Source organism: Streptomyces sp. NBC_01296, from assembly GCF_035984415.1.
Taxonomy (GTDB): Bacteria; Actinomycetota; Actinomycetes; order Streptomycetales; family Streptomycetaceae; genus Streptomyces.
In genome coordinates this window covers 8,466,758-8,578,296 of record NZ_CP130720.1, presented here as the reverse complement: position 1 = coordinate 8,578,296, position 111,539 = coordinate 8,466,758, and the positions used below count along the sequence as shown (strand labels likewise).

Here is a 111,539-nt window from a genome sequence, read left to right as displayed (position 1 = left end):
CACGCTCTCCAACGTGCACGGCTTCATCGTCAACACCGCCAACTACAGCGCGCTGAAGGAGGACAACTTCAAGATCGACGACTCCGTCAACGGCACCTCCGTGCGCCAGTCGAAGTGGGTCGACTGGAACCGCTACACCGACGAACTGTCCTACGCCCAAGCCATGCGGACCAAGCTGGTCTCCCTGGGCTTCGACACCAACATCGGCATGCTCATCGACACCTCCCGCAACGGCTGGGGCGGCACCGCCCGCCCGACCGGACCCGGCGCGCTGACGAGCGTGGACACCTACGTCAACGGCGGCCGCTACGACCGGCGCATCCACCTCGGCAACTGGTGCAACCAGTCCGGCGCCGGACTCGGCGAACGACCGAAAGCAGCCCCGGCCGCCGGCATCGACGCCTACGTGTGGATCAAGCCCCCGGGCGAGTCCGACGGGGCCAGCAAGGAGATCCCGAACAACGAGGGCAAGGGATTCGACCGGATGTGCGACCCCACCTACACAGGCAACGTACGCAACGGCAACAGCATGTCGGGGGCCCTCCCGGACGCACCGCTCGCCGGCCAGTGGTTCTCCGCCCAGTTCCAGGAGCTCATGAAGAACGCCTACCCGGCGCTGTGACGCAGGGCAGGTGACGAGCCCGGAGCCTTACGGAAGCATTCCCTTCCGCGGGGCTCCGGGCCTCGGCACGCTCGGGGCGGGCGGCCGACAGGCTTCCGGGGCGGCTCAGGAGGAGTCCCGCACGACCAGTTCCGTCGGGAGCACCCGGCGCGGCTCCTCGCCCATGCCCTGCCTCGGGGCGGCGCCGACTCCGGACTCCTCGGCGATCTTCTGGAGCAGGAGCCGGGTCATCGTGCGGCCCATCTCCTCGATGGGCTGGCGCACGCTGGTCAGGGGCGGGTCCATCAGGCGGGCCACCGTGGAGTCGTCGACCCCTACGAGGGCGACGTCCTCGGGGACCCGTCGGCCGGCCTCGCGCAGCACGCCGCGCGCCCCGGCCGCCATCACGTCGGAGGCGGCGAAGACGGCGTCCAGGCCGGGTGCGCGTTCCAGGAGCTCGCGCATCGCCAGCCGGCCGCCCTCCTCGGTGAAGTCCGCGGTCGCCACGAGCGACTCGTCGGGCTGGATTCCGGCCTCGGCCAGGCCCGCGCGGTAGCCGCCCAGGCGTGCGCGGGCCACGTACATGTCCAGCGGCCCGCTGATGGTCGCGATCCTGGACCGGCCGCGCCCCGCGAGGTGGGCGACGGCCGCCCGTCCCGCACCGATGTTGTCGGAGTCCACATAGGCCACCGGCTCGGCCTCCGAACGCCGCCCGTTCATGACGACCGGCAGGCCCAGCCGCGTGATCCGGTCAGGCAGCGGGTCGTTCCCGTGGACCGATGCCAGCAGCACGCCGTCGACCCGCTGGGCCGCCAGGTAGTGCTCGAACCGCTGCCGCTCGGCTTCGGTCCGGACGAGGGTGAGCAGCAGCTGCTTGTCCGCCTCGGCCAGCTCGGCGCTGACCCCGCGGATCAGGTCGAGGAAGTACGGCTCCGAGAACAGCCGGGCCTCGGTCTCCGGAATGACCAGGGCCACCGCGTCGGTCCGACTGCCGGCCAGCGCCCTGGCCGCCTGATTGGGTACGTACCCCAGCTCTGCGACAGCCCGGGCCACGGCGTCCTTGGCCCGCTCGCTCACCCGCGGCGAACCGTTGATGACCCGGGAGACCGTGCCCCGGCCGACACCGGCCAGGGCCGCGACCTCTTCCAGAGTGGGCCTGCCGCCGCTTTGCCGTCCGCTCACGCTCTTGAACTCCCCTCGTATGCCACCGAACTCGCGTGCCATCGCACTCCGCACCGGGCGCGGGCCCGGCCTGCTGATCAGGTAAGCAGGCCGGTGCAACCGCCCCGCAGCCGTGGACACGTTACGCCGACTCGGAGTGGGAGCGCTCCCACAATACTCTCGATCCCCTCCTGCCACCACGGTCGCGTTCACAACCTGACACGGGGCAGCCCGCCGGAGAAGCAAGAGCCCGCACCTGAGGCTCCTCTGTAATGAATTCGCGTTCATCTCTTGACACCCGCACCCGCCAGGCAGCAACCTTCCGGCAACGACGTGGGAGCGCTCCCATCCAGGGGTGCGACAGCGGCTTTCACATCAGGTCCGGGCGGGCCCCTGGCCGAGCCGCGAACAACCCGCCGGACCCCATGGCGCACAACGGGCAGCACCTTGGACGAGGAGAGTGGAATGCGTACTTCCAGCAGCAGACACGGACGCGGACGCCGCACCGTGATCAACGCGGTCGCCGCGGTCGCCGTCGTAGCGACCGGTACGGCCCTGCTCACCGGCTGCGGCGGTGACAGCGACAAGGGCAAGAGCGACGGCGCGGCCGGCGGCGAGCAGATCACGCTGCGGATCGGTACCTTCGGTTCCTTCGGCTACGACGACGCGACCGGGGCCAAGCTCTACTCCGAGTACACGAAGGCGCACCCGAACATCAAGATAGAAGAGTCGAACGTCGCGGACGGCCAGAAGTACTGGGACACCCTCAAGCTGCGCCTCTCCCGCGACAGCGGCCTCGCGGACATCCAGGCCCTGGAGGTCGGCTACATCGCGGAGGCGACCGGACCCGCCATGGCCGACAAGTGGACCGACCTCGGCAAGACGGGCGGCGCGGACGTCGGCGCCTTCCTCGACTGGAAGGTCAAGCAGGCCACGACGGGCGACGGCAAGGTGATCGGCCTCGGCACGGACATCGGCCCGATGGCCATCTGCTACAACAAGGACCTCTTCGCCAAGGCCGGCCTGCCGACCGATCGCGCCGAAGTCGCGGGGCTCTGGGCGGGCGACTGGGCGAAGTTCATCCAGACCGGCGAGGCGTACAAGAAGAGCGCCCCCGAGGGGACCTCCTTCCACGACTCCGCGAGCGGCCTGTTCAACGCCGTGATCTCCAGCGAGCCCGTGCAGTACGCCAACGCCAAGGGCGAGCTGGACTACGAGAACAGTCCGGGTGTGAAGAAGGCCTGGGACACCGCCGTGGCGGCGGCGAAGGGCGAACTGACCGCGAAGCTGCGCCAGTTCGACGAGAAGGGCACGTGGAACGCGGCCTTCAAGAACTCGAAGTTCGCCACCGTGGCCTGCCCGAGCTGGATGACGGGCATCATCAAGGACCAGGCGGGCCCGGAGAACCAGGGCAAGTGGGACATCGCCGCACCTCCCGTGGCCGGGAACTGGGGCGGCTCCTTCCTCGCCGTCCCGAAGTCGGGCAAGCACACCAAGGAGGCGGCCGAACTCGCCGCCTGGCTCACCGCTCCGGCCCAGCACGCCAAGGTCTTCGGCGTGAACGGCAACATCCCCTCCTCCAAGGACACCCTCAGCTCTCCGGCGGTGCAGGGCGCGAAGCTGCCGTACTTCGGTGACACTCCGGTCGGCAAGATCTACTCGGAAGCCGCGGCCGGCATCACGCCCGCCCCGATCAGCCGCTGGGACGGACAGGTGAAGACCTTCCTCACCGACAACGGCATCCTCGACATCGAGCAGCGCGGCACCGATCCGGCGAAGGCGTGGGAGAACGTCAAGAAGCTGGTCGCTGACAAGATCGACAAGTAGCGGGGCACGCGGCGGCCCGCCCCCACCGCCTCCCACCGCCTCCCCGCGGGTGACGGGTGGCGGCGGGCCGCCGCCGTCCGCAGAACCGCAGAACCGCAGCACAGCAGCACAGCAGCACCGCACGCATCGACCTGGAAGGACGCCCCCGTGGCCACCTCCGTACGGGCGACCAGCGGCGGCTCCCCGCCGCCCGCCGCACATCCCCCGGCCCCCAGCACCGGCTCCCGCAAGCAGTGGCCCTCCGGCCGGGGCGGACTGCGCAGCACGCTCTACCGCCTGGACCTGAAGGCGGTCCCCTACGTCTTCCTCGCCCCCTTCTTCCTCACCTTCGCGGCCTTCGGACTCTTCCCCCTGATCTACACGGGCTGGCTCTCGCTCCACCGGGTGGAACTCGGCGGCAGCGCGCAGTGGAAGGGGCTGGAGAACTACACCTCCCTGGCGGGCAGCGAGTTCTTCTGGAACGCCCTCGCCAACACCTTCACCATCGGTGTGATCTCCACCGTTCCCCAGCTGCTGATGGCCCTCGGCTTGGCCCACCTGCTCAACTACAAACTCCGTGGCCGCGGTTTCTTCCGCGTGGCGGTGCTCGCCCCGTACGCCACCTCGATCGCGGCGGCCACCCTCGTCTTCGCGCAGCTGTTCAACACCGACTACGGGCTGATCAACACGGCGCTGGGCTGGGCCGGCTTCGAGCCGGTCGCCTGGGAATCCTCCAAGTGGCCTGCTCAGATCGCAATTTCGGTGATCGTGACGTGGCGCTGGACCGGCTACAACGCCCTCATCTACCTGGCCGCGATGCAGGCCGTACCCCAGGACCTCTACGAGGCGGCCGCGTTGGACGGGGCTTCGCGCTGGCGCCAGTTCCTCAGCGTGACCATCCCCTCGATCCGGCCGACGATCCTGTTCACCGTCATCGTCTCGACCATCGGGGCCACCCAGCTCTTCGGCGAGCCGATGCTCTACGGCGGCAGCGTCGGCATCAGCGGCGGCAGCGGCAACCAGTTCCAGACGCTGAGCCTGCTCATGTACGAGAAGGGCTGGGTGACCGGCGCGCTGGGCCAGGCCTCCGCCATCGCCTGGGTCATGCTCCTGCTCCTGCTGCTCATCGGCGGCCTCGAGGCGCTGGTCTCCCGCTCGAACCGCAGCCGCAGCCGCAGCCGCGACCGCAACCGCGCCGGCCGCATCAGCACGAAGGCGGGGAGCTGAACCCATGAGCCGCACACTCGACACGACCGCAGCCGCCAGGGCGCCGCGCGCCAGGCGCCTTCGCCCGTCGGCCGGCCGCCAGCACCACGCCGGACCGCTGACCTACGTCCTGCTCGGCCTCGCCGCCCTGGTCTCCCTCTTCCCCCTGTACTGGAACCTGGTCGCCGCCTCCCACACGGGCGAGCGCGTGGTCAAGGCTCCGGCCCCGCTGCTGCCCGGCCCCCGGCTGTTCGACAACCTCTCCTTCGCCTGGAACCAGGTCGACATGGGCGAGGCACTGGTCAACACGACGATCGTGGCCGGGCTCGTGGCCCTGTCCACCGTCCTGTTCTCCACCCTCGCCGGCTTCGCCTTCGCCAAACTGGCCTTCAGGGGCAAGGGGGCGCTGCTGGCGCTCGTCGTGGCCACTATGACGATCCCGCCGCAGCTCAGCGTGATCCCGCTCTACCAGATCATCACCGACCTCGGCTGGGTCGACCAGCTCCAGTCGGTCGTCCTGCCCTCGCTGGTCGCCGCCTTCGGCGTGTTCTTCATGCGCCAGTACCTCATCGAGGCCCTGCCCGTGGAGCTGGTGGAGGCGGCGCGGATGGACGGTGCGCACAGCCTGCGCATCATCTGGCACGTGGTGTTCCCGGTCGCCAGGCCAGCGATGGCGGTCCTTGGAATGCTCGTCTTCGTGCAGGCATGGAACGACTTCTTCTGGCCGTTCATCGCACTGACCCCCGACGGGAACCCCACCCTGCAGGTGGCCCTCGCCGGCCTCGGCGCGGGGAACCACACCGTCGACCAGGCCGTCGTCCTGACGGGGGCGCTCATATCCACCCTGCCGCTGCTGCTGGTCTTCGCGGTCCTCGGCAAGCACATCGTGGGCGGCATCACCGCAGGCGCCGTCAAGAACTGAAGGCGTCCGTCGAGACGGCCGACCCGTCGGTCCGTTCGCACACCCTGCCTTCCGCCACCGCTTCATCCGGCATGGCTTCATCCGGCACCACTTCACCCGGCACCGCTTCATCCAAACCCGCGTTGGGAGCGCTCTCCTATGACCGCGTCCGAGACCCGGCCGCTCACGGCCACCCGCACCTTCCCGCCCGACTTCCTGTGGGGCACGGCCACCGCCGCGTACCAGATCGAGGGCGCCGCCCGAGAGGACGGCCGGACCCCGTCCATCTGGGACACCTTCTCCCACACCCCCGGAAAGGTCTTCGAAGGCCACACCGGTGACGTGGCCGTGGACCACTACCACCGGTACCCCGAGGACGTCCGTCTCATGTCGGAACTCGGCCTGGGCGCCTACCGGTTCTCCGTCTCCTGGTCACGCGTTCAGCCGACCGGCCGGGGCCCCGCCGTCCAGAAGGGGCTGGACTTCTACCGCCGGCTCGTCGACGAACTGCTGGCCGTCGGCGTCACACCCGCCCTCACCCTCTACCACTGGGACCTCCCCCAGGATCTGGAGGACGCGGGCGGCTGGCCCGAGCGCGCGACCGCGGAGCTGTTCGCCGAGTACACCGGCCTGGTGGCCGACGCCCTCGGAGACCGGGTGAAGCACTGGATCACCCTCAACGAGCCCTGGTGCAGCGCCTTCCTCGGCTACGGCTCCGGCGTCCACGCCCCCGGCCGTACGGACCCGGTCGCCGCCCTGCGCGCCGCCCATCACCTCAACCTCGGTCACGGCCTCGCCGTCCAGGCCCTGCGGGCGGCGCTGCCCGGGGACGGCCAGGTCGCGGTCTCCCTCAACCTCCACGAGGTTCGCCCGCTGACCTCCTCGGCCGACGACCGGGAGGCGGCCCGGCGCATCGACGCCGTCGGCAACCGGATCTGGCTCGGACCGATGCTGGAGGGCGCCTACCCCGAGGACCTCCTCGCGGACACCGCGCACCTGACCGACTGGTCCTTCATCCGGGACGGCGACACCGCCACCGTGCACCAGCCCCTGGACCTGCTCGCCGTGAACTACTACACCCCGACGGTCGTCTCGCACGCGGCGCAGGGCACGGCGGTGCCGCAGGACGACGGGCACGGCAACAGCGAGCACTCGCCGTGGCCCGGAGCGGAGGGCGTGGCCTTCCACCGGGCGCCGGGTGAGCGTACAGCGATGGACTGGCCGATCGACGCGGGCGCCCTGTACGACCTGCTGACCCGGACCGCCGCCCGGTACCCCGGGCTTCCGCTCGCGGTCAGCGAGAACGGCGCGGCGTACGAGGACGAGGTCGGCCCCGACGGCACGGTCCACGACCCGGAGCGCGCCGCCTACGTCCACGCCCACCTCGACGCGGTGCACCGGGCGATCTCGGACGGGGCGGACGTGCGCGGCTACTTCCTCTGGTCGCTGCTGGACAACTTCGAGTGGGCCTACGGGTACGCCAAGCGGTTCGGCGCCATCCACGTCGACTACGACACCCTGGAGCGCACACCCAAGTCGAGCGCGCACTGGTACTCCCGCGTGGCCCGGACGGGAGAGCTGCGCGCTCCCGGCGAGGCGTAGGGCCTGTCGTCAAAGTCCCGTCTGCCCCGCGGGCGACGACGCGACTTTGACGGCAGGCCCTAGTAGTGCTTGGTCAGGTCGGTGTTGGTGCGGGTATGCCGCGGTGGCAGGTGGGCCAGACGCCGGTCCATGTCGCGAGGAGGGTCTGTAGCTCGCGGACGATCCGGTAGAGGCTCAGGCCGGCGCCGTGTCTTTTGGGGCTCTGGCCAGCCGGAGCAGGGTGCAGAAGGCGTGTGCGACCGAGACGAGGGTCACGTGGTGGTGCCACCCGTTCCAGGTGCGGCCCTCGAAGTGGGCAAGGCCCAGGGCCTGCTTCATCTCCCGGTAGTCGTGTTCGATGCGCCAGCGGAGCTTGGCCAGGCGGACCAGGGTGGTCAGCGGGGTGTCGGCGGGCAGGTCGGACAGCCAGAACTGGACCGGCTCGGCCTGGCCGGCCGGCCACTCGGCCAGCAGCCAGCACTCGGGCAGTTCCGGGCTGTCGGCCGCTTGGCGGACCTCGCGGCCGGCGGGCCGGATCCGCAGGGCCACGAACCGCGAGTACATCCGCTTCACGCCGCTGCGGTCGGTGCCGGGCCGGGATCCCTCACGCCATTGCACCGGCTTTGCCGCCTTCCGGCCGGCCGCGATGACCAGCTGTTTCACCGACTGCGGCTTGTCGGGGTACTTCGCCACCGGCGGGCGTCCGGTCCCGGAGTACGGCTCGGCGACCGGTAGCGCGAGGCCGGGCTGGGCCGAGAGGGTGGTGGAGATTCCCACGACGTAATTGAGGCTGCGGGCCTGCAGGCCGTGCCGGAAGGCCGCCGCGTGGCCGTATCCGGCATCCGCGACGGCCACCGGCACCTCGACGCCCCACGAGCGGGTCTCATCGAGCATGTCGAGTGCGAGCTGCCATTTCTCCACATGCCCGATGTCGTCGGGAATCTGGCAGGCGGCTGATGCCGGAATTGGCCCAGATACGCGGGTTGCGCGCTGCAACTGCTCCAGGTGCGCCGGCTGCTGGAACCGCGGGCGACCGGGGCTTGCCGCTGCCCTGCTGACGCCGCAGGACCTCCAGGAACTGCGCGACATCCTCGACAGGTCCCAGGCCGCCACCACCGTGGAGGAGTTCGTCGCCCACGACATCGCCTTCCACCTCAGGATCGTCGAAGCCGTCGACAACCCGATGCTCTCGATGCTCCTGCGGGTCCTCTCCACACGTACCCCGCGCGTCCGCATCGTCCGCGGCAGCCGGACCCGTGACGCCTTGGACAGCGCCCACCGGGACCACGAGCAGATCCTCGGCGCGCTGCAGTCCCGCGACGCCCTGCCGGCCGCCGCCGCGGCGACGGTCCACATCACGGCCATGGAGCAGTGGCTGGCCGCCAGTCTGAGCGACGACGCGCTGCGGGCGATCGACGGCTGACCGCGCCCGCCCATCCGACCCTGCTCCACCAGACGCCCCCTATCGGGCCGGCAGGCGGCCCGGGTCGGCGATGATCTGTCGGACGGTCGACCATGCCGCGCCCAGCACCGGTCCGCGCCGGCCCAGGGCGGAGGGGCGTACCGCCTCCGGGGTCCAGGGCCGGACGGTGATCCGGGCGGCGAGTTCGGCGCGGACGGCCGGGAGGAGCCAGTCGGCGAGTTCGGCGTAGGCGCCGCCCAGAACGAGGCCGTCCGGGTCGATCAGGTTCACCGCGGAGGTGAGGGCGAGGCCCAGGGCGCGTCCCGCACGGTCCAGGGCGCGCAGGGTCGCCGCGTCCTCGGCGCCCGCCCGCTCGGCCAGCAGGGCCACCGGGTCGCCGACGTGCGCGAGCCCGGCCTCGCGCAGGACGGCCGCTTCGCCCGCGTACTGCTCCAGGCAGCCGCGTGCCCCGCAGGCGCAGCGGGCGCCCTCCGGGTGGACGGGCAGGTGGCCGAGTTCCCCCGCGAATCCGCGGGCGCCGCGGAACAGCTGCCCGCCGACGACGAGTGCGGCACCGATTCCGGCCTCGGCGGAGACGTGCACGAAGGTCCCGGTGGGGTCTCCCCGGTGCCACTGCTCGGCCAGCGCCCCGAGGTTGGCCTCGTTCTCCGGCTCGGGCACGGTGTCGGGGTCCGGCCAGTGGTCGGCGGGGCGGACTTCTTGCCAGCCGAGGTTGGGGGCGTGTCCGACCAGCCCGCCCGGCTCGTTCGGCACCACCCCCGGCACGGCCAGGACGCGGCCCGCGACGCGCAGCCCGAGGGCGGCGGCCTCGGCCTCCGCCTCGGCGCCCAGCGCGGCGGCCTCCATCAGTACCTGCCCGGCCGGCCGGCCCGCGTTGGCCCGCTCCACCCGGCGCCACACCCGGGGTTCACCTCGTAGGTCCACGACGCACGCGGCGAGGTGGGTGACGCCGATCTCCAGGCCGAGGCCCGCGGGACCCCGGTCGTTCAGGGCCAGCGCCCGCCCGGGGCGGCCGACGCGTCCGCTGGGCGCGGTCTCCGTCTCGGTCAGCGCGCCGCGGCCGATGAGTTCGTCGACCAGGGAGGAGACGGCCGGCCTGGTCAAGCCCGTGTGCCCGGCGACGTCCGCCCGGGAGAGCGGACCGTGCGCGGCGACCGCGCCGATCACCACCGCGAGGTTCTGCCGCCGCATGCCCTGCTGCGAGGCGGGCACGGCCTCCGCGCCCCCGCTCGCCCTGCCGCTCCCCGCCATCGGGCCGACCTTCCTATCGTTGTGCCGGCGGGAGCTCCTGCAAGGCCCGCGCCCGCCGCAGCGTACTGGTGATCCGCTCGAGCGTGTCCTCGTCGCGGGGTACGGGGTCCAGGACCCGGCCCCCGGCGGTCCGCCAGCGCCGGGCGACGGCGTCGGCGGGCTCACCGGTGAGGAGTGCGGCGGCCTGGGCGGCGGCCCCGAGCGCGACCAGTTCCCGGGCCTCGGGCACCTGTACCGCTCGGCCGGACAATCGCAGCGCGGTGCGCTGCCAGGCGCTGCCGTGGGCTCCGCCGCCGATCAGCAGCAGTGGTTCGTCGGGGGCGGGGCTTTCGCCTCCGGCACGCAGTACGTCGTCCAGGGCCACGAGGAGGGCGTGGGCGGCGCCGTCGTAGGCAGCCTGGAGCAGCTGGCCCGGCGTGGTGTCGTGGCGCAGGCCGTGGACCAGGCCGGAAGCGCCGGGGAGGTCCGGAGTGCGCTCGCCGTCCAGGTAGGGAAGGACCACCACCGTGCCGCCCGCCTCGACGTCCTCGCGGCCGCGTCCGACGAGGGTTGCGAAGCGGTCGACGGCGAGGGTGCAGTTGAGCGTGCAGGCGAGCGGCAGCCAGCCGCCGAGGGCATCGGCGAAGCCGGCGACGGTTCCGCTCGGATCGGCGGGGCGGGTCCGGCCGACGGCGTAGACGGTGCCGGAGGTACCGAGGCTCAGCACGGGACGTCCGGGGGTCAGGCCCAGCCCGAGGGCGGCGGCCATGTTGTCACCGGTCCCGGTGGCCACCAGCGCGCCTTCGCGCAGTGGCATCCCGGTCCGTACGGTGCCCGCGAGGGCGCCCGGCGGGAGGACTTGCGGCAGCAGCCCGGGGTCGAGGCCGATCCGGCCGAGGACGTCCCGGTCGTAGCCGTCCGGGCCCCACCAGCCGGTTCCCGAGGCGTCACCGCGGTCCGTCACCGCCTCGCCGGTCAGCCGCTCCGTCAGGTAGTCGTGGGGAAGCCGGACGGCCGCGACGCGGTCTGCCGCGGCACGCTCGTTCGCCTGCAGCCAGGCCCACTTGGCGGCTGTGAAGGCGGCCGTCGGGACGCTTCCGGTGCGGCGCGCGAGCTCGGCCGGGCCGAAGGCGGCTCCGAGTTCTGCGGCCTGCGGGGCGGAGCGGACGTCGTTCCACAGCAGCGCCGGGCGCACCGGCCGGCCCGCCGCGTCGAGGGTGACCAGGCCGTGCTGCTGGCCGGCGATCGAGCAGGCGGCCGCGCGATCCGCCCAGCCGGTGCCCGCCGCGGCCTCGCCGAGCGCCCGCCACCACTGTTCGGGGTCGCTCTCGCGTCCGGCGCCGGCGCTTACGGCGTGCGAGGCGCGGCCCTCGCCCAGGACGGCGCCGGTTTCCAGGTCGACGGCGAGGGCCTTGGTGGACTGGGTCGAGCTGTCGACACCGATCACGACACGCTGAGCAGACATGCGTTCCTCCGGTGGGGTTCCTTCTGGCGTCCCGGCATACTAATTTGTTTTTCGCCATTACAAATAGCCCTCGGCCTGATCCGGAGCGCCTCATGACCCGCGACCCGCTCGTTCCCACCCCCGCGCACAGGTTCACCTTCGGCCTGTGGACCGTCGGCTGGCAGGGGCGGGACCCCTTCGGCGACGCCACCCGGCCCGCCCTCGATCCCGTCGAGAGCGTCGAGCGGCTGGCCGAGCTCGGCGCCTACGGCGTCACGTTCCACGACGACGACCTGATCCCCTTCGGCGCCGGCGACGCCGCCCGCGAGCAGGCGGTCAAGCGGTTCCGCACCGCACTCGACACAGCCGGGCTGAAGGTGCCGATGGCCACGACGAACCTCTTCACCCACCCGGTGTTCAAGGACGGCGCCTTCACCGCCAACGACCGGGACGTGCGCCGGTACGCGCTGCGCAAGACGATCCGCAACATCGACCTGGCCGTCGAGCTCGGCGCCTCGGTCTACGTCGCCTGGGGCGGCCGCGAGGGCGCGGAGTCCGGCGCGGCCAAGGACGTGCGTGCCGCCCTCGACCGGCTGAAGGAAGCCTTCAACCTGCTGGGCGAGTACGTCGAGAACCAGGGCTACGACCTGCGCCTCGCGATCGAACCCAAGCCCAACGAGCCGCGCGGCGACATCCTGCTGCCCACCATCGGCCACGCCCTGGCGTTCATCAACGAGCTGGACCGGCCCGACCGGGTCGGCCTCAACCCGGAGGTCGGCCACGAGCAGATGGCCGGACTGAACTTCCCGCACGGCATCGCCCAGGCCCTGTGGCACGACAAGCTGTTCCACATCGACCTCAACGGCCAGACCGGCATCAAGTACGACCAGGACCTGCGCTTCGGCGCGGGCGACCTGCGCCAGGCCTTCTGGCTGGTCGACCTGCTGGAGTCGGCGGGCTACGACGGCCCCCGCCACTTCGACTTCAAGCCCCCGCGCACCGAGGACTCCGACGGCGTCTGGGCCTCGGCGGCCGCCTGCATGCGCAACTACCTGCTCCTGGCGGAGCGTTCCCGCGCCTTCCGGTCCAATCCGGAGGTCCGGGCCGCGCTCGCCGCCTCCCGACTGCCCGAGCTCGCCCTGCCCACCGCCGAGGACGGCCTGGCCGGGCTGCTGGCCGACCGGTCCGCCTTCGACGAGTTCGACGTCGACGCCGCCGCCCGCCGCGGCATGGCCTTCGAGCAACTGGACCAGCTCGCCCTCGAACACCTCCTCGGCGCCCGCTGAGCCGGTGCGCGCAAGAGCCGGGCCGTGACGATCCACGGCCCGGCTCCGCCACTCCCCCCCCAGGCGGGGTGGGCGAAGTCGGCCTCCAGGGTGTCGGCCGGCCGGGCGTGGACGGCTGCGTCCGGCCCGCCGAACCGGAGCTGCCAGGGACGCGGGCTGTCGGTGGTCACGTGGAGCCGGTCGCCGCGGCGGCGCAGCTGGAAGCGGGCCACCTCGCCGGGGCCGTCGGAGCGCGGGATCACCAGGGCGCGCTCGGCGCCGTCGGCGAAGGCGTGCACCCGCAGTTCGACACCGTCCCCCCAGGCCGAGACCGGGTGCTGGTCGTCGGCGCCGAGCGGGATGACGGAGTCGGGGCGGGCCAGCAGCGGCAGGGTGTGGAAGCCGTGCTGTTCGCGGACCAAGCGGGGACCGTCGATCCGGGCACCGGTCAGAACGTTGGTCCACGTTCCGGCACGTAGCACTCGACCGTGCCGTCGTCGGTGAAGACCGGGGCGAGGAGCAGGTCGTTCTCCGAGCATGTGCTGGGTGGTCAGCCACAGGCCCAGCGCCCAGGCCGGGGGCAGGGCGGGGCGGCCGGTGAGCGCGGTGCAGCGCTCCAGGATCAGCTTCGGGGTCGGGCCGTGGACCACGAAGTACTCCAGCGACTGGTCCTCCACGCTGAACTGCACGTGGCCGACCGACTCGGAGCCGACCTCGTAGCTGACCTTGCCGGGGTGGTTGACGAAGACTCCGTAGCCCCGATTGGCCAGGTGGAAGGGGACGTTCTTGTACGCCTGCTCGCTGCTGGGTGCCATCGTCGGCCTGCCGGATGTCCACGACCTGCCGCCCGTTCTTGACGAACGGGGTGAACCGCTCCCCCAAGCCGTAGACCAGCTCCCCTACGCCCAGGGAGAGTTGGCCGAGCATGCGGAGGTCAGCACCTGCCCGCCGGAGGTGAACTCCAGGCGCCACGGCTGTGAGGTGTCCGCCCGCAGCGACAGCTCACCCACGCTGAGTTCGACCACCGGGCCGTCCCGGTGCACCTTCCCGCTGCCCTCCTGCGCGCCGGGCAGTGCGAACTCCGGCCCGGGCCGCACGGAACCGGCGTGGTGGGTGACGCGCACCCCGATGACGCCCTCGGCCGGTGACCAGCAATCGACCGTCAGGAGCGTACTGTTGAGCATGCCACCGCGGCTGCGTACGGGTTTCACCGGCGCGTGGATGGTCATCCGGTGCTCGTCGGCCCGGACGTCCGCGACCTCGGCGGCGTAACGCGCGGTGACGCCCGGTGGCATCAGCCAGTAGCCATCGGTGAACTTCATCGGGTGGTTTCTCCGTCCGCGCTCGGTGCGCGGTGATCAGGGCCCGGAACCAGTGGTAACTGTCCTTGGGCGTTCGGGTCAGCGTGTCGTAGTCGACGTGGACCAGGACGAAGCGCTGGCCGTAGCCGCGGGCCCACTCGAAGTTGTCCAGCAGCGACCAGACGTAGTAGCCGCGCACGTCCACGCCAGCGGAGACCGCCTCCGCGACGGCGGCGAGGTGGTCCGCCAGGTACTCGATCCGCGCGGTGTCATGGACCCGGCCGTCGGGACCGACGGTGTCGGCCTCCGCGGAGCCGTTCTCGGTGATCCACACCGGCGGAAGCCGCGGGTAACGAACGTGGAGTGCGCGCAGCAGTGCGGTGAGCGCCTCCGGGACGACGGGCCGGCCGGTGGTGTGCCCCCGGGCAGCAGGCGGAGCCATGCGATCGAGAAGCGGTAACCGTCCACGCCGCGCCCGCGCAGCAGGGCGACGTCCTGCGGGTGGCGGTGGTAGTGGTCGCAGGCCGTGTCGCCGGTGGCTCCGTCGAGCGTACGGCCGGGCATGTGGCTGACGGTGTCCCGGATGGACGGGCCACGGCCGTCCCGGTCGTGGGCGCCCTCGATCTGGTAGGCGGCGGTCACGGCGCCGAAACGGAACCCGGCGGGCAGTTCCGGGAAGTCCGGGGTGGTCATGGGCGGTATCTCACGGCTCGGTCGGGCTCCTCGGTCTCCGGTGCGAGGCTCGGGGTCGCGGGGCGGCCTGGGGGGTGTCTTGTCGATCAGGCCGGATCAGGGAGCGGTGCCTGGTGCGTGCGGTCGCAAGGCCGAGGAGGGAGTCGACGCGGAGCGTCGGCGACCGACGAGAACGCGGCGAGCGTGCGTGCCCGGCACCGCGAGCCCGGCCCGATCGGCAAGACACCCCCTGGCGCTCTGCCCGGTCCGGTGGTGCGGGGGCGGGTCAGAGCTCCGGGGCCAGACCGCGCTCGCGCAGCCAGTCCAGTTGGACGGGCGGGTTGGAGCCGAGGCCGCCGCCGTGGTCGCCGAACGGCCACACGGTCATGGTGCGGTCCGCGCCCGCGTAGCGGTTGAAGGCGGCGTAGACCGTGGAGGGCGGGCAGACCGGGTCCATCAGGGCCACGCTGAACAGCGTCGGCGCGGTGGCCCGCCGGGCGAAGTGGACGCCGTCGAAGTAGTCGAGGGTGTCGAAGGCCGGCTCCACGCGGTGTGTGCCAGCGCAGGTACTTGGCGATCTCCTGGTACGGGCCTTCGCCGCATATCGCGGTGGCGTGGCGGAAGTGGCACAGGAACGGGACGTCCGGCATCGCGGCCGCCACGCGGTCCGCGGCGAGACCGGCGACGGCGAGCGCCAGACCGCCCCCCTGGCTGCCTCCGGCCACCACGATCCGACGGCTGTCGAGTCCGGGCAGCTGCGCGACCGCGTCCACGGCTCGCACGCAGTCGGTGATCAGTCGCCGGTAGTAGTAGTCGTCGGGAGAGTCGATGCCGCGGGTCATGAACCCCTCGACCCACTGCGTGCCGTCGCCCAGGCCCCGGTCCGGGGTGTCGTGGCCCTGCCCCCGGCTGTCGACGACGAGTTGGGCATAGCCGGCCGCGGACCAGAGCAGGTGGTCGGTGGGCAGTCCGCGACCGCCGCCGTAGCCGATGTAGGTGATGACGACCGGCAGCGGTCCGGCCGCGTCGCGCGGGCGCAGCAGCCAGGCGGCCACCGGTTCGCCGTTCCAGCCGGGGAAGCGTACGTCCTCGACCTCGACGGTGCGCAGCATGTGCTGGGCGGTGACCCGCTCCACCTTGATCGCCCCGTCGCGTGAGCGGGCTTCGGCGAGGGTCCGCCGCCAGAAGTCGTCGAATCCTGTCGGATCGGGCAACTCAGGGCGGTAGTAGACAAGTTCGTCCGCGCCGAGGTCTGTGAGCGGCATGGGGGCTTCCTCCGGTCGGAGAGGTGACGGGGGTGACTGGGTGACTGGGCGACGGAGCTCGGCGGCCTCGAGGGCCTTGCCTCGCAGCTCCGGGCGGTGGTGCGGGACGGGGGTGGCGGCCCGCCCCCCTGTGGCGGGCCGCCGGTCTCGCGGGTGCGGGCCTCAGCCGGTCCCGGCGGCCTCAGCCGGTCCTGGCGGCCTCAGCCGGTCCCGCTGGACGCGGTGAAGCCGAAGGCGGCCAGGCGGAAGCCGCCGTGCAGCGTTTCGGCCGACGACCACGCGGGGCTCGGGGGCCGGTCCGGTCACCGTGAGCCGTGCGGTGCGGACCGGGTTCTCGGCGGAGCGGCCGGCGGTGATCTCGTACCTGCCGGGGTCGACGGTGAAGGCGCCGGTCGCGGTGGACCAGTGGGCGAGCCGGTCGGCCGGGAGCGAGAACTCAACTCCCTGCACTCGCCCGGCTCCAGGCGGACCTTGCGGAAGTCGGCGAGGCGCCTGCGGGGGGCCTCGTAGCGGGCGTCAAGCGCGCGGATGTAGAGCTGGACCACCTCGCTGCCCTCCCGTGGGCCGGTGTTGGCCAGGGTCACCGTGACGTCGACCGAACCGTCCTGGCCAATCGACGGCCGCGACATGCCCAGGCCGCTGTAGGCGAAGTCGGTGAAGGACAGCCCGTGGCCGAAGGGATAGAGGGGCGCGGCCTCGTGGTACTGGTAGGTCCAGCAGGCCTTTATGACGTCGTAGTCGAGCGGGTCCGGCAATGGGTCCCCGCCCCGGTACCAGGTCTGCGGCAGGCGGCAGGCGGGCTCGGCCTCCCCGAGCAGCGGCGAGCGGCGCGCCCCTCGGCAACCACCGGCAGGACCATTCGGATGGCGAGGCCTGTGGCGATGCCGATGAGGTGCGGGCGGGCTCAACGCCGGCGGCGGCGAGTACGGCGGGAAGGAAGGTGCCGCAGTACCTCGCCCCGCCCTCGGGATGCCGCAGGGCCCGGCCAGGCGGCTTTGGGCGCCCGGCACCGGCCGACTGGCGCTCGATGACGGCGCGCGGATACGCGCGCAGAATGGTCGCGAGCTCCCGTCCGCCATGCACGGCGACCGGCACAGCGTGTGCGGTGAGGCTGCCGGAGGGGATGCCGAAGACGACGTACCCGTCCGAGCCCCCGACAGCAGGGAGCACGGTCACTTCCTTCCTCACCCCTCGCACGGGAAACAGCAATGGCTCCTGCGGAGTTGAAGCGTCACCTCTCTCGACAAGACAAATTGTTAGCGCTCACAATCTTCCTGTCAAGGAACCGGAACCAGGCCTCGACAAGTGTGACCGGCGCGGCGGAGAGCCTCGGCGACGGGACGGTCGACCCCGAGTCCGATGGCCCCAGGGCCCTAAAGGGTGTTGCAGAAGGTCCTTGTCGGGCAGGCCTGGGTGATCTCTGACCTGCTGCTTCACCCTGCCATGGCGAGGTTGTGCATGGTGGCGACGGCCTGGACGGCGTGGTGGAGGCCGTCTCCTTTCTGGCGGCAGTCGCGGAGGATCTTCCAGGTCTTCATGCGGGCGAAGGTGTGCTCGACGCGGGCACGGACCCTTCGGTGTTCGGCGTTGTCCTCCTCCTGGCCGCGCAGGAGGTGGCGTCCGGCCCTTCTGCGGTGCGGAACGATCAGCCCGGCGCCCGGGTAGGCGCCGTCCGCGATCACCGCTGTCCCGGCCGCTACGGCGGGCAGGTCTGACTCCCGCCAGACATGGGCGTCGGCCTTGTTCCCTGGTGCCGGCCGGGCCGAGGCGACGACCAGGCGGGTGTCGGCGTCGATGATGACCTGCACGTTCGCCGAGAACCGGTAGTTCCTCGAGGAGGCGGCAACCTTTCAGTCGCGGATCGGGATCAGGGTTCCGTCCACGATCCACAGGCGTTCGACGTCGGCGACGGGCCGCGGGGCCGGCTCCAACGCCAGCAGGGGCCGCAGCCGCTGGATGACCCGGCAGACCGTCGCCGAAGAGACCCCGAAGAGCGGGGCGAGCTGCCGCATCGTGAGGTTGGTCCGGTAGTACACCGCCACCAGCAGCACCCGGTCCGCCAGCGGCAGACACCACGGGCAGCCACCGCCCGACCCGTTCCCGCACCACCTTCACCAGCTTCGCAAACCGGTCCATCCGCAGACCCATGAACGTCTCCACCCACACCGGCTCAGCCCGCAACACCCCACCCATACAAGGAAAATGCCCCGACCTGAGCCTTCTGCAACACCCTTTAGCAGGGCATCTGGCGGGTCAGGGTCGGCTCGGCCGGGTTGGCTGGGCGTGGACCGCAAGGCGACGACAACCCGGCAAGACGCAGCAAGGCGCGGCACCAGCCAACCCGGCCCCGGCCCTGATCCACCAGGCACCTTAAGGCCGGGCCCGCGGCGCCCGCGCGACGCGGCCCCAACCCGGACGGGCTCGGCAGGCGGCACCGCAGGTCCGCGCCCCACCCCCAGCTACCCGACGAGCAGTTTCCGGGGCCGACCGACCAGGCTCGCCGAAGCCCTGCCGCACAGCAGCCAAGGGCGGAGTGAAGCAGCTGAACTCAGGAATGCCGCCAAGGCCACCGAGCCGATGCATCCCGGAATCGAGCGGCCGGAGCCGTGCGGGACGCGCGCGCAGCACACCGAGCACCACGTCCGCGTCGACACAGGAGGCGCCGCAACGTCGCCCAGTCCGTCCGGCGATCCGCAATCCCACCAAGTAGCCAGCCCCCGCACCCCCTACTCCCGCTCGGCAAAGCCGCAGAAACCCCGGAAGCCGCCCGCGACCGGCACGCCCGGACGCCCCGCTGCGGAGCCGCCCCGGCGAACCGGCTGCCCGCCTGGGGCGATGTTGCCCAATGGTGATCTGAGTAGACCCTTGACGACACACTTGTGAGCGTTAACACTCAGGTATCGCCAGGCCGGAGCCGCTGCAAACCTGACTTCGCAACAGCGCGGGGAACGACTCCCGGCCGGCCCCGCTCGACCGCTTCCGGTTCTCCCAGCCGGGTCGCACTGTGCCGGTCGCGGAAAGTCACTGGAGGAACTGTGCGGAAGCTTTCAGCGGGACTTGTCACCCTGGGCCTGACGCTGTCGCTGGCAGCCTGCGGCCAGAGCGCCAACGGAACCGGCGACGCCCCGGCCGGCGGGGACGCCAAGGGCGGCCTCGTCGGCATCGCGATGCCGACCAAGTCGTCGGAGCGCTGGATCAACGACGGCAACAACATGGTCAAGGAGTTCCAGGCCAAGGGTTACAAGACCGACCTCCAGTACGGCGACAACGTCGTGGAGAACCAGGTCTCCCAGGTGGAGAACATGATCACCAAGGGAGCCAAGCTGCTGGTGATCGCCGCCATCGACGGTTCCTCGCTCACGAACGTGCTGCAGAAGGCCGCCGACGCCCACGTCCGCGTCATCTCGTACGACCGGCTGATCCGCGGCACCGGGAACGTCGACTACTACGCGACCTTCGACAACTACAAGGTCGGCGTCCTCCAGGGCAGCTACATCGTCGACAAGCTCGGCGTCAAGGACGGCAAGGGCCCCTTCAACGTCGAGCTGTTCGCCGGCTCGCCGGACGACAACAACGCCGCGTTCTTCTACAACGGCGCGATGAGCGTCCTCAAGCCGTACATCGACGACAAGAAGCTGGTCGTGCAGAGCGGCCAGACCTCCCTCAACCAGATCGCCACGCTGCGCTGGGACGGCGGTCTCGCCCAGTCCCGGATGGACAACCTGCTGAGCAAGTCGTATACCGCCGCCCGCGTCGACGCCGTGCTCTCCCCGTACGACGGCATCTCGATCGGCATCATCTCCTCGCTCAAGGGCGTCGGCTACGGCGCCGGCCAGCCGCTGCCCGTCGTCACGGGCCAGGACGGCGAGCTGGCCTCGGTGAAGTCGATCATCGCGGGCGAGCAGACCCAGACCGTCTACAAGGACACCCGCCAACTGGCCAAGTCCGCAGTCCAGATGGGCGACGCGCTGCTGACCGGCGGCAAGCCCGAGGTCAACGACACCAGCCAGTACAACAACGGCGTCAAGATCGTGCCGGCGCAGCTGCTCCAGCCCGTCAGCGTCGACAAGGAGAACTACCAGAAGGTCCTGGTGGACAGCGGCCAGTACACCGCGGACCAGCTGAAGTAGCCCGCGGAGCCCGACCGACGGGTCCGACGACGACGAAACGGCGGTGCGACGCCCGGGAGACCGCCCGGCAGCGCACCGCCCCGACGATACGGATGCACAACCATGGCCCGACCCGTTCTCGAGATGCGGTCGATCAGCAAGACGTTTCCCGGCGTCAAGGCCCTCTCCGAGGTCAACCTGACCGTCGCCGCCGGTGAGGTGCACGCCATCTGCGGCGAGAACGGCGCCGGCAAGTCCACGCTGATGAAGGTGCTCAGCGGGGTCTACCCCCACGGCGGCTACGAGGGCGAGATCTTCTTCGAGGGCGAGCCCTGCCGGTTCCGGGACATCCGGGCCAGCGAGCAGCGCGGCATCGCGATCATCCACCAGGAACTCGCGCTGGTGCCCTACCTGTCCATCGCCGAGAACATCTTCCTCGGCAACGAGCACGCCACCCGGGGCGTCATCAGCTGGCACAAGACGCTGACCCACGCCGCCGCACTGATCCGGCAGGTCGGGCTCGACGAGAGCCCGCACACCCGGATCGCCGATCTCGGCGTGGGCAAGCAGCAGTTGGTCGAGATCGCCAAGGCGCTCGCCAAGAAGGTCAAGCTGCTCATCCTGGACGAGCCGACGGCCGCCCTGAACGACGAGGACAGCCGCAAGCTGCTCGACCTGATCCTCGAACTCAAGGCCCAGGGCATCTCCTGCATCCTCATCTCGCACAAGCTGAACGAGATCGCCCGGGTCGCCGACTCCGTCACCATCCTGCGTGACGGGCGGACCATCGAAACCATCGCGATCGGGCCCGAGGGCATCTCCGAGGAGCGGATCATCCGCGGCATGGTCGGCCGCGACCTGGAGCACCGCTACCCCGAGCGCGCCCCCGAGATCGGCGAGGTCGCCTTCGAGATCGAGGACTGGAGCGTCCAGCACCCGATCGACCACCGGCGCAAGGTGGTCGACGGCGTCTCGCTCAACGTCCGTCGAGGCGAGATCGTCGGCATCGCCGGCCTCATGGGCGCCGGTCGCACCGAACTGGCCATGAGCGTCTTCGGCCGTTCGTACGGACGGTGGACCGGCGGCCGGGTACGGCTGGACGGCCGGGAGATCCGTACCCGGACGGTGCCGGAGGCGATCGGCCACGGCATCGCCTACGTGACCGAGGACCGCAAGCAGCTCGGCCTCAACCTGGGCGACGACATCAGCCGGAACATCTCGCTGAGCGCCCTCGACAAGGTCGCCCGGCGGGGCTGGGTCGACCGGCACGAGGAGGCCCGGATCGCCGAATCGTTCCGGCGGACCATGAACATCAAGGCCCCCTCGGTGTTCGCGCAGACCGGCAAGCTCAGCGGCGGCAACCAGCAGAAGGTCGTCCTCAGCAAGTGGATCTTCGCCGAGCCGAAGGTGCTGATCCTCGACGAACCCACCCGGGGCATCGACATCGGCGCCAAGGCGGAGATCTACACCGTCATCGCCGATCTCGCCGCCCAAGGCAAGACGGTACTGGTCATCTCTTCCGAACTCCCCGAACTCCTGGGCCTGTGCGACCGGATCTACACCATGGCCGAAGGCCGGATCACCGGTGAGGTGAGCCGCGCCGACGCCACCCAGGAATCCCTCATGCGGCTCATGACCATGAGCCCCGCATACCCCGACAAGCAGGTGTGAGGCATGGCCCAGACCAAGACCAACCCACAGACCACGCCCAGCACACCGCAGACCGACCGGCGTGTGTCGGCCGGTGCCGTACTGGCCCGAGCGCTGCGCGGCAACCTGCGCCAGTACGGGATGCTGCTCGCGTTGGCGCTGATCGTGCTGCTGTTCCAGTTCTGGACTGACGGCATTCTGCTCCAGCCGCTCAACATCACCAATCTGATCCAGCAGAACAGCTACATCCTCATCCTGGCCATCGGCATGATGATCGTCATCATCGCGGGGCACATCGACCTGTCGGTCGGGTCGCTCGCCGCCTTCGTCGGGGCCGCCGCCGCGGTGATGATGGTCAAACACCACGCGCCGTGGCCCGTGGCGCTGGTGGCCGCGCTGCTGATCGGGGCCCTCGCCGGCGCCTGGCAGGGTTTCTGGATCGCCTATCTCGGGATCCCCTCGTTCATCGTCACGCTGGCCGGCATGCTGCTGTTCCGCGGTGGGACCCAGATCCTCCTGCAGGGCCAGTCGGTGGCGCCGTTCCCCAAGGGCTTCCAGAACATCAGCAGCGGCTTCCTCCCCACCGTCGGCCCCCGCACCAACTACCACAACCTCACCCTCCTGTTGGGCCTCGTGGTGCTGGCCGTCGCGATCCTGCAGGAGGTGCGCGGCCGGCGGCGGGCCGCCTCGTACGGGCTGGAACCGCTCCCGACCGGGCTGTTCCTGGTGAAGCTCGGCGCGATCACCGCGGCCGTGGTGGCCTTCACGCTGCTGCTGGCCAGCTACCACGGCGTGCCGATCGTCCTGCTGATCCTCGGCGTCCTGCTGGTCGGCTTCGGATACGTGATGCGCAATTCGATCCTCGGCCGGCACACCTACGCCATCGGCGGCAACGAGGCCGCGGCGCGGCTGTCCGGGGTGAAGAGCAAGCGGGTCGTCTTCCTGGCCTTCGTGAACATGGGCGTTCTCGCGGCCCTGGCCGGGATGGTCTTCGCCGCGCGGCTCAACGCCGGTACGCCGCAGGCCGGCATCAACTTCGAGTTGGAGGCGATCGCCGCCGCCTTCATCGGCGGCGCCTCCGCGAGCGGCGGTGTGGGAACCGTCATCGGTGCACTCACCGGCGGTCTGGTGCTCGGCGTGCTGAACAACGGCATGTCGCTGGTCGGCGTGGGTACCGACTACCAGCAGGTGATCAAGGGCCTGGTCCTGCTGGCGGCCGTCGGCTTCGACGTCTACAACAAGCGCAAGGCCGGAGCCTGACCTCGCCCCCTCCTCGGCTGGGCGACGCGGCCCGCACGAGGAGGGTGCCTCGCGTACCGGTGGCCCGCCTCGCGCGGCTCCGCTCGCGCGTCCACGATCCGCTCGAAGAGGAACTCGTGCTTGAGGAAGAGACGTCGTGCGGCGGCTCGTCGCTGTCGCCCGTGGTGGGCGAGGTGCGGCCCGTGCCGTCGTACAGCGACCAGCCGACGACATGGGAGTCCAACGCCGAGCTGGCCATGTACAGGACCAGCACCTGCTGCCGCAGCACGGTCACGGCGTCTTGCGCCCGCTCGGAAAGGATCGCTCCGGTCGTCATGCCTGTGCCTCCGCAGGGCGGTTGGAGACCCTGGTCACCCAGTGGTCGAGGTCGAAGTTCTCGTCGCCGGTCAGCGCACAGCAGGATGCGGTTGTACCGCTCCAGCCGGCCGGCCGCCCCCTCGTACCACGGGAACATCGTGTGAAGCGGATCTTGAACATGTAGCGCATCGTGTCGCTGTCGTTGCGCCGGCCCCCGTGCCAGAGACCGTGGTGCAGGAACACCACCGTCCCGGCCGGGCAGACCAGTCGGTCCTGCCCGCGCAGGTTCTGGTAGCGGCCGGTGTCGGACTCGTTGATCCGCCGGAGATGGCTGCCCGGCAATTTACGCTAGGTCCGCCGGCCTCGCGCCGCGTGGGCCACGTTCACCCTCCAGTGGTCGATTCTCACCACGGTGCCCGGCACGCGGGGCCGGGGGTCGCGTGACGGTGAACGGCACTGAGTACGCCATCCGCCCAGGCCGGGTCAGCCTCGTACTGCCCGGCGCCGAGGTCCGATATCGCTACCGGGGCCCCTCCCCGCACCTCTACGTCCCCCTGCGCCTCGGCTCAGATGGAGCCCCCCGCACCGTTCCGGTGGTCCAGCACGCCGGGCCCGATCTCACCTTGCTCACCACCGCGTTGCAGCGGGCGCTGGCCGCCTGGCCGAACACCCCGGCACGGGCCGCCGCCGAGGTGTGGGCCGCCCGCCCTGTGGCGGGTCTCCCCGCTCGCCCCTCCGAGGGAGCGGAACACGCAGGCCGCTCATCCGGCGGTCGCAGCCGCCGTGGCCCTCATCGAGGTGCGGCTGGGTCAGCCACTGACCGTACCGGAGATCGCGGCGGCAGCCGGAGCCTCCCGCAACCACCTGACGTGGCTCCTCCGCGCCGCGAAGGGGGAGACGGCCGTCGGCTGTATCCGGGCCCGGCGAATGGAACGGGCCCGCCACTTCCTGCAGGCCACCACGCTCTCCGTCCCCGCCGTCGCCTCATCGGTCGGCATTCCGGACCTACAGGCGTTCAACAAGGCCTGTCGCCGCGTACTCGGAACGTCTCCGCGCAGCATCCGTGCCGCCCGGCCCATGTCGCCCCACTCCCCCGCCCAGTGAGCGGGCCGCCACGGCACCGGCGCGGCTGCCCGCAGGACCCGCCGGGCGCGCTTCCTCTCCGTCGGCAACCTTTTCGCATCCCGCGGCGACCAAGGAGTGCACCTCGACTCGAACTTTCGAACGGACCGACATGCAGACTGCACGGCAGGCCGCGCGGCAGCGCAGGCGTAGACACAGGCTGATCACGGGAACGGCGGTGATGCTGGCTGCCGCGGGCGTCCTCATCTGCCTCGTGACGGCCATGCTCCCCGGCCCCGAGGCCGAGGCCGGGGCCGGCCTGGCCGCGCCAGCCCTCACCCGGGCGGGAGCCACGCCCACGGCCCCGACGAGCCCCACGCCCCCGACGGACGGCTCGCCTGCCGCGGCGACCCCGACCGCGGCCGTCGGTACGACCACCGCGCCGCCACAGCCTTCGACGGAGACAAGCCCGCAGGCGGCATCCAGCACGGCACCGTCGCCAGGACGCATCCAGCCCGGGACCACCTACAAGGGCGTCGCCACCGCTTACGCTGCGGGCGACGGCAACGGCGCCTGCCTGTTCGGCCCGAGCGACGACGACCTCATGATCGCGGCGATGAACACCACCGACTACGAGTCGTCCAGGGCGTGCGGCGCTTACGTGCGCGTCCGCGCCGCGAGCGGCGCCTCGATCACGGTCCGGATCACCAACGAATGCCCACTGCCCTGCGCACCTGGACAACTGGACCTCAGCGAGCAGGCCTTCGCGAAACTGGCCGATCCCAAGCTCGGCCGCATCCCGGTCACCTGGAGCCTGCTGAGCCCCCACACGTCCGGCGCGCTCTCCATCCGGTACAAAACCGGGTCCAGCCCCCACTGGTGCGGCATCCAGGTGATCGACCACCGGAATCCCGTCGCGCGGCTGGAGGTACGCAGCGCCAAGGGCTGGCGGAGACTGCCCCGTACCGACTACAACTACTTCCTCTCCGCCGACGGCAGCGGGTGCGGCGGCGCGATGAGGATTACCGACATCTACGGAGAGCAGCTGACGGTCGACGGGATCGCGCTGCTGCCGAACGTCGCACAACCGACCCGGGTCCAGTTCGCCCCGCACTGATACCGCACCGCGGCCGGGTGGCGGGTACGGGGCCGGTGCATCGGAGCGCCCGGGGCCCCTGGGGCGCCTGGGGCGCGCCGGGCGCTGGTACGCTGCCGCCCGGATGTTAGCGCACACATTTGCCAGAGGGGGCGATCGACGGACATGGTCTTCGATGACGCGTCCGCGGAGTTCCACGACTTCTTCGAACGCCACTACGCCGAACTCGCCCGGTTCGCCCACCTCCTGACGGGCGAGGCGGACGGCGCCGACGACCTGGCTGCGGACGCCCTGATCGCGCTGTGGCAGCGCTGGGACCGGCTGCGCCAGGCCGAGTACCCACTCGCCTACGCCCGCGGCGTGGTGGCCAACCTGGTACGGTCACGCATCCGCAGCGCGGTTCGCGAGCGCCGCCGAATCGCCCTGTTCTGGTCCCGCGGCCAGGAGCCGTCGGAAGGTCCGGACGTGGCCGCCGCGGTGGACGTGCGTACTGCTCTCGCCCGGTTGCCGTTCCGCAAGCGGACATGCGTGGTCCTGCGGCACGCTTTCGACCTGTCGGAGAAGGACACCGCTCTGGCACTGGGAATATCGGTCGGTACGGTGAAGAGCCAGACCTCGAAGGGGATGGCCGAACTGGAACGGATGCTGGGCAGCACGGGAGCAGCCGGAGAATTGTTGGCGGAAAGGAGGGGCCGGTGAACGAGGAGCTCACCAGGCGGCTGCGCGCAGCCGCCGAGGCCCACCAGCCCGACCGCGCCCGCATCCTGGCACGCGTGGAACGCGGCATGTCCGGCGCTCCCGACCGCTACCGCGAGTCGTCCGGCGCGAGGCCGTGGCCCAGGGTGGCGCTCGCCTCCCTCGCCGCGGTCGGCATTCTGGCGGTCGGTGGTTTCGCCGTCGCCGCCATCGTCCAGTCCCCGCCGGCCCGGCCGGACACCTCGGCCACCCCCGCCGCGCCGTCCGCGCCGTCCGCGTCCGGGACTCCCGACTCCACGCCGTCGGCGCCCGCCACTAGCGGCCCGACCGCGCCGGACCGCTCGTCCTCGACGAGGCCCAGCCCTGCGGCGTCAGGCGGCGAGGGCCCGGCCCGGCCCGACGGCACACGCGTCCAGGACGGACCTCTGTGGTCGGCCGGCTCCTTGAACCCGGGCAGCAACACCTACTGGGCGCAGAGCGACATCACCCTCAAGACCACCCAGCCGCTCACCGCCCTCACCGTGGAACTGCGCATCACGCAGACCGGCGGAGTGCAGAGCACCGGCAGCTGGCGGACCCTGCCCGCCGACGACTTCACTGTCACCGTGCAGCACGAGGGCGGGGCAGTGGTCTACCGTTGGATCCTCAAGCCGGGCCGCACCGTCCCGGCCGGACAGCACGTCTTCGCCGGCCAGTACAACCACGCCGCCGGCGAGCGCGAGGCCGGGCACGACGGCTACCGCGTCGACGCCAACGGTCCCCGCGGCGCCCTCTCGGTCTGGGGCGGCTTCACCCCGACACGATGAGGCCATGCCCGTAGCCTGGTCGACGCCGCCGAGGTCATCCTCGGCAGCGGCCCGCCCGTGGGTGGACGGCGCGGACCGCCGCCCGGGTAGACCCGCCCGTATACCTCGGGGTCGCCTCTGATGACGTTGACGGCGGTCCCACCGAACTGCTGCTGGTCCTCGTGGATCCGGACCCAGGTGGCGCCGCAGTCGGTGGAACGGAACAGCCCGGTGACGCCCTTCACCTTCCCGCTGAGGTAGAACGCCTGGTAGTCGGCGCCCGGGACCGCCTTGAGCTGCCGCCACCCAGGCCGGTGGCCCGGGCGGTGAAGTGCTTCCCGCCGTCGGTGCTGACGTACAGGGTGCCGCCGCTGTGGGCGCAGCCGCTCCCCGGCCATCGCGACCAGCCGGCCCCGGTGGCGGATGCCGAGGTACGTGCCCAGCTCGACGGTGCGGGGCAGGAAGGGTCCGGGCTTCGTGAGCTCGAGCAGGCCGAGGATCTCGGGTACGTCACGGGGTCCCAGCCGGACCGCCTCAGGGGCGGGTTCGGCGCGCAGCGAGGTGTCGACCAGCTGGACGCCGGGGACCGAGCCGACGGTCTCCCAGCCGTCGGGCGGGGTCAGCACGCCGGCGAGCGAGCCGATCCCGCCGTCGCCGACCAGCCCGCGCAGGTCGGCCCACGCTTGCGGGTCGGCCGGGTCCGCGAGGGCCGCGGCCCAGGCGGGGTTGTCCAGGACATGCGGGGATGTGGGGGCCCACAGGCTCGTACGCGTACTGGTACTCGTACGCGCGCTCGGACCCGTGCCCGTGCCCGGCCCTGTGCGGGTGCTCATGCTGTGGGGTCTCCGTCGGTGGTGCGGCCCGGGGGCCGGGGGGGTTCAGGAGTTGGTGAGCGGGAGGCCCGGCGGGTTGACTTCCGAGGTGGTCACGGCCTCGTCGGACAGGTTCCAGGCGGCGAGGACCTGCCCGTACTGGCCCTTCTTGATCAGGTGGTTGATCGCCTCGGCCACCGGCTTGGCCAGGCCACTGTCCTTCTTCGCGGTCGCGGCGATCAGGCCCTGGAGCGTCTCCCCCGCCCCGGAGAAGGAACCCGCGTTGCGGGTGGGAGCGTTGCCGCCGGCCGTCTGCGTGATGTGGTGGGCGATGGACGGGTTCGGGCCGAAGCTGAGGTCGACCTTCTTGCCGCTCAGGGCCAGGTAGGTGCTGTTGGCGTCGGGAAAGTACTTGACAGTGAGGTCCTTGCCGTCCGCCTGCAGCTGCTTCTGCCACTCCAGCAGGATCTTCTCCTGGTTGGTGCCGGAACTGACCGCCACCGTCTTGCCCGCCAGGTTGTGGTAGTCGCCGCCGAAGTTCCAGGGGTTGTCCTTCAGCGCCTCGAAGGCCAGGTTGTCCTGCCGGTAGGAGGCGAAGTCGTACTTCTTCCTGCGTTCCTCCGTGACCGTGACGTTCGTGAAGACCACGTCCGCCTTGCCGCTGTCGATGCCGACGAAAAGGTTCTCCCAGGTGGAGTTCCTGACCACCGGCTTGAGCCCGAGTACGGCGGCCACCAGCCGGCCGAGGTCCGGTTCCACCCCGGTCAGGGTCTTCTGGTCGGTGCCCGTGTACCCGAGCGGTGGGGAGCCGGACGGCAGCGTGCTCACGCCGAGGACCAGCTCACCGCGTTCGCGGACGGCCGCCGGCAGCTGCGCCCGCAGGGCCTCCACGGCGGGGACGGTCAGCTCGGCCTCCCGGGCGGCGCCGTTGGACACGGCGCCGACGGTGAAATGTTCCCACCCGCCCCGGTGTCCTTGGCATCGGCATCGCCGCCGCACGCGGTGAGGCCGGAGGCGAGGGCCGCGGTGGCGGTCGCGGCGCCGAGGCCGCGGAGGAGTCTGGAGCGCAGGGAACGTCGGCGTTGCATGGTGTTCCTTTCCGGTTCGGGAAGGGGCGGGGGACAGCATGGGACGGGGGTGGGGGCAGGGCAGGGGCGGTTCGGGGGCGCCGGAGTCAGAGCACCTTGCTCAGGAACTCCCGCGTACGGGCGTGGGCGGGCCGGTCCAGCACCTGTTCGGGCGGGCCCGGTTCGACGATGCGGCCGTCGTCGAGGAAGACGACCTCGTCGGGGTACCTCGCGGGCGAAGCCGACCTCGTGGGTGACGATGACCAGCGTGGTGCCCCCGGTGGCCAGATCCTTGATCACGGACAGCACCTCGCCGACGAATTCGGGGTCGAGTGCGGAGGTGGGTTCGTCGAAGAGGATCACTCCGGGACGCAGCGCGAGGGCGCGGGCGATGGCCACGCGCTGCTGCTGCACCGGACAGCCGCCGCGGAAAGGCGCCGGTCCGGTCGCCGAGCCCGACGCGCTCCAGGAGTTCTCGCGCCAAGGCCCTGGCCTGCGGGCGCGGCAGCCTGCCGGTGGCCACCGGGGCCGCCGCGACGTTGTCCAGCACCGTCAGGTGCGGGAAGAGGTTGAAGTTCTGGAAGACCAAGCCGATCCGGCCGCGCTGGGCGCGGATCGCCCGCTCGCTCAGCTCCCTCAGCCGCCCGCCCTGCCGTTGGACGCCGATCAGCTCGCCGCCCGCGCTGACGTACCCGGCCTCGGGTTTCTCCAGGTGGTTGATGACCCGCAGCAGGGTGGACTTGCCGGAGCCGGAGCGGCCCAGGACCGCGGTGACCGTCCCCGGGCGCAGCGTCAGGCTCACCCCGTTCAGACCTTCCGGCCTCCGTAGGACTTGTGCACGTCGTGGACCTCGATCGCGGCGGCCCGCGTGGCGGTGGTCATCGCGCGGTCTCCTTCCGGAAGCGGGCCGGGAGCACGCGCATGCTCGCCCGGGCCCGCTGCAGGGGGGTGGGCGGTACGGTGCGCAGGGCGCCACGGGCGTAGTACCGCTCGACGTAGAACTGGACGACCGAGAGGAGGCTGGTGAGGACCACGTACCAGAAGGTGGCCACCAGCAGCAGCGGCGCCACGTCGCCGGAGTAGGTGCTGCCGAGGCTCTGCACCGTGCCGAACAGGTCGAACAGCGAGACGTAGAAGACCAGCGAGGTGGCCTTGACGAGCCCGATCAGCAGGTTGAGTAGGCAGGGACGATGGAGCGCAGCGCCTGGGGGAAGACGATCCGGGCGAACTGGTAACGCTTGGGCAGTCCCAGCGCGGCCGCCGCCTCGTGCTGACCCTGGTCGACGGAGAGCACTCCGGCCCGGACCACTTCGGCAGCGTACGCCGCTTCGCTCAGGCTCAGTCCCACGACCGCCACCACCATGTCGGTGGCCAGCCGGGACTCGCCGGATGAGCGGCACCGAGCGCAGCAGCCAGATGTACGTCCAGCTCACCGACCGCAGTACGGGGTTCGCGGACAGCCGGCCGAGGCGAGCAGGATGCCGCCCGCCAGGCCCAGGACCGCGCTGTACGCGGCAACCTGGAGGGTGATGGACAGGCCCTCCAGGATGACCGGCCGGAAGAACCAGTACGCGAAGCGGTCCCACTGGTAGAAGGGATTGGTCAGCAGCCCGTGGGCGGCCTGGGAGACCAGCACCAGCACGATGACCGTGGTGATCCACCGCCCGGGCCGGCGGCTTCGGCCGTGCGATTCGGTCAAGGACACTCCAGCAGCATTCGATGAGCGAAGAATCGAAAAGCAGCCGTCATGCCGGACGGAAGAGGCCGCCGATGTCGTGATCTGCGGCCTAAGCCAGGCAGCCCGCAAAAGGGCTGTCAACGGACCTGATCTCGGTGGACGCGGAAGCGGACGGCATTTTCATCTGCCGTACACAGAACGCCCTCCGCTGAAATAGAACGCGGCTTCCGATTACAGCCAGGGCAGTTGGTCGGCGGAGTAGCGGTAGGCGCGGAATACGGCGTTCTGGGCGCCGGCCGAGGACTCCAGGCCCACACCGTCACCGAAGGACCGGAACTGCGGGACCACGAACTCCCAGACCACGTCCCCGCTCGGGGTCACCTCGAAGAGCCGCCCGAAGGAGCCCTCGGCGATGAAGGTGTTCCCGTTGGAAAGCCGCTGCGCGCTGGACATGTACGGGCTGTAGAAGTTCTGCGGCGGGTTGTCCTCGTACGACCACACCTCCTTGCCGGTGCGCGGGTCGAGCTCGAGCACCCGCGAGTACGGCACGGAAGTCGTCTCGCGGTAGGTGCCGTTGTCGAAGACCAGGATGTTCCCGCCCTCCAGCTCGTGCGGGTGGTGCTGCTGCGCCAGGACGTCGGGGCCGATGTGCCACAGCACGGACCCGTCGGCACGGTCGACGGCCACGGTGGAGGAGGCGCTGCGGAAACCGAGCACGATCGAGCCGTCGGCGCGCTCGTTGACGGTGTTGGCCATGGGCCAGTGCTCGCGGGCGAAGTGCGGGTTGAGGGGGAACTCCTCGGGGTCGAGGTGCTCTATGGCGGCCCAGCGCCACACCTCCTCGCCCTCCCAGGTCAGCTCGTACACCACGTCCCCGTAGATCACCCCGCCGGGCGCTTCGGAGCCGGGGATGCCGCCCCGGATGCGGGCGGCGTCGGCCGGGTCCAGGGGTTCGACGACGGTGACGATGAGGTTGCCGTTGCGCAGGATCGAGGCGTCGTGGTGGTGGAAGGGGTGGCGGACCTCGCGCAGGACCGTGGAGTCGGGGGCCAGTTCCTGGAAGATGCCGCCGTGGTAGACGTCCCAGATGGGGAAGAGGGTGGGGCTGTTCGTGTCCTTGGCCGCGTAGAAGAGGTTCCCCTTGGGCAGGAGCTGCGCTTGGCGGCCGGGCGGGTGCGGGGAGTTCCAGGTGTGGGCGGTGCGGCCCTCGATGTCGACGAGGTGGATCTCGCCGGCGCTGGTGATCGGGGTGTAGAGGGTGTAGCCGCCGTAGCTGCGGGCGGGGTCGTGGGCGATCAGGCCGACGCCGCGGCGGCGCAGGGTGTTCTGGTCGACGGTCATGCGTATCTCCTCGGGTGGGGTGTGGGTCAGCGGACGGTGACAGCGGCCGGGTCGACGGCCCTCAGGGGCCCGGGGTTCAGATGCCGCTGCAGTGCGGCGCGGTCGGCGGAGCCCGGCATGTTCTGGGCGGTCTTCGCCCAGGTGGCCTCGTGCTCCAACTGGTCCAGCAGCTCGGGCGAGAGGGTCGCGCCGTAGGCGTAGCGGGGTTGGAAGGCGTCCACGTAGCCGGCCTGGAGCGCGCCCTTGGACTGGGCCAGTACGGCGCTGCGCGCGGCGGCCGGGTCGGCGGTGATCTCGTGCTGGGCCTTCAGTAGCGCCCGGAGCACGGCCGTGGTGGTCTCCTCGGTCGCCTTCGGACCGGCGACGAGCAAGGTCCGGGCCGTGTAGCCGGTGAAGGGGAGCTCGGCGTAGCGGTCGCCGAGGGTGGTGCGGGCCGAGTCGTAGAAGCTGGGGAAGGTGACCCCGGCGTCGACGTCCCCACGGGCCAGCGCCGAAGTGACCTGGTTCGGGGCGAGGTTCACGACGGTCACGTCGGCGGCCGTCAGCTGTACGGAGGCGAGCATCCGCGACAGGGCGTACTCGACGTTCGTGCCCTGGGGAACCCCGACCTTGCGGCCCTTCAGCGCGGCGAAGCCGGTGATCTGCCGGTCGGTGCGGGACAGCAGGCGCCAGTCGGAGAACCGGGACAGGTCGGCGACGATCCGCAGCTCGCGCCCGCCCAGTGCGGCCGTCACGGCGGGCAGGTCACCCACGACGCCGAGCTGCGCCTGGCCGCCGAGCACGGCGTTCAGCGCGTCCCGCCCAGTGGGCTGGGTGGTGACGGTGGCTTCGATGCCCTCGGCGGACCACAGCCCGCGCTCCTGGGCCACGTAGACGGGCGCTCCGCCGAGGTGGTCGCTCCCGGCGAGGGATACGGCGGGGCGGTCGCCGCCCGAGGGACCGGAGCCGGAGTCGCAGGCCGAGGTGAGCGCGCAGAGCAGGGCTGCAGCCAACAGTGCGGCCACGGCGCGGGGTCTGAGCATGGGGAGGGTTGTCCTTCCGGGGACGGAGGTGCAAGCAGGGTCTGGTACGGGGTCGGGGGTCGGGGATACCGGGCTTGGGGGTCGGGACTACTGGGCTTGTGGCTCAGTCGGAGCCGAGGTGACGTGCGATCAGCGAGCGCAGGTCCGGGTCGGGCGGCCCGGCGGGGACGGCGTGGTCGGCCACCACCCGGCCGGGTGTCCCGCCGAGGACGACGACCCGCTCGGCGAGGGCCAGTGCCTCGTCGATGTCGTGCGTGACGAACAGGACGGTGGTGCCGCGGCGCTGCCACAGTTCCCGCAGCAGGGTCTGCATCCGGGTGCGGGTCAGCGCGTCCAGCGCTCCGAACGGCTCGTCCAGCAGCAGTACTTCGGGTTCCGCGGCCAGGGCCCTGGCCAGTGCCACGCGTTGCTGCATGCCTCCGGACAGCTGCCCCGGGTACTTCTCGGCACCGTCCGCGAGCCCCACCTCGGCCAGTGCCGCGAGGCCGCGCCGGCGGCGCTCCGGGCGCGGCAGGCCGAGCCGCTTGAGGGCGAACTCGACGTTGCCGCGGGCGGTGCGCCACGGGAAGAGCGCATAGTGCTGGAAGACGACGCCCCGCTCCGGGCCCGGCCCCCGTACCGGGTCGGAACCCACCGTCACCCGCCCTCCGGCGGGCCCCAGGAAACCGGCCACCTGGTTGAGTACCGTGGATTTGCCGCACCCGCTGGGCCCCAGCAGCGCCGTGAACGAGCCCGCCGGGAGCTCCAGATCGGTGGGCTCCAGGACCGGGACGGCCCCGTAGCGGACCGACAGTCCCTCCAGTCGTACGCCGAGGCTCATGACGCGCTCCAGTGCAGGAACCGGCGGCCGATCGCGGCCAGTACGAGGTCGACGGCCACGCCGAGCAACCCGAGGACGAGCAGTCCCGCGAACATGCGGTCCACGCGCAGGAACTGGCCGTCCACCTGGAGCCGGTACGCCAGCCCGCTGTCCGCGCCGCCCAGTTCAGCTGCCACCAGTGCGAGCAGCGCCACCGATGCGCCGTAGCGCAGTGCGGCGAGCAGCGCGGGGGCGGCGGCGGGCAGCAGCACCTCGGTGAACCGCCGGTGCAGCGGCGCCCCCAGGGACCGGGCGGCCCTCAGGTGGGTCGCCGGCACCCGCGAGACCCCGTCGTGAACGTACAGCCAGACGGCGAGCAGCACGGCGTACGCGATGAGCAGGCGCTTGGCGGTCTCCCCGATGCCGAACCAGGCGGTCGCGAGGGGCACCAGCGCGATGGCCGGGATCGGCCGCAGGAAGGAGATCACCGGGGAGACGGCGGCGGACAGCCTCGGCAGGTAGCCGGTGGCGAAGCCCAGTGCGCTGCCGACCAGTGCGCCCAGCGCGAATCCCTGCCCGGCGCGGGCGAGGCTGGCGCCGAGATCGGCGGCCAGCATGCCGCTGCGGGCACTGTCCGCGAGCGCGGCTGCGGTCTCACCGGGGGTGGGCAGCAGCCCGGGAGACACCGCTCCGGACCTGGCGAGCAGGTACCACAGCGCGAGCACGGCACCTGCGGAGCCCAGGGCCGGGCCGAGCCGGCTGACGGCCCTGCCGGGCGGTGAGGGGGTGGCGTGCACGGGGCGGCTCCTCGTTCGGTTCCTCGCTCGTTGATAAGTGAGGTCAATAATTGACCACGCTTATGAAGGGAGTGTTGCGGCAGTGCAAAACCTCGCCCGGGCGCCCGGCCGCCCTCCATCGGCGATGAGGTACGTTCACCTGCATGTCTCGACCCGAACCCACGCCAGAGGCGATCGAGGTCGGACGGGTGATCCGGAGCTGCCGCAAACAGCGCGGCGTCTCCATGGCCGTCCTCGCCACCCGCTCGGGCCTCTCCCAGCCCTTCCTCAGCCAGCTCGAACGCGGCCTCGCCACACCCAGCCTCACCTCGATCTACCGGATCGCGGAAGCGCTGGACGTCGCCCCGGGAGCCTTCCTGCGACCGCCCGCACGCCCGGGTGCGGTCAGCCACGAGAGCGACCCGCAGGTGATCCGCGTGAACGAGGCCGCGGGGCAGACCGCCCAGGTCCTCATCCCCGGCGGGCGCAGCGCGCTGATGGAGGCCTACGAGCACCACTTCGAGCCCGGCCAGGGCGAGCGCGGCTGGTTCGAACACCCCGGCGAGGACTTCCTCTACGTACTGGAGGGCGAGATCGTCCTGGAGGTCGAGGGGGAGGCACCGCTGACCCTGCGCGCCGGCCAGAGCGCCCACCACCGGGGCGAAGTCCCGCACCGGTGCCGCCTGACGGGCCCCGCCGCCGCGCGCACCCTGCTGGTCATCGCGAACGCTTAGGCGAACTCCCCGCGTTCACCCGCCCCCTGACGGGTGGTCCTGCCGCGCTCCCCTCTCCCGACTTCGAGCCGACGGGCCTGTGACCCGTGCCGTCTTTCATTCCAAGACCGAACTGTCCACCATGCGGCCACACTCTTGCCGGGAAGACCGCTTCGGACGAGTATCCCTATCAATCCGATGGGAGAGGTGGGGTTTGGTGAGTGCCGTCGGCCAGTCCTCCGACGCCGCCCGCACTCCGCCGAGCCGGACCCCTCCGGCCAACCGGCCGACGCCGCCCGACAACGTTTCCGGAGTAGGCGACATGAGCACCGCGATTCCCCCCGACGCCGCTGCCCGCCCGTCCCCCGCGCCCCGCAGCGGCACGCGGGCCTGTCGGTGACGCCGAGCACCGCCGGCGGCCGCTCCGCCGACGAGCGGCGGGGCGCAATCCTGCGTACCGCCCGTGCCGTGGCGGACGACCTCGCCGCGGACGCCATCCCCAGAGACCAGGTCGGCAGGCCGCCGACCGACGAGACGGCCAGGCTGCGCGAGGCGGGCCTGCCCGCGGCCCTCACTCCGCCCGGGCCGGGCCGCGGGGCGGACTGGCGCACCGGATGCGCCGTCATACGGGAGATAGCCGCGGCGGACAGCTCCGTCGGAGACGTCCTCGCCCGCCATTACGTGCACGCGCGGAGCGGGCGCTTCTACGCGGGTCACCACCTCGCCACCGCCCTCGAGGAGGAGTCGGTGCGCGGGCAGTGGCTGTGGACGGCGCAGTCCACGTCCCCTCCCCCGACGATGAGACCGCTGGGCCGGACCTGACGCTCAGGCCGCGCGGCGGCGGCTACGTGCTGAACGGGTCCCGGTCCGTGGACACGGCGGTGGCCGTCGCCGACCAGATCGTGCTGGACGCCGCCTGCACCACGACCGGTGACGTGCTGGTCGTACGGATCCCCTCCAAGGCGCCGGGCGTGACCATGGAGCCCGCCCACGACCGCCTCGGGCAGCGCGTCGCCGGCGCGGGCCGGGTGGCCCTCGAGCGGGTCGCCGTCGCGCCCGCGCAGGTACTGGGCCGCCGGCCGCAGGACGAGGAGTCGACCGCGCCCTTCACCGCGCTCGCCGAGCCGGCGCTCCGGCTCGCCCTGTGCCACGTCGGCCTCGGCATCGCCGAGGGCGCGCTCACCGAAGCACGCGACCTCAGCCGGGGCGGCCGCGCACACCGGTCGCCCGGCGCGGACGCGGACCCCATCGGCGAGCACTACCTCAACGGCTCGCAGCGCGCGGTGGCGGCCGCCTTCCTCTGACAGTGATCATGTGACTGGTGGTTCTGCTGATGAGCCTGACTCGCCCTCTCACTGACGTCGCAGGCTCGCGGCGGTGTACCGCATCACCGACCACCCGCACGTGTGGTCGTACGCCCGGCGGCTGGCGGCACATCCCGCCTTCGCCTCCCGCCTCGACCTGGACGGCATCGCCCGCAGGCACCACGCGCACTGCCGGGGCACGGAGGCCGCCGGCGCGGCGGTCCGGATCCTGGACTGGACGAGCGGCGTGCAGGGCGCCTTCAGCGCCGCGGAGACGACAGCGGCCGAACGCATCGGGTACCGGGAATCAGGCCGCGACGAGCTCCTGCTCGCGGTCCGGCGTCTTGACCTTGGGCCTCTTGTTCGGCAGCGAGAGCCGGAAGACCTTGCGCCACGCGGAGAACACCTGCTTGGGCAGCGGCCCGGTGACGTACTCCAGCTCGTACTTTTCGAACAGCGCGCGCACCTTCACCGCGACCTCGGCGTACCGGTTGCTCGGCAGGTCCGGGAACAGGTGGTGCTCGATCTGGTGCGACAGGTTGCCGGTCATGAAGTGCATGGCCCTGCTCCCGCTGATGTTCGCCGAGCCCATCATCTGGCGCAGGTACCACTGGCCGCGCGTCTCACCCTTGATCGACCGGCGCTCGAAGACCTGCACGCCCTCGGGGAAGTGCCCGCACATGATCACCGAGTGGGACCAGATGTTGCGGACCAGGTTCGCGGTGAACGTGGCGGCGAGCGTGGTGAGGAACGACGGGCCCGACAGCAGCGGGTGGATCACGTAGTCCTTGAGCACCTGCTTGCGGATCTTGCGGCCCACGGCCTTGGCCCGCGCGCGGAACTCCGGGTTCTTGCGGCGGCGCTTGTGCAGGTTCTTGCCGAGCTCCAGGTCGTACGCCGCGATGCCGTACTCGAAGAAGCAGGCGTTGAGGAAGTTCCACAGCGGCTGGCCGAGGTGGAAGGGGTGCCACTTTTGATCCTCGTCGACGCGCATGATGCCGTAGCCGAGGTCGTTGTCCTTGCCGATCACGTTGGTGTAGGTGTGGTGCAGCTCGTTGTGCGAGTGCTGCCACTGGTCGGACGGCGAGACGTGATCCCACTCCCAGTTGGTGGAGTGGATCTTCGGGTCCCGCATCCAGTCCCACTGCCCGTGCAGGACGTTGTGGCCGATCTCCATGTTGTCCATGATCTTCGCCACGGACAGCCCGGCGGTGCCGATCAGCCACGCGGGCGGGAAGAACGAGAACAGCAGCACGCCCCTGCTTGCCAGCTCGAGCTTGCGCTGCGCGGAGATGACCTTACGGATGTAGGCGGCGTCCTTCTCGCCGCGACCGGCGATCACCTCGTCGCGGATCGCGTCCAGCTCGCGGCCGAGCTCCTCGATCTGCTCCGCGGTCAGGTGGGCGGTGGGGTCGATGGCGGTCAAGGTGCTCCTACCGTTCGATGTCGCAGGGGCCCGCCGCGGCGGACACGCAGGTCTGGATGAGGACGCCCGGCTCGGCCTCGGTGATCTCGCCGGTGCGCAGGTCGCGGACGGCGCCCGCCTTGAGCGGCGTGACGCAGCCGAAGCAGATGCCCATGCGGCACCCGGACGGCATGAGCACGCCGGCCTCCTCGCCGACGTCCAACAACGGAGTGGCGCCGTCCGCGTCGACGGTCTTGCCGGTGGCGCTGAACGTGACCTCGCCACCGTCACCGGCGACGACGATGCTGGGGCGGAAGCGTTCGGTGTGCAGGCGCTCTGGGACGCCGCGTTCGCTCCAGAGCTCTTCGGCGGCGCCGAGCAGGCCCGCGGGGCCGCAAGCCCAGGTCTCGCGCTCGGCCCAGTCGGGCACGAGTTCGTCGAGACGGGCTATGTCGAGCATGCCGTCCGTGTCGGTGTGCACCTCGGTGAGCCGCAGCTTCTTGTCCGCGACCAAGTCGTGCAGTTCGTCGCGGAAGATCACGTCTTGCGGCCGTGGCGCGCAGTGGACCATGACGACGTCGTCGAACTCGATGTCGCGCAGCATGCCCATTACAGGCGTGATGCCGCTGCCGGCCGTCAGGTAGAGCACCTTGGCGGGCTTGGCCTCCGGCAGCACGAAGTCACCGGTTGCCTGGTCGAGCTGGATCAGGGTGCCCGGTTTCGCCCTGCGGACCAGGTGGTTGCTGACCTTGCCGTCCGGGATCGCCTTCACGGTGATCGTGACGCGGCCGTCCCGGCGGTTGGTCGGCGAGGTGATGGAGTACGCACGCCACAGGCGCCTCCCGTCGACGTCGACCCCGATCCGCAGATACTGACCGGCCGTGTGACCGCGCCAGCCCCGTCCCGGCCTGATCACGATGGTCGCGGCGTCACCCGTCTCGGGGTGCAGGGCCTCGATGCGCCCCCGCAGGTCAGCGCCCGCACGCAGCGGGCTGACCAGGTCGAGGTAGTCCGACGGCAGCAGCGGCGTCGTGACCATCTCCAGCAGTTTCCACGCCCTACTGCGGAGGGCTGCACTCGTCATGACTCCAGCTTGATGCGCCTCAAGGGGTAAAGTCCTGACCGCAGGACGTAAATCTGGTCGACTGAATTGTTCGCAGGGAATAAATCATGAGCCATCCACTCCGGAGAGTCACGGAACTGGCCCTGGATGAGACGACGGTCGCCGCACTTCGGGCCGCGCTGAAAACCACCGCCGACGAGGTCGTCCAGGCGATCATCGACGAGGTCCCTCCCTACGCCAACGCCCTCTCGGGCCGCATGGGCGCCACCATCCGCCGAGCCGTCCGCACCGCTCTGGGGCACTACCTGGACCGCGCGAGCGGGACCGCCACGGGCGGCGACGCCGGTGACGCGGCCTACGAGCTGGGCCGCGGCGAGGTGCGCGACGGCCGTTCGATGGACGCCCTGCTCAGCGCCTACCGCGTCGGCGCCCGCGTGGCCTGGCGATGCCTGGCAGCGGGTGCCGTTCCCGCAGGTCTGCCCGCAGCCGAGGTCGCCAAGTTCGCCGAGCTGACCTTCGCCTACATCGACGAGCTCTCCGCCGCGAGCGCCGCTGGCCACGCCGACGAACTGGCCGCCCGGGGCCGGGACCACGAGCGCCACCTGGAACACCTGGCCCGCGACCTCCTCGCCGGCGCGAGCCCGGACGTGCTGCTGGCCTCTGTTCAGCGGGCCGGGTGGCAGCCTCCGGTATCACTGACCGCGGTCCTGCTGCCCGCCGCCCAGGCCCGGCCTGCCTACCGCGCGCTCGACCCGAGCACCCTCGTCCTCGACGATCTGCCGGACGCCACCGGTGTGCTGCTGGTCCCCGATGCCGACCGATCACATCTCTTGCGGCAGCTGACCGACCGCACCGCCGTGGTCGGCCCGGCCCGGCCATGGACTCGTGCGTCCGCCTCGTACGCACGAGCCGCACGCGCGCGCTCCCTCTCCTGCGATATCCGCGACACCGAGGACCACCTGCCCGAGCTGGTGCTGAGCGCCGACGTGGACGCGTTCGCAGACCTGCGTGCCCGAGCCCTCGCACCGTTGCGGACCCTGCCTGTCGCGACCGCACGACGGCTGGAGGAGACGTTGCGGGCGTGGCTGCTGCACCAGGGCAGGCGGGACGAGGTGGCGGCGGCGTTGTTCGTCCATCCCCAGACCGTCCGGTACCGGATGTCGCAGCTGCGGGAGCTGTTTCCGGATCTCGCATCGCCACACCGGGTCCTTGAACTGACGCTGGCAGTCGGTCTTCGGGTCAGCTGACGCGTACTTCGACCGTCCACAACCGCGTCCGCGAGCAGTCCAATATGGCCTGTGTATGCAATCCGACGCTTAGAATATGCGGTTTTGTGAACCTGCAAACATGTAGGGAATTGAGCTTCCAGGCACACGGAGTGCCGTCGACCAGCGGTTGTTGTGGCGCCTCCTAGCCACACCCCGGGGTCGCTGCGGCTCGGCATGGAGCAGCATTTCCGCCAATGCCGAGAGTGCCTCAGCGGGAGGTATCCCACGCCTCGGGCCCGGTACCACGCCATTCCACGACGTCGGGGTCGGTGAGGTACGTCCTCGGCGTTCTCCTGACCGGTGTCGGAGAGGAGGGCACGAACGTCGGTCGGTCGGTGCGCGGCCCCGATGGCGACGCCGTCGTAGCGGACCCTGCGCCAATCCTGCGCGTCGGTCGGGTAGACGATCAGCTTGGCGGAGATGCGCCCAGCCTCCTCACTGGCACCCGGCCGCACGCCCTGCCCCGGTAGGGCATGCCGGTGATGTGCTGACGCCGGTCGGCGTACGGCGTAGGCGCATCGCCTTTCCGAGCCAAAACCCCATCACGGGCGGGGCTCTCCCATCCACACCGGGTAAACGGGGTCAGGGCGCGGTCGGCCGCGCCGCCCGGTACGCCGATGTGAGGAGGAATCAGTGGACGGGATCGTGCTTCTCAAGGATGACCACAAGACGGTGGAAAAGCTGTTCAAGCAGTTCGAGAAGGCCGGCGACAACGAGCATGCCGACAAGCGGAAGATCGCCGACAAGGTGATCGAGGAACTCACCACGCACGCCTGGATCGAGGAGAAGATCTTCTACCTGGCCGCCCGTGAGGCCGCCCCCGACACCAAGGACCACGCCACGTCCTGGAAAGCGTCGAGGAGCACCACGTCGTGTTGTGGATGCTCTCCGAACTGAGGGACCTCGACCCGGCCGACGAGCGGTTCGACGCCAAGATGACCGTCCTCATCGAGAACGTACGCCACCATCCTAGGGAATCACCTGGCACTTGGACCCGTCTATGGCGCCTGACCAACAGCAACGACCGCCGACGGACTTCGTACCGGTTGCCTCCTCCCGCCTCTCGTTGACCGCTGTTCACCGTCCCTACTGGCACGTTGTGGCACGGCCCTCCGTCATCCGCGCCACTCGAGCAGGACGAGCGTCGCGTCGTCCGAGGTGGTTTCGCCGCGTGCCCGCTTGAGGGTGTGCGACAGGTCCCGAGCCATCGTGCGGATCCCGTGGTCAGCCTGCTCCAGCTGGTTCACCCAGTCGATCAGCTGCTCCTCGCCGAACTGTTCCTGCCCGCTTTCGTGTTCTTCGATCAGGCCGTCGGTGAAGCAGAGGACGCGGTCGCCCGGCTCCAGCGCCACCGCGCTGACCTGCGGCTGGGCCCCTCCGAAGCCGACGGGGAGGGTCGTGGGGCTGTCCAGACGGCGTACGACGCGGTGCGCGCGGATCAGCATCGGCGCGGGATGCCCCGCGTTGACCCACTGGAGGCGCCCCGTGTCCGTGTCCAGGCGCATCATCTGGGCGGTCACGAAGTGGTCCGGGTCGAACTGCTCGGCGACGGCCCGGTCCATGAAGAGGTAGATCTCGGACAGTTCGATGCTGATCCTGCGGGCGTGGCGGTACGCGCCGATGGCCACCGTGGCCATAGTGGCCGCGTCCAGGCCGTGCCCCATGGCGTCGACCATGGCGAGGTGCAGGACATCGCCGTTCAGGGCGTAGTCGAAGCTGTCCCCCGCCACGGCGTAGGCGGGCTCCAGGACTCCGGCGACCGCGACGCGCGGCAGCACCATCGACAGCGGTGGCAGCAGGGACCACTGGATCTCCGCGGCGACGCTCATCGGTTCGCTGCGGCGGGTCCGGAAGAAGAGGTCGGTGTAGCCGTTCTTGGTCTCCAGCAGGTCGGCCGCCAAGCCCGCGATCCTGCACAGTAGGCGGCGGGCGTCGTCGTCGATCACGTCCAGGGTGACCGCGAGGACCCCCACCTGGTCGCCGCCGTCCAGTAGGGGCAGGTGGACCCGTACGCCGTCGGGCGTCAGGACTTCGACGGGGCGTGACTCCAGGAAGCACCGGCCGGCTTCGGACCGGTCGATGGGCTGCGGGTCACCTGCGGCCACGCCGTCGACGGGCAGGGGGACCAGCTGTTGCTGCCCGTAGTCCTGGAGCAGGATCTGTGGTTCGCGGCCCCCCATCCGGGCCAGCGTCTCGGCGACGAGCGGGACGAGCATGTGCGGCGCCAGCTCGTGCGCCCGGTCCAGGAGCGCCCCGAGCAGTTCCTCCCCGAAGCTCTCCGAAAGGTCCGGGTCCCCGCGCCCTACGACGGTCATCCTGTTACCTCCAACCGGGCGGCGGGCCGGCGTCCGGCTGCACGGGCGGCGTGGCCTCCAGGATGCTCCCCCGCGATCGGGCACGCCACACGGCTTCCGCGCCCGGCGGCCTCCACGTTCCGGATTCCCCGGTGGGCCGAATCACGCAGGGCTTGCACGGTCGGGTCCCGTCGCCCGCCGGCGGGCCTGACCGGCTGCTACCAGGCATTTTCCTGCCCGCGGTGGTGAAGGGATTCGTCTGGTGACAAACCAGCCCCAGGTCGCTGACCTGGGGCTTCGTCATGGAGCGGACGACGACAACCGAGGCGGGGATCTGCCGCCGTGAGGCGTCGCTGTGCCCTCCAGTGCCGCCGGTCTGAAGGGGCCGTGCCAGCACGCTCCCCGGGCGGTCCGCGGCACCGGCGTTGCCGTGGAGGCCTTGGACCACACCGTTCGCCCGGTCGATGTGCGCGCCCCGCGCACATCGATCGATGATGGGAGTACGGCCGAACATGCGGAGCTGACCATGACGGGTTGGCGTGTCAGGGACTACACCCAGGATGATCTCGAAGCGGTGATCCGAGTCGACGCGGAGAGCGGCACGGCCGAAGAGCCACCTCTCTTTCCGCTCTCGGACGCCGTGGCGGCCCTCCAGGCTCTCCACCCTGCGGTGGTGGCCACCGCGGACGAGGTGGTGGTCGGCGCCGCGGTGAGCAGGGTGGAGGGTGACCGGGCGTGGATCCTGCGCATCAGCATGGCGTCTGCCTGGCGTCACCAGGGGCTGGGCAGCGACCTGATCACGGCTCTGGAGCACCGGCTGTTCGCCGGTGGTATCCGAACGGTGCACGCGGTCCTGCCCGACGGCGAGACCGGTGCCACCGCCCTGCACAACTGCGGCTTCGGCGCCCGTCCGGGCATGGTCTTCTTCGAGAAGCGCGGGCGAGTGACCCCTCAGGCGGTCAGCATGCTCGCGTCGCTGGGAGCGGAGCTGCCGCCCGGAGGACTGTGGCAGAAGGTCGCGGGCATGGAGAGGGAGAAGGAGCTCATCGAGCGGCGGCTCGTGCTGCCGCTGGCCCATCCCGAAATGGCCGCCCAGCACGGAGTGGAGCTGCCGCGGGCGGTGATGCTGTTCGGTCCGCCGGGGACCGGCAAGAGTACGTTCGCGCACGCGATCGCCAGCCGTCTGGGATGGCCGTTCCTCGAACTGTTCCCTGCCCGGCTGGCCGCCGAGGACGGTCTGGCCAGCGGGCTGAACCGGCGCTTCGACGAGATTGCCCGGCTCGACCACGTCCTGGTCTTCATCGACGAGGTCGAGGAGATTGCGGGGACCCGAAGCGGCGCGGACGCGACCGCGGTCGGCGTCGTCAACGAACTGCTCAAGGCGATCGTCCGGTTCCGGGGCCAGGACGGGCGGCTGCTCGTCTGCGCCACGAACGACGTGACCACGCTCGACTCCGCGTTCCTGCGGCACGGCCGTTTCGACTACGTGCTGCCGATCGGCCCGCCCGATGACCGCGCGAGGACCGCGCTGTGGCAGAGCTACCTGGCCCGAGCGGGCGCGGAGGCCGACAGCGCGGTGCTGGCGACCGCCAGCGAGGGGTTCACCCCTGCCGACATCGCCCATGTGGCGCGTACGGTCTCCCAAGTCCAGTTCGAGCGCACCTTCGACACCGGAACCCGGGCCCGCCCCACCACCGAGGACTACCTGGGAACCATCGGCGACACCAGGCCCACGGTCAGCGCCGCCATGGCTCAGGAGTTCGCCCACCAGACCGAGAAGTTCGCCCGCATCTAGGCCGTCTCTTCCTCCTCGGCCTCCATGCGCCGGATTCCCTCGTGGGTAAGGGTGACCATCGCGGGGGTGTTGCCGGGTTCCCAGTCGACGGTGATCAGGCCTTCGCCCGCGAGGTAGGTGCAGGCGGCGGCCAGGTCCTGTTCCGGTACGTGGAGGTCGCGCCGCAGCTGCGCCCCGGTGATACCGAGGAGGCGGTTGCCTTCGACGGCTTCGTACAGGACCCGGAGCACCTGATCGCGGTAGGTCTTGCGTTCGCGCAGCGTGGCCATGACCGCGTCCTTTCGTGCGTGTGCGGGTGGGCTCCGGGCCGGTCGGGGCTTCTCAGATCTCGTCGGAGTGGGCGATGGCGCCGACGGGGGACCGGCTGGCGGCCACCCATGAACGGGTTGGGTCGGCGGGTGTTGCCGTGTCCACGGTGAGGTGGAGGCGGGTGTTGCCGTCGAGGGCGGGGTAGCTGTGCTGTTCCGTGCCCTCGAACCAGTGGCGAAGCGCCTCCGCAACTGCTCGGGCGGCTTCGGGAGTGTGCGCGATGATCCGCACCTCGGCGTGCCCGAGCGATGGCGGTGCCTGGGTCTCGATGTACTTCACGTGGGCGTGGTTCCCTTCGGGGTGGGCGAGAGGCCGGCGGTTCGGGGCGCCGTGACGCCCCGACCGCTGCCCCCGGTCGGAGGAAGGTCCCTTCCTCACCGGTCGGCATCCGTGTGGTGGGCTCGACGACCGGTGTCGTCCGGCAGGCCGGGAGGCCTCGGCAGGGGGGTGCTGAAGCGGTAGGCCGTGATCCGCGCGTCGTGCTGGGCGTTGAGCAGGTGGATCCAGCGCATTCCGATGGCGATCGCGAGGATGATCACCGCGATGAGGACGATGGTCTCCACGGAGCTCACCGCCAGCCGTTTCCGGGCAGGGGGAGGGCGCTTCGGCCCATCGGGTTCCCGAAGGGGGACATGCAGGCCCCGCCTTCGCTCTCCCAGGTGGCTTCCCGGCGGCGGGCGTCGCGGATGCTGCGCCCGATGACGGTTTCGTTGGCGATCAGGACGCCTGCGGTCAGGACGCTGCCGGGGATCGCCGCGGCGGCCATCAGACGGGCTGCGGCGGCGGGTTCGGTCTCGGGCGGGATGACGAGGAGGTCCCAGCGGCCGACCGTGTAGGAGAGCAGGATCAGTTTGTCGGGGTCCTGTTCGGTGAACCAGCCCACGTGCAGCACGCGCCCGCCTACGGGAACCTTGCGCGGTACGACGGGCCAGCAGATGGGGTTCACGGTGACGCGGGTGACGCGGCCCCAGGGTTCGTCCAGGGCGGCGACGAGTGGTGGAAGCTCGGCTTCGAGGTCGCGGGAGTAGGGCCACCAGGCCCCGTCCAGCCGGCCGGCGAGCGTGGTCCTCGGGGCGAGGGACAAGCGAGCCGGGAACTCTGCGGCGAGGTCGCGGGGCGCGGTCCGGTCGAGGGTCGTGGTCATGGTGCGGACCTGCCCCCGGACTGCCCGTCGGCAGCCCGGTTTTTAGGCGATCGCCAGAAATGACACCCGCGTGAAAGCGGGTGCGCGAAGTACTCCCGGTGCTTTCACTGTACGCCTGTTCGGCGGGCTACGGCCGGTCTGACCAGGTCTTTTCCGGCGGGTGATGGAGTGGGCGACGGGAGTACCGTGAAGGGACGACAGGCCGCACGTCGCCCGATCGGCACCGGCACCGGTGCCGACCTGCGACGCAGTACGGCCGCGCCCCGTGGACGGGCTGACCCGCATGGCTGACTCCGACATCCCCCACACATCCCCACTGCTCCTGCCGGATGCGATCCACCGGGCGATCAAACCGGGTACGGCTCTGCTGCGGCTGGAGACCACGCGGTCCCGGGAGGGGCTCCTGGACGGCGCGTGGTGGCCGCGCACCCGCGACATCGAAACCGAGCTGCCCGCGCTGATCAGCGTGTTGACCGGGCATCTCGGAACGAGTACGCCTTCGTCAGGGCTCCGGGTCGTATCCGACGGCTGGAGAGATCACCTCAGTCCGAGGCCGGCCGGACGAGTTCCACGGCGACCGCACCGGGCTGCTCGAGGACCCCTTCGGCCACCGCTGGAACATTGGATGAACTGCGAGCCGCGCCGGAGCTCACGCTTTCGAGCCGGAGACCGGCGTTCTGAAGGCCTGGGCTCCGCGGAGGGACTGGCGCGGCCCGGCCGGCACGGCCCGCACGATCAAGATCCGGTCCGTTCCCGGACCGCCCCACCGCCCGGAGACCGTCCCGCCGTCGCGGAGTCCCTGGGCTACCGTCGGCTCCATGGAGCGAATCCGAGCGGTCCTGATCGACATCGACGGCGTCCTCACCGTCTCCTGGAAGGCCCTGCCCGGAACGGTCGCGGCCATGGAGCGGCTGCGTGCGGTCGGCCTCCGGCTCGCGCTGGTCACGAACAACACCTCCCGCACCCGCGCCGCCATCGCCACGCGCCTGGCAGGCCTGGGCTTCCCCGTCGGTGCAGAAGACATCCTGACCGCTCCGGCCGCCACGGCGGCGTACCTGCGCGAGCACTGCCCCGGCGCCCGCTGCCTCCTGCTGAACAGCGGCGACGTACGGGACGACCTGCCGGGAGTCATCCTCGTCGACGAGGGGGACGCGGACGTGGTCGTGCTCGGCGGCGCGGGCCCCGAATTCGGCTACGAGGCCCTCAACCACGTCTTCCGGCAACTGCAGCGCGGAGCCCGGCTGGTGTCCATGCACCGCAATCTGTACTGGCGTACCGAGGGCGGCCTCGACCTGGACACCGGGGCCTTCCTCGAGGGACTCGAGAAGGCCTCGCGCACCGAGGCGGAGGTGACGGGCAAACCGGCGCCCGCGTTCTTCGCGAGCGCCCTCGCCCACCTGGGCGCCGACGCGTCCGAAGCGCTGATGGTCGGCGACGACATCGAGTCGGACGTGCTGGCCGCCCAGCGGTTCGGCGTCGCCGGCGTCCTGGTGAGGACAGGCAAGTACCTCCCCGAGACGCACCGGGCCGCCTCCGGGACCCCGGACCACGTCCTCGACTCCTTCGCCGAGCTGCCCGCCCTTCTCGCCTCCAGTTCCGGTTCCGGTTCCGGTTCCGGGAGCAGCCCCGGGATCTAGCCATTGTCAGTCCCCGTGACCTCTGGGCGCGGCGCCCCCGGCCCCCACGCTCGCGGTCGGGTGTTCGACGCCTGCTCGACCGGTGAGCACGTCTGCTCCGGGAACGGCCCGCTTCGAAATCCCGATGCCGGTCTTCGCCTGCCCCGCCCCCGCGCGCATCATCGGAAGGGGGGACACCTGGGAGCGGCCTGGGGATGGTGATGAAAAATGAGGCTGTCGTTCCTGGAACCCCTGTACACGGAGTCCGGCCCGTTCGCCTCGGTGTACCTGGACACCTCGCGGGATGTGGAGCAGCCCGACCGGGCCGTCGCCCTGCGCTGGCGCCGGCTACGTGAGGACCTGACCCGGCAGGGTGCGGACCGGGCGCTGCTCGGCGTACTGGAGGAGGCGGTGGGCACGGACGCGGAGGTGCCCGGGATGCACGGGCAGGCGATCTTCGCGGCCAACGGCTCGCTCGTCATGGACGGGGAGCTGCCCCGGCCGCCCGCGCACGACTCGGCCCGCTACAGCACCCTGCCCGACGCGATGCCGCTGGTCACCCAGCATCTGCCGGAGATTCCCTACCTGGCGGTGGTGGTGCACTACGGCGGGCTGCCGACGGCCGAGACGCACGGCTTGGTCAGGGTGGAGGCGGAGTCCGGCACCTGGCCGGCCTCCACCGTGACCCCGGGTGAGCGGCTGCACCACGAGGTGGCGGTGGCCACCTGGCACGACAGCGCCGTCCGGCTGGGTCACCGGCTGGATGCCTGGGCACGGCGCACCCACGCCGATGCCGTGGTCGTCGCCGGGGACGAGTGGGCGGGCAACGTCCTGGTCCGTCGACTGCCGCATGCCCTGCGCGGCAAGGTCGTACGGGTCGGGGGCTCCACCCCGACGGACACCGGACGGGCCCTGCTGGAGCCGCAGCTCGGCAGCGTCTTCCGCGGCCGGATGGCCGAGCACGACCGCGACCTGGTGAACATCTTCATCGGCCGCCGGGCCCTGGGCGGGCCCGTGACGGAGGGGCTGGAGCCCACCGTCGCCGCCCTGCAGCGCGGCCAGGTCTCGGCGCTGCTGCTGAACCGCCCGCCCGCCGCCTCGCTGCGGCTGTGGACCGGTCCGCGGCCCACCCAGCTCGCCCTGGCCGAGGAGGAGCTGGTCTCCTTCGGGGTACGGGCGACCCGCGAGGAACCCGCCGACGAGGCATTGGTGCGGGCCCTCGTCGGCACCGCCGCCGAACTGGTCGTCGTACCGGAGGACGAGCTGGGGCTGGACGAGGGCGTCGGGGCGCTGCTGCGGTACGCCGACCCCGGGACACCGGTCTGACGCCCGCCTGAAGCGCCGCCAGACGGTCGTCTCGGCCCGTTCGTCCGCCTCTACGCTGCCCACGGCTACGCCGAGGGCAGCTCCTAGAGCCGCTGGTACGTGCCCACCAGGGTGCCGCTCGCGAGCTCCTTGCCCTGCACGGCGCCGTGCACGGCGTCCGCGCTGGGCCGGTCGTGCAGCCGGACCGGCTCCGACAGCGCGTACAGACGGAAGAAGTAGCGGTGCGGCCCGTGCCCGGGCGGCGGCATCGGCCCGCCCCAGCCCGGCCGCCCGAACCCGTTCGGCCATGACCGCCCGCCGTGCGGCTCCTGCCCCTCCTCCACCCCGCCGGTCCACGGATCGATGCCCGTGACCAGCCAGTGCAGGAAGGTGGGTCCCGGCGCGTCCGGGTCCTCGCACATGAGCAGCAGCTCCGCCGTGCCCGCGGGCGCGGCCGTCCAGGTCAGGGGCGGTGAGACGTCCTCCCCCTCGCCGCTGTACCTGCGGGGGATCTCGGCGTGGTCGGCGAAGACGGCGCTGGTCAGCTGAATTCGGGTCACGGCCGCCGTCCTCCCCGCCCCCGACCCTCCACGTACCGCTCCGGGCCCGGAATCCACCCGCCCGGCCCAGGTGTGGCGGGCGGAGGAGCGGGCGATGGCGCCGTTCGTGCAAGCCTTCCAGACGAAGACGTCGGGCCGGTCGATCCGGGGCAAGAGTGCGAACAAGTCCCCGTTACCCACGTCCGCGAAGAAGAGCAGCGCATCGAACGGCATGTACAAGGTGGCGAGCTCGGCATCCGCGCGAAGGGTCTGGTTCTCGGAGGTGATCCGCTCGGCAGACCAGATGAGCCCGTCGCCGTACTCGCCCTCGATGCCGTTGCTCTCCCGGAGGAGGGCTGCGAGCTCTGCCGGCAGTGCCGAGAACCGTAGCGCAGTGGGCCAGCGACTGCTCCGATGCAGGGGGCTGAAAGAGCGCTGTCCCGGGCAGGGCCGATACAAGGGTTGAGGCATGCGAGCCCGATCTCGTTGAAGCGGTGGATCACGTCGCGGACAGTGCCCTCGTCCGCCTGGACGAGACGCGCGATCAGCGGGACCGTGCTGCCGTCCGCCGAGGCCAGCAGCATCATCGCCCGCCTGGAACCGCACCGAACTTGTGCTGCCCCGCCTCACGATCTGCTGCAGCTTCTGCCCCTCCTGCTCGGTCAGCCCGCGAACCCTGACCGGTAACGCCATGCCCGCCTACCCATGCCAGTCGAAGTCGTCACATCCGACCAGCACAACGAGCAACCCGGCAAGGTCGCGTGCCGGTCCGGCACCGGTATCCCCGTCGTCCCCCTGTGGGTTGCACACCGCCACCGTACGGTCCCGACCGCCCGGGGCGCGGGACCGTACGGAGTGAGTCAGGGCTTCGGAATAGCGGTGGGGAGGCCCGTGGGGAGCTTGCCCGGCTCGCTCTTCTGGTAGGTCTCGGTGCCGACTTCCTGCCAGGTGACCTTCAGTTCGGACGCGCCCACGGAGGCGACCTGGCCCTTCGCGTGCAGTGCGCCCGCCGGGCACTTGAGGTCGAAGGACTTGCCGTCGGTGGTGCCCTGGCAGGTCAGGCCGGTGGCGCCCTCGACGACCACGGCGGTCTTGCCCTTGACGGTCAGGACAACGGGCTTCGACGGGTTCGCCATCGAGATCCAGCCGCCCTCCACACTGCCGCCCTTGGCGTCAACACCGGCACCGGAGCTGGACGCGGCCGGCGGACTGCTCGGCATCGCGGCCGGCTTCGGGTCCTTCGAGGCGGCGGCCTTGTCGCTACCGGAGTCACTCCCGCAGGCCGTGAGGGCCAGGGCGGCCGCGATGCAGGCGGTGGCGATGAGGCCGTGGCGCAGATTCTTGTGCACGAGAAGTCCCCCAGTGGAGCGCGAATTGATCGAAAGAGTGTGCCAAATTACCAGGAAGGGAGACACGGACGACGGCGTCGGCGTCACCGGTTCGTCACAGGTACCAGGCGCAGTCGTCCAGGACGCCGCCGCCGATGGGAGCCAGCCGTGGGCGCGGTCGGCCACCCGCCGTGGAGAGCCTCGGGCCGGCAGCACCGACGATCACCCTTGCGGGCCGTACTTGTTCGACCCAGGCCCCGTGGGACGGAGCGCACTCTGAAGGTGCACAGCTGCCGGTCGTACCGGCCTCCGTCAGGTGGCCCGCACAAGGGCGTCACCCGTAAGCGTGTCGGTGTACAGGCCGAGGGCGCGCAGCCGTTCCCTCGCGGCAGCAGTCGGCTACGGCCGGTGCAACCTCGTACCAGGCGTCTTCGATCACGACGTAAGGTCGGGGCCAGCGGATCCAACAGATGCACGTCCCCGTCAGCGACGGGTGGTACCTCGTCGCCAGTTGGGATCCGGGGCTGTCCGGCACTGTCTTAGAGGTTGCGCGGATAGGCACGGTGGAGGACCTCGGCTGTGGAACAGGCTCAGAGGTCACAGCGATCACGGAGTTGCGACGCTCTGTGATGACTGGGGAGACCTGTGCCCACGCTGCCATCATGGCTGAGCGCACCGCTTTAAGGACCAATTCGCGGCCCTGCTGCCCGAGCGGCTGGTGTACCAACCGGACCATCCACTCGGCCGTCACCGCCGGCGCATCGGCGACCGGATCATCTTCGACAAGTTGCTGCAACTGCCGCGCTTCGGCTGTTCTTACGAGGCGATCGCCGACACAACCTGCTCGGCCACGACGATCCACAGCCGACGTGACGAGTGGATACGACCGGGCGTTTTGCCCCGCGTAAGCAGCTCGCATTGGAGTCCTACGACCGGATCGTCGGCCTCGTCCTCAACCGGATCGCCGTCGACGGGGCCATCACCAAGTGAAGCGCTCGGGCATGACGGATGGATACGGCATTCCGCTGGAACGTGTCCTGGCCGGCGCCAACCGTCACTACTCTCCGCTGCTCGCCCCGACTCTGGACCGTCTGGAGAGCCTCGGCCCGTTGCCCGACACCATCACCGTGCACCTCGACGCCGGCTACGACTCGGACACCACTCGCGCTCTGCTCAGCGAACGCGGTCTGTATGGACACATCGCACACAAGGGCGAGAAGGCGCCCATTCAGGCCAGTCGGCGTTGGCACGTCGAACGCACTCACGCGTGGCGGAACGCCTTTTGCCGTCTCGCCCGGTGCTACGAGCGTCGCGTCACTGTCATTGATGACTTCTTCGACCTCGCCGACACAGTCATCACCGTGCGCAGCCTGATCCGGCGGTCCTGGACAACTCACCGCTGGGACGCCCGAACCGCCGACCGTGATCCTTCGGCCCCGCTCCTGTCACTTAGGCAGATCGGCGGATAGGAAGGGAGCAAGGAGCGCGAACAATGCGTCGGGGCGGTCGAGGGGGATGATGTGGCCGCAGTCCTGGAGATGGTGTCCGACCAGGTCATCGGCGATGGGACGGAGTTGGCGTTCGAGCCCGGTGCCGACGGGGTGAGAGCCGACGGCCATGGTGGGCATGGTCAGCCGAGCCGTCGCGACGGCGTCCTGGATCTGCTGCGCACTGGTGGACAGGGCCCGGTAATAGGAGAACGCGCAGCGAAGGGCCTCGCTCCCGGTGTACGCGTGAACGAATGCCGCACGGACGTCGTTGGGTACTCCTCGCCCGAGCGTCCCCGAGTCGAGGAACCAGTCGATGTACGGGGCCTCGTTGCCGGCCAGGACGGTCTCAGCGAGGCCGGGGACTGCGTGGAAGCCGAACCACCACGGGGCGCCGCCCGCGACGACGTGTTCGACTCCGGACAGGCGGCCGAGCAGTGCCTCCATCACGACCAGGCGCCGGACGAGGCCGGGCCGGCGCAGCGCGAGCAGGACGGCGGGGGCGGTGCCCGCGTCGATGCCGACTACCGCTGCCGAGGGCTCGCCGAGTGCGTCGAGCAGCCCTTCGGCGTCGGCGGCTAGGGTGCCTGCGTCGTAACCCTCGACGGCACGTGCACTGGCACCGAAGCCTCGCATGTCCGGGGCGATGACCCGGTACCGTCCAGCCAGTCGGCCCATGATGCCGCTCCAGAGTTGCCAGGTGTGCGGGAAGCCGTGCAGCAGGAGAACTGCGGGTCCGTCCCCGGCGATTGCGACGTTCAGTTGGACGCCGTTCGTCGCGATGCGGCGCAGTTGGTGTGCGGTGGGGACGGGCATGGCGGCTCCTCCGACTGGTTACCATTGGTGACCACAGAAACGATAGGTAACTGTCCGACCGCTTCCTAGACGGCACTTTCAGGGAAGGTGGTGAGCCACAGGTGACCACCCGAGGAGCCCGGGCCGCCGGTCGTGGGGTACGCGGCGATCTGTTCGATCCCCACTGCCCGACGCGGCAGTTGCTGGACCGCATCGGTACGAAGTGGACGTCCATGGCCGTCAAGACGCTCGCCGATGCCGCACCGGACGAGGTGCGCTTCGCAGAGCTGAGACGCCGGATGCCCGGCGTCTCGCAGAAGATGCTGTCCGTGACGCTGCGAAGCCTGACCCGCGACGGGCTGGTGTCGCGTCGGGTCGAACCGACCGTGCCGCCGCGGGTCTTCTACCGACTGACCGGACTCGGGCTGTCCCTGGAAGCCGCACTTGCGGGACTGCGGTCCTGGGCGGAGGAGCACATGGCCGAGATCGACCGCGCCAACGAAGCCATGGACCAGGAGGTCGATGAGGGATAGGCAGGCCGGTTCCGCGCTCAGTACTGGTTGGCTTGGGTACTCGATGTAGCCGGCGTCGCCGCCCTGCCACCACGTAGGAGATGGAGGGGATGTCGTCGGCGCGATGTCTGGTGACGAAGGAGCTGGTGAAGGACGACAGGGAGATGGTGGTCGAGGGCGGCATCTCCCGGTTCTGCCCTGAGCACTCCAAGATCCTGAAGTCGCCGTCGAGGGGCACTATCTGCCGGTGCCTCTTAATCGCAGGCCCCCGACCGACCCTCATACACCGGACACCGTCCGACAACGCCGCAGCCCTGGCCTTCAGGTGGCGGTGCGCGGCAAGCGCGAAGTCTCGCGGTGGCCGACGATCTTTGCCGAACTCATCCGTGCGCGACCAGCATGGGCATCCCGGACCCGGCAACTTCACAACGCGCAGTGCTCGATGACCACATGACAGCCCCTTGGCTACTTGCCATTCAAGTGTGTGGTCAGGCGTGATAGCAGAGGCAGCGCCGCCTCAAGTGTCTTTCGCTCATCGGAATTGAGGACATCGTTGATCGCGGTACCGAGCCAGTCAGCACGCCTTCGGCGCTCCTCGGCCAGACGGCCGCTTCCCGTCTGCGTGAGGTGGAGCAACAGCTTGCGCCCGTCACTGGGGTGCGCCTCGGCGCGCACAAGGCCCTGAGCCAGGAGTTCTTTGACCGCCTTGGCAGCCGACTGGTGACTGACTCCCCGCTGTTGTGCGATGTCGGCGGTGGTCAGCGGGCCGCTGCGGTCCAGGTAACCCAGAACGGCAGCCTCGCCGGCCGGCATCTTGTCGGCAGTGCGCACAGTGCGTACGAGCTGTCCGATGGTCAGGCGAAGTTCTTCGGCCAGCCGATTCTCGTCCATGGCCCAAGCCTACCCATACCCATCAACCAAACTGTACACCTTGGCTCCATTGTTTGCTTGGTGCCACAGGGGCGCCCACCAGCTCTCGCCGCAGCGAGAGGCGGGGGCGCCGGAGTCAAGTCGCAGGCGATGCCCACGGCGCGATATCTACAACCACGTTGTACAGTTTAGTTGTAGATATTCAGTCGGCTCGGAAAGGACCCGCTGTGAAGCTCACCAAGCACGCCCATGCCTGCGTCACGCTCGAGAAGGACGGCACCCGCCTGATCATCGACCCCGGCACCCTCACTCCGGACGCGGCAGAAGCCGTCACCCAGGCTCACGCCGTCCTGATCACCCACGAACACTTCGATCACTTCGACGAAAAGCTCGTCGCCGCCGCTCTCGAAGCCCAGCCCGGGCTGCAGGTCTACGGTACGGCCACGGTCGCAGCCACCCTCGGCAGCCACGATGGCCGCGTCCACGCCGTCGCCGCCGGCGACACCTTCAGCGTCGGTTCCGTCACCGCCACCGTCCACGGCAAGCGCCACGCGCTGATCCACGCCGACCTCCCGTGCCCCGACAACGTCGGCTACCTCCTCGACGACGGAGCCGTCTACCACCCCGGCGACGCCTACTTCGCGCCCGACGCTCCTGTACGCACCCTCCTGCTGCCGACCAGCGGCCCATGGACGAAGCTCGGCGAAGCCGCCGACTACGTCCGCACCGTCAAGCCCGAGCGCATCATCCAGATCCACGAACTCATGCTCAGCGACCTCGGCCAGCACTCCACCGCCAATCTCCTCGGCGAGAAGGGCCTGACCGGCACCCCGATCGACCGCCTCAAGCCCGGCACCACCGTCCAGCTGTAAGAGAGCACCTGATCTGGGTAGTTGGGGTTTTGGGCTGGTCCTCACTTATGTCGTTATAGGGGCGCATTTTGACGAGCCCAGATGCTTTGGATGTGTAGGTCCCTCACACCCCTTCCCCGGGGCCGTGACAACGGCATGCGTCGCGTTCGCCGCACTGCTGGTCGCCGCCACACCCGGCCGAGACTGCCTCGGATTGAGCGAGACAACCGGCCCGTCCCCCTCTCGCTCAAACTGAGGCACCCCAGGTCAAGCACTCACGCCGCCCAGACCGCGCTCTATGGCCCCAGACGGCTGAACTGAACCCCGACAGCCGGTCTCACATCCCCGGGGGTGCGGTGGATCAGGAGGCGGCGGCCAGGAGCAACATTGCTCGCCGCGGCCGCCGAAAAATTCTCCCCAGACGCGACGGTTTTGCCGCCTCCCGCTGGTCTTGAGTGGTGACCGACCCCGACCAGCACAGTGGAGCCTTCCATGTCAGATCACACCCAGACCGCCGTCGTCACCGGTGCCGGCCGCGGCTTCGGGCGGGCGATCGCCGCCACGCTCGTCGCCCAAGGCACCCACGTCATCGGCATCGCCCGCAACGAGTCCGAGCTGCGCGCCGTCCGCGACGAACTCGGCGAGGGCTTCACACCCATCGCCGCCGACGCCACCGACGAAGCACTCGCGGCGGAGGCGATCCGCACCCACCGCCCCAACCTGCTCGTCCTCAACGCCGGGGCCGTGCCGCACATGGCGCCCGTGCAGGAGCAGACGTGGGAAACCTTCAGCCGCAACTGGGAGGTCGACACCCGCCACGTCTTCGCCTGGACCGGCGCGGCCCTGCGCGAGCCGCTGGCCCCGGGCAGTGTGGTCATCTCGATGTCCAGCGGCGCCGCGCTCGGCGGCTCCCCGCTCAGCGGCGGGTACGCCAGCGCCAAGGCCGCGGTCCGGTACCTGCGGCAATACGGCGCCGAGGAGTCCGAGCGGGCCGGGCTGGGCATCCGGTTCGTCACGGTGCTGCCGGACATGACCCCGGTCGGCGGGGTGGGCGACACCGGGGTCACGGGCTATGCCGCGCGCGTGGGTGTCGATCGGGAGGCCTTCGTCGCGGGACGGCAGCCCATCCTCACCCTGGAGCAGGTCGGCAAGGCCGTCGTGGAGCTCGCCGGAAACCCGGACACCAGCCCGGAGTACCGGCTCGGCGGCGCCGGTCTGATCCCGATCGGCTGAGCCGCCGCACCATCGCCCCACCGCCCGCCTACAGTGGCCCCGCCGCACTCCGAGGAGGACACGCGATGCCGTCGAACGCCGAATTCACCGCCCTGGCCGGCCCGTTCCGGCCGGAGCTGCTCGCGCACTGCTACCGGATCCTAGGCTCGATCCATGACGCCGAGGACCTGGTGCAGGAGACCTACCTGCGGGCGTGGCGGGGCTTCGACGGCTTCGAGGGCCGGTCCTCGGTGCGGCGGTGGCTGTACAAGATCGCCACCATGGCCTGCCTGACGGCCCTGGAGACCCGCGCCCGGCGCCCACTGCCGTCGGGCCTCGGCGCACCCTCGGACGACCACCGGATGGCGGTGGCTCCGCGCGAGCCGTCCGTACCGTGGCTCCAGCCGGCGCCGGATGCCCTGTTCGGCACCGGCGACCCGGCGGCGATCGTCGCCACGCGGACGGGCGTGCGCCTCGCCTTCGTCGCCGCGCTCCAGTACCTGTCCGCCCGCCAGCGGGCCGTGCTGACCCTGCGCGACGTGCTCGGGTTCCGGACGGCCGAGGTGGCCAAGATCCTGGACACGACCACCGCGGCCGTGGACAGCGCGCTCCGCCGTGCCAGGGCCCGGCTGGCCGAAGCCGGACCGGTCGCGGACGACCTGGCCGAGCCAGACGAAGGGACCCTGCGCACTCTCCTCGACGACTACGTGGACGCCTTCACCCGCGCCGACCCCGACGCGCTGGTGCACCTGCTGCGGGCCGACGTCGCATTGGAGATGCCGCCGACCCCGACCTGGTTCACCGGCCACCGGGCCGTCCTCGGCTTCCTCTCCACCCGCGTCCTGCACCCGAACCTTTGGCGGATGACCCCCACCCACGCCAACGGCCAGCCCGCTCTCATCGTCCACCACCGCGCGGGCGACGGCCGCTATGAGCCCTACGGCATCCAGGTCCTGACCCTGCTCGGTGACCGCATCGCCCGGATCACGTCCTTCAACGACCCGACCCTGGTGGCGACCTTCACCACCGACCGCACCGCCCTCGCCCCCGAAACCCACCGAGCCCACCCAGCCCACTGACGCACCGTTCGCCATCACCAGTGAGCCTCACTGAGAAGCCGAGCCCAAGCTGCGATCTCTCGGCTTCATATCAGCGCGCCACCTGCACGAATACCGTCCCGTGACATCTGCCCGCGCAGCGCCGCGCGGACGCCTTCCGCGTCCACCGCGTCGACCACGGACCGCGACCACTCCCTATGAATGAGGAGGATCCGCAAGCAGCGGCCTCCTCGCAGGAGCCGCAAGAACGGTAGTAGGAACTGGCCCTGGCTCCATCACCCGGGCCGTACCGCATCGATCAGCGCGCGGCCTCGAAACAGAGCAGGAAGAAGAACAGGACGCGAAAGTTATCCAGTTCCCGCTGCGGACCGTAGCCCTGCCCCCCCGTTCACAGCCCCGACGTCCTCTACTCCATCAGCCTCGGCGTCACCCCCCGCACCGCCGCCGGGAGCCGCCACTGACCCAGGCCGGGCACTCGATCCCCGTCGGCTTCACCGCCGAAGCGGGCGCCCAGGCGACGGCCCTCCCCCGTAGCGCTGCCCCCCAGCGGCCCCGGACAGCACCTGTGCTGTCCGGGGCCGCCGCCTGTTCCGCACCGCCACCGACTCGACCTGCACCCCTGCCCTGCTGCGCGCCGCTGACGACCAACTACTCCGACGTCGCTGCACCAGCGATGACGAACACCGCCGTGAGGGAGAAGCACAGTGACCCTGCCCCGCCAGCGAGAGTTGACCGAGCAGGCCGCCGACGCCGCCATCGACAGTGCCTGCCGGCCTCTACGCCTGCCGTCGATTCGCAACGAGTTCTCCGACATCGCAGACCGGGCGTTGAAGGACCAGATGACCTACCGCGGCTTCCTCGCCGAGCTGCTGATGACCGAGTGCGACGACCGGTCCCGCCGCCGCTCGGAACGACGGATCAAAGCGGCCGGCTTTCCGCGGGAGAAATCCCTGCGGGCATTCGACTTCGACGCGAACCCCAACATCGACGCCGCCACCGTCCACACCCTCGCCGGCTGCGAGTGGATCAAGAAGAGCCAGCCGCTCTGCCTGATCGGAGGCTCCGGCACCGGCAAGTCCCACATGCTCATCGCCCTGGGTACCGAAGCCGCCATGAAGGGCTACCGCGTCCGCTACACGCTCGCCACGAAGCTCGTGAACGAGCTGGTCGAAGCGGCCGACGAGAAACAGCTCAACAAGACCATCGCCCGCTACGGCCGGGTCGACCTCCTCTGCATCGACGAGCTCGGCTACATGGAACTGGACCGCCGCGGCGCCGAACTCCTCCTCCAGGTCCTGACGGAACGCGAGGAGAAGAACAGCGTCGCCATCGCTTCCAACGAGTCCTTCGGCGGCTGGACCAAGACCTTCACCGATCCCCGGCTCTGCGCGGCCATCGTCGACCGCCTCACCTTCAACGGCACCATCATCGAGACCGGCACCGACTCCTACCGCCTCGCCAGCACCCGAGCCCGGGCCGAGGAACCCGCCAAGGTCGGCTCGGCGCGATAGCTGCCGATCTTGACCTGAGCGACGAGGGGGTGGGACATCGAAACGAAGACCGGTGCTAAAAGATTGTTGTATGTGGGTTCAGCGAGTGATCGAACTGACCGAGTGGGAGCCACTCGGGATCTCCGTCGACTGGGCGGCGATCGAGGGCGAGCTGGGGGTTCCTCTGCCGGCGGACTACAAGGAGCTCTACGAGGCGTTCGGCGGCGGCGTTTTCAGCGATTCCGTCTACTTTCTGGGGCGCGACGAGGGCGTCTCGTTCGACTTCCTGACACAGTGGCGGGTCTCTCTGTCGGTCGACCAGGACAGCAAGCTTGGGAGCGTCTCCGCCGCCGGTCCCTATGCGATCTACGCGCCCGGGCGGCAAGGGGCTGGTTGAGTGGGGCTCCACCGAATGGGCCGACGAGTACTTCTGGCTGATCGACGCCGAGCAGCCGGGCGATTACCCCGTCCTCGCGCGGTCCAATGACGGCGGCCCATGGCACCGGTACGACATGTCCACCTCTGAGTTCCTCTACCGCGTCCTTGTCGATGTCGATTTCCAGCCGTTCGGGATTTCGCAGTACGACCTCGGCACGATGTTCAAGCCCGGCTCCGGCCACCCTTTCGACGGCCAGTCGCTCTGACGAGCGGCTGGCCGTCCCACGTTCGTGGACACGACAGTGCCGTCGTTTCTCATCGAGATTCGTGAGTCAGGTGATCACCAACTGCCTCCGGAACCGGTCGCCAAACGCTGTTCCTAGAGATCAACAAAGCCACCCGTGGGAGCTCGACGAGATCGCGCCCGGCCGTTCGCAGGCGCTGGACATCGCCGGGTTCGTGGATCTCGAGGACGTCGATCCGATCTTCTTCGACAAGACGTACTACCTCGCGCCCAGGGGACAGGAGCACCAGAAGGTGTACAGCCTCCTCCAGCAAGCCCTCGAGCAGGCCGGCAAGGCCGGCATCGCGACGTTCGTGATGCGCCAGCACGAATACCTCGTCGCCGTGAAAGCCGAAAACGACCTTTCCTGGCCCACCGCCACGGACGCGGCCCGGACTTCCTCATCCACGACAGCCACCTCTACGACGGCGTCGACGAGCGCCAGATCGCCAAAGCGCTGTCCTTCGCCACGACAGTGACCGAGGAAGAACGCATGCAGTACATCGTCACCATCAACACCGACAGCCTCAGCGTCGCTGCACAGCGGGGATTCGACCGGAACCGTACATCCGCAGCCCCCGCCTCACCGACGAACACGAGACCGGCGGGCTCTTCGGCTTCCGGTTCAAGGCGTCCACCAAGCCGTGATGATCACCGCCCAGCGGGGAGCGCGGCTGGGAGCAGGACGGGGCAGGTCGGGTCAGGTCGGGCGGTGGGGGCCCAGGTCGAGGAGGACCGCCGCCAGTTGTTCCGGGGTGAGGCCCGGTGCGGGCAGGTCCGACGGGGGGCGCGTACCGGCGCGCAAGCCGTCCAGGAACAGGACCAGTTGCCGGCGCCAGGCGTGCGGCGGCCCTGCGGCCGCCAGGGAGGGGACCGAGCGGCCGAGCGTGGCCAGGCTCAGGAGCATGTCCTCGACGGTGACGTCGGGGCGCATCGCGCCGTCACGCTGGGCACGGTCCACGAGCAGGGAGATCGTCTCGTGGTTGTGGACGTGGACGGCGTCGAGGGAGGTCACCCCTTCGATCGGGGTCGTCATCAGGTCGTTGACGCCCCGGTCCGCTGCCAGCACGGTGAAGACCGTCTCCAGGTAGGAGGCCAGCCCCGCCCAGGAATCGGCCGCGCCGCGGGCCTCTTCTCCGGCGTCGACCGTGCCCTGGAGCGCGTCGCGGAACACCGCGTCGATCAGGGCGGCGCGGGTGGGGAAGTGCCGGTACAGGGTGGCGTTTCCGACGCCGGCTTGGCGGGCGATCACGTCGAGGCGGGCGTCCAGGCCCTGGGCGGCGAAGGCTTTGCGTGCGGCGGCCAGCAGCAGCTCGCGGTTGCGCAGCGCGTCACGCCGTAGCGGCGCAGGCCGTTCCGTGCCCGGGGTCACTGTCCACTCCTCGCTTCGCCGGTGCCCACGCAGGCGCCCCGGCACCGGGGACCGTGGTCCGGTACGGATGCTAGCGCCATCGGTGGCGGCGTCACGCGGGGAGCCGCCGCGACCAGCGCACCGGCAGGGCGACGACGCCCCTGAGCATGGTGCTCGGCCGGTGTACGAGGGAGTCGGGTTCGGTGGCCAGGGCAAGGTCCGGCAGCCGCCGCAGCAGGGTCGCCACGGCGATCCGGCCTTCGACGCGGGCGAGTGGCGCACCCAGGCAGTGGTGGATGCCGTGGCCGAAAGCGAGGTGTCCCCGGGCGGCGCGGCGGATGTCGAAGCGATCGGGGTCGGCGAAGTGCTCGGGGTCGCGGGAGGCTGCGACCAAGGAGAGCATCACGCTGTCGCCGGCCGGGATCCGGACCCCCGCGATCTCCAGGGGTTCCGCGGCGAACCGGAAGGCCGCCGCGGCGACGGGCCCGTCGTGGCGGAGCATCTCCTCGACGGCGCCGTCGAGGAGGCCTGGCTCCGCCCGCAGCGCGGCGAGCTGGTCGGGGTGGCGCAGCAGGTTCAGGACACCGCCCGAGATGAGGTTGACCGTGGTCTCGTGCCCGGCGACCAGCAGCAGGAAGGCCATGCCGAGCAGTTCCTCGGCGCGGAGCCCGTCCGGCGCCGTGGAGGCCCCGACGAGGGCGCTCATCAGGTCCGGCCCGGGATCACCGGCCTTGGCGGCGATGAGCGCGGCGAAGTACGCGCTCATCTCACCCGCCGCGGCGCCCGCCGCGGCTGGTGAGGACGGTGCGACGAGCTCGGTCGACCAGGTGTGGAAGAGGCGCTGGTCCTCGACGGGGACTCCGAGCAGCTCGCAGATGACGGTGAGCGGCAGCGGCAGCGCGTAGTCGGCGACCAGATCGGCGGTCCCGGCCGGCGGGAAGGCGTCGAGGAGGCGGTCGGCGATCTGCTGCACGCGCGGCCGCATCGCCTCGATCCGACCGGCGGTGAACTCGCGTGCGACCAGGGCACGCAGGCGGGTGTGCTGGGGGGCGTCGGTCTGCAGCATGTTCAGCCCGATGGCGTTGCCCCCGTCGCTCTCCCACGTCGCGGAGTGCCGTATGTCGTTGCGCAGGCGGGGGTCCGTGAGCGCGGCGCGTACCTCGTCGCGGCCGAGGACGAGCCAGACGTCACCGCTCCCGGGGATGTGGACGCGGTGCACACGGCCCTTCTCGCGCAGTGCGGCGTGGACGGGGTGCGGGTCGGCGGTGAAGCCTGCCCCGGTGGGGGTGAGTTCATCGAGGGTCGGGGCAGCCATGGTGTTCCTCTGGTTCTCGGTGAGACGCGAAGCGGGGAAGGGTTCCCGTTCTGAGGGGTGGTGGGGCGGGATCCGTGGAGATCCGTGGAGATCCGCCGTGGAGCCGGCTGTGGAGCCCGTCGTGGACCGGGATCCGGATCGGGGCAGCCGGGTCAGGCGGGCGACGGGAGATCGGTCCGGGTTCCGGCGTCTTCGGCCTGCACGAGCCGCCGCCGGGTGCCGCCGCGCTCCATGAGGTGGAGCTTGTAGCCTCCCGGCCTGTCGGCCTCGTCGGCGAGGTTCTTGACGACCCCCAAGCAGACGGCTTCCTTGAGCTTCGCCCCGAGACGGCCGCCGACCTTGAACCAGAGGGTGGTTACTCATGGGGTGGGCGGCGGCCCGTGGGGGCCGGACACCGTTCGGCTCCGTACGCCTCCGATGCGTCAAGGGGTCCACACCGCGCGGACGGTGTCCGCGCAGGAGGCCGCCTGGGCACGGCCCGCCCGGGCGGCGGCCGTACGGCGGGTCTGGTCGAGCATGTTGCGGCCGAAGGCCCTGCGGGCGGCGCGGTCGGGGGTGAGGACCGCCACCAGCGCCCCGCCGGCGGCGAGTTCGGCCCCCTGGGCGGTGGCGCTCGGGTGGGGTCCGACCGCTTCGGGAATCGGGGTGAGGGCGATGACGCGGCGAGCGCCGCGGGCGAGGTGCACGTTGGCCGTCGAGCGGCTGCCTCCGTCCATCCATCGGCCGCCGGCCACCGATACGGGCGGCCAGACCACCGGTACCGCGCAGCTCGCCGCCACGGCGTCGGGGAGGGCGACGCCCGAGGCGGAGTCGAACGTCGCCAGGTCCCCGCTGCGGGCGTCGACGGCCGTCAGCCGAAGGTCGGCTGACGGCCAGTCGCGTATGCCCGCCAGGAGGACTGCTACCGCGTCGTGCACGGCCGACTCGGGGACGGTACGGGAGGCCAGCGCGGCCCGCCCGAGGCGCTGGGCGGAACGCCGCGGATCACGCGAGCCGAGTGCGGCCCACAGGAAACGGGCCGTCTGGCGCAGGGTGACGGTGACGTCGAGCTCCGGGGCTCCGTCGAGTTCTTCGCGGTACATCTCCTCGGCCCGCACGCCGGAGGTGAGCCGCGCACCGATCACGGAGCCGGCGGAGGTCCCGATCGTCACGTCGGCGGCGGAGAGGTCGAGGCCCTCCTCGGCCAGCCCGGCCAGCATTCCGACCGTCCAGGCGAGCCCGACCGCTCCCCCGCCACCTAGCACCAAAGCCGTGGCTGTCATGATCCCCCGCCCCGCATCTTAAACGGGGACTACTCCCCGTTTCCCTGACAGGCAGGACGGTAGCACAGAAAGTGGGGACCGCTCCCCGTTTCTTGTGGACGTCCGGAACCTCGGGGACCCGTCTGCCAACCGGCCGGACCACCGGATCTGAGCCGTGCCTGCTCTACGCATCGTGGGTCAAGGGAGAAAGACGCGCGTACGCGGAAGCCAAGCCTGTACGAAAGCGGTCTGGCCGCCGAAGCTCGCCTGGTCAGCCTGGACCCCTGCGGGCCCGCCAAGCGGAGTGGGCCAGCGCCATCCATGAGGGGCCTGACGGGCACCCCACCTCGCACCACACGGGCGTCGCCGTCACGCCTGAGATGGCGATCGACGAGAGGTAACCCATCGTGCGGCACCTCAGTTCGCGAAGCAGGTCTTCACGGGCGCCCGAGAGCAGGTCCACAACGTGGTCGGCCGTCGCGCACGCTTCGTGGCCCAGGCCCGACGCGGCCGCGGGATCTGCTGCCTCCTCGCCCTGATCCGCAACGCGGCGGCAGCCATCCTGATCGTCACCCTATGACGGCGGCCGCCGTCAGCGTCCTGACGCAGCGCGCTGTCGCCGAAAGGTCGGGGCACGACTGCGCCGGTCGCGCCAGCCAGTAGCAGGGGTCCTGCATCGCGCATCAACGCGCACCTTCTCGGTGCTGGGCCTTGACCCCGGTTTTTGAACACGTCTATGCGGCTCGGGCCAGGGTAGTTGACGTCAGCTGGAAGGCGATCTCGAAGGCGATCGGAGACCGCTGACCGAGTTAGGAGTGCCGGCGTCGGGTGTTGTATCGGGTCAGCCAGCGGAAAGCGTCACCTGCGTCGCGGTGAAGTCCCGGCCGATCAGGTCGGGGGCCTTCGCCGCGGCCGGGACAGTGGTCCGGTGCCGGCGACGCAGACGCACTCCCTCGACTCCGATGGTCCGCATGATTCTCGCGACGCGCTTGTGGTTGAGCCGTTCACCCTTGTCGCGGAGTTCGGCGGTGATCCTGGGAGCACCGTAGGTGCCGTCGCATTCCTGGTGGACCGTGCGTATCCGGGCCGCGAGCTTGGCCTCGGCGATCTGCCGGACCGCCCTTGCGGCCGCGGTGCGGCGCCAGTAGTAGAAGCTCGAGCGGGAGATCCCGAGGATGCCGCAGAGCCGCTTCACGCCGAACCGGCGCTGGTGATCCTGGACGAACTGGCAGCGGTTCACCAGCGCGTCTCCCCGGCGAAATACCGGGCCGCCTTGCGCAGGATGTCGCGCTCCTCCTCCAGCTCGCGGATCCTCTTCAGGGCCGCGGCCAGCTCCGCCTGAACGGTGTCACCGCCCGCCTTGGCAGCGGCCGGCGGCGAGGAGTGGGCGCCGGAACACCGTCCGTCGGCGGCCCGGATCCAGTTCCGGAGTGTCTCGGTGTTCACCCCGAGATCACCAGCGACCGACCTGATCGTTGCTCCTGGCCTCGACCGGTACAACGCGACCGCGTCTGCCTTGAACTCGGCGGGATTGTGCTTCATCCCCACGGGGACTCCGTTCTCCTGGACCATCAAGATCCAAGTGTCTCCGGTGTCCAAAACCCGGGGTCAAGGCCCCACCAACTTCCCGAAGGCACGCGGGCTCAACCCGGTGAACGGGGCTATCCAGGGCGGTTCCGACACCGTTATCACACCAGCCACGCCAAGATCATCACACCCACACCGGCCCGGCCTGCGGGAGTCAGACAGCTCGGCGACGTCGGTAGTAGGCGTAGGTAAGGGCGAGCACGATCGGGCCCCACAGCATCACCGGGCTGATGCACACGCGTGCCAGGACCATCCACCAGCCGTTACTGAAGGCGACCTCCTCAAAGCCCAGCAGACCGAACCAGGCAAGGGGCATGGTGTCCCACAGCGCGACCAGACCCAGGCCGCCCAAGGCCGCCGGAATGATCGCGGCGAGCAGTGCGACCTGCCGACCACCGATCAGCGGCACCCAGTCCGGAACTTTCTCGCCCCACCCGCTGACCAGGCCGGTACAGAGCAGTGCCAGTGCCTCGGTGAGCACGCTCAGCCCGAACACGTAGGCCGGGACCCACCACGGCATGGGCGGTGCCGACGGATCCACCATTCCCATCGAGAAGTCGAAGGCGAACGGCAGCCGCCACAGGCAGTGCGGCAGGACGACAAACGGAAGGGCCTTCGCGAACCGGAGCGCCCAACGCGGAACCGGACGCTCGGTGTCGCCCAGAGCAAAGTTGATCGGCATGACTCCACCCTCGCCGAACCTCCGACGACAGGGCGTCGGCCGTGTGAACGATCACGATCCCCCACACGGGGGAGCCACCTGTTGATCGCAGCGGCGGTTGATGGTCGCAAAGACTCGGAGCCCCCTTCAAAGATCAGTTACGGGACAACCCTTGCGAGCTGCCCGGCGAGGGGATGCCTTCACGTCTCGGCGCGGCGGAACTTACGGTTTGTGTGTTACCCAGAGCAGTTCCGCCGGCCAGCGGTGTGCCCAGTCGGGTGGGTCGGTTTCGTTGTAGCCGTTGGGTGTTCCGAGTTCGGGCCGCGGCTCGATGAGGTCGTCGATGATGAGACCCGCGCCGCGCAGGACCTTGACCCAGTCGCCGTAGGTGAGCTGATAGCTGGTCGCGCCGTCGTCTTCGGCGATGGTGTTCAGCCCGAAGTAGTCCTGCTGCAGCGTCGTGGTCGCGCGGCTGGCGGCTTCGTCGTAGCAAGCTTCGAACCATGGGCTGGTGACGTTGAACACCAGGCGCCCGCCTCGGCACAAGACGCGTGCGGCCTGCGGGACGGCCAGGTGCGGGGGCGCCCAGCTGAGCCCACCGAAGTCGCAGAACACCAGGTCGAAGCTGTCTGCGGCGAAGGGGAGCTGTTCGGCGGCGCCCTGCACCAGCGGGTAGCGGGCCGCTCCCATCGCGCGTGCCGCTGCGGCGAGTTGGGCCTCAGACAGATCGAGCCCGACCACGGTGGCGCCCTCGGCGGCGAGCGCCCTGGACCACTGGCCAGCGCCGCAGCCGAGTTCGAGGACGCGCTTGCCGGTGACGTCGCCCAGGGCGTGCAGGTGCGCGTCGGGGATGGAGTACATGCCCCACAGCCGGGGTGCGGCGCCGATTTGCGGGTCGTGCTCGTGCTGGTAGGCGCTGCTGATCCGGTTCCAGAGCCGCCGGTTGGCGGGGATGCTGTCCACGTGCCGACTCCAGCATTGCCTGCCGGGTGCGGTCAACACGATTAGGGCGCTGGCCGGCCCTCGCCTCGGTCCGGCCCTGGCTCGGCCCATGATCCGCCGGACGAGCCCTAACGGCCGGCGGCACTGCGAGCCGGCAGGATCTTGACGCCTAAAGTCCCGGAATGGAAATCGAACCCGATGTACTGGACGAACTGATCGAGCTGCAGGAAGCAACCGACGAACTGCACGCCGAGTTGACGCGCCTTCAGGCCGAACTCGGCAACGCAGCTCAATGGACCGACGTGCAACACGTGACCTGGCGGGACGCCTGGGAAGACGCGCGCGAGCCCTGGTGGCTGCTGGATACGGCCCTGGACCACTACGCAGAGACGATCGGTCTGGACCGCGACGAACTGGAGGCCACGGTGCAGAAGACGGCAGGCCACGTCCCACTACCAGACGAAGACTGACGGCCCGCCGACGGCCGAGGCAGCCTGACACGCGTGGGCACTTCGATCCTGTCGTTGGCCAGCAGCCAGGCCACAACCGCGCCCCGGTCAAACTCCGGACGCACGTCCGTGCCACCGGCCGGCGCGGGGAAGTCGGCATGCCGGCGGCGCCAGTGCACCACCGCCGCCCACCCCACACTTGCGATCCGGCCCACCTCGGCGAGCAGGATCCGGTCCGTATCCGGGGTGAGCGGAGACAGGGCGATGAGCAGAGACCTGCGGCCGCACCGCCCGCCAGTCCACCCGAGGCCGGGCACCGTCCAGGAGCGCGATGGTCTCGGTGGAGAAGAGCGGAACCCGTGGTGCCGCCACCTTTCCGCTCGTAGCAGGTGAGGGCGAGGAGGCTGACGGAGACGGCGGCCATGCCCAGGCGGTGATCAGGGCGACTACGGCGAGGTCCCCGCTGCATGCCATGAACAGACGTGCCGCCCGGCCCCGCCGCCATCTGACCATCGGGGGACGCCGCAAGCGTTCAGCGGCGGTCGGTGCCGGCTCTCCGAGCCGGTGGGCGTGGTGGTCCGGGACGCCCGCAGAACCATCAGAAGCCCCACCACCATGTACACCGCCAGTGCGGCGGTGACGAACGCGTTCAGCGCGACGCCGAAGACGTCACCTATCCAGATCCACACGATGAATCCGACCGACAGCACGTCGTAGAACACCAATCGGCTGATCGCCGCACGTCGCGAAAGTTCCTTCGCCCCCACGCCGTTTCCCCCAGCTCAAGATCGGCTCACGCAGGGCTACCGCCTCGACGCTGCCAGCCCCCCGAGAACCAATCGTCCCGTGATCGTCAGATGTTCGACCCACGGACAGCGGAGAAGGTTGCACGGGCCAGCAGCCCGGACCTCCTCCGCATCGACGGACTCCACCACCGCTCGGGTACCGGAACTGCGGCCCGGCAGAGCACCACGACCAGGTACGGGCTCATCTCCGGCCTCGAAACAGAGCAGTCACCCGTCCGTGGCCGCGTGGGTGTCACGGCGTGGGCTGCGGTTCCAACCCCGCTTTCGGTCCAACCACTCGGCGCGGCACGGCAAGCCGCGACAGGCGGTCCGCAGGCCCGCGCTGCCACCGACCGCACGCGCTCCCCCTGCACGGCGTCGCGAACTCCTCACCCCATCAGTGGAGATGATCGTAGGTCGCATGGCGTGACGCGCTTTCGCCCGGAACGGAAAAAGTTTTCCGCAATCGTCTATCGAATGGTCGTTCGTTGGGAATGCTGCGTGTAATCTCCCGCCTCCGCTCGACGCTCCGTCTCAGCGTTCCGCCCGGGCGGGCCTTCCGTTCTGAGCCTTCGGGAGGTAACACGCCATGCAGAAACTCCCCACTTCGCCGTCGGTCCCCAGCCGCCGCGACCTCTTAGCCGGCCTCGGCCTGGCCGCCGCCACCCCGCTCCTCCTCGGCGTCACCCCTAGCCCCGCACTCCGCGACCGCTCCTCCCGCCCGCCCGCTCCGGGTGGCCGTACGGTCCTGCTGCGCGGAGCCTCACTGGTGCTCACCATGGACCCCGCCATCGGCACCGGCCCCCTCGGCGCCGTAGCGAACGCCGACGTCCTGATGCGGAACGGCACCATCGCCGCCGTCGGCACGGCACTGCGGACACCGCCCGACGCCTGGGTGCTGGAGGCCTCGGGCAAGCTGGTCATGCCGGGGTTCGTAGACACCCACAACCACCTCTGGCAGGCGGTGATCCGGGGAGGTTGTACCGACCGGGACCTGTTCGGCTGGTTCCAGGGGTGTACCGACCCCCAACGCGGACGGCTGACGCCCGCGGCAGTCCACAGCTTCGTGCGGCTCGCGGCCCTCGACGCCGTCCAGTCGGGTGTGACGACCCTGGTGGACTGGGTGGACATCTTCTCGTACGACCTCATCGAGAGCTACGTACGGGCCCTGGCCGACACCGGGGTGAGGTTCACGTACGCGATGTTCCCCCCGGCGCCCGACGCGGTGCTGGTCAGAAAGGTGAAGAAGGAACTCGTCGACCCGGTGCCGCTGGGTTCCTTCCAGGTCGCCACACATGCGGCGCGGGCGGTCCAGGACCACAACCGCGCCCACTGGGAGGTCGCCCAGGACCTGGGGGTCATGCTCAACTCCCACGTCCTGGAACGCCCCGAGCAGCGCGCCGACGACCCCATCGGGGTCCTGACCGACATCGGCGCGCTGGGGCCGCGGCTCCTGATCAACCACGCGATCCACCTGACGGACGCCGAGATCGCCGCCGTCGCCGAGCACGACGTACGCGCGGCCCACTGCCCGCTCAGCAACATGCGGCTGGCCTCCGGGATCATGCGACTGTCCGAGCTCGGGCGACGGGGCGTCAAGGTAGGTCTCGGCCTCGACGGCGGCACCAATGACAGCTCCGACTTCCATGCGCTGATGAAGACGGCCATCGGCCTGCAACGCGCCAGCACGACCGAGGTCGAGGTCTTCCCGCAGGTGACTGACGTCCTCCGGATGGCGACGCTGGGCGGAGCCGAAGTCCTCGGCCTCGCGGACCGGGTGGGTTCCCTGACCCCCGGGAAGCAGGCCGACCTCGTGGTCATCGACCCGGCCGCCTTGAACTTCGCACCGCGCTTCGACTGGGTCGGCCAGATCGTCTTCAACGGGCGACCCGAGAACATCGACGCCGTGTTCGTGGACGGGCGGGCACTGAAGCTCGGCGGCCGGCTGGTCGACGTCGACACGGAGCGCGTCGTACGGGAAGCCGAGGCGGCTGCCACCCGCCTCCGCGCGGCCGGCTAGGGCGTCTCTTTTCGGCTCTTGTCGGTTAGGGTCCGTCCCGTCGATCATGTGCGAAGCCAGATGACGAGGGCGGCTGCGGTAGCGGTGCCGAGGTAGATGTAGCCGCGCTTGTCGTATCGGGTTGCGACTGCTCCGGAGTGTTTGAGCTTGTTGATGGCCCGTTCGACGTTGTTGCGCTTCTTGTACCGCTGCTCGCCGAAGGCTGGTGGTCGTCCGCCGCGTGAGCCTCTGCGCAGGCGGGCGGCCTGGCTGTCGGCCTTCTCCGGGATCGTGTGCCGGATGCGCCGCCTGCGCAGGCAGGTGCGGCACGACCCATTGCTGTAGGCCTTGTCCGCGGCCAGGGTGTCGGGCTTCTTGCGGGGTCGGCCCGGACCGATCCGCGGGAGACGGATTTTCTCCAGCACGGGTTCGAACTGCGTGCAGTCCGCTCTCTGCCCTGCCGTGACGATCAGGGACAGTGGGCGGCAGCGGCCGTCCGCGCTCAGGTGCAGCTCGGTGGTGAACCCGCCGCGAGCGGGACGATTTCCTCCCGGAGTTTCCAAGCGTTGGTGCAGCCCTCGTTCCAGCGGTTGTCGATATAAGGCTTGTACTCGTCCGGCGCGGAGGCTCGGTTGAACTGGTACTGACCGGTGAAGAGGTCTTCTGGCCTGGCTGCATCGGCAAGGCTTTTGATGGTGCGGTGCGCCATGTGGAGTTGGCGGCCGATGGAGCGGCGGCTGTGGCCGGCTTCCAGCATCGCGTGGACCGTGGCGTGTCGCGCCCGGATGCGGTTCGCGAACCGGCCGCTCTTCCAGGGCGAGGCCGGGTCCACCAGGGGTGGTGCGGGCTCGTCCGAACGTCCCCCGCCCGCACGCAGCGTCCAGACAGAAGAACCTGCGGACTCGCAGGCACAAAACCACCCGTCGTCCCGCACTGGGCACATCGGCGGGAAACCGCAGGTAGGAGCTGTGTATTCGGCTTGAAGAACACCCACAGCTCGGACACACCGCCTCGGCCGCCGTACTGCGGGCCTCGACACGTACCGCCTCGTCGCACACATCCACCGACAGCACCGTCACTTCCGCGACCGACGGGAACAACAGAGCTTCCAGCCGGAGCAATCCCTCTTCCACGACGTCGAACTGTCGGCCACCTCAAGATCGGCACTGGTCATTTTCAGGCAACTTCCCAGAGGTCGCCGTGGACGTCAGCCGTCACTCAACGTATGCGCTTCACGGAAAGTGAGCCAGAGCCTGAGAACGGGAGTCGTTTGTCAAGGGTTCGGGAGTCGGTTCATCGCTCGCGCCCGTGATCAATGTCGATGAGCTTGGGAGTCACCACCGCCTAGGCTTGAGCGGGGTGGGACGGAGAGCGTCAGATCGGGGCCTGCGCGGCTTATTGGCTCTTCTCGGTGATCATGTTGATCAGGCCCTGAGCCGTGTTGTGCTCGGAGTCGATCCCCGGAACCGCTCCACCTTCGAAAATGGTGGCCTCGGCGCTGCGGGAGAACATGGCCTGCTCGTACTCGGTGAGCGCGGCCTCGACATCGTCGGGGTAGGCGGCGAGGGCCTTGCCGAGTTCGGCGCCGTCGAGCATGGCCAGGTTGGCGCCGTCGCCGTTCGGGGGCGCAAGGTGGGCGGCGTCGCCGAGCAGGGTGACCCCCGGCACCCGGTCCCACTGGTGCCCGGTGGGCAGAGCGTACTGGGGGCGCAGGACCGGCGCTGTGTCGCCGTCGGCGATGAGTGCGGTGAGTTCCGGTGCCCAGCCGTCGAACTCGCGCGCGATCCGGGCGGTGGCCGCGGCGGCATCGGTGAAGTCGATGGCGGCGAACCAGTTCTGTGGCCTGGTCAGCGCCACGTAGGTGTGCAAGGTGTCGCCGTTCTCCCGGTGAGCGAAGATCTCCTTGCCCGGCGAGGGCGCGATCAGCAACCCGCCACCGACCGCTTTCGCGGCGGCCGGGTGGCGGGTGTCGGCGTGGAACAGGTACGTCTCGACGACCGACGTGCCGGCGTACTCGGGTGTGGCGGTGGTGAGCAGTGGGCGTATCCGTGACCAGGCGCCGTCCGCGCCGACCAGCAGGCTGGTGACCACGGTGCCGCCGCCGTCGAACGTCACCTCGTGGCGGCCCCCGCCGAGGGCGCGGGTGCTGCCGGCCTTGTGCCCCCATCGGACGGTGCCGGCTGGGAGTGAGTCGAGCAGGATCTGTCGTAAGTCGCCGCGCTGCACCTCGGGGCGTCCGCCCGTGCCGTCGTCGACCTTGTGGAACAGGACGGTCCCGTCCGGGTCGAGGACCCGCGTCGCCTGTCGGCCCTCCAGGACGATGGCGTGGAACTCGTCCATCAGGCCGGCCGCCTTGAGGGCGAGCTGTCCGCTGTATGCGTGGATGTCGAGCATCCCGCCTTGCGTGCGCACCGTCGGGGAGGACTCCGCCTCGTAGACCGTGACCGGGATTCCGTGGAGGTGCAGGACGCGGGCAAGAGTGAGTCCGCCGAGTCCGGCGCCGATGATCGTGACGGGCATGTGCATGGTGGCTCCTGGGGAACGGGGCCGCCCAGTGAGCCGGGCGGCCGTCTCTGGAACACTGCCGGACCTCGCCGACAAGCCACCGACATCGAACCGGCAGTCGCCGATGGATGACCGACACCGCGCGTCAGTCCCGACACGTACCCGGAACGGGGTTCCACTCGGCATCCGGGGCGATCGTGCTCATGCTCTCGTTCTCTCATCGCTCCCCGAGCGACGAAGCCCGGCCTGCACGGAGGTACAACGAACGGCCCGACGGGCGCGGTGGCCGGCCGACATGATCCAGGGCGTGAACGAGGGGTGCCTCCCGTTCTCGCGTACATCGGCTATTGGCGCGAGCGTGCGACTCCCAATCTCGTGTCGAAACGACGTCGCAACTCGGGCTCTGACTCAACTTCTGTGGTGCGGCGCGGTTGCCTGGCATGGCCCAGCCTGCGCGCGGGGGAATCGGCGGCTCAGCGCGTTGCGCAGAGTCGAACGCATGGGCACCTGACCCGGCGCCACAGAAGTTGAGCCAGAGCCGCAACTCGCTCGCGTACATAGCCAGGGCGGGGCATAACTACTGGCGCAGCGCGGGTCGGTCCACGCTGGCGCAGGTTGGCGCCGTGACGTTTCAGCACCCCGGCCGTTGGGCCTGACGATGCACCGAGCCGTCCCCCGGCTCCCCGGGTGCCGGGTGCCGACTTCCTTCCCGGGAACCCGGCACCCCCTTCCAGGGAGGCCCCATGCCCCACTCCGGCCGTGTACACCAGCTCCGCCGCGCAGCACGCTCCAGGCGCCCGCCTGCCTCCACCGAAGCGCCTGAACCCGCCGCCGACGTACCCGCCCCAACCGCGGCCCCGGCAGAGATCCCCGAGCAACAGCCGCGGTGGGCAACCCTGGACCGCAGGGAAGCGCGTCTGCGCCGCGACCAGCTCCGCTCTCTGGGCGCATTGCGTCGGCAGGTCGCCCGCGACCGCCAGGAACGGAACGAGATCATCACCGACAACACCCTGATCCGGGTCGCGGTCGACTTCCTCCTGCACCACGCCGACACCCTGACCGGCGACACCGAGGAACAACTGCTCAAGTCGGCCGTCACCGCGACCACCCGCAGCTTCGACGCCACCCACCTCGCCGCTGCCACCGCACTCACCGCACTCACCGCACTTCAGGAAGCAGACGACCCCAAGAGGGTCTTCGCACTCTGCAACCTCATGACCAAGGCCCTGCTCCAGATCAAGCAGGAAGCCTCCGCACGCGCCGCCATCACGTAACCGGCACGGCTCACCCGGCAGCAGCGACCGGCCCGGCGCCGAATCGGCGAACATCGCCCACGCCCACGTCCAGGCGCAGACGCTGGAACCGGAGCGGATGCCGGAATATCCCGCCGTGGTCCACGGCCCGGTCGGCGCTGACCTCCGCCACCAGGTCCCGGCGTACCAAGGTCACGTCCAGGACGTCGCAGCTCCCCCAAGCCGCCGAGAACGTCGCCCACGTCCAGGGGTGTCCGGACGCGGCCGGGGTGAGGTGTTCGGCGACCTGCCGCGCGGCGTCCGGGCGCAGCGGCACGGTCCGGCCGACCGCGCGCAGCCGGCCGCTCTGGTCGTGGCGACCGAGAGCGAGATCGCACGGGAAGGCAGCGGCCTGCCCGGGCGGGCGCACCTCGAGCAGCTCCCCGACGGGACCGAGCACCGGACCGGTACCCATCCCCCTTCTACCAGGCTCCCTGATCGCCCAGTTGCAGCACGTCGCAGCTGGCAGCACGCGCTGAGGAGCGGGGATTGCAGGGACGTTCCGCCAGGGGATCACGTCACCATGAAGGGGGCACTCATTCCGCGCCTGCGGCAGTCCGAGGGCGAACTCCCGTACCGCTTCCCACTTGCGCACCCCACCTTCACGCGCACCTCCACTCACCTCGGGTCTCAGCCGCTCGCACGGACCGTCCTCTCCCCACGTTAGAACAGCCGGCCGTGACGAGGCCTGAGGAATCGGACCACAGGCCCCAATCAGTGCATGTGCAAACAGATAAACCCGAGTGATCCACGGGCCGGGCGTTCTGTAGTCTGAGCGGGTTTTCAGCCCCGTTCCAGGGCTCACAGACATTTGGGGGGCTCGGTGTCTCATCGCCGACTCGTAGCATCCGCGACCATCCTCGCGGCAGGCATTTCTCTCATACCGGGGCTGGCCCACGCCGCCGACCCCGCGTAGGGCACGGTGCAGGGGGTGTCCAAGCCCGACCTGGACTCGGCCATCGAGGCCAAGACCACCACGTTCGACAGCCCGGCCGACCGCTCGGTCAAGGTCCCGGCCACCGGCAAGGGCAAGGCGGCCGGCACGCTGGCGGCCTCGGACGCGAACCCGAACCTCGCGGTCGCCCTTCAGGCCGCCACGTTCCAGGCGAAGTCGCTGCGGCTGGACATGGACGTCGCGAGCGCGGTCACCCCCGTCTTGATCGACATCAGCTGGGGTGACGGCTCGGGGGACAACGCGAACACGAACGGCTCCAACTCGGTGACCACGGAGCACGTGTACAGCGAGGTCGGCACGTACACGGTCAAGGTCACCGTGACGGACACGGTCAACCAGACATCGGCCGAGAACTCGGTCACCGTCACCACCGAGGGCTCGGACTTCACCCCGTACAACCCGACCCGCCTGCTGGACACCCGTGACAGCACCGGCGCGCCGAAGCCCAAGTCCGCCCCGTACACCTCCGCCCGGGTCAAGGCCGACGGCTACGGCGCCATCCCCGCCGGTGTGACCGCGGTGGCCCTCAACGTCACCGTCACCAACACGAAGAGCGGCGGCCACGTCACCGCCTTCGCCGAGGGCACCAACCGCCCGACCACCCTCAAACCTCAACTACGAGCCTGGCCAGACGGTCCCCAACCTGGTCATCGTGCCCGTCGGCGCCAACGGCTACGTGGACCTCTACAACGGCGGTTGGGAGTCGGTCGACCTCATCGCCGACGTCACCGGCCACTTCACCCAGTCCGCCGCCAGCGGCTACACGGCGATCAGCCCGGACCGGTTCGTCGACACCCGCACCGGTCTCGGCACCCTCAAGGGCCAGGTCGCCGGGTACGGGATCTTCAGCACCAAGATCGCGGGCAACCGCGGCGCCCCCGCCGGGGCCAAGGCCGTGGCGCTCAACGTGACGGTCGCCAACCCGCAGAGCGACGGCCACCTGACCGTCTTCCCCACCGGGAAGGCGGCCCCGACCGCGTCCAACCTGAACTTCAGCACGGGCCAGACCATCGCCAACTCGGTGATCGTCCCGGTCGGCACCGACGGCGAGATCAGCATCCGCAACGGCGGCTGGAACCCGGCCGACGTGATCGTCGACGTCGTCGGCTACTACAGCCCCGACAGCGTCAGCGCGTACCTCCCCTTCGATCCGGAGCGCGTGAAGGACACCCGCGAGACCAAGAAGCCGTTGCCCGGCCGCTACTACAGCGCGCTCGGACTCGGCGGCGGCTATCCGCACACCACGGGCAGCGGGTGGAGATAATGCCCGATGAGCACGGTGTCCGGGTCATCGTGTGCGAGGGCGAGTTCGACCAGGACACCATGGGGCCGCTCCAGAGGGCAGCAGACGCCGCGATAGCAGATCCCGGGATACGGCGGATCGCCCTGGACGTCACCGGCGTGGAATCCTCCGACTCCACCCTCCTGAGCCTCATGCTGCACCTACTGCGCACTGGCCGTCTGGTCCTGATCGGCCCGACTCCCCAACGCCTGAACCCGATCTTCGACCTGACTCAGGCCGGCGACCTCTTCCCGGTCATGGCCAGCGCGGACGCTGCCCGCCGTCTATGAGGGCAGGCGACGCCCAGCACGGTCCGCGTGGAGAGGGTGTGCGCCTGTGGATGGGGCGGAGCGGGAGCGGCTCAAGTACCAGTCCTGCAGCTCGCACCAGTCGGTGAGTTGCCACCGCAGCGTCTTTCGGAGCACGCCTTTGGTCACCCGCCGCCCGAGCCACAATGCCGCGCCCGCCCCGCAGACCGTCGCGCCCAAGGTCATCCGGCCGACGGCGGAATGAGGAGCCAGGCGGCGTATCAGGCCCCTCCGAACCTTCCTGCGCGTGCGGCGTCTGACGAGAGGCATTTCAATGCTTCCTGCCCGCGACCAGCCGGTAGACCAGCAAGATGATCAGGTATCCGACGATTGCCGCGATCCATGTGGACAACTCGAAGAACCCGTCGATCGAGTCGACCCCAAATATGATCTTGCCGAGCCACCCGCCGAGAAGACCGCCGACGATGCCGATCAGCGGCGTCACGACGCAGCCACCGGGATCACGCCCCGGCATCAGAAGTTACGCGATGATCCCGGCAAACAGTCCCACCAAAATCCATCCGAGGATGCCCATAACGGCCTCCCGTACAGCAAGAATGTCTTACATGTCCTCTTCTCGCGTGCTGTACACCGAACCTCACCACCGCGGCGGCGGGCGCCTCCCGGGCTTGTCGGTCATTTCTCCAGGCGCCGGACCTGTGGTTGCGGGGCGCGCAGGCTGACGTGCCGGGCGTGTTCGTCCCGCGGTGTGCCGGACCTTGCTCGGGCCCCTGGACGGAACGCATCTGCCAAGCCAGGCCCTGCCTTCAGCTCGGCCAGCAGGGTGTCAATCGGCGGGACGGGCTTTGTGGGGGGCGACTCGCAGCTGTACCACGGCCGGCAGTCGGTCGTAACCGCTTGTCTGGCGGGCGCGATCAAGCGGACCTTCACACAGCGCTTGGAGGACGGGCCCGGGTTCGCCGTCGGGCGAGAGGGTGAGGTGGAGGTGTGCTTCGGGATGGCGCGGGGAGCCGTCCATCTGCGCCGCCGCCGCTCGGATGCCGGGCAGCTGCCGGGGCATCGGCGGCAAGGGCGTTGCTGAGGGCTTGCTCGCGCAGTTCCACTCCCTCTACCGCGGGTGGTCCCTGGACGGGTATGTGGCCGGGGTGAGTGCGTCGTAGTTGCGCCAACAGCCACCACAGTGCGAGCAGGACGACGACGGTCAACGGCGATGACCGCGGGCCACCACCATCCTGCGGTCGTCCAATGGGTGCGGTCGGCCTCGGTGAGCAGGACCTGGTCGTGAGCGGTCAGGGGCCAGCCGTCGGGTGGTGCCAGGTGCCAGCGCCGGTACAGGTCGAAGCCACTCGCCAGCATCAGGCATCCCGCGCCGAGCAGGAGGATGCCTGTCGAAGCCAGCAGGATTCGGTTGGCTACGGATTTCCTCTTCATGGGATCCGATTCCTGTCTCTTCTCGCCGTGAGCGTCCGCGGGCGGGTCATGTACGGCGTGCGCGGACCCGAACGGCGAGCGAAGGCGTGCGTGCGAGGGCCAGCCGGTCAAGTTCTTCCCGCAACACGGTCACAAGGTCGGCCTTCACGTCGGCCGGGGCGCGGAAGCGCACATCCGCGCGGACTCCGACGCGGTGCCGGGCGATACGGATCCGGGCGCCGCTGACGCCCGGAACGCGCATGGCGGCATCACGCAGGAGGAACACCGCTGCCTGGCGATCGAGCGCCGCCCGCACCCGGGGGTCCGGGGACCGCTGGGGCAACTCGTGGCGCAGGCCCGGGGTGGCCGCCAGGGCCGGCGCGCTCGCGGCCTTTCCCGGACAGCGCCACTGGTGTCTGCGACGGCGGGGACGAGGACACCGTCAGGCCGTCATGGCCACGCTGGAGGAACCTTGGGCGACCTCGGGCATCGGCCCCTCGGTGTGGTGGCCCGCTGTCCCTGACGACAAGTGCCTGCCCCAGCAGCTGCCTGGGGCAGGCAGTCGGCGTCACGCCGGGTATGGCGCCTGGAACAGAACGGTTGTCGCTAGGCGGCGGGTTGGGGCTGGTGCAGTTCTGCCTGGCCGAAGAGGAGTGCGTAGCCGCCGGGGAGTTGGCGCAGGATCCGGGCGAGGAGGTCGGGGCCGGCGAGGCGTGTGACGACGGCGAGTACAGCGCCGGTGTCCCAGCGGGCGATGGCCGGGCTGGTGCCGCTGCGCGTGGCCATGTCTTTGATGAAGCCCCAGCCGGTGAGGTGTTGGGTGTCGGGGATCTGGGCGGTCAGGACGAGGGCGGCTTGGAGGGGCAGGCATTGTGCGAGGTCGACGCGTTCGTCTCCGACGAGCTGGCGGCCGAGGGAGGCAAGGACGGTGCGGACGGCTTCCTCGGCGCGTTCGCGGGTGGGATAGGCGCCTTCGTAGCGCACGCGTTCCAGCATCTGGTCGAACGTCATGGCCGCGAGGGACGGGTTCGCTCGAGGCTGGTCGTACATGGTGCTGCGGTTGCCTTTCTCTTCGAGGACTTCGGTTTCCGGCCGGTGTCAGGTGGGCTGGGGGTGGCCGAAGAGGAGGTCGTATCCGGGCGGGAGCTGGAGCAGGACCTCGCGCATGAGGACGTCTCCCGCCGCCGCGGCCACGGTGGACAGGACAGCGCCGATGTCCCACAGGGCCGTCTGCTCGGTGGCGCCTTCGATCCAGGCCGCCGTCGCGCGGACGAAACGTTCCGGGGAGAGCGGCTCTGCCGCCTGCAGGGGGTTCAGAAGGATCAGGGCGTACGTCTCTGGGAGCCGGGCGGCGAGCTCGGCTCGCACGGTGCCGACCAGATGCGCGCCCAGCAGGGCCAGGACGACGCGGGCCGCCCTTTCGGCTTCATCCAGGGTCTGGTACTCGCCGCGTTCCTGGACGTTGCCCAGGAACGCCTCCCGGCGCATCGGCATCACGTCACCTCCCAGGGAGGGGTGAAAGGGGAGAGGGGCGCGGAGGACGGGATGCCGGAGGGGGATCGGGTTCCCCGTCCTCCGCCGCTGGTGGCGGACCGGTCAGCCGGAGATCTGCTTGCGGCCGGACTCGCCGCCAATGGCGATCTTCCGCGGCTTCGCGCGCTCGGCGATCGGGATCCGCAGGGTGAGGACACCTGCGTCGTAGTCGGCTTCGATCTGCTCGGTGTCGAGGGTGTCGGCCAGCATGATCTGGCGGGAGAAGACACCGAGGGGCCGCTCGGAGAGCTCCATCTGCACGCCTTCGGACTTCTCCGCGGGCCGGCGCTCGGCCTTGACGGTCAGCATGTTCCGCTCGACGTCGATGTCGATCGCCTCGGTGCTGACGCCGGGGAGGTCGAAGGCGATCACGTACGCGTCGCCCTGGCGGTAGGCGTCCATCGGCATCACGGACGGCTTCGACCAACTGCCCGAGGTACCGGACAGCTGCTGGACGATGCGGTCCATCTCGCGGAACGGGTCAGTGCGCATCAACATCGCGAAACACCTCCAGTTGGTTCAGGCAGGAACTGCCAATGCGCTTCAACGTGCCTCCGTTGTAACATGTCATCGAAGCGATGACAAGCAGGCTGTCATCTGGAGGATGACGAACGACGGAGAGTGTCATGAACGAAGGTCCCGAGCCGATCGCACCAGTCCCTTTCCCGGTAGCCGCCGCGGCACTGGAAACCATCGAACAGGCCCTCAAGGGCGCGCAGCAGTCCTTCGCGGGAATGCCGACGACCGAGACGGCGCCGGCAGCCGATTCCGGTCCGCATCCCGCGCTGGCCGCGCTGCTGACGCTGCGCGAAGTCCGCGAGCAGCTCGCCGGCTGGGAGAGCGGCCTGATCGAAGCCGCCCGCGGAGCGGGCGCCAGCTGGGCCGACCTCGCGGGGCCCCTGGGGGTCGCCAGCCGGCAGGCAGCCGAGCGCCGCTACCTGCGTTTGCGGCCCGGCGCCGCCGGAAGCACCGGCGAGCAGCGCGTCCAGGCCACCCGCGGCATGCGCGCCGCCGACCGCACCGTGACCGCCTGGGCCCGCGACAACGCGGCCGACCTGCGCCGTCTCGCAGGCCAGATCACCGCTCTCACCAGCCTGCCCGACACTGCCGACGGCGCCATCGGTGACCTGAACCTGGCCCTCGCCGACAACGACGCCGCCCGCCTCGTGCGCCCCCTGACCGACACCCGGGACCATCTGAGGCCCGAGAACGCCGAGCTTGCCGAACGCATCGACGCCCTGACCCGGCATACCGACCAGCTCCGCCAGGACACCCACGACCAGCGCGGCACATGAACCCCACGACGTGGTCGCAGGCACACAAAAGGATGGGTGCCGGTCCGTTTCAGCGAAGGGGCCGGCACCGACATCATCCGTTCGGGGCATGCAACCGCAGGTGGTTGCGACGTTGAATGGCAGATGCCATTTGAGCGGACGGATCCGGGCGTGCGGGACGATCCTGGTTGGGCTTTGTCCCGCACGCCGACCGTGTCTGAGGCCAACGAGGCACTGATAGCGGAGATCGTCCTGCTGTGAGATCGGGCAACGATTCACAGATTTGTCGACTGCTGACCCGCCTGGCAGTGGTTGCTGACGTTCCTGTGCTGCTGCGCTTGCGGGCAGCAGCTCTACGACGAGGTTCCTGGCTGACCCCGAGGGGCGGCCGACCCTACGCTGCCAAAGGGGCGCGGCCTGGCCGGGACCGAGTAACCGGCGCGCATTGGCGACGTCGCAGTCTGGCGGGAGTGCATTGGCTATCGGGTCAGCCTCTCCACAACCCTCCCGGCCACGGATGCACCGCGATGATCACCCCGAAGGCGAGTTGGAAGCCGCACCGTGCCAGGCGGCCCGCTCGACGGGAGCGGCGACCGTGCACTTCAGGTGGAGGTCGTCGGGTTTGGCGATCCTGCAGCCTTGCGGTACTCGGCGTTGATGCGCTGGGCTTCTTCGAGCTGGTCCTCGAGGATGATGATGCGGCAGGCGGCATCGATGGGGGTGCCCTGGTCGACGAGTTCCCGCGCGCGTGCCGCGATGCGCAGTTGGTAGCGGGAGTAGCGGCGGTGTCCGCCCTCGGATCGCAGCGGGGTGATCAGGCGGGCTTCGCCGATGGCGCGTAGGAAGCCCTGGGTGGTGCCGAGCATGGCGGCGGCCCGGCCCATGGTGTAGGCGGGGTAGTCGTCGTCGTCAAGACGGCCGAACGAGTCGTCTGCGGTCATTGCACCTCTCTCATGGAACGCATGGAGGGGCCCTGGTGCCGTACGGCACCAGGGCCCCGAAGGAACTACTACACCATCTGTCGGCCCTGATACTGCGCCGACCTCCTGTTTCCGCCGCCCCGGCCGACTTGCTGCCGGGAGTGCGGGGATCGCGGTTGCTTGACCGGAGACCACCTCACTATCGATGTCCTGCGGTACCCGGGCTCAGCCTTCGGCCCGGGCGATCCTGATGGCGCCTGGCTCCTCCGTTCTTCCTCATTGATCAACTGCTGGTGAAGCGGGGCACTGCGCACTGCTGTTGCTGCTCTACCGCGCACTGCTGGTGGCCTGTCACAGCGCCACTCTTCGGCAGCCAGCCCCGTTGCCCATCCTGCATCTGCTCTGGCTTGGAACCCCACTGCCGAACTTCCCGGTACGCGCGCCCGCAGCCGACGCCTTTACCGAGGTACCGCTCACTGACTGCACTGCTGGTACTGCGAACTGCGGGTACTGCCACTGCGTTAACTGCGGTACCGCTCTGGCAGCCCCTGATGACTGCGGGCCACCCGGTCCGGCCGTCAGTCCCGTCGCCGTCCTGCAACAACCCTGGCTTCGAAACTCCACCACCGCACCGTCCTGCGAACTGCAACTACTGGTACTGCTGCCCGGCAGTTCGTCTCTGCCAGGCCCTTCGGTCTCTCTGGGCTACGAGAGAGAACATACCCACGCCACCGCCCAATGTCTACTCCAGCCAGCATAGATTTTCGTGCGCCTAGTGGGGAGATAATCGGCTCCCGTCGAGAGGGGAGCGTGAAAGCCCGCCCGGGCGAGCGCGGCCGCTCGGGCGAGGCAATGCACTCGGCGCCGGAAGCAGTGATCGAAGCATCGTGCATGGGTGACACGCCGAGCTCGCGCGCTACGTGGAGCTGGTCCCGAGCTACCTCGTCCGCCTGCAGGCCGAGGCCGACCCCGACGCCCACGCCGACCGGGACCTCGCGGCTGCGAGCACCGGCGACTGCCACCTGCACTCCAACTGGTCGGACGGCGGCAGCCCGCTTGAGGACATGGTCGATTCGGTCCGCTCCCTGGGCCACCAGTGGGCCGTTCTGACCGATCACTCGCCACGGCTGACGATCGCCCATGGACTGAGCCCCGAGCGCCTGGAAAGCCAACTGGAGGCTGTGGCCGCCGTGAACTCCGCCATGGACCCCGGCTTCCGGCTGCTGACCGGCATCGAGTGCGACATCCTCGAGGACGGCTCACTCGACCAGGACGAAGACCTGCTCGGCCGGCTCGACATCGTCGTGGCGTCCGTGCACTCCAAGCTCCGCTCGGAACCCGAGCCGATGACTGCCCGCATGGTGGCCGCGGTGCGCAACCCGCACGTCGACGTTCTGGGACACTGCACGGGACGGATCATCACCGGTCGGGGGCGCCCGCAGTCCCGCTTCGACGCCGAGACCGTTTTCGCCGCGTGCGCGGATTCCGGAACCGCAGTGGAGATCAGCTGCCGGCCAGAGCGGCGGGACCCACCGGACGACCTGCTCATGCAGGCTGCCGCTTCGCCGTGGACACGGACGCCCACGCCCCCGGACAGCTGCACTGGCAGAGCACGGGATACGCCCGCGCGGCCCGGATCGGCCTGGGCACGGACCGGCTGATCACGACCTGGCCGCTCGGACGGCTGATGACCGGCAGAAGCAGCCGACCGTGACCACCAGCCCCCACCCCGCCTCGTCGCGCCGAAAACAGTGGGCTCCCTCCTCCACGCGGGTGAGACACCCTGTGCGGCCGGGCGCCTCCGGCTCCGGCGGGGAACCGATGGCATCGGGCCGGAGCGGCCCAACCCACGGCACGCATGGAGACGACATGGGACACGGCGGAAACGCGATCGACGAGCTGATGGCCGACCATCGGGAGGTGGAGGGGATGTTCAGCCGCCTTCAGGCCATGACCGGTACCGGACAGGAGCTCCGCGATCTCATCGACGAGATCACCATCGAGCTGGTGCGCCACTCCGTCGCCGAGGAGCAGTACCTCTACCCGGCGGTACGCGAGCACGTCGAAGGCGGCGGGCGCATGGCGGATAAGGAGATCGAGGACCACGGCCGCGTCGAGAAGATCCTCAAGCAGCTGGAGAAGATGAGCACCGACGACGCGCAGATCAGCCCGCTCCTGCAGAAGCTCATGGACGAGGTCGCCGCCCACGTCCAGGACGAGGAGAGCAACCTCTTCCCGATGCTGCGGCGAGCCTGCACCCCGCAGCAGCTCGACGAGCTCGGTGACAAGATCCGCCGCGCCAAGGCCATGGCACCCACCCGCCCGCACCCGGCCGCACCGAGCAGTCCCACCGCCAGCAAGCTCCTCGCACCGGGCGCCGGCCTGGTGGACCGGGCACGCGACTTCGTGACCGGCCGCGGCAAGTCCTGATCGCTCAGGTGAGCGGGCCCGGATGTAGTGTCTCCGGGCCCGCCGCCCTGGACGGACGGTGATGTGCGTCATGCCGAATGCCCAGCGCTTCCGGCTACGCTGGTCGCCCACGAGCGGAGCGGCGCAGCTTCGCGCCGCAGCTCGCGCACCCGGCACGGACCAGGAGCGAGCACACCCTCGAGGAAGCCGCCGTGTCCGCCGATCTCGCACCTGTCATAGCCGCCGGCACGCGCTGGCTGCTGACCGCCTTCCCGCCCGCCCCGGGCGCGTACAGCCGGGCGCTGGCCGAGGCCCAGGCCAGGCAGGCCGTCACCCTTGCTGCCGACCTGCGGTACCCGACCCCGCTCGACGCACAGCTGCTGCATCTGCTCGGCCCGGGCGGAAGCTCCCGGCTGGACTGGCTGACCAGTGCCGATCACGGCAGCGACGCCAGCGCCGGCTGGCGGACTTGGGTGGACGAAACCGTCGTCAGCTGGGCCGCCTGCCTCCTCGCGGACCCCGCCCTCGCCGTCGGCGCCCACCGCCTCGTCGACCGCGGCCATGCTGTCGAGGTCAACCGTCTCACCCGTCCCGGCAACGACGGACGCGACGCCGCGCCGTTGCTGCGCCACCCCGACCTGCTCGAGCCGGTCGCCGCCCTCCACCGGGCGCTGCTGCTGGGCCTGCTGGACAACGAGAACGCCGCTCTGGGGTAAGGCAGGCTCTGTCCCTGCAGGGGTCCTCGGCGGTGGCGGACCCCTGCCGAAGACCTGTCGGCGGACGGGACCGACCGGCAGGGTCAGTCGGCCGGTGCCCAGAGGGCAGTCAGTGTCCCGCTGCCCGGGGACGGTCGCTGCCAGCCGCCGACCACCTCCGTCACCACCACGTCCGAGGTCGGGAAACCCCGCAAGCTCCGGAAGGCCGCTCCCGCGCAGGCCGGCGGCCAGTTCGGGGATGCCCGGATCGTGGCCAATCAGCACCACGAAGCTGAGGCCCCGTCCCCGCTTGCTCGTCGTACACGGCGGGCGATGGGTCCTTCAGCGCGAGGGACCACGAGCTACCAGGTCTGCCGCGCCCTGCGAGCACATCACCGGAGGCTGACGTGCACGAACGCACGTGGAACGCACATGGGGCCGCGCTGTCGGGGTAGACGGCTGCCGGGGTGCGGCCTTGGCCACCGGGGCTGCGACGGAGGCCGCACCCCGCGCCCATCCAGTGACGAGTGGAGCAGGCGAGAAGTGGCAGGCGCCGTGTAGGGTCTCGCCGCTCGCGACATGCCGATCTTGCGTGACCTGGGCGTTCTTGGCTGTCTCACGGCATTGTCACCCATGATCAGTCTCAAATCCGTGGCATTTCCTCACGAGGGCGAGGGCGAGATCAGGCGGCTTGCCCGAGTCGGCCGAGTACACCACGCTGAGCCCCGAGCACGAGGACTACCGGCGAGCCCGGATCGCGCACCGATGAGTTTCCCGCGCCGCGCTGGTCTCTACGCCGGACACCCACGGACGGAAGGCTGGGCCATGCGGAAACTGATCTACGGCATGAACCTGACCCTGGACGGCTACATCGCCGCCGTCGGCGACGACATCGGCTGGAGCGGACCGCCGAGGACGAGCTCTTCCAGTGGTGGCTCGACCACGAGCAGGCGAGCGGCCTGTCGCTGTATGGGCGCAAGCTGTGGGAGACGATGAGCTCCTACTGGCCGACCGGCGACCGGCCGGGCGCCACCCCGGCGGAGATCGAGTTCGGCGGCACCGACGACGGCCACGTTCAATGCCGCCATGTAGAAGATCACCCCCAGTACCAGGACCACGCTCTCCAGACGTTGCCCCGGCGCGTGGGGTGGAGGAGCAGGGCCACGACGCTGCATGCGACAGCCAGGATGGCGCAGAGGGAGGCGGCGTAGATGGGCCAGCACTCATTGTTGAGGGCGACGAAGACCAGATCGCTCGTCAGGCCGAGGGCGGTCATGATCCCAGGGACGGCTACCAGGGCGCCGGCCGGGATCTTGGCGACGTCGTCCAGGCGCTTGCCGACCGACCCTTGCCTGGACCTCATACGGTTCCGCCGTCAGCAGCTGATGCTCGCGGCCCGCGCCCGGCCCGGGGACCCAGCTCGTGGCACCACACTATGGTCGCGCCGGGAGGCAGGCCGTTCGGAGCTAGCCTGAAGGGGCGTAGGACGAATGGCTTCAGATCGTATAGATGCCGTTCCAACAACCTGGTAAATCCGTCGTCTACAGCGGCATCCCCAACGGAACAGGGCCAAGGAGCGGGCGACCCCGGCCCATCGGCCGCATGCCGCTCACCAAACTTCCCCAGTCCGTTGAGAAGCGAAAGTCGTTGCGGACCTTCGGCTTCGACGCGAACCCGAACATCGACGCGGCCACCATCCACACTCTCGCCAGCTGTGAGTGGATCAAGAAGAGCCAGCCGCTCTGCCTGATCGGCGACTCCGGGACCGGCAAGTCGCACATGCTGATCGCTCTGGGAACCGAGGCTGCGATGGCCGGCTACCGGGTCAAGTACGTGCTGGCGACGAAGCTGGTCAACGAGCTCGTCGAGGCCGCCGACGAGAAGCAGCTCTCCAAGACCATCGCCCGCTACGGACGCGTCGACCTGCTCTGCATCGATGAGCTCGGCTACATGGAACTCGACCGCCGCGGCGCCGAACTCCTCTTCCAGGTCCTGACGGAACGCGAGGAGAAGAACAGCGTCGCCATCGCCTCCAACGAGTCCTTCGGCGGCTGGACCAAGACCTTCACCGACCCCCGCCTCTGCGCGGCCATCGTCGACCGCCTCACCTTCAACGGCACCATCATCGAGACCGGCACCGACTCCTACCGCCTCGCCAGCACCCGAGCTCGCGCCGAGGGAGCGGCCAAGGCCAGCTGATCTCTGCCGCTTCCTGTTGACGGCCCGCGGCCCGGAGGGCGGCGGCCCGTCAACGCGAAGGCGGTTTGCACACAGCTGGACCGCCAGACCCATGAGGCATTGTCAAATCCTGTGGACTGACCAGACAGCCCAATGGCCGGCCGATCAAGCAAGCGGCTTGCGGTAGCGGACGTACTCGTTCTGCCGCCGGAACCCCACACTCTCGTAAAGGTCGTAGGACCGGTGCGGGTTAGCCGTGCCCGTGAACAGCCGGGCGGTCGTTGCACCCTGCTCGCGAAGGCTCCGCAGCCCGTCCAGCAGCAGGACCCGGCCGACTCCGAGGCGTCGCTGGTCCGTCCGGACACTCAGCTCTTCCACCTCGCCCACGGTGTGGTTCTGACGGCGGATCGAGCAGAGGGCGACGCCGACCATGTCCTGCCCGTTCCAGGCAGCCCTCCAGCATGCCGGGTCAGCGGTGTCGACGAAGTCCTGGAAAGGCCATCTCTGAGTGAAGCCGGTGTCCGCATACGAATCGACGACCGTCCTCCAGGCTGCACGGTAGTGGCTTGTCCCGATCGGCCCTGTCCGTATCCCGGCTGGCAGTTCGCTGCCCGGCTCGGGCACCTGCTGCAGATCGCCCAGCTCCAGCTCGACCAGGCTGAAGACACGTCGGTAGCCGGCTGCGCGCAGAAGTGCCGTGGCGTCCTGCTCGGAGGCCATGGCGTTCGCGCCGATCACTGCCGTCCGCGCCGTTCCATGCTGTTCGACGAGCTGGCGGATCCGCTCTTCGGCCCAGCTCAGCATGGCTGAGCCGATGCCCTGGCCGCGACGCTCGGGCAAGAGGTAGCCGCGGTGCAGGTACAGCCACGTATCGTCGCGCTCTTGCCACCACTGGATCGTCGAGTAGCCGACGACGCTCCCGTCGAGCACCACCAGGATCTGGTTCTTGGACGGCTCGTCCAACTTGGCAGAAGCTTCGGCGATCTCGGCCACTGTCGGGAGCCCTTCCACAACCGAATGGACATCGACCCGGTCCCGTTCAACACACCCCAGCCGCACCGAGGCCATGGCGCCGTGGTCTTCGTCGCCGCGATACGGGCGGAACCCGAAGCCGACCGGAAGGTCCTGTCCTGCCGTGCCATCCAACATGACCGGATGTTCTCGAACTTCGAGGTAGGTCCGCCACCCTCTTCACGCCGCGGTCGTCTGCGGCCGTTCAACGAGCTGGCCGCGTTCAAAGCGGGCCCCGGCGCGGACGACGGCAACGAGGTGGGGTGCATTCACGGCTCGTCAGCGGGCTTGGGCGGACTCGACGAGCTTGAAGACCATCGCCAGGGCGGCGGCCCGGGATCCGGCGCCCTTGGTGACCTTGGTCCGCAGACGGACGGTCGCGAAGGTCGACTCGATGGGGTTGGTTGTCCGCAGGTGGATCCAGTGCTCGGCGGGGAAGTCGTAGAACGCCAGCAGCTCATCCTCGCCATCGACGACCTTCTTGACGGCCTTGGGGAACTTCGCGCCGTACTGCTTGGCGAACGCCTTCACCGCGGCGGCCGCGTGCTCCTTGTCCTCGGCGTTGTAGATGTCCTGGATGGCCTTCTTTGCCGCGGGGCGTTCCAGCCGCCCAGGGCTCCGTCGCCGACGGCGAGGACGGGAGCGCGCATGCCGCGCCGCTGGCAGTCCCGCAACAGGCTCGCCCAGGACTCCGAGGACTCGCGGTAGCCGTCGGCCATCGCGATCAGCTCCTTGGTTCCGTCCGCGCGCACGCCCATGACGACCAGGACCGCGGCCTTCGCCTGCTCCAGCCGTCTGCGCAGGCGGATAGGTGGATACCGTCGGCCCAGACGTAGACGTAGTCCGTGGCGAACAGGTCGCGCTCGCCGGTTGCCTCGTTGATGCGTTTGTCGTTGATGCGTGGGGCCTTCACCTCGATCACCCCGGCCGCGGTGGTGACCTCCTGGGCTGGTGATAGCCGTTGCGGACCACCAGGCGGCGCCCACTCTCGTCTCGCTGGTCGGCCAACTCGGCAATGTAGGAATTGACTTCACCCTCCAGAGCGGCGGCCAGCATCCGCCTCGCGGACGATGTCGTCGATCAGGGAGACGGTCTCGGTCGGTCCATCAGCATTCACTACGCTCAGCACGGACATGCCTTCCCGACCGACAGTGCAACGTCGGCCTACTCGATGACCAGAAGTCGATCACTCGGGAAGGTACGCCCTTCGCGTCCAACCCGAGGCCGATCCACAGGTCATGAGCACTGCTCCCGGGCAGGGCCCGCTCCCGCATCCGTACCCGGTCCTCGTCGAGCCAGCGCTACTCCGACCCTGTCGAGTTCGAGCGGCAGAAGCGCGCGGCCGGATTCCGGGGCGAGCTGACCGTGGCGCACGACCTGCTGCGGGTGCCGGTGCCGAAACGTCGGATCCATCAGTGGCCCTGGCGCTCTCGCAGGGCCACCGCTGATCATATGGAGGGCATCGTATCGAGCGGTCAGGGCGACGACTTGCGCCGCTCGCCGGACGGACGGTCCGCCGGGGCGTCACGCGTCGGCCGCCCAGCCAGATGCCGCTGCAGCAGCACGTGGCGGAACTCGTACACGGCGCCGTTCTGCCGCAGGATCCCGCGGCGGTGCGCGTCGTCGAGGAACGTCATCAGGCGCAGCGGGAGGCGTCCGGAGACGGCCAGCCACACCCGGGTCTGCGTGAAGTACCCCCAGGGGCCGGACAGGAACGCGATGGCGACGGTGATGAACGCGAACCAGAGGACCATCAGGAGCAGGACCGCGCGTCGCGGCACCGCCACATCGGGTGGCGGCCAGCCGACGAAGAGGAGGCCGACGCACACGAACAGGGCCAGCCACGTGGTGTTCAGGGTGCGCAGCAGACCCCAGCGGGCGTTCTCCAGCAGGTGCACCGGGTTCGGTGCCCGCGCGATGTCCACCGGCTCCATGCCGTAGTCGACACACACCTTCCCGAACGACCAGACGCCCGAGCCGAAGCCCAGGACGCAAGCCGTCGGCCAGCCGATCCGGACGCCCCCGGCATACCTGAACAGCAGGAAGAAGCAGACCGGCATGGTCAGGGCGAGCATGGTCCCGCTGAACAGCGCGCGGCCGAGCAGCAGCCGACGCGCGGCGGTCGTGCGCTGCACGGTCACCGTCCGGAGGAACATCGTGGACGTGCGCCGCGCGACGGGGTAGTGCCGCACGTACAGCAGGGCCGGCAGCGGAAGCAGGGCGAGGACGGGATAGTCCGGGTGGATGCCGAACAACGGGGCCAGCAGGGCGCTGCCGCCCAGCGACAGGGCGGCCAACAGCGTCCCGGCCGCCACGAAGAACAGGGGCGGCAGCGCCAGGTTCTGCTCCCACCACGCGATGCTGCGCGTGGAGCGTGCCTCCATGTCGCGCGCCAGGTAGCCCAGCCACTTCCGGGCCTGGTCGGCCGAGTGGCGGCCCCGCGGGGACCGCCGGGACCACGGCGCGGGCCGCGGGAAGTCGTCCGGTTCGGGCGCGTACGCGGCCTCGATGAACTCCCCCAGCAGGTACTCCTCCACACTCTCGCGGGTGGCGAAACGGTCCGGTTCCAGCAGTTCCGCGGGGTCCTTCACCGAGCCCGCGTCGCCGTCGCTGTAGATGCGCCGGGCCAGGGAGACCGCCAGCGGTGTGGTGAAGGCCTCGCGCAGCACCTCCGTTTCCGGAGCGGCGGTGTCCCGCCCGAGCCGGTCCACCACCGGGTCCCAGGCCGTGCGGGTTCCGCCGGCCTCCGGGACCGCGGACAGCGGCAGGTAGTCGGCGTAGTCCTGCACCGTCAGGTCCTCCAGGCACACGACGTACGCCTTCTTCAGTGCGCGGGACTCGGCCACCGCGGCGCGGTACTCGTCCGGCCGGCTCAACAGGAGGTACCCCTCGCTCTGCTTGAGGGAAGCGTTGATCTTCCGGACGGCCTCCGGTCGCAGCCCCGTTGCCAGCCCGTCGAAGTCGTCCAGCACCGGCAGCACGCGACGGGTAGTCAGCAGCCGGGAGACCGTGCCGGGGCTCTGTTTCTCGGCATGCCGGAGGCCCGGGTAGGTACTCAGGAGCTGCTCCCCGAGCCACCGGTGGAAGGACATCCCGGAGGACGGGTCCCAGGACAGCAGGGAGAGCAGGACGGGGACGGGCATCCTCCGCCGCCAGCGTCCCGGATCGAGCAGGGTCAGCACGAACTCGGTCGCAAGGACCGTCTTCCCGGCGCCGGCCTGCCCCAGCACGACGAGCCGGCCGGACGGAACTTGGTCGTAGATGTCGGCGATCACGCGCAGGTCGCCCCCGAGGTCCATCGGGGTGTGCTCCGACTGCCGCAGGTTCTGGATGTTGCTGCCCTGGTCCATCAGGTCCGCGGGCGCGTTGCCCCAGTGCACCGGCAGGGGGAACGGATCGTGGGACCGGTGCCGAAGCTGCTCGCTCTCCCACTGGCCGCGCACCGCCTCCGCGAGCGCGGCGGCGATGTCGTCCAGGGCCTTGTCGGGGCCGGCCAGGATCTGTGTCCGGGCGCGTGCCCGGACGGACGGGTCGCCTGCGGCGGTGACCGGGGGCCTGTGCAGCACGGCGTCCGAAGACTCCAGGAGCGGGTGCTGGTCGCGTTCCCGCCACACCGAACCGACGTCGATCGCCGTGTGCCAGGCCCAGTTCCCGCCGAATACGTACCGCGCCCCGCGGGCGGCGGCCTCCTCGAAATCGACCCCGAGCCCCTCGGTGGGCGTGGACCGCAGCGGTCTGGCCACACCCACCGGGTCGATGACGACGTAGGCGCCGGGCAGCCCCGGAACGGTCCGCTGCACGGACTGCGCGAAACCGGCCGGGGGCTGCGGCCACACCGGATCGGCCGGGGTGCCGGCGGGCGCCTTGTCGGTCATCCGCACGGCGACCAGGGCATGACCGGTCGAGGCGGCCTCGAAGTCGCCGTCCGCCGGCCGGAGCAGCACCACCACCGGGTGGAGCCCCGCCGTCATGCAGGCGGCGGCCAGGACGACGGCCAGGTCGAGGCAGGTGCCGTGGCGTGGGGACCAGAGCACCTCGCGGGGGGTGAGGATCACTTGGCGGCCGCGTTCGTCGGATGGCGACTCGAAGGCGTAGCCGATCCCCACGGCGGCCAGGGCGCGGTAGACCTCGCGCAGCCGGTCGGTCCTGCCCGCCGAGGAGGCTCCCGGCAGCCGCACCAGCGCGGCCACTGCGTCCGGGTTCACGTACTTCGCGAGCGCGACGGGCTCGCCTTCCAGGGACCAGCGCGGCCAGCGGTTCATTCCTCCTCCCCGTCGATCACGGCGAGCGTCTCGCCGACCGACAGGTCTCCCCCGCCAGGCACGTCCCGCGCGGTGACCGTCACGGTGTGCAGACCCGGCGCGGCGGCCGGGAGTTCGCCGCGGAAGTCCCGGGTGCGGGCGTCCCACTCCAACGGCACCGCCACCGGCTCCGCGTCCGGGTCGCCGTCGGGCCGAGCCACCGCCCACAGCGGGTCCGCGGGAGCCTGCGAGGCCGCTTCACCGGGCTGGCCGAGCACCGTGGCGCGCACCGGTATCGGCGCGTCGGGGAGATACGCCTCCGCCAGTTCCAGTCCCAGCGAAACCGGCCGCTCGTCGCCGCCCCGCAGTCGGGCCAGTCCGTCGCGCCGCAGGTAGCCGCCGATGAGCGGGCCGACCCAGTCCGCAGCGGCGAGCGGACCGTGCCGTTCGCGGGTCCGCATGCCCGAGGTGTCCCGGTCGCTGTCCTCGATCGGCACCGCGCTGGCTGCGGGGACGGTGCCGTCCCCGAGGTCGTCCTCCCAGCCGTCGGGGGCGAGCCAGGCGGGCTGCTCCCGGGTGAACCACAGCCGGGTGCCATCCCAGTGCCCGGCGGTCAGGGTGGGGTGGGACCAGGAGAACCGGGGGCGCATCTCCGTCCCCGACCGCGGTATCTCCGCCCACGCCGTCTCGATCTGCCGGTGCAGGTCGAACGCGCGCCGGGCGTGCGGGCGCAGCCAGTCGAGGGGGAGCTGGTGCGGGTACAGGATCCGCCGGCCGCCGTCGTCCCGCTCCGCTGCGTCGGGCACGTCCCGCGGCGGCCCGGACAGGCCGCCGGTGTCGAGGATCATCGGGTAGCGGGGCAGGAGTTCGGCCACCGACGGCCAGCCGCGGATGACCTGGGACGTCCTCGGTAACGGCACGCCCCCGACCCGGACGCCGTTGACGAGCCAGTCGAGTGCCTTGGGCGCGCCGCGGTGCGGCGTCCCCAGCGTGATGAGCGCACGGCACTCCCGCCAGCCCCCGAGGACGCCCAGCCAGTACCGGGCCACCAGGCCGCCCATTGAGTGCGCCACCACGACCACCCGGCCGCGCCGTTCCGCTGCGCTCAGGCCCGCCAGCCGGAGATGGATCTGAGCGGCCAGCCGGTCTGCCGCCTCGGCGATACTGCGCCGGAAGTCGTACGGGAAGAGCAGCACGTCGGCGTGCAGGTCCGGTCGTTCGGGGTGCCCGAAGTCGATCCGGGCGCCTGGGACGCCGGCGCCGACCCCCTGGACGAGCCCTTCGTAGCCGTGCACGACCGTCCACCCGGGAAGCAGGTGCTTGGAGGTGATCAGCCCGACTGGCCGCAGCTCCGGCTCCTCGTCGAGGCTTAGCCGGCCAGGACGCACCAGAAGTCCCACGATGCCCTTCGGGCCGGCGTCCCAGGCTCGAGCCCCCCTGCCGTCGGGCCTGGTGCGCTCCAGGACGCTGCCCCCGATCCCGGGAATCACCACGACCAGGTGCCTTGCGTTCATCGTCCCCCCGACGTTCCCGGCCCGGCCGCCGGTCGGTTCCGCGGCCGGGTGTTGCGGACGGGCGCCGCCGCGGGTCACGGCAGCGCGGGCGACACCTTCGCCGGGTGGTCCGCCAGTGCCTCCGGCGCCAGCCGCACCGCCCGTCGAGCTGCACGTCCCGGCCGACAGCCCAGTCCTGCGGCCACTGGGCGACCTCCACGTCCTGGCCCACGCCGCGGTTCTCCACGTCCCACCCGTAACCCTCCAGCCAGAAGGCGTACTTGGGCTGGGTGACGAGCGTACCGTCGACCAGGCGGTACAGCTGTCGATACCGATGACTCCGCCCCAGGTTCGGGTGACCTCGTTGGCGACGGCGACGACCGGTCCGCGCGGCCAGTCCTGCGGATGGCTGACCTGGAGGCGATCCTGTCGGCCCTGCGGCACGCCCCGGGCATCGGCGACGACGACCCGAACGCCCTGATGCGCGCCCTCCAGGCGGTGAACGGCTACGTACTCGGCGCCGTCCGCCACGAGGTCGTCGAACGGCGCGCCGAACGCGAGAGCGGCCAGACGGAACGCCAGTGGCAGGCCGCCTCCGGCCCCTGCCTCCGGCGCCTCTTCGCCACCGGCCTTTACCTCGCCGTCGCCCACCTCGTCACGGGCGGCAACGACCATGACCCGGCAGCGATGTTCGCCGCCGGCCTGAACATCACCCTGACCGGCCTGGCAGCTCCGGCCTGACCGGCACCCGCCGCGTCGGCGACTACGATGCGTGCGTTCGGCAGGGCGGGACGGCGGGAGTGCGTGGCGTGAGCGGTTACAGCGGGGACGGGTACGCGGGCGGCGGGCCGGTGGGCGGGGCGGGCGGGACGCCGCCCGCGGGCCCGCCCGGCCAGGGCTCTCAGGTCCCGCCGCAGGGAACCCCGTACGGCGCGCCGCCGGGGCATCCGTACCGCCCGCCGCAGGGAGCACCGTACGCCGCGCCTGCCGGGTATCCGTACGCGCAGCAGCCCGGGCATCCGTACCGGCAGCCGGTCCCGGCGCAGGGGTATCCGTACGGATGGGGGCATCCGCCGGTTGCGCCGCCGCCGGTCGAGCCGTCGCGGGGGCGGAAGATCCTGCGGGGCCTCTACAACCCTTTCTACGCCGCCCAGTCGGCGTTCCGCCCTTCGCGTCCGGGGATCGTGCAGGACCCGGAAGTCCGCAAGCTCCAGCTGTGGCGGACCGCGCTCGGGCTGGCGGCCTGGGTGGGCCTGACGCTCGCTTACAAGGCCGTCGTCAGCGCGGACGACGTCAAGACCGTGGCGGACGCCCGCCTCGACCAGAGCTGGTCCAGCGTCCTGGTACTGGTCTGCACGTTCCCGGTGGTGGTCGGCGCGTTCGTGGCAGCCGCGCGGGGCACGCTGCGGCGCGTCTACCTGCGACGGGCCCTGCGTTCCCTCGGCGCGGTGGTGGCCATCATGGCCTCCATGGGCACCTCGGCGCTCGCGATGGCACCGGAGTTGGCGGGCTTCCGGGATGCCGTCGGCCTGCCGGGGAAGATCGTCATCGGGGTGACGTGCGCGTGGTCGATCGGCTTCGCCCTCTACGGCATCGGCCTGTCGCTCGTCCACGTCTTCCGTACCGCCGACATCCACGAGGTGGTGCCGCCGGTCCTCGCCGGCGTCCTGGTGTGGGAGATGGCGATCCTGGACGTGGTCACGGGCGCCTACCCCCAGGTACCGGCGGGCGCCCGCGCGGTGTTCATCCTCGGTGCCCCCGTCACCGTCACGGCCTTGTCCTGGTGGGAGATGTACCGGCTGCACCGCCACCACGGGCTGTCGGTCCGCGGCGCACTGGGGCGCTGACGGGCGGAACGGGCGCTCGGTCACATCAACGACGCGCAGGCCGGCCGCGCCGCTCCGTCGAGCGCGTCAGCAGCACGCCGCGTCCCGGGAGCCCCCGCACCATGCGGCCCCGGCATCGGCATCGGCATTGACCACGTACACCTTCCACGGCTCGTTGCCGGGGCCGGTGACCCACACCTTGTCCTGGACGGCGTGGCAGCACGTGGTGCCGTACTCCTCGGACGTGGCCAATCCCGCTTCCCTGAGGCGCCCGGCCGCGGCGTCGACCTCCTCGGTGGAGGCGACCTCGACGCCGAGGTGGTCCAGGCGGGTCTCCTCCCCCGCCTGGCCCTCGATGAGGACGAGCTTGAGCGGCGGCCCGGTGAGGGCGAAGTGGCATCAGCGCTACGACGGTTCAGGACCGCGTCAACGTCGCCTCAGCGGCGCCGAGACCTGCGTGGGCGACGATGCGGGTCGTCCTGCGTCTGGCGGAGACGGCCAGAGCGGTCAGCGGCGGCCGGGTGGTCAACCCCTCGATGGCGGCACCGACCAGGGCGGGCCCACTCCGCCGAGGGAGGAGGCGCGGGCTTGGCCGGCGCGCGCGGAGGCGGCGGCGATGCCGGTGTTGTACGCGGAGGTGGTCCGCGCCGAGGTCAGGGCCTGTCTCTGTGCTCGGTCGGCCGTCGCGAGCCGCCCAACACGAACGCGGTGGTGACGGGGCGCGTTGGCGGGGGTGGCCGGGCCGGTGGTTCAGCTGGTGGCCGGGGCGGTGGCGTGCTCGGCGTCGGTGACGGGGCGCGGCCAGTGCACGACGTCGTGGGTGTCGTCGCCTTCGTTGATGGCCAGGTGGACCATGAGCCGGTTCGGGGCGGCGCCGTGCCAGTGCTCCTCGTCGGCTTCGAACAGGACGCGGTCGCCGGGCCGGATGACCTCGACCGGCCCGCCGCGGCGCTGGCACAGGCCGAAGCCTTCGGTAACGAAGACGGTCTGGCCCAGCGGGTGGCGGTGCCAGTGGGTGCGGGCGCCGGGACGGGGTGGCGGCAGGGGTCAGGGCTTGAGGAGGGCCTTGATGGCGCGGCGCTCGTCCATCGCCCGGTAGCCGTCGGCGACCTGCTCCAGGGGAAGGGTGAGGTCGAAGACCTTGCCCGGGTCGATGCGGCCGGAAAGGACGCGGTCGATGAGGTCGGGCAGGTAGCGGCGTACGGGTGCGGGGCCGCCGCGCAGGCCGACGTGGGAGAAGAACAGCTCCTGCCCGTCAACGGAAACGCCGTGGGGAACCCCGACGAAGCCGACGTTGCCGCCGGGGCGGGCGGAGTGCAGGGCCTGCTGCATGGCCTGGGCGGTGCCGACGCACTCCAGCACGCTGTCGGCGCCGATCCCGCCGGTCAGCTCCTTGATCCGGGCGACGCCCTCGTCGCCGCGCTCGGTGACGATGTCGGTCGCACCGAACTCCCGCGCGAGCTTCTGCCGGCTCGCGTGGCGGGACATGGCGATGATCCGCTCCGCGCCCCTCTCCTTCGCCGCGATCACCGCGCACAGGCCGACCGCACCGTCCCCGACCACCACGGCGGTCGAGCCGGGCTTCACCTCGGCGGCGTCCGCGGCCCACCAGCCGGTGCCCATGACGTCGGAGACGGCCAGCAGGCTCGGCCACAGCTCCTCGCCCGGCACCTCGTCGGTGGCGACCAGGGTGCCCTGGGCGTTGGGGATGCGCACAGAGTCGGCCTGGCAGGTGGACATGAACTCGCGGTGCAGGCAGTTCGACTGGAAGCCGCCCAGGCAGTTCGCGCAGGTGTTGTCGGAGGTGGCGAAGGAGCCGATGACGAACTGGCCCGGCCGCACCGAGGTGACCTCGGAGCCGACCTCCTCGACGAAGCCGACGTACTCGTGGCCCATCGGGTGCGGGTCGCCGATCGGCTCCGCGCCGCGGTAGGGCCACAGGTCCGAGCCGCACACACAGGTCACGGCCGTCCGGATGATCGCATCGGTCGGGTGGAGGAGCTTGGGGTCGTCCAGCGACTCGAAGCGGACGTCTCCGGGAGCATGAATCACTGCGCCGCGCATACGGAAGATCCTTACGTGCCGAGGCGCACGGCACCGGATGCCCGGGGCCGCCGCCGAGTACAGGAACGGGTGCGGGCTGTCCGCGCCGCCGAGATGACCAAGCGGAAAGCACCACGTCATCCAGGTAACCCGCTCCCGGTGTGCGCAGCGAGACACCATCAAGGGGTGTACTGCCAGTACATCCCTATGGCCGCGTGCGGGACGTACCGTCGAGGACGTGGACAGCCAAGCAGAGGTCCGCGCGTTCCTCACCTCGCGGCGCGCGAAGATCACCTCGAGCGGGCAGGCCTGCCCGCCGGCAGCCGGCGGCGCGTGCCCGGCCTGCGCCGCAGCGAGGTCGCCGCCCTGGCCGACGTGAGCGTGGAGTACTACGCCAAGCTGGAGCGCGGCAACCTCGCCGGCGTCTCCCCGGCCGTCCTCGAAGCCGTCGCCCGCGCGCCGAACGCGCCCACCTGCTGAACCTCGCCCACGCCGCCGACGGCTCCGACGCCGTCACCGCCGGCCCCGCCTTCGTCCGCAACGGCCGCATGGACCTCCTCGCCGCCAACCAGCGACGACGTCTACGCCGCACCCTGCAACCAGGCCAACCTGGCCCGCTTCAACTTCCTCGACCCCGCCTCGCACCGGTTCTCCCCCGACTGGGACCAGGCCGCGGACGTCGCCGTCGCCATCCTGCGCACCGATGCGGGTCGCAACCCGCACAACAAGGAACTCCACGACCTCGTCGGCGAGCTCTCCACCCGCAGCGACGACTTCCGCACCCGCTGGGGCGCCCATAACGTCTGCCACCACGGCACCGGCACCAAACGCTTCCACCACCACACCGTCGGCGACCTCACCCTCGCCTACGAGGGCCTGGAGACGGCCGCAGAACCCGGCCTCACCCTCACCATCTACACCGCCGAACCCGGCTCAGCCTCCGAAGAGGGACTACGTCTGCTCGCCTCCTGGGCCGCGACGCACGAAGTCCATACCTCGGCTCGACAACCGTGAACGGGCGTACGCCCAAACCATCCGAGTTGCGGATCGTGCTCGCCGGCCGCCACGAAGCCCGCACCGCGCTGGGTCGGGAGTTCGGCGCCACCGACGTCGGCGCCGAGCGCGGTGCGGAGGGCATCGCCCGTATCCGCGAGGTGACCGGCGGCGTGGACAAGGTGATCGACGCCGCCGGCACCCGTCCGGCCCTGGGCGCCGCGCTCAGCGCGGTCCTGGACGGTGGCACCATCAGCCGCCTGGGCGTGTCCCAGTACGAGCAGGGGCCGATCGGCCCGGCCGAGTTCATGCGCAACATCACCCTGGCGCAGGCGCCAGCCCCGCCCGCGCCTACATCCGCGAACTGCTGGCCCCCGTCTGGACGGCACCATCACCCCCGCCCGGGTCTTCCGGGGTTTGTCCAGCCGCTGAAGGATTCGTTCGAGGCGATCGCCACGCTGTTCTTTTCCTCCCGTTCGGTCAGAACTTGGAAGAGGAGTTCGGCTCCAGTAGCGGGCGATGGTCTCGGTCAGCTGCTTCTCGTCGGCGGCCTCAACGAGCTCGTTGACCAGCTTCGTCGCCAGGACGTACTTGACCCGGAAGCCAGCCATCGCGGCTTCGGTGCCGAGGGCGATCAACAGGTGGGATTTGCCGGTTCCGGAGTCGCCGATGAGGCAGAGCGGCAGGCTCTTCTTGATCCATCCACACTTGGCGGGGGAAGGTCACAGTCCTTCTCCTTCAGGGGTTGGGCCGGTCCGGCCGACGCAGTCGCAGCAGCTGGTCGTAGTGGGCGACCGAGGGAAGCGGCCGCTTGTCGGGCGGCAGGTGAGCCAAGCGGCGTGAGGCCAGAGACGTGACATTGGACCGGCCAGCCGTGGTCAGCAGGGGTTCCTCTTGGCTATGGCCGTCTCCTTCCGCCGCCTTGCGGGCTTCAAGTACGATGGCGTCCGCGGTCAGCGCCCCGTCTTAAGGGCCGCCGCGAGGCCGGTGACCAGGTGTTCGTGGGGCAGGTGGCGGCCGAGCAGGAGAACCTCGATCAGCGCGCGGGTGCCGTCGCGTTCTCCGTGGGCCTTGACTGCCGCCGCCCACCAGGCGTCATGGACCGGGGGGAATCTGCCCGCGGAGCGAGCTTGATCGAGCGCGGTCGCTCCCGGCAGCGCGCCGGGCTTGCGCGCGAGTGCCTCCAGGTAGTGGTCCAGGTCGAGGCGGCATCCGCCCTTGGCAATCAGGCGTTCGTGCCGGGCGACTTCCTCGCGGCCGTCGTGGACCACCAGCTCGGAGGCGTGCAGCATCGCGCGGACCGTCCTGCCGATCAGCCGCACCGGAGCCTGACCCCTTGTACGAGATCAGCCAATGGCGGCCGGGCCTCCGTGGCTCTCCTGTGGGCGCGCCGGAGGGACGATGAGGGACGGCGAGCCGACGTCGTCGGCGACCCCCAAGCGGCCGATGATAAAGATTTGCGCCCAGCCGGGCCACGGGCTTGAGTTCGGCCGTGACTGCTTTGAATGACCTTGTGCGGCCCGACCGTTACCCGCGCTCATCCCGTTACGACCCGGCCTGGCTCGTCGGCCTCGACATGGGCCCGAACCCGTTGTGGCTACTGGAGGACCTGGCCCGGGACCTCGATCTGCGCCCCGGGATGCGGGTCCTCGACCTCGGCTCCGGCAAGGGCGCCACGTCCGTCTTCCTCGCCCGGGAGTTCGGCGTGGATGTCGTCGCCGCCGACTGGTGGATACCCGCCGAGGACGCGGCCGCCGTCTTCGCCGAGGCGGGCGTAGGCGACCGAGTGTCAGCGGTGCAGGCTGAGGCGCACGCCCTGCCGTTCGAGCCGGAGAGCTTCGACGCGATCGTGAGCATCGACGCGTTCGAGTACTTCGGCACCGCCGACGGCTACCTGCCCTACCTGACCCGCTTCCTTCGCCCCGGCGGCCAGTTGGGTGTTGCCACCCCCGCCATGACCCGGGAGGTCCGCGACCTCGGCGTGATCCCGCCCCACATCAAGCGCGTGGTCGGCTGGGAGGCGATCGCCTGGCACACGGCGCAATGGTGGCGCTTCCAGTGGGAGATCACCGAACTGGTGGACGTCACTTCCGCGCGGCTCCAGGAGGACGCCTGGCGGGACTGGCTGCTGTGGGCGCGGGCGTGCGCCGAACTCCAGCCGGACGGCGACAGGACCAACCGGCCGGTGATCGACATGCTCACCGAGGACCGCGGGGAACACCTTTCCTTCGCCCTGGTGACCGCCCGCAAGCGGTGAGCGGGCGGTCAGCCGCCGGCTGGGCTCGACGCGCCGAGGTTTGGGGGCCCGATCCAAGGACGGGACGAGCGTGCGCAAGCCCGTCCGGCCATGGGCAGGCACCGACGTAACCCGGCCTGAGCCTGGGGCTCTGCGCCCGGTCTGGAACGGTCACCTCGGCGCGGCAAGCGCGTGAACACGGCTCTGGTACAGGGAGGTTGATGAATATGGCCGTCAGCGGCCTTCCTCGGCACACCCTCTTCCGGTCCGCGCGCTGGAGCGACGCAACGCGGTCCGGGTCGTTCCCATGACCAGGAGTCACACGTGCATTCCTCTTCTTCCGAGGACCTCTCCGAACTGACCACCGAGCGGCTCTGCCTGCGCACCTGGACCGCGTCCGAGGCCCGCGCCGTCCGCCACAGCGAAGGCAGCGTCCGGCGGGCCGACTGGGCCGAAGACTTCCCCTCCGAAGGCGACAGCGTCATCGCGGGCCTCCTCGACGACAACCCCGCCTGGCTCGGCAGCTTCGGCCACCGGCTGATCATCGAGCGGGACACCGGTATCGTCGTCGGCTCCATCGGCCTGTTCTGGCCGCCCTCCGAGGGGGCACTCGAACTCGGGTACGGCGTCGTCGCCTCCCGACGCGGCCGGGGCTACGCCACCGAGGCCACCCGGGCGCTCGCCGCCTTCGCCCTCACCGCGCCCGGCGTCCACACCGTGACCGCCGGCGTGGAACTGTCGAATCCGGCCTCCGTCCGCGTGCTGGAGAAGTCCGGCTTCGAGCGGTACGACACCACCCCGGCCGAAGACGCCGCAAGCGTGGCCCGCTTCGGAGCCACACAGCACAACCTTCGCCAGTAGACGGCCGGTGGGCCGGTGGCACCGCCGTCGGCCCACCGGCTTCGCCCCTCTCGCTCAACCCGCCATACCCCCCAGCCAGTTCAACGCCCGCCTCGGTCCCGCTCCTCACGTCCGCGTCGCGAAAAGCGCCGTTGTGGATGACGATCACTGTGATACCTTCGGCACCGCCGTAAACCACGTACGAGTCCGAGGAGGTGAGTCCGATCAACGCTGTGACCGGTCGGGGCTCCCTCTCACACAAGGCCTAGGGAGCGCCCGCACAAGGCACCCCGAAAGGCTCGAAACGCTGATGCGCTTCACTTCCCAGACGTCGTCGGACGGCGTCACCGAACAGTTCTTCACCCTCGACGAGATCCCCGGCGTGCTGTGGACGCCGGCGGGCCCCGTCCCCTGATCCTCCTGGGTCACGGCGGCGGGCAGCACAAGGCGGCCCCCGGCATCGTCTCCCGCGCCCGCCGCTACGCCGCGGAGGGGTTCGCGGTCGTCGCCATCGACGCGCCCTGTCACGGAGACCGGCCCAGGGGCGAGGAGTTCGAACGGATCCTGGCCGAGATGCGGACCGGCATGGCCGCGGGCGGAAATCCGGGCGCACTGGTCGCCGGCTTGCACGGCCATCTGGCCGGTCAGACCGTCGCGGATTGGCAGGCGGTGCTGACCGCGGTCCAGCGCCTCGACCAGGTCGGCACCGGCCCCGTGGGCTACTGCGGCATGTCCATGGGCTGCGGACTCGGCATCCCCCTCATCACCGCGGAACCACGCATCCGCGCCGCAGTGCTCGGCCTGCTGGGGGCGTACGGGCTGGCCGAGGACGCCGCGCGGGTCACCGTCCCCGTACAGTTCCTCGTCCAGTGGGACGACCAGATGGTCCCCCGTGACCAGAGCCTGGCCCTGTTCGACGCCCTCTCTTCGGCCGAGAAGACGCTGCACGCCAACCCCGGCAAGCACGGGGACGTGCCTTCCTTCGAACTGGACAGCTCACTGAATTTCTTCGCCCGGCACCTCACCTGACCTGACCCGGTTCGCCGGGCCGCGGCACGCGCCGAGGCCCGGCGGACCGCCCAGGGCAGGAGACCTGGACCATTGCGTCGCGTCGGGGCGCTGATGCGGCCGAGACGACCGACCGGGGACGATGATCGGGTTGAGGAATGGCGGGCGCTCGGGTTGTCCTCCGTGTGCGTACTGTCGACATCCGGAGACCAGCCGTGCTGTTCCTTCCGTGGATGCCTGCGGATGAGCGGTCGGGCAGCCCGGTACTGCTGCGGGCAGCCGGTTGGATCAGTCGGATTCACTCGCGAGCTGCAGGGCGAGCTCCTGCAGGATCTCCTGCGCAGACGTCCCCGACTCCGTCTCGTCGAATGCGTCCGCGACGGCCTCGAAGGCCAGCACGAAGCCGCTGATCAGGGCGCTGAGGGGCCCGGACAGCTGATCCAGCATGGCGAATCCGATCTCTGCTGCATCAGCTTCGGCAGGCACGAGGAACTCCGACGGCGTCACCTCACCGAGCAGCGAGGAGACGTAGTCGGTTCCGATACCGCTGCGCACACCCGTGAGGGCCGCGATGGCCTTGAGTTTGATCTCGTTCCCGGTCATCTCGCGAGCGTACGGCGGAGCTCGCCGGGAGGGTGGTTGACGTGCCGCGAGCCCCGACCGGGAGGTCGGGGCGCGGCCGCGCGGATGTCTCGAGCGTGCGTGACCGGGTAGGTGTACGGCAGACCTGCGGTCGGCGGCCGGAGCAGGGCTGCGCGAGCCTTGGAGCTCGACGAGCGGGAAAGAAGGAGGTGCGCCCATGGGTGGCGCGCGCGAAAACAGCGACAGGGCGGCGGTACGGCGGCCTCGGATGCAGCACGAAGGCGGCACCGCGGACGAGCACGGGCGGACGCCCGGAGTCCCCTCACGCACGGGCACCGGGGAACAGCCGCCTGCAGACGCGGAGCGGGTGGCCAGGGCCAACGAACACAGGACCAGGACCGCCCATGCACTCAAGCGGGATGAGATCGACCGGCCCGACCCGGAGCGCGACTGGCCTCAGTAGTGCCGCTCAGCGGCTCTCCGGACACCGCCGGAGCGACTGCGTCGGGCCTCCGCGTCCACCGGCGGTAGCCCACCGCTCGAGGCATCAAGACCGTGTGGCGGGTACACGCAGGACATGAACGAAGAACAGCGCGGCTCGCTGCCCGAGGCGGGGCTGCTCGCGGGTCTGAGCGTGGACGCGACACGGCCGGAGCAGCCGGTGTTGCTGGACGGATCCGGAGCGCCGATCCGGACCTGGCGCGAGAACTACCCCTACGACCGGAAGGTCCGGCGGTCGGAGTACGAGCGGACGAAGCGGATCCTGCAGATCGAACTGCTGAAGCTGCAGCGCTGGGTCAAGGACACCGGGGCCCGCGTGGTGGTGATCTGCGAGGGCAGGGACGCGGCGGGCAAAGGCGGCACCATCCAGCGTTTCACGGAACGGCTCAACCCCCGTGGCGCACGGATCGTCGCCCTGGACAAGCCGAGCGAGCGGGAAGCCGGCCAGTGGTACTTCCAGCGCTACATCGCGCACCTGCCCGATCGCGGGGAGATCGTCTTCTTCGACCGTTCCTGGTACAACCGCGCCGGCGTAGAGAAGGTCATGGGATTCTGCACCGTGGTCGAGTACCAGCGATTCCTCCGCCAGTGTCCGGCCTTCGAAGCGATGCTCGTCGAGGACGGCATCCTGCTGATCAAGTTCTGGTTCTCGGTCTCCCGCGCCGAACAGCGCACCCGCTTCGCGATCCGCCAGGTCGACCCCGTACGCCAGTGGAAGCTCTCATCCACCGATGTGGCGTCCCTGGACCGTTGGGACGCCTACACCACCGCCAAGATCGAGATGTTTCGCGCCACCGACACCGCCCACGCACCCTGGACCGTGGTCAAGACCAACGACAAACGGCGCGGGAGGCTGGAGGCGATGCGCAGCCTGCTGTGGCGTCTGGACTACACCAGCAAGGACGAGGCGGCCGTCGGCAGGCCCGACCCGCTGATCGTCGGCGCCGCCGACACCCTCCTCGAAACGGGCGAGGAACCGGCAGACCTCTCACCCACACCCCTGGGAGGCCCGCCCACCGGCCCCGGCCACCACCCCGGCCCGCGAATGCCCCCCGCCGGGATGCGTACGGCTGATCGCCCCGCGGACGGGCAGGGGCGGACTCGGGATTCCGACTGACCGTTGCAGGCACGCACGAGAAGGCGGTGTGCCGGTGGATCGGACGGCCGCTCCGACCTCGAGCCGGCTGCGCCGCGGTGTTCGTGGTTGCCCCTGGCCAGTCGCCCCACTCGCCAACCCAATGCACCAGACCGGGCTGTGGTGAGGACGAATCCGCTGCGCGGGCGGGTGGGGACCCGGGACAGTGGAATCGACAGGTCCTGTTCGGGGACGTCGAAGTCGAGGGCGGCGAGTTCCGCTGCGAACGTGGCCAGCACGGCGACGGTGACGTCCTCGCCGGGGCAGCGGTGACCTCGAGCGGGGTCCCCGCCGCCTTGCGGGATGAGCTCGTCGGCGCCGGGTTCTCGTCCGGCGAAGCGCTGCGGATCGAAGCGGTACGGGGCGTCCCACAGTTCGGGGTCATGGTTGTGCCCGTACAGGTCGAGCAGGACCAGGGTGTCCTTCGCGATGGCCTCGCCCTGCCAGGTCAGGTCGGTCGCGGCCAAGCCGCCGACGAACGGGGCGAAGGGATAGAAGCGCCGCACCTCGTGGGCGATCGCCTGCGCGTACTGCCCTTCGGTGTCCTTGCGGAGCAGCTCCCGGCCATGGCCGTGCAGTCCTCGGCCATCAGCCGGGCGGCCCCGTCGGAGAGCCGGAGACCCGTCCACGCGCAGATGGAGCGGGCCAGGAGCCGCGCGGTCTCGTCGAACAGCACGCCGCGCCGGCCACCGCCCCAGTCGGTGACCGCCTCCGACCATTGAAGGGCCACGTGCTCGGCCGGCGCGGCCACTCCGGCTTCGTCCTCGAGGAGCGCGAGGAACATGGCCTTGCGGGCGCGGTGGGCATCCCCGTCCAGGGTGTGCACGGCGCCTTGCCCGAAGAGTGTGTCGAGCACGGGCTCGGGAAGGGCGGAGGTCCGCCGGATGTGCCGCTCGTCGTAGAAGAAACCGACGGCTGCCGGCCCGCGCAGCGCGATCGTCGGCCGGCCGAGCAGCCTGGTCCGGACCGGCCGGCCGTGCGTGGCACGCATCCGATCGGGCAGCCAAGCGTAGCCGCGGGCCAGGAGAGGCACGGTGCTGTCGGTCCAGGGGGCGAGGGGCGTCGCCGCACATCCGAATCCGCAGCGGCGCCGGGGCGAGGCCCACGGACCGTCCGCCCTCCGTACGGAGTCGGCGGCGCGCACGGGTCGGCCGTCCGACCGCAGGGCCTGCGTGAGGGCCTTCCTCTGGGTGGCCACGCGGCCTACCGGCAGGCCGTGGGGGCACACCCCGCGACCTCGACACGCCGCGGGCAGCTTCGCCGACGCAGGCCGGCCGCGCACCCGGAGGGCAGGGTGTGCGCCCGGACCCCGGCGGTCCGGGTGCAGCGACTTTCGGACATCTTGCTTCGATGCCGTGCGCAGAGGCACATGTGGGGCTTTCGGGGGCAGGCGAGAGGGTGCCCATCCCGTGCGCCGCTTGAACCGGCCGGCCCGGCCGGCCGCACGCGGCGCTCGATCAAGGAGGTTTTGCGATGCTGATCACCGTCACCCGTACCGGCGGGTTCGCAGGCAGGGAACGGACCGCTTCCCTCGACACGGAGTACCGAAGCGACGGCGCCGAGCTTGAGCGCCTGGCCGAGCGAGCCCTGAGCGGTGAGTGCCCCGCGGACCGGGAGCCCGTGCCGGACGGGTTCAGCTACGTCGTCCACGTCGACGGCAAGCTGGTGGAGTTACGGGATCCGTACCTCACCGAGGAACAACGGCAGCTGATTTCCACCGTTCTGGGCGAGGGCGCCTGACCGTCCCACCCGCCCGGCCGCGCCTCCCCGCGCAGCGGCCCGACGGGGTGCCGTACCGGGCCCGAGTGAGCCCGGTACGGCACCGCCGGTGCCGGATGCCGTCCGAGTCGGGGCGGGCCGTCAGACCACCGCCGCCGGGCCGTCCGCGACAGTGAGCCAGGCGGCGCCCATCCGTTCCCGGGCCGAGGCCAGCGCGGCATCGATGTCGCGTGTCCCGGTCGACACGCACAGCGTGTAGACCACGTCCTCCAGCCGCTGCCGCAGCAGTTCCCGACGGCCTCCGACCTGAGGCTGCGACACCATCTCGTACTCCTCCACCAGACGTGCCAGCACCGCAGGGTGAGCCATCAGCACGATCTCGCTCCTTCACACGTCGCCTTCGCGGGGCGGGGACGCCGCCTGCGCCTCAAGTGCCCTCGGCCGGGCGTCCCATGCGCCCCACGCGTCGTACTGGCCGATAGTGTGCGGTGGTTGTTGCGGTGAGCCGCCGCTGCTGCTGCCGGCCAGGCGCCCGCGCCGATCAGCACACCCCGCCCCGCGATCAGCGCTTGCTCGGCGGCGGTATCGGCGTTGTCGAGCGCGATCGGTCCGGCGCTCCGCCGGGCGGGTGTCCACGGCCATGGTGACCCCCATCCTGCGCAGCGCGGACTGTGCAAGGTCTGCGTGTATGTGGGCCTCCGCGCCGCTGACGAGGGTGACCTCGAGGTAGCACCCAGATCCGGCGGAAGGGCAAAGCACTGCCCTTCGGGTACACCACGCCGTACAGGCAGGCACGAGTATGCGCACGTGCGAACCACTCGCCTCAGCCTCGGGGCGATCGGGCTGGTGGCGGCGCGGATCGCGCTGCACCGCGGTGGCTGGTCGTCAGGTGACGGACGCCAGAGGCACCGACTCCGTCATCGAAGGCGACGGACGACGCCATGATCGAGGCCCCTCTTCCGCCATGAGGCCATGCAGTGGGCGGCAGGGCCCCGGCGGCTCAGGCCGGCCAGGTGCCCGACACGCGCCGTACGGCAACTGCCCCGGACCTCTGGACGGCTGCTTTGACCAGGGCGAAGATCGCGCCCTGAATTGCGGCGGCGATCAGTATCTCGCGCCACGGCCGATCCTCGTCCGTGGCGTTCGGGGCCTCGTCCTCGTGCCCCGCGAGTTTCCAGACCTCGTTGAAGATCGCCCCGGCCAGCAGGCCGGCGCCGGCCCCGAGAGCCAACCCGACCGGCTTGTAGGCGACTTTCGATGCCTTCATGGCACGCCTCCTCGTTCCGTCACTCCGCGGCCCGACGCGGCTCCCCGAGGCCTGACCGTCGAGGAGCCGCCCTGCGGGAGCCTGCCGCTGCCGGGGTCAGTCCCCGGAACCGGCCCGCTTGCCCGCCCGGCCTTGGGCTTCGGGACTCGCTGTCAGCGCGTCTCCCGCCTCACGGTCGTGACCGCCCGGAATGACTGCCTCTTCGGCCTCCTTGCGGGCTTCGCGGTCGCCGCTCTCCCCCGGCGCCTTCGAGGGCGGGGTCGTCGGCTTGTGCTTCTTGTGCTCAGTCACCGTGGATGCTCCCAGCGTCGCGCACGGTGCCGTCGCCACAACGGCGCGCCGGATCAGACGAGGCGGCCGCCGAACGGCCCGCCGATGCCGTAGTACGTGCCGATTTCCGCGCGGTAGGCCTCGTCCTGTAGGTGCTTCTCGCGGTGGAACTCGGGGGCGTTCTTGATCTGTTCCTTCGTCCGGTCGACGTAGATCGTCTCGTCGTCCACGTCGATACGGGATACCGTGCCGGCCGGGAGGAGGACCTCCTTGCCGAAGATCCACGGACCGGTGTCCACCACGATGTACGCAGACCCGGCCTCATCGGAGTGCTTGTCCACCTTGCCGATACCGCCGTCGACGGCCTCGACCTTGAATCCCGTCAGGTCGACGCCCTGCAGACGGCCCGAGGTCTCGCGGTAGCCCCACACGTTCTCCGTCATGAAAATGCCTCCATGGTGGTTGGGTCGGCCTCTCGTACAGCGCGCCTGCCCCTCGCCCGCGGTCTCACACCCGGCGATCCGGATTCCGTGAATCCGCGGGAAGAAGACGCGGCCGCAGGTTCAAGGGCGCCCTCGTACCGGCGCGCACTCCCGGCCGACGGCCAGTCCCCGCTCGCAGGGCCGGATGGGGGAGCAGCGCGATATCGAGTGCGGAGTGGAGCGGGACGACGGTGACGCCGGCGTGGGACTTGTAGTCGATGGCCACCGTGTCCACCGGGGCGACGAACCCGAGCCTGGCCACCTGATCCCAATCCGTCCTGCGCACGCCCAGGCGCCGGGTGGCCTGGTCCGGGCCGAGGGGGACGTGCCGGTCGAGGAGGGCCGGCAGGTCCCGGCGGCGCGCGAGGGCGGCCACCTGGTCCGGGTGAACGTCAGGGAAGGTGGCGTCACCGGCGAGGCGGACCAGGAGGCCGGCCCGGGCCAGGTGGCCGACCGCGGACGCGGTCACCCGCGGCCGGCACCGCGGACGCGGTCACCCGCGGCCGGCACCGCGGGAGCGGCTCCCCCAGGGCCTGCGTCAGCCGGTCCGCCGCCACCCCGGCACCGATCGGGCCCCGTAACGCGGCCCGCACCTGCTCCGGGTCGACGGCCTCCACCACCACCCGCGACCACCACCCCGGACCGGCATCCGTCGGCGGGACCAAGCCCCTCTCGGCCGGTGCGCCGCAGGGGTGGTCCGATCGGATTGGGGCCGATCGGACCGCCGTTTCCACGACGGGGTTCCGCTCAGATGGTCCGGTCGAAGCAGGCGGCGACCCGGTCGAGCGTGGGCGCGTCCTCGGGTAGCCCACGCCCTCGCCTGGCCGGCAGCCTGCGCCACGCCCAGGACTACATTCACCAGGTGGAGGGGGAGCTCGCCCAGCAGCGCGAGCAGGCCCGCCAGCTGCAACAGGAAGTCGGCGTCCTGCGCGAGCAGAACCGCCGCCTCGTCGAGGAGCAACAGCTCGTTCCCGAGGCGTCACCGCAGGACGCGAGCTTCGAGGCACCCTCGCGGCCCACCGCACCCGGATCGCCGAAGCGGAGGAAAGCAGGTGGACCGGCACACCACCGGAACGGCAAGGACCGAGGGAACGGCCAGTGCGCCCTCTCACCCGGAGGCCAGTGCGGCCCGCTCCAGGCACCCTGCCCGCGTACACGCCCGTCCGCGACACCCTTACGGTTCTCCTGCTGACGGCCGCCATCTACGAGGTGGGACTGGCGTACAAGACCAGCCGGTGCTTCGCGCCGGCGCCGACGGCCCTCTTCCTCCGCCTGGACACCAGTCCTGCCTGATGCCGTTCGTGCCACAACGGACCTAACTCGGCAACGAGTTCGGCGATCACATCGGGCGACAAGCCCGTGATCCTCCGGTCGCTGATGATCGCTGCACGCGTCGCGCTCCCCACCACGCAACCATGATCGACGATCTCGGAACCGACGTCTCGCTGCCACCCACGCACGAGCTCGTTAGGAGCTTGATTCGATTGGCGCGTGGGCTGTTGGCGGCGGCCCAGTCCCTAGGATCGCTGCATGGACGAGTACCGACAGTTGATGCAACAGCTTGAGGCGGCATGGACGATGCTGAACAGCGCGGACGCGCGCCAGCGTGAGCTGTGGGCTGACAACCTGGGCGATCTGCTGGAGTCGGCCTACTTGCGACACGCTGACGCCGAGCGAGTCGTCGGATGGCTTGTTCAGCTGGCGGTGACCGACGGGGACTACGCACTGCGGGAGTCCGCCTTGCACGCTGTGGCGGCGGCGGCAGTTCCCTACGAACTCCCCTACGAGGTGCTCGAATCGCTGGCGACGCACATCTATGCTTTTGAACCTCTGCTGTTGGAGTACGTCCTGTTCAGCCTGTCGGCGACGCATGACGAGCGTGCCCGACGCCCGATTGAGACCTTCCTCGCCCACCCTGACCCCGACGTGCGCAGGGACGCAGAACTTGCGATGTCAGAGCTCGGCGGCACCAGAAGCTGGTCGGCCTCCCCTTCAGCCCTCTGAGCGCACCGGCGGTAGCAGATCAACCACCGGCGATGCCGACGAAGGCAAGGAAGTGCTCGGCCTTGCATTCTTATCGGCGGGTGTAAGCGGCGGCACCCATTCAGGCCAGCCGAGGGCGCGTGAGCGTCGATACCATCGCCTGATCGCGTACGGAAAGTGAGTCGACGCCAGCATGACTGACGAAGCAAATGGGGAGCCTGTCGGCAGATTTCTCGGCCGGGCGCGAGAAGTCGCGATCCTGCGTGCGCTGCTGGCGGGCGAAGGTGGCACCTGGTGCGTCGCGGTCACCGGCGAACCGGGGATCGGCAAGAGTCGGCTGCTGACGGAGCTGGGGAAGCTCGCGGACACAGCAGGATGGACGGTACGCAGCGCACGCGCGGCGGAGTTCGAGACCCACATCCCGTTCGGTGTGTTCGTCACCGCACTCGACGACCAGCTCGCCGAGCTGGGCCCGGAGCGTCTCGCTTCCCTCGGGCAACAGCAGGTCGCACTTCTCGCGACCGTGTTCCCGGCGATTCCCGCCGCCGGTCCCGCCGACCTGGTCGACGCGGAGCGGTACCGGCTGCACCGGGCGGTTCGGGCGTTGCTGGAGCTGGTCGCCGAGCCGTCCGGGCTGGTGCTCGTCTTCGACGATCTGCATTGGGCGGACGAGGGTTCGGTCGAGCTGCTCGACCATCTTCTGCGCCACCCGCCCCAGGCGCGGGTGGTCCTGGCATTGGCGGGCAGGCCCCGGCAGACGTCGCTGCGACTGTGGCACGCACTGTCCCGCGCCGCGACCGACGGGGTGGCCGAGCTGCTGGAACTCGCGCCGCTGAGCCAAGCCGATGCCGGCCACGTCATGCCGGAAGGTCTGAGCCGTTCCCGGCGGGAAGAGCTTTACCGGGCCAGTGGCGGAAACCCGTTCTACCTGGAAGCCCTGGTACGGGCCGGTGAGCGGGGTATAGCCGTCGGTGATGCGGCGCTCCACCCCGACGGGGCGATCCCGGTGGCGGTCCACGCAGTGCTCGCCGCCGAGTTGGCCGCGTTGACCCCGCAAGAGCGGGTCGTCGCGCATGCCGCCGCGGTCGTGGGTGACGACTTCGAGGCTGATTCGCTCGCCGAAACGGCAGCAATGGACGCCGGGTCCGTGCTCGCCGCGCTCGACCGGCTCGCCGATCGTGACCTGGTGCGGCTGGACGGCGCGACCCGCCGGTTCCGGTACCGGCATCCGCTGGTGCGCAGCGTCGCATACCAGGACGCCGGCCCTGGCTGGCGGCTTCAGGCACACGGCCGGGCCGCGTCGGCACTCCGGAGCCGGGGCGCGCCGCCGGCCGAGTTCGCCCGGCACGTGGAGCGATCCGCCGTCCGCGGTGACCTCGAGGCGGTTGCGACGCTCACCGAGGCGGCCGAGGCGACGATGCACACCACGCCGGCGACCGCCGGGCACTTCCTGCGGGCGGCCATCCGGTTGCTCCCCGACTCGGAGTCGGCCACGCCGCAGCGCCTCATCCTGCTCGGCCGGCTGGCACACG

The 111,539-nt window shown here is 70.5% G+C and carries 99 protein-coding genes and 32 pseudogenes (2 of these 131 running past the window's edge); 60 read left to right on the top strand and 71 right to left on the bottom strand.

The window, feature by feature from the left end:
* Window positions 1-622, top strand: partial view of a glycoside hydrolase family 6 protein gene (locus OG299_RS39150; protein ID WP_327364239.1) — the 3' portion only. 1,124 nt of this gene lie to the left of the window's left edge; 622 of the gene's 1,746 nt are visible here — the last part of the coding sequence; its start codon lies beyond the left edge, outside the window; its stop codon occupies window positions 620-622.
* A 105-nt stretch (window positions 623-727) separates the two neighbouring features.
* Here OG299_RS39150 and OG299_RS39145 read toward each other — a convergent pair whose 3' ends face one another.
* Window positions 728-1,825 (bottom strand): LacI family DNA-binding transcriptional regulator, encoded by a 1,098-nt coding sequence (locus OG299_RS39145; protein ID WP_267002823.1) that lies wholly within the window; start codon window positions 1,823-1,825, stop codon window positions 728-730.
* A 402-nt stretch (window positions 1,826-2,227) separates the two neighbouring features.
* Between OG299_RS39145 and OG299_RS39140 the strand changes: the two genes are divergently transcribed.
* From OG299_RS39140 to OG299_RS39125, 4 genes are all read left to right on the top strand, one after another.
* Window positions 2,228-3,589 (top strand): ABC transporter substrate-binding protein, encoded by a 1,362-nt coding sequence (locus tag OG299_RS39140; protein WP_327364238.1) that lies wholly within the window; start codon window positions 2,228-2,230, stop codon window positions 3,587-3,589.
* 147 nt (window positions 3,590-3,736) lie between these two features.
* Window positions 3,737-4,795, top strand: a complete 1,059-nt coding sequence (locus OG299_RS39135; protein WP_327364237.1) for a carbohydrate ABC transporter permease — start codon at window positions 3,737-3,739, stop codon at window positions 4,793-4,795.
* Between the two features lie 4 nt (window positions 4,796-4,799).
* Window positions 4,800-5,696, top strand: a complete 897-nt coding sequence (locus tag OG299_RS39130; protein WP_267002818.1) for a carbohydrate ABC transporter permease — start codon at window positions 4,800-4,802, stop codon at window positions 5,694-5,696.
* 138 nt (window positions 5,697-5,834) lie between these two features.
* Entirely contained in the window at window positions 5,835-7,277 is a 1,443-nt protein-coding gene (locus OG299_RS39125; protein ID WP_327364236.1) for a GH1 family beta-glucosidase, read from the top strand.
* Between the two features lie 174 nt (window positions 7,278-7,451).
* Here OG299_RS39125 and OG299_RS39120 read toward each other — a convergent pair whose 3' ends face one another.
* On the bottom strand, window positions 7,452-8,399 hold the full coding sequence (locus OG299_RS39120; RefSeq protein ID WP_327364235.1) for an IS701 family transposase: 948 nt from the start codon (window positions 8,397-8,399) through the stop codon (window positions 7,452-7,454).
* Here OG299_RS39120 and OG299_RS39115 point away from each other — a divergent pair.
* Entirely contained in the window at window positions 8,308-8,679 is a 372-nt protein-coding gene (locus OG299_RS39115) for a FadR/GntR family transcriptional regulator (RefSeq protein ID WP_327364679.1), read from the top strand. The genes OG299_RS39120 and OG299_RS39115 overlap by 92 nt on opposite strands.
* A 39-nt stretch (window positions 8,680-8,718) precedes the next feature.
* Here the strand turns inward: OG299_RS39115 and OG299_RS39110 are convergent, their stop codons facing one another.
* Window positions 8,719-9,930, bottom strand: coding sequence for an ROK family protein (locus OG299_RS39110; protein WP_267002810.1), 1,212 nt, complete (start codon window positions 9,928-9,930; stop codon window positions 8,719-8,721).
* A gap of 13 nt (window positions 9,931-9,943) precedes the next feature.
* Window positions 9,944-11,374 (bottom strand): xylulokinase, encoded by a 1,431-nt coding sequence (gene xylB, locus OG299_RS39105; protein WP_327364234.1) that lies wholly within the window; start codon window positions 11,372-11,374, stop codon window positions 9,944-9,946.
* Between the two features lie 92 nt (window positions 11,375-11,466).
* Here xylB and xylA point away from each other — a divergent pair, with 92 nt between their 5' ends.
* Window positions 11,467-12,639: a xylose isomerase gene (gene xylA / locus OG299_RS39100; protein WP_327364233.1), complete on the top strand. Its 1,173-nt coding sequence runs from the start codon at window positions 11,467-11,469 to the stop codon at window positions 12,637-12,639.
* A 524-nt stretch (window positions 12,640-13,163) separates the two neighbouring features.
* Here the strand turns inward: xylA and OG299_RS42930 are convergent.
* The 6 pseudogenes from OG299_RS42930 to OG299_RS39070 form a co-directional block, all read right to left on the bottom strand.
* Window positions 13,164-13,940, bottom strand: a pseudogene (locus tag OG299_RS42930) (alpha-xylosidase); the annotation flags it as partial.
* A gap of 22 nt (window positions 13,941-13,962) precedes the next feature.
* Window positions 13,963-14,337 (bottom strand): annotated as a pseudogene (locus OG299_RS42925) (family 1 glycosylhydrolase); the annotation flags it as partial.
* A gap of 57 nt (window positions 14,338-14,394) precedes the next feature.
* Window positions 14,395-14,612, bottom strand: a pseudogene (locus OG299_RS42920) (family 1 glycosylhydrolase); the annotation flags it as partial.
* Between the two features lie 265 nt (window positions 14,613-14,877).
* A pseudogene (locus OG299_RS39080) lies at window positions 14,878-15,856 on the bottom strand (acetylxylan esterase).
* 162 nt (window positions 15,857-16,018) lie between these two features.
* Window positions 16,019-16,485 (bottom strand): annotated as a pseudogene (locus OG299_RS39075) (fibronectin type III-like domain-contianing protein).
* A gap of 804 nt (window positions 16,486-17,289) precedes the next feature.
* Window positions 17,290-18,049 (bottom strand): annotated as a pseudogene (locus OG299_RS39070) (transposase family protein).
* A gap of 842 nt (window positions 18,050-18,891) precedes the next feature.
* Between OG299_RS39070 and chvE the strand changes: the two are divergent.
* From chvE to mmsB, 3 genes are all read left to right on the top strand, one after another.
* Complete coding sequence (chvE, locus tag OG299_RS39065) at window positions 18,892-19,986, top strand: multiple monosaccharide ABC transporter substrate-binding protein (protein WP_327364231.1); 1,095 nt, start codon at window positions 18,892-18,894, stop codon at window positions 19,984-19,986.
* A gap of 102 nt (window positions 19,987-20,088) precedes the next feature.
* Window positions 20,089-21,636, top strand: a complete 1,548-nt coding sequence (mmsA, locus tag OG299_RS39060) for a multiple monosaccharide ABC transporter ATP-binding protein (RefSeq protein WP_327364230.1) — start codon at window positions 20,089-20,091, stop codon at window positions 21,634-21,636.
* Window positions 21,637-21,639: 3 nt separating this feature from the next.
* A complete protein-coding gene (mmsB, locus tag OG299_RS39055; RefSeq protein ID WP_327364229.1) occupies window positions 21,640-22,875 on the top strand; it encodes a multiple monosaccharide ABC transporter permease in 1,236 nt (411 codons plus the stop codon).
* A 312-nt stretch (window positions 22,876-23,187) separates the two neighbouring features.
* On the opposite strand, the pseudogene OG299_RS39050 reads toward mmsB, so the two are convergent.
* Window positions 23,188-23,514 (bottom strand): annotated as a pseudogene (locus OG299_RS39050) (phytanoyl-CoA dioxygenase family protein); the annotation flags it as partial.
* Window positions 23,515-23,955: 441 nt separating this feature from the next.
* On the opposite strand from OG299_RS39050, the gene OG299_RS39045 reads away from it, so the two are divergent.
* The 4 genes from OG299_RS39045 (at window position 23,956) to OG299_RS39030 (ending at window position 26,832) form a co-directional block, all read left to right on the top strand.
* On the top strand, window positions 23,956-24,276 hold the full coding sequence (locus OG299_RS39045; RefSeq protein ID WP_327364228.1) for a helix-turn-helix transcriptional regulator: 321 nt from the start codon (window positions 23,956-23,958) through the stop codon (window positions 24,274-24,276).
* 199 nt (window positions 24,277-24,475) lie between these two features.
* Window positions 24,476-25,351 carry an expansin EXLX1 family cellulose-binding protein gene (locus OG299_RS39040; RefSeq protein WP_327364227.1) on the top strand — a complete coding sequence of 292 codons (876 nt, stop codon included), beginning with the start codon at window positions 24,476-24,478 and terminating at the stop codon, window positions 25,349-25,351.
* A 144-nt stretch (window positions 25,352-25,495) separates the two neighbouring features.
* Complete coding sequence (locus OG299_RS39035; protein ID WP_327364226.1) at window positions 25,496-26,029, top strand: SigE family RNA polymerase sigma factor; 534 nt, start codon at window positions 25,496-25,498, stop codon at window positions 26,027-26,029.
* The gene (locus OG299_RS39030; RefSeq protein WP_327364225.1) at window positions 26,026-26,832 is read left to right on the top strand and encodes a hypothetical protein; all 807 of its coding nucleotides are present in this window, start codon (window positions 26,026-26,028) and stop codon (window positions 26,830-26,832) included. Before OG299_RS39035 ends, OG299_RS39030 begins: the two co-directional genes overlap by 4 nt.
* On the opposite strand, the gene OG299_RS39025 is transcribed toward OG299_RS39030, so the two are convergent.
* The 8 genes and pseudogenes from OG299_RS39025 to OG299_RS38990 form a co-directional block, all read right to left on the bottom strand.
* Window positions 26,763-27,644 (bottom strand): hypothetical protein, encoded by an 882-nt coding sequence (locus OG299_RS39025; protein WP_327364224.1) that lies wholly within the window; start codon window positions 27,642-27,644, stop codon window positions 26,763-26,765. The genes OG299_RS39030 and OG299_RS39025 overlap by 70 nt on opposite strands.
* 45 nt (window positions 27,645-27,689) lie before the next feature.
* Window positions 27,690-28,711, bottom strand: a pseudogene (locus OG299_RS39020) (transporter substrate-binding domain-containing protein).
* 86 nt (window positions 28,712-28,797) lie between these two features.
* Window positions 28,798-29,572 (bottom strand): annotated as a pseudogene (locus tag OG299_RS39015) (amino acid ABC transporter ATP-binding protein).
* Window positions 29,569-30,422: pseudogene (locus tag OG299_RS39010) on the bottom strand (amino acid ABC transporter permease). The pseudogenes OG299_RS39015 and OG299_RS39010 overlap by 4 nt, the downstream one beginning before the upstream one ends.
* A gap of 177 nt (window positions 30,423-30,599) precedes the next feature.
* Complete coding sequence (locus OG299_RS39005; protein ID WP_327364223.1) at window positions 30,600-31,709, bottom strand: aryl-sulfate sulfotransferase; 1,110 nt, start codon at window positions 31,707-31,709, stop codon at window positions 30,600-30,602.
* Between the two features lie 26 nt (window positions 31,710-31,735).
* A complete protein-coding gene (locus OG299_RS39000; RefSeq protein WP_327364222.1) occupies window positions 31,736-32,731 on the bottom strand; it encodes an ABC transporter substrate-binding protein in 996 nt (331 codons plus the stop codon).
* Between the two features lie 103 nt (window positions 32,732-32,834).
* Complete coding sequence (locus OG299_RS38995) at window positions 32,835-33,551, bottom strand: ABC transporter ATP-binding protein (RefSeq protein ID WP_327364221.1); 717 nt, start codon at window positions 33,549-33,551, stop codon at window positions 32,835-32,837.
* Complete coding sequence (locus OG299_RS38990) at window positions 33,548-34,327, bottom strand: ABC transporter permease (protein WP_327364220.1); 780 nt, start codon at window positions 34,325-34,327, stop codon at window positions 33,548-33,550. Before OG299_RS38990 ends, OG299_RS38995 begins: the two co-directional genes overlap by 4 nt.
* Window positions 34,328-34,470: 143 nt before the next feature.
* Here OG299_RS38990 and OG299_RS38985 point away from each other — a divergent pair, with 143 nt between their 5' ends.
* The 4 genes and pseudogenes from OG299_RS38985 to OG299_RS38970 all read left to right on the top strand — a co-directional run.
* Window positions 34,471-35,040, top strand: coding sequence for a helix-turn-helix domain-containing protein (locus tag OG299_RS38985; RefSeq protein WP_327364219.1), 570 nt, complete (start codon window positions 34,471-34,473; stop codon window positions 35,038-35,040).
* Between the two features lie 375 nt (window positions 35,041-35,415).
* Entirely contained in the window at window positions 35,416-35,841 is a 426-nt protein-coding gene (locus tag OG299_RS38980) for a hypothetical protein (RefSeq protein ID WP_327364218.1), read from the top strand.
* Complete coding sequence (locus OG299_RS38975; protein ID WP_327364217.1) at window positions 35,778-36,323, top strand: acyl-CoA dehydrogenase family protein; 546 nt, start codon at window positions 35,778-35,780, stop codon at window positions 36,321-36,323. Before OG299_RS38980 ends, OG299_RS38975 begins: the two co-directional genes overlap by 64 nt.
* A 67-nt stretch (window positions 36,324-36,390) precedes the next feature.
* Window positions 36,391-36,567: pseudogene (locus OG299_RS38970) on the top strand (glutathione S-transferase family protein); the annotation flags it as partial.
* A gap of 63 nt (window positions 36,568-36,630) precedes the next feature.
* Here the strand turns inward: OG299_RS38970 and OG299_RS38965 are convergent.
* Together OG299_RS38965 and OG299_RS38960 are read right to left on the bottom strand one after the other, a co-directional pair.
* Window positions 36,631-37,749 carry a fatty acid desaturase family protein gene (locus OG299_RS38965; protein ID WP_327364216.1) on the bottom strand — a complete coding sequence of 373 codons (1,119 nt, stop codon included), beginning with the start codon at window positions 37,747-37,749 and terminating at the stop codon, window positions 36,631-36,633.
* Window positions 37,750-37,756: 7 nt separating this feature from the next.
* Window positions 37,757-38,812, bottom strand: a complete 1,056-nt coding sequence (locus tag OG299_RS38960; protein WP_327364215.1) for a ferredoxin reductase — start codon at window positions 38,810-38,812, stop codon at window positions 37,757-37,759.
* A gap of 86 nt (window positions 38,813-38,898) precedes the next feature.
* Between OG299_RS38960 and OG299_RS38955 the strand changes: the two genes are divergently transcribed.
* Window positions 38,899-40,038, top strand: coding sequence for a PucR-like N-terminal domain-containing protein (locus OG299_RS38955; RefSeq protein WP_327364214.1), 1,140 nt, complete (start codon window positions 38,899-38,901; stop codon window positions 40,036-40,038).
* Between the two features lie 654 nt (window positions 40,039-40,692).
* Window positions 40,693-40,956: a hemerythrin domain-containing protein gene (locus OG299_RS38950; protein WP_432762286.1), complete on the top strand. Its 264-nt coding sequence runs from the start codon at window positions 40,693-40,695 to the stop codon at window positions 40,954-40,956.
* 218 nt (window positions 40,957-41,174) lie between these two features.
* Here OG299_RS38950 and OG299_RS38945 read toward each other — a convergent pair whose 3' ends face one another.
* Entirely contained in the window at window positions 41,175-42,374 is a 1,200-nt protein-coding gene (locus OG299_RS38945) for a PP2C family protein-serine/threonine phosphatase (protein ID WP_327364213.1), read from the bottom strand.
* A 505-nt stretch (window positions 42,375-42,879) separates the two neighbouring features.
* Between OG299_RS38945 and OG299_RS38940 the strand changes: the two genes are divergently transcribed.
* Window positions 42,880-44,148: an ATP-binding protein gene (locus OG299_RS38940; RefSeq protein WP_327364212.1), complete on the top strand. Its 1,269-nt coding sequence runs from the start codon at window positions 42,880-42,882 to the stop codon at window positions 44,146-44,148.
* On the opposite strand, the gene OG299_RS38935 is transcribed toward OG299_RS38940, so the two are convergent.
* The 4 genes from OG299_RS38935 to OG299_RS38920 all read right to left on the bottom strand — a co-directional run bounded on the left by OG299_RS38935 (window position 44,145) and on the right by OG299_RS38920 (window position 45,601).
* Window positions 44,145-44,417: a hypothetical protein gene (locus OG299_RS38935; RefSeq protein WP_327364211.1), complete on the bottom strand. Its 273-nt coding sequence runs from the start codon at window positions 44,415-44,417 to the stop codon at window positions 44,145-44,147. The genes OG299_RS38940 and OG299_RS38935 overlap by 4 nt on opposite strands.
* 52 nt (window positions 44,418-44,469) lie before the next feature.
* The gene (locus OG299_RS38930; RefSeq protein WP_327364210.1) at window positions 44,470-44,736 is read right to left on the bottom strand and encodes a hypothetical protein; all 267 of its coding nucleotides are present in this window, start codon (window positions 44,734-44,736) and stop codon (window positions 44,470-44,472) included.
* Window positions 44,737-44,831: 95 nt separating this feature from the next.
* A complete protein-coding gene (locus OG299_RS38925; protein WP_327364209.1) occupies window positions 44,832-45,020 on the bottom strand; it encodes a hypothetical protein in 189 nt (62 codons plus the stop codon).
* A gap of 5 nt (window positions 45,021-45,025) precedes the next feature.
* Window positions 45,026-45,601, bottom strand: a complete 576-nt coding sequence (locus OG299_RS38920; RefSeq protein WP_327364208.1) for a DUF5994 family protein — start codon at window positions 45,599-45,601, stop codon at window positions 45,026-45,028.
* A gap of 283 nt (window positions 45,602-45,884) precedes the next feature.
* On the opposite strand from OG299_RS38920, the pseudogene OG299_RS38915 reads away from it, so the two are divergent.
* From OG299_RS38915 to OG299_RS38905, 3 genes and pseudogenes are all read left to right on the top strand, one after another.
* Window positions 45,885-46,097: pseudogene (locus tag OG299_RS38915) on the top strand (DUF5994 family protein); the annotation flags it as partial.
* Between the two features lie 322 nt (window positions 46,098-46,419).
* Entirely contained in the window at window positions 46,420-47,238 is an 819-nt protein-coding gene (locus OG299_RS38910; protein WP_327364207.1) for a TIGR01458 family HAD-type hydrolase, read from the top strand.
* Between the two features lie 207 nt (window positions 47,239-47,445).
* Entirely contained in the window at window positions 47,446-48,543 is a 1,098-nt protein-coding gene (locus OG299_RS38905; RefSeq protein WP_327364206.1) for a baeRF2 domain-containing protein, read from the top strand.
* Window positions 48,544-48,626: 83 nt separating this feature from the next.
* On the opposite strand, the gene OG299_RS38900 is transcribed toward OG299_RS38905, so the two are convergent.
* The 3 genes and pseudogenes from OG299_RS38900 to OG299_RS38890 all read right to left on the bottom strand — a co-directional run bounded on the left by OG299_RS38900 (window position 48,627) and on the right by OG299_RS38890 (window position 50,410).
* Window positions 48,627-49,532 (bottom strand): YbhB/YbcL family Raf kinase inhibitor-like protein, encoded by a 906-nt coding sequence (locus OG299_RS38900; protein WP_327364205.1) that lies wholly within the window; start codon window positions 49,530-49,532, stop codon window positions 48,627-48,629.
* Window positions 49,520-49,754, bottom strand: a pseudogene (locus tag OG299_RS38895) (helix-turn-helix domain-containing protein); the annotation flags it as partial. The pseudogene OG299_RS38895 and the gene OG299_RS38900, both read right to left, overlap by 13 nt.
* A 167-nt stretch (window positions 49,755-49,921) precedes the next feature.
* Window positions 49,922-50,410: a hypothetical protein gene (locus tag OG299_RS38890; protein ID WP_327364204.1), complete on the bottom strand. Its 489-nt coding sequence runs from the start codon at window positions 50,408-50,410 to the stop codon at window positions 49,922-49,924.
* A 624-nt stretch (window positions 50,411-51,034) separates the two neighbouring features.
* Here OG299_RS38890 and OG299_RS38885 point away from each other — a divergent pair.
* Window positions 51,035-51,858 (top strand): annotated as a pseudogene (locus OG299_RS38885) (transposase).
* Here the strand turns inward: OG299_RS38885 and OG299_RS38880 are convergent.
* Complete coding sequence (locus tag OG299_RS38880) at window positions 51,835-52,692, bottom strand: alpha/beta fold hydrolase (RefSeq protein WP_327364203.1); 858 nt, start codon at window positions 52,690-52,692, stop codon at window positions 51,835-51,837. The pseudogene OG299_RS38885 and the gene OG299_RS38880 sit on opposite strands and share 24 nt — an antisense overlap.
* 101 nt (window positions 52,693-52,793) lie before the next feature.
* Between OG299_RS38880 and OG299_RS38875 the strand changes: the two genes are divergently transcribed.
* Window positions 52,794-53,204, top strand: coding sequence for a winged helix-turn-helix transcriptional regulator (locus tag OG299_RS38875; protein ID WP_327364202.1), 411 nt, complete (start codon window positions 52,794-52,796; stop codon window positions 53,202-53,204).
* 444 nt (window positions 53,205-53,648) lie between these two features.
* Here OG299_RS38875 and OG299_RS38870 read toward each other — a convergent pair whose 3' ends face one another.
* A complete protein-coding gene (locus tag OG299_RS38870; protein ID WP_327364201.1) occupies window positions 53,649-54,074 on the bottom strand; it encodes a MarR family winged helix-turn-helix transcriptional regulator in 426 nt (141 codons plus the stop codon).
* A gap of 206 nt (window positions 54,075-54,280) precedes the next feature.
* Between OG299_RS38870 and OG299_RS38865 the strand changes: the two genes are divergently transcribed.
* From OG299_RS38865 to OG299_RS38830, 8 genes and pseudogenes are all read left to right on the top strand, one after another.
* Window positions 54,281-54,925, top strand: coding sequence for an MBL fold metallo-hydrolase (locus OG299_RS38865; protein ID WP_327364200.1), 645 nt, complete (start codon window positions 54,281-54,283; stop codon window positions 54,923-54,925).
* A 471-nt stretch (window positions 54,926-55,396) separates the two neighbouring features.
* Window positions 55,397-56,137, top strand: coding sequence for an SDR family oxidoreductase (locus OG299_RS38860; RefSeq protein WP_327364199.1), 741 nt, complete (start codon window positions 55,397-55,399; stop codon window positions 56,135-56,137).
* 65 nt (window positions 56,138-56,202) lie between these two features.
* The gene (locus OG299_RS38855; protein ID WP_327364198.1) at window positions 56,203-57,195 is read left to right on the top strand and encodes an RNA polymerase subunit sigma-70; all 993 of its coding nucleotides are present in this window, start codon (window positions 56,203-56,205) and stop codon (window positions 57,193-57,195) included.
* 683 nt (window positions 57,196-57,878) lie between these two features.
* The gene (istB, locus tag OG299_RS38850) at window positions 57,879-58,685 is read left to right on the top strand and encodes an IS21-like element helper ATPase IstB (RefSeq protein ID WP_327364197.1); all 807 of its coding nucleotides are present in this window, start codon (window positions 57,879-57,881) and stop codon (window positions 58,683-58,685) included.
* Between the two features lie 85 nt (window positions 58,686-58,770).
* Window positions 58,771-59,061: an SMI1/KNR4 family protein gene (locus tag OG299_RS38845; protein ID WP_327364196.1), complete on the top strand. Its 291-nt coding sequence runs from the start codon at window positions 58,771-58,773 to the stop codon at window positions 59,059-59,061.
* A complete protein-coding gene (locus OG299_RS38840; RefSeq protein ID WP_327364699.1) occupies window positions 59,024-59,308 on the top strand; it encodes a hypothetical protein in 285 nt (94 codons plus the stop codon). The genes OG299_RS38845 and OG299_RS38840 overlap by 38 nt, the downstream gene beginning before the upstream one ends.
* Window positions 59,214-59,669 (top strand): annotated as a pseudogene (locus OG299_RS38835) (Ku protein); the annotation flags it as partial. The gene OG299_RS38840 and the pseudogene OG299_RS38835, both read left to right, overlap by 95 nt.
* A pseudogene (locus OG299_RS38830) lies at window positions 59,657-59,800 on the top strand (DUF2326 domain-containing protein); the annotation flags it as partial. The pseudogenes OG299_RS38835 and OG299_RS38830, both read left to right, overlap by 13 nt.
* Window positions 59,801-60,025: 225 nt before the next feature.
* Here OG299_RS38830 and OG299_RS38825 read toward each other — a convergent pair.
* From OG299_RS38825 to OG299_RS38785, 9 genes and pseudogenes are all read right to left on the bottom strand, one after another.
* Window positions 60,026-60,697 (bottom strand): TetR/AcrR family transcriptional regulator, encoded by a 672-nt coding sequence (locus OG299_RS38825; RefSeq protein ID WP_327364195.1) that lies wholly within the window; start codon window positions 60,695-60,697, stop codon window positions 60,026-60,028.
* A 91-nt stretch (window positions 60,698-60,788) separates the two neighbouring features.
* Complete coding sequence (locus OG299_RS38820) at window positions 60,789-61,991, bottom strand: cytochrome P450 family protein (RefSeq protein ID WP_327364194.1); 1,203 nt, start codon at window positions 61,989-61,991, stop codon at window positions 60,789-60,791.
* A 152-nt stretch (window positions 61,992-62,143) separates the two neighbouring features.
* The gene (locus OG299_RS38815; RefSeq protein ID WP_327364193.1) at window positions 62,144-62,287 is read right to left on the bottom strand and encodes a hypothetical protein; all 144 of its coding nucleotides are present in this window, start codon (window positions 62,285-62,287) and stop codon (window positions 62,144-62,146) included.
* Window positions 62,288-62,413: 126 nt separating this feature from the next.
* A complete protein-coding gene (locus OG299_RS38810; RefSeq protein WP_327364192.1) occupies window positions 62,414-63,253 on the bottom strand; it encodes a patatin-like phospholipase family protein in 840 nt (279 codons plus the stop codon).
* A gap of 820 nt (window positions 63,254-64,073) precedes the next feature.
* Entirely contained in the window at window positions 64,074-64,472 is a 399-nt protein-coding gene (locus OG299_RS38805; RefSeq protein WP_327364191.1) for an IS3 family transposase, read from the bottom strand.
* A complete protein-coding gene (locus OG299_RS38800) occupies window positions 64,469-64,774 on the bottom strand; it encodes a transposase (protein ID WP_327364678.1) in 306 nt (101 codons plus the stop codon). Before OG299_RS38800 ends, OG299_RS38805 begins: the two co-directional genes overlap by 4 nt.
* 75 nt (window positions 64,775-64,849) lie before the next feature.
* A pseudogene (locus OG299_RS38795) lies at window positions 64,850-64,933 on the bottom strand (IS5/IS1182 family transposase); the annotation flags it as partial.
* A gap of 40 nt (window positions 64,934-64,973) precedes the next feature.
* Window positions 64,974-65,501, bottom strand: coding sequence for a hypothetical protein (locus OG299_RS38790; RefSeq protein WP_327364190.1), 528 nt, complete (start codon window positions 65,499-65,501; stop codon window positions 64,974-64,976).
* A gap of 201 nt (window positions 65,502-65,702) precedes the next feature.
* Entirely contained in the window at window positions 65,703-66,443 is a 741-nt protein-coding gene (locus OG299_RS38785) for a class I SAM-dependent methyltransferase (protein ID WP_327364189.1), read from the bottom strand.
* 161 nt (window positions 66,444-66,604) lie between these two features.
* Between OG299_RS38785 and OG299_RS38780 the strand changes: the two genes are divergently transcribed.
* Complete coding sequence (locus OG299_RS38780) at window positions 66,605-66,892, top strand: hypothetical protein (protein ID WP_327364188.1); 288 nt, start codon at window positions 66,605-66,607, stop codon at window positions 66,890-66,892.
* 425 nt (window positions 66,893-67,317) lie between these two features.
* On the opposite strand, the gene OG299_RS38775 is transcribed toward OG299_RS38780, so the two are convergent.
* Entirely contained in the window at window positions 67,318-67,638 is a 321-nt protein-coding gene (locus OG299_RS38775) for a hypothetical protein (protein ID WP_327364187.1), read from the bottom strand.
* 607 nt (window positions 67,639-68,245) lie between these two features.
* On the opposite strand from OG299_RS38775, the gene OG299_RS38770 reads away from it, so the two are divergent.
* Window positions 68,246-69,676 (top strand): amidohydrolase family protein, encoded by a 1,431-nt coding sequence (locus OG299_RS38770; protein ID WP_327364186.1) that lies wholly within the window; start codon window positions 68,246-68,248, stop codon window positions 69,674-69,676.
* A gap of 44 nt (window positions 69,677-69,720) precedes the next feature.
* Here the strand turns inward: OG299_RS38770 and OG299_RS38765 are convergent.
* The 4 genes and pseudogenes from OG299_RS38765 to OG299_RS38755 all read right to left on the bottom strand — a co-directional run.
* Window positions 69,721-70,131: pseudogene (locus OG299_RS38765) on the bottom strand (transposase); the annotation flags it as partial.
* Between the two features lie 26 nt (window positions 70,132-70,157).
* On the bottom strand, window positions 70,158-70,412 hold the full coding sequence (locus OG299_RS38760; RefSeq protein WP_327364184.1) for a hypothetical protein: 255 nt from the start codon (window positions 70,410-70,412) through the stop codon (window positions 70,158-70,160).
* 184 nt (window positions 70,413-70,596) lie between these two features.
* Window positions 70,597-70,662: pseudogene (locus tag OG299_RS42915) on the bottom strand (hypothetical protein); the annotation flags it as partial.
* Between the two features lie 388 nt (window positions 70,663-71,050).
* Window positions 71,051-72,181, bottom strand: coding sequence for an FAD-dependent oxidoreductase (locus tag OG299_RS38755; protein WP_327364183.1), 1,131 nt, complete (start codon window positions 72,179-72,181; stop codon window positions 71,051-71,053).
* A 929-nt stretch (window positions 72,182-73,110) separates the two neighbouring features.
* On the opposite strand from OG299_RS38755, the gene OG299_RS38750 reads away from it, so the two are divergent.
* On the top strand, window positions 73,111-73,434 hold the full coding sequence (locus OG299_RS38750; protein WP_327364182.1) for a hypothetical protein: 324 nt from the start codon (window positions 73,111-73,113) through the stop codon (window positions 73,432-73,434).
* Window positions 73,435-73,444: 10 nt separating this feature from the next.
* On the opposite strand, the gene OG299_RS38745 is transcribed toward OG299_RS38750, so the two are convergent.
* Entirely contained in the window at window positions 73,445-73,867 is a 423-nt protein-coding gene (locus tag OG299_RS38745; protein WP_327364181.1) for a hypothetical protein, read from the bottom strand.
* Between the two features lie 711 nt (window positions 73,868-74,578).
* On the opposite strand from OG299_RS38745, the pseudogene OG299_RS42910 reads away from it, so the two are divergent.
* The 3 genes and pseudogenes from OG299_RS42910 to OG299_RS38730 form a co-directional block, all read left to right on the top strand.
* A pseudogene (locus tag OG299_RS42910) lies at window positions 74,579-74,716 on the top strand (hypothetical protein); the annotation flags it as partial.
* Between the two features lie 343 nt (window positions 74,717-75,059).
* Entirely contained in the window at window positions 75,060-75,671 is a 612-nt protein-coding gene (locus tag OG299_RS38735; protein ID WP_327364179.1) for a hypothetical protein, read from the top strand.
* Window positions 75,671-75,979 (top strand): STAS domain-containing protein, encoded by a 309-nt coding sequence (locus tag OG299_RS38730; RefSeq protein WP_327364178.1) that lies wholly within the window; start codon window positions 75,671-75,673, stop codon window positions 75,977-75,979. The genes OG299_RS38735 and OG299_RS38730 overlap by 1 nt, the downstream gene beginning before the upstream one ends.
* Window positions 75,980-76,268: 289 nt before the next feature.
* On the opposite strand, the gene OG299_RS38725 is transcribed toward OG299_RS38730, so the two are convergent.
* The 5 genes from OG299_RS38725 to OG299_RS38705 form a co-directional block, all read right to left on the bottom strand.
* Window positions 76,269-76,472 carry a GlsB/YeaQ/YmgE family stress response membrane protein gene (locus tag OG299_RS38725; RefSeq protein WP_327364177.1) on the bottom strand — a complete coding sequence of 68 codons (204 nt, stop codon included), beginning with the start codon at window positions 76,470-76,472 and terminating at the stop codon, window positions 76,269-76,271.
* Between the two features lie 963 nt (window positions 76,473-77,435).
* Entirely contained in the window at window positions 77,436-77,741 is a 306-nt protein-coding gene (locus OG299_RS38720) for a DUF6286 domain-containing protein (protein WP_327364677.1), read from the bottom strand.
* Between the two features lie 233 nt (window positions 77,742-77,974).
* Window positions 77,975-78,418, bottom strand: coding sequence for a DUF2267 domain-containing protein (locus OG299_RS38715; RefSeq protein ID WP_327364176.1), 444 nt, complete (start codon window positions 78,416-78,418; stop codon window positions 77,975-77,977).
* 48 nt (window positions 78,419-78,466) lie between these two features.
* Entirely contained in the window at window positions 78,467-78,862 is a 396-nt protein-coding gene (locus tag OG299_RS38710) for a DUF2267 domain-containing protein (protein ID WP_327364174.1), read from the bottom strand.
* Window positions 78,863-78,964: 102 nt separating this feature from the next.
* Window positions 78,965-79,399 carry an Hsp20/alpha crystallin family protein gene (locus tag OG299_RS38705; protein WP_327364173.1) on the bottom strand — a complete coding sequence of 145 codons (435 nt, stop codon included), beginning with the start codon at window positions 79,397-79,399 and terminating at the stop codon, window positions 78,965-78,967.
* A 128-nt stretch (window positions 79,400-79,527) separates the two neighbouring features.
* Between OG299_RS38705 and OG299_RS38700 the strand changes: the two genes are divergently transcribed.
* Window positions 79,528-80,196: an HSP18 transcriptional regulator gene (locus OG299_RS38700; RefSeq protein ID WP_327364172.1), complete on the top strand. Its 669-nt coding sequence runs from the start codon at window positions 79,528-79,530 to the stop codon at window positions 80,194-80,196.
* Window positions 80,197-80,232: 36 nt separating this feature from the next.
* Complete coding sequence (locus OG299_RS38695; protein ID WP_327364171.1) at window positions 80,233-80,436, top strand: hypothetical protein; 204 nt, start codon at window positions 80,233-80,235, stop codon at window positions 80,434-80,436.
* Between the two features lie 341 nt (window positions 80,437-80,777).
* Here OG299_RS38695 and OG299_RS38690 read toward each other — a convergent pair whose 3' ends face one another.
* On the bottom strand, window positions 80,778-81,116 hold the full coding sequence (locus OG299_RS38690; RefSeq protein WP_327364170.1) for a MerR family transcriptional regulator: 339 nt from the start codon (window positions 81,114-81,116) through the stop codon (window positions 80,778-80,780).
* Window positions 81,117-82,027: 911 nt separating this feature from the next.
* Between OG299_RS38690 and OG299_RS38685 the strand changes: the two are divergent.
* The 4 genes and pseudogenes from OG299_RS38685 to OG299_RS38670 form a co-directional block, all read left to right on the top strand.
* A pseudogene (locus OG299_RS38685) lies at window positions 82,028-82,809 on the top strand (PHP domain-containing protein); the annotation flags it as partial.
* Between the two features lie 155 nt (window positions 82,810-82,964).
* Window positions 82,965-83,525 (top strand): hemerythrin domain-containing protein, encoded by a 561-nt coding sequence (locus tag OG299_RS38680; RefSeq protein WP_327364169.1) that lies wholly within the window; start codon window positions 82,965-82,967, stop codon window positions 83,523-83,525.
* A 191-nt stretch (window positions 83,526-83,716) separates the two neighbouring features.
* Window positions 83,717-84,220, top strand: a complete 504-nt coding sequence (locus OG299_RS38675) for a hypothetical protein (protein ID WP_327364168.1) — start codon at window positions 83,717-83,719, stop codon at window positions 84,218-84,220.
* Between the two features lie 804 nt (window positions 84,221-85,024).
* Window positions 85,025-85,251 (top strand): annotated as a pseudogene (locus OG299_RS38670) (dihydrofolate reductase family protein); the annotation flags it as partial.
* Window positions 85,252-85,295: 44 nt separating this feature from the next.
* Here OG299_RS38670 and OG299_RS38665 read toward each other — a convergent pair.
* Window positions 85,296-85,562 carry a hypothetical protein gene (locus tag OG299_RS38665; protein ID WP_327364698.1) on the bottom strand — a complete coding sequence of 89 codons (267 nt, stop codon included), beginning with the start codon at window positions 85,560-85,562 and terminating at the stop codon, window positions 85,296-85,298.
* A 293-nt stretch (window positions 85,563-85,855) separates the two neighbouring features.
* On the opposite strand from OG299_RS38665, the pseudogene OG299_RS38660 reads away from it, so the two are divergent.
* Window positions 85,856-86,398: pseudogene (locus tag OG299_RS38660) on the top strand (ATP-binding protein); the annotation flags it as partial.
* Between the two features lie 144 nt (window positions 86,399-86,542).
* On the opposite strand, the gene OG299_RS38655 reads toward OG299_RS38660, so the two are convergent.
* Window positions 86,543-87,526 (bottom strand): GNAT family N-acetyltransferase, encoded by a 984-nt coding sequence (locus OG299_RS38655; protein ID WP_327364167.1) that lies wholly within the window; start codon window positions 87,524-87,526, stop codon window positions 86,543-86,545.
* A 42-nt stretch (window positions 87,527-87,568) separates the two neighbouring features.
* Window positions 87,569-88,453, bottom strand: a pseudogene (locus tag OG299_RS38650) (transposase); the annotation flags it as partial.
* A 228-nt stretch (window positions 88,454-88,681) separates the two neighbouring features.
* On the opposite strand from OG299_RS38650, the pseudogene OG299_RS38645 reads away from it, so the two are divergent.
* Window positions 88,682-88,795: pseudogene (locus OG299_RS38645) on the top strand (ribonuclease Z); the annotation flags it as partial.
* A gap of 68 nt (window positions 88,796-88,863) precedes the next feature.
* On the opposite strand, the gene OG299_RS38640 reads toward OG299_RS38645, so the two are convergent.
* The 3 genes and pseudogenes from OG299_RS38640 to OG299_RS38630 all read right to left on the bottom strand — a co-directional run.
* Entirely contained in the window at window positions 88,864-91,650 is a 2,787-nt protein-coding gene (locus OG299_RS38640; protein ID WP_327364166.1) for an NACHT domain-containing protein, read from the bottom strand.
* Window positions 91,647-93,143, bottom strand: coding sequence for a lipase/acyltransferase domain-containing protein (locus OG299_RS38635; protein ID WP_327364165.1), 1,497 nt, complete (start codon window positions 93,141-93,143; stop codon window positions 91,647-91,649). The genes OG299_RS38640 and OG299_RS38635 overlap by 4 nt, the downstream gene beginning before the upstream one ends.
* A 74-nt stretch (window positions 93,144-93,217) precedes the next feature.
* Window positions 93,218-93,632, bottom strand: a pseudogene (locus OG299_RS38630) (peptidase S41); the annotation flags it as partial.
* On the opposite strand from OG299_RS38630, the gene OG299_RS38625 reads away from it, so the two are divergent.
* Together OG299_RS38625 and OG299_RS38620 are read left to right on the top strand one after the other, a co-directional pair.
* A complete protein-coding gene (locus OG299_RS38625; RefSeq protein ID WP_442817561.1) occupies window positions 93,528-93,863 on the top strand; it encodes a TetR/AcrR family transcriptional regulator C-terminal domain-containing protein in 336 nt (111 codons plus the stop codon). The pseudogene OG299_RS38630 and the gene OG299_RS38625 overlap by 105 nt on opposite strands.
* Before the next feature lie 68 nt (window positions 93,864-93,931).
* Complete coding sequence (locus tag OG299_RS38620) at window positions 93,932-94,969, top strand: hypothetical protein (RefSeq protein WP_327364164.1); 1,038 nt, start codon at window positions 93,932-93,934, stop codon at window positions 94,967-94,969.
* A 66-nt stretch (window positions 94,970-95,035) separates the two neighbouring features.
* Here OG299_RS38620 and OG299_RS38615 read toward each other — a convergent pair whose 3' ends face one another.
* The 3 genes and pseudogenes from OG299_RS38615 to OG299_RS38605 all read right to left on the bottom strand — a co-directional run bounded on the left by OG299_RS38615 (window position 95,036) and on the right by OG299_RS38605 (window position 97,012).
* Window positions 95,036-95,305 (bottom strand): hypothetical protein, encoded by a 270-nt coding sequence (locus tag OG299_RS38615; protein ID WP_442817609.1) that lies wholly within the window; start codon window positions 95,303-95,305, stop codon window positions 95,036-95,038.
* Between the two features lie 393 nt (window positions 95,306-95,698).
* A pseudogene (locus OG299_RS42905) lies at window positions 95,699-95,977 on the bottom strand (cupin domain-containing protein); the annotation flags it as partial.
* 18 nt (window positions 95,978-95,995) lie between these two features.
* A complete protein-coding gene (locus tag OG299_RS38605) occupies window positions 95,996-97,012 on the bottom strand; it encodes a zinc-dependent alcohol dehydrogenase family protein (protein WP_327364163.1) in 1,017 nt (338 codons plus the stop codon).
* A 217-nt stretch (window positions 97,013-97,229) separates the two neighbouring features.
* Here OG299_RS38605 and OG299_RS38600 point away from each other — a divergent pair.
* A pseudogene (locus OG299_RS38600) lies at window positions 97,230-98,005 on the top strand (helix-turn-helix domain-containing protein).
* Between the two features lie 29 nt (window positions 98,006-98,034).
* Window positions 98,035-98,395: pseudogene (locus OG299_RS38595) on the top strand (zinc-binding dehydrogenase); the annotation flags it as partial.
* A gap of 7 nt (window positions 98,396-98,402) precedes the next feature.
* On the opposite strand, the pseudogene OG299_RS38590 reads toward OG299_RS38595, so the two are convergent.
* Window positions 98,403-98,685, bottom strand: a pseudogene (locus OG299_RS38590) (ATP-binding protein); the annotation flags it as partial.
* Between the two features lie 252 nt (window positions 98,686-98,937).
* The gene (locus tag OG299_RS38585; RefSeq protein WP_327364162.1) at window positions 98,938-99,306 is read right to left on the bottom strand and encodes a hypothetical protein; all 369 of its coding nucleotides are present in this window, start codon (window positions 99,304-99,306) and stop codon (window positions 98,938-98,940) included.
* Between the two features lie 170 nt (window positions 99,307-99,476).
* Between OG299_RS38585 and OG299_RS38580 the strand changes: the two genes are divergently transcribed.
* The 3 genes and pseudogenes from OG299_RS38580 to OG299_RS38570 all read left to right on the top strand — a co-directional run bounded on the left by OG299_RS38580 (window position 99,477) and on the right by OG299_RS38570 (window position 102,089).
* Window positions 99,477-100,241: an SAM-dependent methyltransferase gene (locus OG299_RS38580; RefSeq protein WP_327364161.1), complete on the top strand. Its 765-nt coding sequence runs from the start codon at window positions 99,477-99,479 to the stop codon at window positions 100,239-100,241.
* Between the two features lie 303 nt (window positions 100,242-100,544).
* The gene (locus OG299_RS38575) at window positions 100,545-101,081 is read left to right on the top strand and encodes a GNAT family N-acetyltransferase (protein ID WP_327364160.1); all 537 of its coding nucleotides are present in this window, start codon (window positions 100,545-100,547) and stop codon (window positions 101,079-101,081) included.
* A gap of 289 nt (window positions 101,082-101,370) precedes the next feature.
* Window positions 101,371-102,089, top strand: a pseudogene (locus OG299_RS38570) (dienelactone hydrolase family protein).
* 267 nt (window positions 102,090-102,356) lie between these two features.
* Here the strand turns inward: OG299_RS38570 and OG299_RS38565 are convergent.
* Window positions 102,357-102,671, bottom strand: a complete 315-nt coding sequence (locus OG299_RS38565; protein ID WP_327364159.1) for a hypothetical protein — start codon at window positions 102,669-102,671, stop codon at window positions 102,357-102,359.
* 556 nt (window positions 102,672-103,227) lie between these two features.
* On the opposite strand from OG299_RS38565, the gene ppk2 reads away from it, so the two are divergent.
* Window positions 103,228-104,268 (top strand): polyphosphate kinase 2, encoded by a 1,041-nt coding sequence (ppk2, locus tag OG299_RS38560; RefSeq protein WP_327364157.1) that lies wholly within the window; start codon window positions 103,228-103,230, stop codon window positions 104,266-104,268.
* Window positions 104,269-104,669: 401 nt separating this feature from the next.
* Here ppk2 and OG299_RS42900 read toward each other — a convergent pair.
* A pseudogene (locus OG299_RS42900) lies at window positions 104,670-104,792 on the bottom strand (cytochrome P450); the annotation flags it as partial.
* Window positions 104,735-105,277 (bottom strand): cytochrome P450 family protein, encoded by a 543-nt coding sequence (locus tag OG299_RS42895; protein WP_442817560.1) that lies wholly within the window; start codon window positions 105,275-105,277, stop codon window positions 104,735-104,737. The gene OG299_RS42895 and the pseudogene OG299_RS42900, both read right to left, overlap by 58 nt.
* Before the next feature lie 482 nt (window positions 105,278-105,759).
* Here OG299_RS42895 and OG299_RS38550 point away from each other — a divergent pair, with 482 nt between their 5' ends.
* On the top strand, window positions 105,760-106,026 hold the full coding sequence (locus OG299_RS38550; protein WP_327364156.1) for a protealysin inhibitor emfourin: 267 nt from the start codon (window positions 105,760-105,762) through the stop codon (window positions 106,024-106,026).
* 120 nt (window positions 106,027-106,146) lie between these two features.
* Here OG299_RS38550 and OG299_RS38545 read toward each other — a convergent pair whose 3' ends face one another.
* The 5 genes from OG299_RS38545 to OG299_RS38525 all read right to left on the bottom strand — a co-directional run bounded on the left by OG299_RS38545 (window position 106,147) and on the right by OG299_RS38525 (window position 108,493).
* The gene (locus OG299_RS38545; protein WP_327364155.1) at window positions 106,147-106,380 is read right to left on the bottom strand and encodes a DUF5133 domain-containing protein; all 234 of its coding nucleotides are present in this window, start codon (window positions 106,378-106,380) and stop codon (window positions 106,147-106,149) included.
* Window positions 106,381-107,005: 625 nt separating this feature from the next.
* A complete protein-coding gene (locus OG299_RS38540; protein WP_327364154.1) occupies window positions 107,006-107,272 on the bottom strand; it encodes a DUF4235 domain-containing protein in 267 nt (88 codons plus the stop codon).
* Between the two features lie 96 nt (window positions 107,273-107,368).
* On the bottom strand, window positions 107,369-107,563 hold the full coding sequence (locus OG299_RS38535) for a hypothetical protein (protein ID WP_327364153.1): 195 nt from the start codon (window positions 107,561-107,563) through the stop codon (window positions 107,369-107,371).
* 53 nt (window positions 107,564-107,616) lie between these two features.
* Window positions 107,617-107,985, bottom strand: coding sequence for a PRC-barrel domain-containing protein (locus OG299_RS38530; RefSeq protein ID WP_327364152.1), 369 nt, complete (start codon window positions 107,983-107,985; stop codon window positions 107,617-107,619).
* Between the two features lie 64 nt (window positions 107,986-108,049).
* The gene (locus tag OG299_RS38525; RefSeq protein WP_327364151.1) at window positions 108,050-108,493 is read right to left on the bottom strand and encodes a hypothetical protein; all 444 of its coding nucleotides are present in this window, start codon (window positions 108,491-108,493) and stop codon (window positions 108,050-108,052) included.
* 653 nt (window positions 108,494-109,146) lie between these two features.
* Here OG299_RS38525 and OG299_RS38520 point away from each other — a divergent pair.
* The 3 genes from OG299_RS38520 to OG299_RS38510 all read left to right on the top strand — a co-directional run.
* Window positions 109,147-109,317, top strand: coding sequence for a hypothetical protein (locus tag OG299_RS38520; protein ID WP_327364150.1), 171 nt, complete (start codon window positions 109,147-109,149; stop codon window positions 109,315-109,317).
* A 237-nt stretch (window positions 109,318-109,554) separates the two neighbouring features.
* Entirely contained in the window at window positions 109,555-110,028 is a 474-nt protein-coding gene (locus tag OG299_RS38515; protein ID WP_327364149.1) for a hypothetical protein, read from the top strand.
* Window positions 110,029-110,200: 172 nt separating this feature from the next.
* Window positions 110,201-111,539: the 5' portion of a helix-turn-helix transcriptional regulator gene (locus OG299_RS38510; protein WP_327364148.1), read on the top strand. It continues 1,532 nt past the right edge of the window; 1,339 of the gene's 2,871 nt are visible here — the first part of the coding sequence; its start codon is at window positions 110,201-110,203; its stop codon lies off the right edge, out of view.

Coding starts and splice junctions, on each gene's coding strand:
- OG299_RS39140 (WP_327364238.1), top strand. CDS start 2,228: ATGCGTACTTCCAGCAGCAGACACGGACGCGGACGCCGCACCGTGATC.
- OG299_RS39110 (WP_267002810.1), bottom strand. CDS start 9,930: ATGGCGGGGAGCGGCAGGGCGAGCGGGGGCGCGGAGGCCGTGCCCGCC.
- OG299_RS38725 (WP_327364177.1), bottom strand. CDS start 76,472: ATGCCGGGGCGTGATCCCGGTGGCTGCGTCGTGACGCCGCTGATCGGC.
- OG299_RS38755 (WP_327364183.1), bottom strand. CDS start 72,181: ATGCACATGCCCGTCACGATCATCGGCGCCGGACTCGGCGGACTCACT.
- OG299_RS38540 (WP_327364154.1), bottom strand. CDS start 107,272: ATGAAGGCATCGAAAGTCGCCTACAAGCCGGTCGGGTTGGCTCTCGGG.
- OG299_RS38550 (WP_327364156.1), top strand. CDS start 105,760: ATGCTGATCACCGTCACCCGTACCGGCGGGTTCGCAGGCAGGGAACGG.
- OG299_RS38700 (WP_327364172.1), top strand. CDS start 79,528: ATGAACGAAGGTCCCGAGCCGATCGCACCAGTCCCTTTCCCGGTAGCC.
- OG299_RS38790 (WP_327364190.1), bottom strand. CDS start 65,501: ATGCCGATCAACTTTGCTCTGGGCGACACCGAGCGTCCGGTTCCGCGT.
- OG299_RS39130 (WP_267002818.1), top strand. CDS start 4,800: ATGAGCCGCACACTCGACACGACCGCAGCCGCCAGGGCGCCGCGCGCC.
- OG299_RS38515 (WP_327364149.1), top strand. CDS start 109,555: ATGGACGAGTACCGACAGTTGATGCAACAGCTTGAGGCGGCATGGACG.
- OG299_RS38680 (WP_327364169.1), top strand. CDS start 82,965: ATGGGACACGGCGGAAACGCGATCGACGAGCTGATGGCCGACCATCGG.
- OG299_RS38985 (WP_327364219.1), top strand. CDS start 34,471: ATGTCTCGACCCGAACCCACGCCAGAGGCGATCGAGGTCGGACGGGTG.
- OG299_RS38635 (WP_327364165.1), bottom strand. CDS start 93,143: ATGAACGCAAGGCACCTGGTCGTGGTGATTCCCGGGATCGGGGGCAGC.
- OG299_RS38855 (WP_327364198.1), top strand. CDS start 56,203: ATGCCGTCGAACGCCGAATTCACCGCCCTGGCCGGCCCGTTCCGGCCG.
- OG299_RS38690 (WP_327364170.1), bottom strand. CDS start 81,116: ATGACCGCAGACGACTCGTTCGGCCGTCTTGACGACGACGACTACCCC.
- OG299_RS38810 (WP_327364192.1), bottom strand. CDS start 63,253: ATGACAGCCACGGCTTTGGTGCTAGGTGGCGGGGGAGCGGTCGGGCTC.
- OG299_RS38745 (WP_327364181.1), bottom strand. CDS start 73,867: ATGGGTACCGGTCCGGTGCTCGGTCCCGTCGGGGAGCTGCTCGAGGTG.
- OG299_RS38705 (WP_327364173.1), bottom strand. CDS start 79,399: ATGTTGATGCGCACTGACCCGTTCCGCGAGATGGACCGCATCGTCCAG.
- OG299_RS38665 (WP_327364698.1), bottom strand. CDS start 85,562: ATGAGGTCCAGGCAAGGGTCGGTCGGCAAGCGCCTGGACGACGTCGCC.
- OG299_RS39145 (WP_267002823.1), bottom strand. CDS start 1,825: ATGGCACGCGAGTTCGGTGGCATACGAGGGGAGTTCAAGAGCGTGAGC.
- OG299_RS38710 (WP_327364174.1), bottom strand. CDS start 78,862: ATGCCGATGCGCCGGGAGGCGTTCCTGGGCAACGTCCAGGAACGCGGC.
- OG299_RS38940 (WP_327364212.1), top strand. CDS start 42,880: ATGACGGGTTGGCGTGTCAGGGACTACACCCAGGATGATCTCGAAGCG.
- OG299_RS38760 (WP_327364184.1), bottom strand. CDS start 70,412: ATGCTGGAAGCCGGCCACAGCCGCCGCTCCATCGGCCGCCAACTCCAC.
- OG299_RS38640 (WP_327364166.1), bottom strand. CDS start 91,650: ATGAACCGCTGGCCGCGCTGGTCCCTGGAAGGCGAGCCCGTCGCGCTC.
- OG299_RS38800 (WP_327364678.1), bottom strand. CDS start 64,774: ATGAAGCACAATCCCGCCGAGTTCAAGGCAGACGCGGTCGCGTTGTAC.
- OG299_RS42895 (WP_442817560.1), bottom strand. CDS start 105,277: ATGCGTGCCACGCACGGCCGGCCGGTCCGGACCAGGCTGCTCGGCCGG.
- OG299_RS38820 (WP_327364194.1), bottom strand. CDS start 61,991: ATGGCTGCCCCGACCCTCGATGAACTCACCCCCACCGGGGCAGGCTTC.
- OG299_RS38860 (WP_327364199.1), top strand. CDS start 55,397: ATGTCAGATCACACCCAGACCGCCGTCGTCACCGGTGCCGGCCGCGGC.
- OG299_RS38910 (WP_327364207.1), top strand. CDS start 46,420: ATGGAGCGAATCCGAGCGGTCCTGATCGACATCGACGGCGTCCTCACC.
- OG299_RS38870 (WP_327364201.1), bottom strand. CDS start 54,074: ATGGACGAGAATCGGCTGGCCGAAGAACTTCGCCTGACCATCGGACAG.
- xylB (WP_327364234.1), bottom strand. CDS start 11,374: ATGTCTGCTCAGCGTGTCGTGATCGGTGTCGACAGCTCGACCCAGTCC.
- OG299_RS39040 (WP_327364227.1), top strand. CDS start 24,476: ATGCTGGCTGCCGCGGGCGTCCTCATCTGCCTCGTGACGGCCATGCTC.
- OG299_RS39025 (WP_327364224.1), bottom strand. CDS start 27,644: ATGAGCACCCGCACAGGGCCGGGCACGGGCACGGGTCCGAGCGCGCGT.
- OG299_RS38935 (WP_327364211.1), bottom strand. CDS start 44,417: ATGGCCACGCTGCGCGAACGCAAGACCTACCGCGATCAGGTGCTCCGG.
- OG299_RS38960 (WP_327364215.1), bottom strand. CDS start 38,812: ATGACGAGTGCAGCCCTCCGCAGTAGGGCGTGGAAACTGCTGGAGATG.
- ppk2 (WP_327364157.1), top strand. CDS start 103,228: ATGAACGAAGAACAGCGCGGCTCGCTGCCCGAGGCGGGGCTGCTCGCG.
- mmsA (WP_327364230.1), top strand. CDS start 20,089: ATGGCCCGACCCGTTCTCGAGATGCGGTCGATCAGCAAGACGTTTCCC.
- OG299_RS38995 (WP_327364221.1), bottom strand. CDS start 33,551: ATGAGCCTCGGCGTACGACTGGAGGGACTGTCGGTCCGCTACGGGGCC.
- OG299_RS38565 (WP_327364159.1), bottom strand. CDS start 102,671: ATGACCGGGAACGAGATCAAACTCAAGGCCATCGCGGCCCTCACGGGT.
- OG299_RS38955 (WP_327364214.1), top strand. CDS start 38,899: ATGAGCCATCCACTCCGGAGAGTCACGGAACTGGCCCTGGATGAGACG.
- OG299_RS39120 (WP_327364235.1), bottom strand. CDS start 8,399: ATGTCGTGGGCGACGAACTCCTCCACGGTGGTGGCGGCCTGGGACCTG.
- OG299_RS39035 (WP_327364226.1), top strand. CDS start 25,496: ATGGTCTTCGATGACGCGTCCGCGGAGTTCCACGACTTCTTCGAACGC.
- OG299_RS38625 (WP_442817561.1), top strand. CDS start 93,528: ATGGCTGACCTGGAGGCGATCCTGTCGGCCCTGCGGCACGCCCCGGGC.
- OG299_RS38840 (WP_327364699.1), top strand. CDS start 59,024: ATGCGATCTACGCGCCCGGGCGGCAAGGGGCTGGTTGAGTGGGGCTCC.
- OG299_RS38605 (WP_327364163.1), bottom strand. CDS start 97,012: ATGCGCGGCGCAGTGATTCATGCTCCCGGAGACGTCCGCTTCGAGTCG.
- OG299_RS38905 (WP_327364206.1), top strand. CDS start 47,446: ATGAGGCTGTCGTTCCTGGAACCCCTGTACACGGAGTCCGGCCCGTTC.
- OG299_RS38880 (WP_327364203.1), bottom strand. CDS start 52,692: ATGCCCGTCCCCACCGCACACCAACTGCGCCGCATCGCGACGAACGGC.
- OG299_RS39000 (WP_327364222.1), bottom strand. CDS start 32,731: ATGCTCAGACCCCGCGCCGTGGCCGCACTGTTGGCTGCAGCCCTGCTC.
- mmsB (WP_327364229.1), top strand. CDS start 21,640: ATGGCCCAGACCAAGACCAACCCACAGACCACGCCCAGCACACCGCAG.
- OG299_RS38530 (WP_327364152.1), bottom strand. CDS start 107,985: ATGACGGAGAACGTGTGGGGCTACCGCGAGACCTCGGGCCGTCTGCAG.
- OG299_RS38655 (WP_327364167.1), bottom strand. CDS start 87,526: ATGTTGGATGGCACGGCAGGACAGGACCTTCCGGTCGGCTTCGGGTTC.
- OG299_RS38715 (WP_327364176.1), bottom strand. CDS start 78,418: ATGTACGACCAGCCTCGAGCGAACCCGTCCCTCGCGGCCATGACGTTC.
- OG299_RS38945 (WP_327364213.1), bottom strand. CDS start 42,374: ATGACCGTCGTAGGGCGCGGGGACCCGGACCTTTCGGAGAGCTTCGGG.
- OG299_RS38900 (WP_327364205.1), bottom strand. CDS start 49,532: ATGCCTCAACCCTTGTATCGGCCCTGCCCGGGACAGCGCTCTTTCAGC.
- OG299_RS38920 (WP_327364208.1), bottom strand. CDS start 45,601: ATGACCACGACCCTCGACCGGACCGCGCCCCGCGACCTCGCCGCAGAG.
- OG299_RS39005 (WP_327364223.1), bottom strand. CDS start 31,709: ATGACCGTCGACCAGAACACCCTGCGCCGCCGCGGCGTCGGCCTGATC.
- OG299_RS38780 (WP_327364188.1), top strand. CDS start 66,605: ATGGAAATCGAACCCGATGTACTGGACGAACTGATCGAGCTGCAGGAA.
- OG299_RS38730 (WP_327364178.1), top strand. CDS start 75,671: ATGCCCGATGAGCACGGTGTCCGGGTCATCGTGTGCGAGGGCGAGTTC.
- xylA (WP_327364233.1), top strand. CDS start 11,467: ATGACCCGCGACCCGCTCGTTCCCACCCCCGCGCACAGGTTCACCTTC.
- OG299_RS39125 (WP_327364236.1), top strand. CDS start 5,835: ATGACCGCGTCCGAGACCCGGCCGCTCACGGCCACCCGCACCTTCCCG.
- OG299_RS38770 (WP_327364186.1), top strand. CDS start 68,246: ATGCAGAAACTCCCCACTTCGCCGTCGGTCCCCAGCCGCCGCGACCTC.